Raw genomic sequence first — 115,343 nt, 5'->3', positions numbered from 1 at the left:
CTTCGTGCGGCCCAGGAGGCTGCCAGTTGGTCAGAACTTCCCCGAATCTGTCTTGCTTGATGAACAGCAAGACCAGACCCCACTGGGCTTCGGTGACGCCATCGGCTGCGCACTCACGCAGTCGATCTTCGCGTCCCTCGTCGACGAGTAGTTCGACGAGCCGCCAGCGGGCGCTTTCGCTATGCTGGTGAACGCGCCACAGCAGGGGCTTCGCGTACTCAACGAGCCCGCGCTCGTCGGCGCTTTGCGCAAGGCGGACCATGTCGTCGAGATCGGTGACGTTAGCTGCAAGGACGTCCCACACCATTAGAGGAACAATGGAGTAATGGCGATCGAGCGTCCCGAACTGCTGAAGATAGTCAGCGACCTCGTAGCCAGACGTAGTCCCGATCTCTGAACCCGGTAAGGGATACAGTGCTCGCACGCCACCGCGCAGCGGCGATGTGGCGTATGCCAGAGCGTCGCCGAACCAGCTTGTCGGCGCTTCGGCAAATGTCTCGCCAGTGAGGTAGGCCGGGAGCGTCGCCGCCAGCAGGCTGGCGGTGAGTGGCTGACGAATCCCGAGCCGCCTGGGTTGCGTCCACAGAAGTGGTGTACGACTTGCCCGTGATGGGCGTGTTGCGTAGATAGGAGACGGCCACCGCGCGATCCTTCGAGACGGCTAAATCCAACGAAGGAGAGTGATGCGCGATGGCCGCATCTGAGAGTGTGAACCCTGTTGACCTGCTGTGCGAGCAGATCGAGGGCGCGTCGCGTGATGTGTTGCAGGCGATGATCAGGACGTTCGCGCAGGCGATGATGTCCGCCGAGGCGGACGCGATCTGCGGCGCCGGGTATGGGCAGCGCAGCGACGAGCGGGTCAACTCTCGTAACGGCTACCGGCCGAGGCAGTGGGACACCCGGGCCGGGACGATCGACCTGGCGATACCGAAGCTGCGGCAGGGGTCTTACTTTCCGGACTGGTTGCTGACCCATCGCCGGCGGGCCGAGCAGGCCCTCGTGTCGGTCGTTGCCACCTCCTACCTGCTCGGGGTGTCGACGCGGCGGGTGGAGAAGCTGGTGGAGCAGCTCGGGATTCGGCAGCTGTCGAAGTCGCAGGTGTCGGAGATGGCCGCCCACCTGGACGCGCAGGTGCAGGCGTTCCGCAACCGGCCCCTGGACTCAGGGCATTACACGTTCGTGTGGATGGACGCGTTGACGATGAAGGTCCGCGAAGCCGGCCGCACGGTCAACGTCCACGCGCTGATCGCTGTCGGGGTCAACGCGGATGGCCAACGCGAAGTCCTCGGCCTCGATGTCGCCGCGGATGAGGACGGCGCCGGCTGGTTGGCGTTCCTGCGGTCGTTGACCGCCCGTGGCCTGTCCGGCGTCCGCCTGGTCATCTCCGACGCCCATGCCGGCCTCGTGGCCGCCATCGGCGCTGCGCTGCCCGGGGCGTCGTGGCAGCGGTGCAGGACCCATTACCTGCGGAACTTGCTGACCAAGGTGCCGAAGTCGGCGCAGCCGTGGATCTCGACCCTGGTGCGCACGATCTTCGACCAGCCCGATGCTGATGCCGTCCGAGCCCAGTTCGCCCGGGTCGTGGCCACGATCGAGGCGAAGTTCCCCGCCGCGGCCGAGCACCTCGACGCCGCCCGCGACGATCTCCTGGCGTTCACCGGCTTCCCGCGCGAGATCTGGCGCCAAATCTGGTCGAATAACCCACAGGAGCGGCTGAACAAGGAGATCCGTCGCCGCACCGACGTCGTCGGGATCTTCCCGAACCGGGCGGCGATCATCCGCCTCGTCGGCGCCGTCCTGGCCGAACAGACCGACGAGTGGACCGAAGGCCGCCGCTACATGGGCCTGGAACTACTCGCCAAAGCCCGCCTGATCACCGTCGACACAGACCAACACGGCACCGACCAGACCGACCCCACCCCGATCGCCGCATAACATCAGACCGGATCCCGCGATGGCCGTCTCTTACACCACTCGCGCGGACGCGACCGCCGCCTGAGGTCGACTGCCGCGGTGATGAGCGCAGCGCCGTATGGATGGGTGACAGCGCCGTGCTTCCAGTGACCGATCAGTTCGGGTGCGCCGGCCAGGTGCTGCGTCACGCCGTAGTGGTCGTCGGCCAGGGCCCCGACCAACCGCTGATCGTGGTTGGCTGCGGAGACGGCGGCCAGGCGCTTACGTTCCGACTGGCTGAAGTTGTCTGGCACGAGCAGTGGCGGCTGGCTGGCGAGGGCGAGAACTTCCCGCGCGTCACGCCAGGGGTCGCCGTGCCGGCCGTACAGGTTGTCGCTGGACTGAGGTACCGCGGTCAGGCGTTGGTACGCCCCGGGCCAAATCATGGAGACCACGACGGTGGGTCCAGTGTCGCGGCTCGAGTCGACGAGGGCCGACAAATCATTTCTGGTCAGTCCGCCAGGTGCCAGGTAACGCACCGCAGGCGTGTCATCCAGCCACACTACGGTGCGGGCGGGTAGGACAGGCGTGGCTTCGCGGACGGCGTCGGCGTCGTCGGCCAACAGGATCTGCCAACTGCCAAGGACTTCATTGACCGCCTCGAACAGGCTTCGTGACTTGCCCGTGGACGAGCCGCCCACGACGACCACCAAACCACCGCGTCTTGACACCTGAGATAACTGCGCTCGCAGCTGTTGATCGTAGTCGCGCACGACATAGGCCGGCAGCAGATGCGCTGACTGAGCACCTGGTGAGATCGCGGCCGGATGGACACCGAGCTGTCCAGGTCGACAGGCCTGGATTGGAATTAGTCGCCAGGGGTTCCGGGGTCGGGCAATCCTACTGGCTGGCGGGGTCGGCGCGCTCTGCCGAGCGGCCACGATCCCGGACACCACCGCGAAGGGCAGGCTGACCAAACCTGCGATCCAGCCGGCACGCTCGACCCATTCCCAGGGTGCGTCCACGGAGTCGGTCGCCAACGCCTGCCACCAACCCAATCGCGAGCCGCATACCACTCCGGCAGCAGTCACGGAAGCTGCGGCTGCCAACCGGGCCGCTCGCGCCCAGCAGGTTCGTCTCACGACCTCACGGTACCGAGTAACCCGCAATCCATTTTAGATCTTTCGTTGCAAGCCGCAGTCTCGGTACAGCGGAATGAGGTTCCCCCGTTAGCGTGGAGGCCAGGCCTAGTGATAGATCGTCATGAATGAATCGAGGCGGCGGTTTGATCGAGAGTTCCGTGAGGGCGCCGTACGGATCGTGCGCGGGAGACCGGTAAGCCGATCGCGCAGGTTGCTCGGGATCTCGGGATCAACGAGGGCGCCCTCGGTAACTGGGTGAACCAGGACAAGCGGGCCCGCGGAGAGCCCGCTGGCGGCGGCTTGGACGCCAATGAGCGTGCGGAGTTGCTGCGGCTGCACCGGGAGAACGCCGGGCTGGCGGTGGAGCGTGACGTGCTCAAGCGATTCGTGGTCCTGTGGGTCAAGGAGGCGACGAAGTGTGAGCGTGGCGGCGTTCGTGGCTTCGAGAGGACCGAGCGCGGTGTGCCGCAGGCGCTGACCTGCCGCGCTCTGGGGCTGTCACAGTTGTGGTTCTACAAGTGGCGCGACCGGCCACTGACCGCCCGCCAGCAGCGGCAGGACGACCTGGATGAGGCGATCCGGGCAGGCTTCGCCGCCTCCGGCGGCACCTACGGCTCCCCGCAGGTCACCCTAGATCTGCGGGCGGCCGGCTGGCGGGTGGGGGAGAACGCCATCGCCGCGCGGATGGCGGCCCTCGGCCTGACCGGCCGTACCCCGCGACGCCGGCACCGGCCTCACCAAGCAGGGCAGAACGACGGTGGCCCCGGACTGGGTCCGGCGGCAGTTCACCGCCGTCGCCCCGAACCTGTTGTGGTGCGGCGACCTGACCGAGATCGTCACCGACGAGGGCAAGCTGTACCTGTCCACGAATCGACTTGTATTCCCGCCGGCTGCTCGGCTACGCCATGAGCGCTCACCACGACACGGACCTGACCACCGCGTCGCTGTCCATGGCCGCCGCCGACTACGCCACCGCCTGCCTGCGCCTTGGGCGCGGCCCAGTCGGTGGGCCGCGTCGTCTGCGCCCTGGACAACGCCGCCGCAGAGGCCTTCAACTCCACCATCAAGGTCGAGTACATCCACCGGCAGCGCTTCCACACCCGAGCCGAGACCCGCGCCAAGATCGCCACCTGGATCGTCGACTTCTACAGCACCCGCAGGCACCACAGCGCCTGCGACGGCAGGTCACCGATCGACTACGACCGCTTCAAAGCAGAGGCCCGAGGAGCTCAGGCCGCATAACGATCCTCCACGATTCCGGGGATTGACATTAGGCTGTGGTCGGAAAACAAAGGGGAGACGATGACTGACGATCGCACGGCGTTCGTTCCCGTGTGGATGCTGGCGACCGGGGACGTCCGGGTGCCCGCGTTGGCCGGAGACGAGCCGATGACGGCTGAGCGCTTGGCTGAACTGCGCAGTGCGCTGGCCGGCCTGGCCGACAAGCCGATCGCCACACTTGAGGTACATCCGCTACCCGACAAGCTCGACCGCAGCCGAGGTATTCCGCTCGATGCCGCGAGTCCCTTGGCACAGCACCTGTCGCAGCTCATCACGCAATCAGCGCGAAGTTCCTCTGTGGCGGCTACGACGACCGCTGCCGGCGAAGGGCTGTATCGCATGGTGGTTCCGGCGAAGGTTGCCGCCCAATTCGGTCAGGGCATCGTTCGCCCGATGGCTGCGAAGGGGGCGGCCGGTGGCATCTACGGTGCACTCGTGAACTCAACGGGCAGCATCGCCGCCCAAGCGAGATTCGAGCCAGTCGGTAAGGCTGCAGCGGCAGGCGCAGTCGGTGGAGCCGGTGCAACAGCCGGCGTCGCGGTTGCCGGCAGCGCGGCGCTCACCGTGGCCGCGCCGCTCGTGCTCATGGCCGTTGCGGTGGGGGTCAGCGCGCATGCCGACTGCAAGCGCCAGCAGGCTATCGAACACATCACAGAACTGCTGGAGCAACTGCACGAACAGAAGCTCGAAGACGAGCACAGCGAACTCGATGGCTGCCGCGATGCCATTGACAAAGCCACCGCCATTCTGCTCGACCAGGGCAAGCTCGGTGTCTCGCTAGGACTCGACTCGGCAGTGCATGCCATCAACACGGCGCTGGGCCGCGCTGACCGCCGCCTTGCCCAGTGGCAGAGCGCACTCGACAAGCTACCCGACGGCAAGCCCGTCGAGATCGCCACGCTGACCAAGTCGTTCCCCGGCGTCGACGACCATGGCGGCACGTTCCGCACTCACCTCGAACTCGCTGCCCTGGCCATTGCGCTGAAGCGGCGGGTCATCGTCCTGCAGGCCGTCGAGTATGCCCAGGACGACCCTGGAAACTTGTTCGAGAACTTCGCCCGCGCACTCAAGCGCGACCAACAGCGCCTCGACGAACTGGAGTCGAGCATCGCCGGTGTCCTGAAACGCCTATCGGCGCTGGAGTTGGCACGCCCGCAAGGATTGCTGCCCGTCTTCACGACCGGTGAAGTCGATAGCCTGATGCGCGCGGCAAACCGGATTCACAAGCTGGGCGACGGCGCCGTGGTCGGCCGCCGCGCGACAGACGTGGCGATTGAGATTGCCCGCAATGAGGACGGCTCACTGGTCGTGTTCCCTGCGCTGCCCGCGCAAGCGTAGGCGTGCTCGCACTGACTTGGTGAGTGGTGCGGGGTTGCCCAAAACCGAGGGCACCCTCGGTAACTGGCTGAACCAGGACAAGCGGGGCCCGCGGTCGAACATGCATGAGGCGTGGCGGGCCTGCCTTGCTCATCCCCACCGCACCACAGGTATCTTGATCTCGGTCATGCGCTCTCGCGGATGTAGGTTATCCCGAATGCTTTGACTTGACGGAACTCTTGGAGCTTGGTCGCGAGGTCAAAAGCGTCACCGGTGACGTACTGGAAGATGTCGAGGCCGCGGCCGAGGAGGATTCTCCAGCCCGTGTCGGTGACGATCGAGCGGTCGTGGATCTTATCGTCGAACGCGACGTCAAAGTTAACGCCCCCGACCGCCGCGCCCTGCTTGATCTTGAGGAGGAACTCAAGCTGCTTGCGCAGCTTGTCCGCGCTCTCGGCGTTCTCCGCGGTGATGAGCTTGACGTTGACCTCGTCGGCTGCGTCCTTCGTCCTGGCGATCGCCTCGATGAGTTCCATGAGATTGCGGGCCTGGTGGAACTGGCGAATGTAGGGGTCGATGATCGTGATCTGCCCCGCACCGTGCAGGTACGGGATGATGAGCGTGTCGAATGAGACGCCGCGCTGGTTTTCCTGAAACTCCCGGTGCCCCTCGAACAGCGGCGGCTCGGTGACCGGCTCGGGCTGGCGCGGTGTTTCGGCCTCTGCAGTCGGCGCCGAACCACCTGGTGTCGGTTCGCCTCCATCGGCCGTGGTTTCGTCACCCTCGGGGCGCTTAGGATAGTAGTAGGCCGGGTACTCGTCCTCTTCGAGCGTCGAGACCGAGTGCCAGGCTCCACCAGTGTCCAGGTAACCGAACTTGACATCGGCCATCGTCGAGTCGATGCGCAAGATCTGGTCCTTAACGCGCTTGCGGCCCTCGATCGCGAACCGCAGGATCTCCTCAATCTCCTCGGGCGTGGCCTCCCCATGAGGGTAGAGGATCTTCATCAGCCCGGAGAACGTCTTGTGGATGCCGTCACGGTCACGGGTGGAGATGTCCGACGAGAGCGTGAAGTGCTGCCGGTAGCGGTCTGAGTAGTCCGCCGAGCGCATCGACTTGAGCACCTCGGCGATGTAGTCGACGACGAACCCGTAGCCGCTGGAGAACATCTCCCCGCGGATGGTGTCGACCTCCCAGCCGGGGATGTAGTGGTGCAGTCGGTCTAGGTAGGCCGAGTCGTGGTAGCTGTCGGGTAGTTCGTCGAACAGGTCGGAGTGCTTGAGCATGTACGGCACGGTGTGTGAGGTGTTGCCGACGAACACCATCGACGCCTCCGCGCCGAGGGTCTCGACGCCGCGCGAGAACGACTTGTTCGCCATGTAGTTCTTCATGATGTCGACGAGCGCCCTGTCCGCGCGCTTCTTCTTGCCTGCGAACTCGTCGAAGGCGACGACATCCCAGTAGCCGACCAGGCCGATGCGCCCGTTGGCGTTGTTGACGAACAGTTTCGGGACTGTGACCTCGCCGCCGGAGATGAGCATGCCGTGGGGCGAGAACTCGGAAAAGATGTGCGACTTGCCGGTGCCCTTGGGGCCGAGTTCCACGAGGTTGTAGTTGCGCTCGACGAATGGGATGAGCCGCACGAGCTGGATGAGCTTGGCTCGCCGGCCGAACAGCTCGGGGTTGAACCCGATGGACTGCACTAGCAGGTCGATCCACTCGTCGGTGGTGAAGTCCCGTCGGGCGGCCAGGTAGCCCTCGAAGTCGAAGTTCGACAACTGGATGGGTTTGATTGAGCCGAGAATCCAGGGTACGAACCGCGTGTCGTCGCTGTGGAAGTACTCGATGTCGCAGATGCACCAGACGCCGCCGACGAGCAGCTTCGGATGGGCCTTGATCGTCCCGGGTTCGACGAGCACGCCCTTGATGCCGAGGTTGGCGAACTCTGCCTCGTACACGTCGGCTTTTTCGTTGAGCGTGGCGGTCACCTTGTCGATGATGCGGTGCCGCCCTCGTTCGCGGATCGTAGATTTCACCAGCTCGGACTGGTTTCGGTGCACATAGTGATCGGTCAGGATCTTGCGCACCGTGTCGATACCCGCCTGGATGGTGGCTTCGTCGTCGGAGGCCGCGTACTGCCCGAGCAGGTATTCAAGCACGTAGGTCGGCACGATGGCGTTGCCCTTGACGGCCTTGACTAGGTCCTTGCGGACGACCACGCCGGGGAACAGAAGGTTGATCTTGAAGTCGAGGTCGCTCTGCTGCGGTGCGCTGGCGTCGGGCGCCTCGTTCTCGGTCTCGCTCATCCGAGCCTCCTTCCCCTCAGAAGTCGAAGTCCGAGGCGAACGAACGCTTCAGCGTGTAGATCGCCTTCGCGTAGACGCGCCACTGGTTGGTGTTGGGGATGCGCTCCTCCAGGCGGAACTCGACGGCACGGTTGTTGTAGACATTGGCGTCCTGGCTGAGCAGCATCTGGGCGGTCTGGTACCGGTCTCGCTTGTCGGCCGAGATCTGGTCGAAGGTTAGGTGGGCGAGATTCGAGATCAGGGTCTCGCCGACGTAGAGCCCGGCCCGGAGCGTGCGTGGCTGGACCTTGTCGGTGACTGGCTCGGACTGGAACAGTCGGACGACGACCTGCCCTGTCGTGATCTTGTCGGACTCGGGCCACACCTCGACGTTGACCAGTCTGGTGTCGCTCTTGCGCTTCTTGTTGACGGCCAGCACGGGGACGACGATCTCCTGGAGCGTCGCCCCACCGTGGACGAACCGTGCTCCCCCGCCGGCGAGGCGGAGTCGGTGGATCGACTTGGGGATCTGCACCTCGAGGTCGCTCTGGAGCCCGAGCTGGGCGGCATCGAAGGTCGCGAAGGCGTTGTCGACCTTGAGGCCGCGCCCCAGCACGTACCGTCGGTTGACGACTTTGAGGTCGTCGCCCTGCGGCCGGGCGGACAGGACAAACGTGTCGCCGAGAGCCTCGTCCTGGAACAGGAAGCCGTGGTCAGCCGTGATGAAGATGTTCGTGGCGTTGGCGCTGGCCAGCTTCTTCACGAGGTCGACGAGGTCACGCAGCGTGTCCTCGACGGCCTCGAACACCTGCCGTTCGGTGCTGGGCTTGTCGCCGGTGGCGTCGATTCGGTTGTGGTAGACGTACAGAACTCGGTTGGCCTTGTAGAGCTCGCGTCGCTCGTCGGCGTTCAGGGCCTTGAAGTCCTCGGCCTGGATCGCCGTGCCGCCGACGCTCTCGAGGATCTTTCCGCGGAAGGCGGTGCCGCTCGTCGGCTGGTCGTCCACGAGCACGGTCTTGGCGTCGGCGGAGTGCTTGAGCGTCGAGTGCGGCAGAAGCGCCGCCATCCCGAGCTGGGTGTAGCTCGGCAACACTCCGAGGACGGCGTCGAGTGTGGCGTCGAAGCGGTCCTCCTGCCGGATGCATGAGCCGAGTTCATCGGCTACCTCGTACCGGAGCGCGTCAGAGATAATGACGACGGCCTTCTTGTCGCCGTCGCGCACGAGCGGCTCCACGTAGCCAGCGTAGAAGCTCGCCTGGGAGCGGAGTACGGACGAACGCCACCGCTCGACCTGGTCGACTTGCTGCTGCCAGGCATTGCCCAGCTCGTAGACGAACTTGTTGGTGTAACGTTTCTCGACCTGCTCTCGCAACGCCTCCAGTAGCTTCGGGTATTCGGCCATGCGCTCCGCGTAGACGAACTGGCGGTAGAGCTGGTCGATGCGGAACCACTCGCGGCGGTAGCGCTCTAGCCCGTCGTCGAACGACTGCATCCCGAGGTTCAGGGAAGCGAGCTCGCCCAGCAGTTCGGAAGCGCTAGCGACGGCTGTGTAAAGCTGCCGATAGCCGTCGATCCACACGCTGCTCTGCCGCGCCCGTACGACTTCGGCGACCTCGCGCGGGGTGACGGTTTGCTCGGCCACGGCGCGCGCCAGGTCGCTGATGATCTTCTGGTCGGTCTCCTCGAATAGGTCGACCGACACCAGATCACGGAAGCTTGCATCCTCGATCATCGAGGCGTAATCGAGGTCACGTGCTGCGCGCTTGGCGAGTGTGGCAAGCGCCTCCTGGCTGCGCCGGTCGTTGCGCAGACTCGCGAAGTCGAGCTGGATGTTTTGCAGGCCACCCGGCCGGTCAGACTTGAAGCCACCGATGGCCTTGCGGAAGATCCACAGCACGAGATCGTCGATGCTCGGCGAGGTCGACTCGTAGCCGTAGATACTGGCGACGCCGCGCCAGAAGAAGTCGTCGAGGCCGTAATCGACGAGCGCCTCGTACTTCGTGTGGAGCCCTCGGGCGTTCTCCGTGAGCAGCGTGCGGGTGATCTCCAGCAGGCTGTGGGCGTCCTTGAGACCAAGCAGCACTGCGGTCATCTTGGCGCGCAGGTCGATGGAATCGTCCTCGGGACTCAGCAAAGCCTTGAGGCTTTGGACGCGTTTGGTCGCGTTGAAGAACTTCTCGTGAGTCTGGACGACCTCGTCGATGCCCGTGCCAGTGAGGCCGAGAATCTGCGCGACGAGGGTGGTGCGATCGGCTGTGAAGACTCCGTAGGCAAGCTCAAGGTCAAGCAGCCAGTTCCCGATGCCCGTCGGCACCTGACCGGAGCGGTACACGAGGAACTTGCTCGTCGGCTCGTCGTACAGGAGTCGGTTCTTGATACCGAACTCGTCGTTGGCAACGCGGATCGTCTGGACACCCGGCAGCTCGAGATCGTCCAGGTCGGCGGCATACTGGCCGTCCGGGTCGTGCCAGAAGACTACCCGGCGGGTCTCGAACCACCGCTCCAAGTGCGGGCGGACCGTGGCAGCGTCACTCATCGCTTGCCTCAAGACCGGGGATCTTCTTCAACGCGGCGCCGAACTTCGGGTAGTTCACCTTCACGCCGTCGTCTAGGTCGATCGAGAGCTGCCGAGACGCCAGCGGATACAGAACGTCGTGCTCGTACTCCTCGAGCTCCAGCAGCACCTTGCGGAGCCGGTCAGCCTCCTTCTGGGCGGCCGCCTGCTGACGCGGCGTCCCGCCACCAGCGGCCAGGCGCTCCTGCTGCTGCAGGCTGGAGGTCAACTTGGCCGTGAACTCGCGCAGGTACTCGTTGAGCACCGTCGATACCGTGGAGGGCGTGTAGCGGTGCATGTAGATGAGCGCGTTGAACGAGCCCTTGGGGCTGGAGAAGAGCCAGTAGATCGGGCGTTTCTTGTACCGCTGGACGTGGTCCTTGTAAAACAACCTCACGAAGTAGTCGCGGATGTCCTTCACGCCGAGCGACTCTGCCACGAAGCGGAGATTCTCCTCGAAGTGCTGATCACCGAAGGCGGCCCGGAGGAACTGGCGGAAGCGCGCAACGATATCGTCCTCGAACCAGTCGCCGTCCACGACGGGAATGACGTTGTCCTCGTCTGGAGCAAAGGTGGGAGCAGGCACCTTGGCGAGGTAGTCGTGCAGCGTGGCACCCTGATCGGCCAGGATCAGCCCCGGCTCGTCCAGGCTGTAGCGCCCGAACATGCAGCCGATGGCGTAGGACACCAGCTCCTTCGTAACATCCTGCCGGAACAGCGCCGCACGCTCCGACGCAGGCTTGCCGGCGTACTTGAAGGCCGTGTTCCGAGTCAGCGAAACCCGATCCAGCGACACCTCCCACCGCACCTCGTGCTCAAGCCCGTAGAGCTCCGCGACCGCCCGATTGTTCGCCTCTTCTAGAGATTGCTGCCGCAGCGAGAGACTGTCCCAGCGGCGGCAGTATTCGTCGACCGTCTCCGCGACCCGCACACCGCCGCCCAGAAACGATGGCGACGCGAAGTTCCATGACGTCTCGGACTGATCCCAGTCGAGCTTCGAGTTGGCCTGCAGTTCCGCTACCGAGGCGAGCACCTCGTCCGGCGCCTTAGAGTTGACGATCGGCAGGCTCCCGACGTCTTCGGCCACAAACGACATGGTCGGCGACTTCGCTTGAAGGAGCGCCTGCATTAGTGACGAGTTGCAGATGCTCATGATCAGGCTCGCCTCCCGCTCGGAGCTGACGAAAACGGACTTGGCGGCAGATCCGAGAACGAATCCCTCCGGATAGCTACGGAAGGCGGGCGCACCGGATGAGATCTTGGACCACGAGATCGAGGAACGGAAGTAAAACTGAGGGCTACGGACGGTGGACTTGGGGCGCTCGGCAAGGATTTCCCGGCCGCCGTTCTGCCAGTTGATCAGGTACTCATGATTGCCGTACCACTTGCGGTACTCGCCGCCCTTGTTGAACGGAAACCATTTGGCGCCACCGGCCTCGGCTGCGGCAGGGGTGGGCGCGCTCAGGTCGCACGATCGCTGGGAAACCTCCCACCACAGCCGGGTGAATCGGTCGGCGTCCGAGCTGGACAGTCCCTCGCGTAGTTCGGCCAGTTCGCCTAGGGGCCGCCCGAGGGCGAAGGCCCGGCTCATGTCCTCCGAGAGCCAGTAGACGATCGGTGTGCCCGGGATCCGCGAGAAGCTGTCACCGGATCTCCGGTACAGATTCGGCCCTTCGCCGGTTTTCGCGGCCGCCGCGGCGGCGAGCATCGTCTGTGACTTCTCCGACTCAGTCCGGCCGTCGACCAGCCGCAGGTAGGTGCCCTCCTCGCTCGGCGACCTGCCCGCCTGCAAGACGAATGCGGTCGTGGAGACCACGGCTCCGCCGATCGAGTCGAACGCGCGCTCCCCCAAATGAGCCATGGCTGCGGGCGGCGAGGACTGAAGGATGAACTTCCGCAGTTTCTCGAAAGACGCGAGGAACATCCACGACTGCATGGTTACCATGGCGACCAGCCCCGAGCCACCCGCCAGGCGTACACACACTTCGATGAACATGGCGAACAGGTCCGTCCTGCTCGTCGGGTAGTGGTCCTTCGCGAATCCGGTCATCAGAGCGCCCATGTTCCCGGCGCCCATGTACGGCGGATTGGCAATCACTACGGCGTACTCGCCGGACAGAACCGTTGCTTGATGCACGACTCGCCGTGCCCGCTCGACAGCGTCGGCCATGACCATGTCCGGGCCGCCGTCGAGCTGTGCGAGGTGCCGCCCGAGGTCAGCCGCCAGGCCACGGTCGGGCTGAATGAGTGATCCGAGGATGTCGGCGTGCTCGAACTGGTTCCAGAACGCCGTCTCCACGGTATGGTCGCCGTCGCGCGTCAGCAGGAAGTCGATTGCGGACGGGATGAAGCGGATCGGTTCGAGCACGCACACGTTCGGTTCGACCTGCTTGCTGAAGAAGCTGCGCTGCCGCGCCCGGGCCTTCATCGCGAGAGCGAAACCCGCGAGCGCTCCGGCACGGGGGTCGATCTCCACGCCGTAGAGGTTATTGGTCAGGATGAGCCCAGGGATCTCGGCCGGGGCGTAGCCCTCTTCCTCGTAGATGGCATATAGCAGGTCGAAGGCGTAGGTCAGCATGTGGCCTGACCCGCACGCCGGGTCAATAACCTTGAGCTCCTCGGGGCTGCCGATCTTCAAGAAGTCCGTCTCGTCATCGACCGGGGCGATGTAGTACTCCATCTGCTCGGCCAGGCGAGATGATGGGTGGTTGAGCATCCAGAGGCGGCCAAGCGAGTTCTCGACCAGGTAGCGCACGATCCAATGTGGGGTAAAGAGCTGGGTCGCTGCAGGGATCTCGTCGGAGCCGGCCTTTTTGTTCTTCTTAAAGCCCGCGAAGACCTCGTCCTTCCGCTCCGCGATGTAGAACTGGTACAGCCAACCGATGACCTCGACATCCTGGCAGACGTCGTCGGTCAGGACCTCGACCGCGCGGTTGAGCACCGAGTCGTCCGCGAGCAGGTTCGCGGGGATGAGCAGCTCGGTAAAGTCGCAGTCCCGTTCGAACATGAACGGCATGGCGCGGTTCCAGTAGCGGCAGTAGTCCGCGAGCAGCCGGGCGTAGGCTTCGCCCTGGGCGTCCTCACTGCGGCGGGTGCCGTTGAGTAGGCCCATGACCGTTTCGCGAGTCTTGGTGCCGACGACCATCACGTCGATGTTGCCGCGCTTGGCGTCGGCGAGGATTTCGGGCTGGCCGATCTCGAGGCCGGTCCGCGGGGAGACGACACCGATGTCGGTGTAGCCGTTAGCATCCATGAACCTAAGAGCGATGATGCGGTTAAACCAGGTGTAGGCGACCCGGTGTGCGACCACTGCCCTGCCCTTGTCTTCGCCACCTGCTGCGCTGACCGCCTTCTCCAGGGCTTCGACGACCGTGGGCTGCTCCACCCGCTCGGGCGAGGCAGGGGCCAACACAACGGCGATACGGGCGGTCACCTCACGAATAAGCGCCGTACGTGCCCAGGCGGCGAACGACTTCAGCGGTGCGGTTTCCATCAGAGAGAGATTCGCTTTCCGTCGTTCAGGGTCCGGACAAGTGCCGTGCGCAGCGCGCCGAGGTAGCGGTCGACGTCCTCCTCCGTCTCCAGCACCCCGTAAACGCCGGTGGCCGAGATGGTCTTGACCGACACGGTCTGCTTCGGCGGAGGTAGCGTGCCGCCATCACCGTCGCCGTCTTCCTGCTGAGAAGCTGCTAGCTGGTCGAGCAGGCCCGGGTAGACGGTCTCCTCGAAACTCGACCGGGTCTCGCGGATGAGAGCAACCTGGTTCTGGGAGCGGACACGGGAGACCATCTGGTCGACCCGGCGCAGCACCCTCCCCTGGGCGTCCGGTATCGCCTTGGCGTAGAAGGCGCTCGCTTCGATCTCGGCCCTACGTCCCTCGATCGCCTCGATGACGTTGGTGCGGTTGCTGGCGACGACTTCGTCGATCTGGGCGCGCAGCTGGTCGGTGGCCTGCTTGAGCTGGGCCATTTTGTTGCCGCGGAAGGCGTTCGGGTCGTCCAGCGCCGTACGGACCGAGACGTCGCTGCCGGACGGCAGGTAGCCGATGTTGCTGCTGTGAGTGGTCAGCAGGTCGGCGGCCTCGTCGTAGATGACCTTCTGGCCACCACTGAGGAACGCCTGGATCGGGTCGATGATGCTCTCCTTGGCGTCGAGCAGGTCGTCGCCAAGGTTGAAGTCGGTCAGGTACCAGTCGTCGGGTTTGCCGACCACCTGGTCGAGCAGCTCGATAGGGGCGGAGAGCTGGCTCACGAATGGGTACTTGGAACCCGTCATGGTCGCCTTGAGCTCGTCGCGCTTGCCCCTTAGCTTGTCGGCGCCGTGCCGGGCGAGCTCCAGCGGGTCCTTGGGCGCGTTGGCTTCATCGAAGAAGTCGGTGCAGAACTTGCGGAAGACGGACACCTTGCGCTCGTCGAAGGTCTTCTGCGGCGACACCACGGCGTGGGCGTGCTTCTGGGTGTTGCGCAGCGCCGTGGCGACCTCAGACCGCTTAAGGACGTTGCCATCGACGGTCAGTGTGACCTTGGACGCGCCGATCAGGTACGCGATCAGAACCTCGATCGAGGCCAGGTCCCAGCCATAGGGCTTGGCCGTGAAGCTGTCGACGACGGTTTTGACCGTGACCTGCTCGCCGAGCGCCTCCTTGCGAAGGACGAACGACAGCACCTCCTCCGCAGGAAGCTTGGTAAAGGCGCCGGCTTCGAACAGGCCGCTGTCGGGGTTCGCGGCCGAGGCGACCTGCTGCTCGCTGAAGGTGACACCGCCGAGCAGCTTGAGCTGAGTGTAGGTGCGGCTGATGAGGTCCTGAAAGCCATCTGTCACCCGGGTGAGCGCCTCCTGGGAGCTTGAGGTGATGTCTGCGGCGTTGATGACCAGGGTGGCCTTGCCGACCGAGCCGCGCACCCGCTGGATGAGCTCCTTCTCCCGGTCGATGTTCTGCGCGCCCTTGGAGCGCAGAATCTGGTCCTCGATCACGGAGATCGAGGTGCCCTGCTTGCGCTTGATGTACTTCTCGGTCTTGATCAGCAGCCGCAGGTCTGACAGCACCCGGGCGTCCGGGTCGAGGATGACGCGCAGCTCATCCTTGCCCGCGCTGTGCATGCGGATCTCTTCCGGGGAGTACGGGTACTCCGGCGAGATGAAGTGGACCGCCAGCTCCCGCTGGGCGCCATGAGCCTGGTCGTCGAGCTTGAACCCGAATGGGAAGTCCTGCCCGTTCTTGGCATAGCGGATCTTGTTGCTCTTGATGACATCGCCGGACAGGATCTTGAATAATCGGCCGCTGACCTCGGAGGCGTCGATGTCGACGTTCTTGATCTCTTCCTCGATGACCTGCTCTTCGTTGGTCAGGTACTCGTACGCGTTGCCGTTACGCCGGATGTAGGTCTGCGACTCCAGCAAGGTCAGCGCTTCCTTCACCTGGACTGACAGGGCGGGGAGGTCGAGGCCGAAGCGGTCGTACACCAACACCGTGAGGTTGCGCGGGGTCGCCTGAAAGCTCTCGACGTACTTGACGAGGAAGAGCGCCTTGAGGAGCCGGACCGCTAACTGATTGTCAAGGTTGCGCTCGGCGACGTCGATCGAACGTTGGGCGGCGGACTTCAGCGAGGCGCGGATGCCGGCGAACATGCTGTCGAAGGTCGCGAGCTGGCCGACCTCGACGTTGCCGATGTCCTTGGCGACCTGTTGGACGACGCCGAGCATTGACCGCTCACCGACCGAGCTGTTGCGCCCCTCGAAGACGTTGTGCTCTGAGATGCCCTCGATCGCGGCTTGGAACAGCGGGAATTGGTAGCTGACGAACGGGTAGGTTCCGATGAAGTGCGCCTCGTCGGTGTAGTTGCGGTAGCTCTTGGCCCCGTCGACGAAGTCAAAAAGCGTCTTAAAGTTGCCGTGCTGGTCTGCATAGATCTTGCTCAGCTCAGCCACAGCCGCATCGTTCTTCTCCAGCAGGCGCTTGCGGATGACTTCCTCAACGTCGGCGCTGGTGAGCTTCAGCCGGGTCTTGAACCGGGCTTGGATCTTGGAGAAGTCGTTCCCCTGCTGTTTGGTGCGGTCGCCGATGACCTTCTCCATGTCCTCCTGAGAGGTCACGAACACCCACGAGCGGCCGGCGCACTTGGTGTTGAGCGACTCCGCGATGGTCTGCAGATTGAGCATCAGCTTGGTGTCCGAGCCGATGAACTGGCCGACCTCGTCGACGAAGAAGTTGAGGCGAAAGTTCCGGTCGCCCTGCTTGTCGAGCCAGGCCTTGACCTCGTCGGCGAAGTCCTCGATCGAGACCGAATATGAGGCGCTGTACTGCTTGATGATGCCGTCGGCCGCCGCACCGTTCACCTCGGCGAAGGCCCGGTCGATGCTCGGACCTTCCAACGCGCTCTGCTCGCGTCCCTGCGTCCAGGGGATGCCGGCGATGCGCTCGAACGCCTCCTTGAACGCCTCGTACTGCCCGCGGTTGTCCAGGTCGCGCTCGAAGCGGGCGACGTGTCCTTGGTTGCCGTAGTAGCCGCGACTCTCGTCGAAGACCTTGACGAACACCTTCAGCAGGGCGTCGGTCTGGTCCTTGCTGATCAGGGTGGCCTTCTGATCGATATTGAAGAGCAGGCTCTTGGCCGGGATGCGGTCGGCCTTGTCGAGCAAGCCGGGCAGGAAGGCGTCCGGTGCCTTGGCCCGGAAGCTGTCGGAGACGTCCTGGCGCGGGTAGTCCTGGCCTTCGACGTCCCCGAGCAGGTGGGCGAGCATCTTGAGCATGTGCGATTTACCGGAGCCGAAGAAGCCGGAGATCCACACGCCGTTGGCGTTGGTGTAGGAGGTGTACTCCTCGAGGAGGATCTCCAGGCCCTTCGCGGCCTCGTTGGTTAAGACGTACTCGTCGACTTCGGTGCCCAGGTGCGCGACGTCATCGGCCTTGATGACGCCCTCGATCGGACGCTGAATGGGCTTGGCGAAGATCTCGCTGAGCTGCATCGAGCTCACGCCTCCTGTTCCAGGATGTTCTTGGCTCGGTAGTACTGGTCGTCCTTGAGTCGACCGAACAACACGAGCGACGAGCCCAGCGTGTCGGACTGCTCGTAACGGCCCGGGAAGAACATGAGCATCGGCTTGCCCTTGACCACCGACTGCAGGTTGTTCAGCACGTTGTGTGAGCGGACGTACGGGAAGACCTCGCCGATCCCGGTGAGGAAGAAAATGTCGAAGTCCACTTGCGCGAGCCGGTCGCGGATCGCCGGGGCGATATGCAGCTGCGGGTCGAGCATCCCCTGGAGCATCTCGCGAAAGTCAGCCTTGTCCTGATCCGGCTCGATGGCCAGGACCCGGCCCCAGACACCCCGCTCCTTGAGCAGCTCGACTGACAGATCGTAGAGGTTGATCTCGAAAACCGTGACGCCGGCGTTGGACAGCCGGTTCCTGATCCGCTTCTTGGCCGCCGCTACGGCGAGCGCATCCTCAGGCGGATACGGGTAGATGAAGAACGGAACCTCGTTGCTCAGGCCCTCCATCTGCAGGAAGCGTCGGCCGCTGAGCACCGCGAACAAATGCTCCTCCTGCTCAGGCAGAGTCTTCGGGATCACAGCGCGCCCCCCAGCCCTTCGGTCTGCTGGGTCGGGAAGAACCGCAGATCACTCGGTGTGCGAGCGCTGAGCACGGCGGCAACTCGCTCGGACAACACGGCAGGCATGATGAAGCGCGCCTCCGACAGCAACTCGGCCTCCTGCAGCATCTTGAACACGTTTGACCTCAGCTTCTGCAGCGTCGAGTCCTTGATCTGGGCCAGCTCCTCGTGCCACAGCGCCTTAGTCCGCACAAAGCTGTCGAAGTCGTCGTACGTGAGCGTCGAGGCCAACAGGAGGAACCGCTCGCGCACGACCTCCTCGGCGAACTCGCCGATCAGCTCGTAGCGACGGCAGGCAGCTGCCCACAGCAGGTATCCACGTTCGGTGGCCGACGCCTCGATGAGCAGCTCAATCTCGTCATCGCCGAGTACGGCAAGCCGCTGCACAATCTCGCGTGCAAAGCGCTGCCCCGACGCAACCGTGCGGGCTTGCAGGAGGTTGTCGCCCTCGATCAGCGCGCGCACCTTTGACCAGTCACGTTCACGCAGATACAGCGGTGCGGCGATCATCGCCTCTCGCACGAGGAGGGCCCCGCTAGTGAAGGAGAGCTTATAGCGCGTAGTAGGGGCCGCCTCACCCACCGGGGTACCTCCTTCCAGTTCCAGGCAAGTCGTTCAGGACATGGCAACCCACCGACACTTCCGCGGCTCGACTGGTCGCGCCAAGGGTCAGTCCGGTCGCGCATCGGCACCCGACGAGGCGACGCCACCGCCGCGCACCCACTCATCGACGTCGCTGGCTTGGAACTTCCAAAGTCGGCCGAGCTTGTGGGCTGGCATGCCCTTCTCCGCGATCCACGCGTAGACCGTGTCTTTCGTGACGCCAAGGTGGGCAGCGATGTCGTCGGCGGACAGCCAGGGCTCAGCCAAGGTGAAACCTCCAGTCGACAGCCAGCGATAAGCGCATCGGGGACGCCTACCCTATCCGGGAGGCAGAGGCCGGTCCATACCCGGTCTGACCGGGTGTGGCCGGATCAAGCCGTGTCGTTCAGGCAGCCCTCCCAGTTCTTTGCGGGAAGGGAGGGGTATGGAAAGAGCCCTCTGATCAGCACCGCGCTCCAGGCGGCATGGCAGCAGAACGTCGACCATGCGCGCTGGCTTCATGAGTGAAGCGCTGCAAGGGCTTACCAGGTTGAAAGCAGGGGTGCTTGGACGCGGAGCATGCTTGGCCGTGGTGGGGTAGCCGGCGGCCGAACGGGCGTGGCGTGCTGAACTCGGACGCCGGCCGGACAACGGCGGCGTTCCCGGCGCCGGCTGGCCCTCTGGCACCTTCTGAGCGGCGCGGCCGGTGCTCGCCAGCGTAGGAATGCTGCGAATTAACCCTGCGGGATCTCTTCGGGCCAAGCTGGCGCAGACATAAGGTCTATGCGGGCTGCGTCCCGCCACCCCGCCGTCGCGATGCCACGGCCACGGTGGCTTCGGTTGCGGCATAGGAGAGCTCGAGTGGGCTGGAATGGCGGAGCCGGTTGGAGATGATCTTCATCTAGGGCCTGTCCTGTCGATCATGGAACGATTTGGCAGGGCGTCTTGGCTAGAGTCTCGCCGTGGTTGTGGTCAACATGGTTGAGAAGTTCGGCGTGGACGATTTCCTCGAACGCTCATGGGATCTGCCATCAGCGGTCATCGAGCCGCTGCGCGGGCATGTCGAGGTGACGCCCGACGGGTGGGTCGTGGACGTGTGGCCCATGACGGCGCAGCTCGCCGCCATCGTGCAGCCTTGGGTTGATGAGCCCATCGATGTCGAGTCGGGTTCCTGGTTCGTCAGCTCTGCGCAGCGGTCCGTCGGTGGGTTGCCGTCAAGTGATTGGCCCAGGGCCAATGGGCTGTTTCAACACGGGTAGCGCTGCTCCTCGGACCTGCTGAAGCACGAGGAGCGCAGCGAGCAAGGCGGTACCGCGGGTCCGTTGAAGCACCTATGAATGATGCACGTGGATCTTGGCGGGTAACCCATCCAACTGCACGCGGCATTCAGGTGCGACGATGCTGGATTGCCCGCCCCGCTTTCCAGGATCAGACAGTGACGATCGTGAGGGCCCTCTCGTTCCGAGGTGCCTTGATCTGCATTGGCACGACAATAGGCCGCTTCAACAACCCGGGGTGCGGTGCTGGAGGACGACGCTCCAACACGGCGAGACCGGCAGGCTGGGTGGAAAACGCCACCCTCGACTGGTCCCCGAACAGGTCGACCGCGAGCCAAAAACGGAAAGTGCTCGGTAGGCCCACTCCGTGAGTAACCTGCGGATGCCGTACGACGAGTTGACAAGTCCAAGGGTGGTCTGCATCAAGGTTGGCGTAGAAGGCGACCTTGCTTCGCTCTTGGCCGCCTCGCAGCCCGAGCATCCGCTGCACGTGCTTGATCAGGTCCTCCTGCGAGCTGGCTGCCTCGCCGACTCGCGTCCAGTCCGTTCCCAGTTTGATGGCCTCCAGCGAGCGGGCAGGGAAATCCCGGTCGGAGACCCACAAGTCAAGCTTCACGCGATGACCTCTCTGCTAGGGCCAGCCCGCAACGTATCAACCTGAGCTTCGAGGACGCCAACCGGTTCTGCCAGCGATCCATCGAGTCATTCGTACGATTCGCCGCGCGTTTTGGCCTCCCACATCTGAGCGATGCCAGACCGCAGCGGGGCGCTTTTCGCGCGGAAGCGGTGACCTGCGAGGGCTTTGCGGGCCATGTCCCGCAGCCGCTCCACGTCGCTGCCGGTGAACCCGTTCGCGGGCGGCCACGCACACAAGTCGTCGACGTCGAATCGGTGTCCGTGCCGCACCAACTCCGTCAGCGTCTGGTTCGCCAGCCCTTCGTCGTAATACCCGGCGAGGCCGTTTGCGTGGTTCACCACGAGGTTCAGATGTTGCATGGCAACGAGCACCACCGGCGGCAGCTCGATCGTCGAGGCGATCGGTTCACCAGTAGTCAGTCGACTGCGCGATGCGCCGCAAGCCACGCCCGGACCGACCGATCATCGCCCCACTCAAGTACGCAGACGGACGTGACCTGTCGCCCGAAGTGCCCGGCAAGCATGCCGAGCATCTTCTCCGTGGGTCAGCACACGAGCAGAGGGCCGCCGTTCCACGACCGATTGCTCTGTGCGGGCTCGGTCACCACGGCCACTCCAGGCAGCAGTCGAGGCAGGGCCCCGTTGCGCTCGAAGTTCTGCTTCGTGGGCACGAACACCGCGCGGTGCCCCGGCCGTTTGACAAGCCACGCGGCGCCCAGCCTCACGTGCCGATCAGCATGGCCACTACCCCCGGGAACGAAGTGGACGTTCCGCGCCGCAGTATCCGTAGGCATGCAGGCGACCGTATCCGCGCGGTATGACAAGTCACGCCAGCATGTCGGCGCGAGGCGAGCCCGGCAGCCATACTCGCCGCCGTGTCCTCGAACCTCCTCACCAAGGCCGCTGACACCATCAACGCAGCGAGTGGCGCCGGCCCGGTCTGGACGTGGGCTGGGCCCCGTTGGTTGCTCTGGTGCTGCTCGAACGCCGGGGAACTCGCGCGGACAGTCAAGGACGGACACGGATTCACCCACAAACGGAGCAAGGCACTGCTCGCTGCAAGATCATCTAACTACGGTGCTGATGCTCTAGTTGATAAAGTGTCTCGTCGTACGTCACCGCTGAGGGCTTGGCTGCCGCATTGTTGGCCCTCCCTCGAGAGCGCAAGCAACGACGGCTGATCTTGATGATGTGCGGGGTGTGTGCTCTCCAGCGGGTGCCGTCGTGGGTTAACCGGCGCCACTCTGGGTCAACGCGGGTCAGGGATCACGGCCGCCAGCGCGCCACGTGTGGTCGACGTGTGGTCATCGGCTGGTCCAGTCGGCCGGGGACAGTGCAGGTCAACGCCGGCCAACTCCCTGCTACCCCGGGTCAATGCGCGGGTCGCTAGACTGGGCCCTCGCGCCCTCGTAGCTCAGGGGATAGAGCAACGGTTTCCTAAACCGTGTGTCGCAGGTTCGAATCCTGCCGGGGGCACCAGGTCACCGCCTTGATCAACGATCACTGGTCTGCCTTCCGGGACTTCCGTGCCCGCTGCGTGCCCGATCGCCTAGCCAGCTTCGCCCGGCTCGCGTCCAGGTGCTGGGCGACCTCAGCGTCCCGGCCATCGACCGCGCGGGCGTCGTGGCGGGTCGTCACGCTGGCATTGGCGTGCCCGCGCGCAACTGGGCGGTCCCAGGGCTGTGAGACGGGGTGGGGAGTCGCGGCGGGATCGTTCGCGGGCTTATGAGATTGCACTCGGGCCGGTCGTGCCCGTCACCCGCCACCCGGTACCAGGTCTGTTCTGCACCACGTAGGTCAGCCAGGTGGCGCCGAGGCAGGCGACAAAGCCGGTGATCGGGACCTGCACCTTAGGATCGTCGCCGTTCACCGTGCCCAGCGTGATCAAGATGCCGCCGTCCTTGACTCGTGGGCAGCCGTCCCTCGTCTCGATCACTGCCTCCCCGTCGTCGATGAAAGTCACATTTGCTACCGCCGCCAGAGAGGCCGTTACCTGCTGCTGGGTGTTCCGCGCAATTGGAGTGCCCCGCTCATGCTTCCCGAGAGGATCTCCTGCGTCCGGATGGGCCTGATCGAGCACGTAGACCGTCTTGAGGGTCCGCGCAGGGAAAGAGTTCTCCGCAGGCGTGCCGAGATACCTGCGTAACACCTCTACGTAGACCTCGGCCTCCTTAACGCCGGCCGGCCAGTCTCCAACCGGCGCTACGCTGACCGGCGAGTTGGTGACCGGCGAACCGGCGGAACTGTTGCGGGCGCAGCCCGCAGCGCTGCCCGCAATACCGGTGAGCATTCCGGCGACAACCACGACGACAAACTTACGACGCATCTAGCGCCCTCCCGACCGTCACACCGTCGGCTCTATGACGGGGATCGTCACGTTGCGGTTCCCGCTATGCCGCCAACCGCACTGACCTTTCGCGCTGCCGTGACGGGGAGCGGTCCGCGTCCAGTCCGCGAGAGGCCCACGGACGGTGCCAGCTCACTGCCGAGCAGCTTCCGCCGCGTCACACCTCCTAAACCGTGTGTCGCAGGTTCGAATCCTGCCGGGGGCACCAGGTCAGACCCCTGATCAACGATCACTCCGCTGCCTTCCCGGGCTTTCGTGCCCGCCGGGTGTTACCGGCGGTAGCCACGTGGATCGTGGCCTGCCTGTCCCTCCCACTCCCAGGAACATCGGGGTTCAGCCTGTTACGCGCGGCGTGGCGGAGTGTTGTAGCCAGGACGTGCTGACGCCGCCGCGGTTTCGTGGCCGCGTCGGCGGGGAAGCCCGCGGGATTCGCGACAACGGAGAGGACTTTTCGTGACACCGACCATGCCTTCCGGCGGAACGTTCCGGATGGGGGATCTCACCGTCAGCCGGATGGGGTACGGGGCGATGCAGTTGGCCGGCCCGCACGTCTTCGGCCCACCGGCCGACCGCGACGCTGCCGTGGCCGTGCTGCTCGAGGCCGTCGAGCTGGGGATCAACCACATCGACACCGCCGACTTCTACGGCCCGTACGTCACCAATCAGATCATCAGGGAGGCTCTGCACCCATATCCGGATGGCCTGCACATCGTGACGAAGGTCGGGGCGTTGCGCGACGCCGAGGGGAACTGGCCGCAGGCGCTGGCTCCCGAGCAGTTGCGCCAGGCAGTGCACGACAACCTGGATCACCTCGGACTCGACGTGCTCGATGTCGTCAACCTGCGCGTCGGCGGGTTCGACCGGCCCACTCCCGGGTCGATCGCCGAGCCGTTCACGGTGCTCGCGCAGTTGCAGCAGGAGGGGTTGATTAAGCACCTGGGTCTCAGCACCGTCAACGCCGACCAGGTTGCCGAGGTGCAGTCCATCGCGCCGATCGTGTGCGTGCAGAACTTCTACAACATCGCGAACCGGGACGACGACGACCTGATCGACTCGCTCGCCGCGCAGGGCATCGCCTACGTGCCCTACTTCCCGCTCGGTGGCTTCTCCCCACTCCAGTCGGAGGAGCTGACCGCGGTCGCCGTTCGTCTCGACGCCACGCCGATGGCCGTCGCGCTGGCGTGGCTGCTGCAGCGCTCCCCGAACATCCTGCTCATTCCCGGTACCTCGTCCGTGGCGCACCTGCGCGAGAACGTTGCCGCCGCCGCGCTGTCCCTTCCGCGGGACGAGCTGGTCGAGCTGGACGCCATCGGCTCCTGAGCACGACCGATGTGGGCCCGCAGCCCCGGCGGCCGCAGACCGATCCGTCGGTCTGCGGCCGCCGGATCGGTCTGCGGCCGATCGGCCTACTTGACGGTCACGGCGACGGTCTTCGGCGGCTGTTGCAGCTGGCCGTAGTTGTCGACCGCCCTGATGGACACGGTGTAGGCGCCGGCCGGGATCACCGGCGACGTGTACGCGAAGTTCGACCCCGGCGAACCCGGGCTGGTGAGGAAAGCGGAGATCCAGGGGAGACCGCCGAACCCACCGGCGGCGTTCATGCCCTGGCCCGCGCTGTTGACGATCTGGATCTCCACCCGGAGCATTCCGATGTCGTCCACGGCCCGTCCGCTGACCACGATCCGCTGGCCGGTGTAGGCCGCCCCGTCCTGCGGGGTGAGGCTCGGTTCCAGCCGCGGGTCGAGGTCGCCCGGATACACGAGGTACTTGGCGGTGGCACCGGCGGTCGAGCCGTCCTGCTGGCCCGCCGTGTCGACCGCCCACGCCTCGACGCTGTACTCGCCCTTGGTCGGCAGGTCGATCGACAGGGTGAACGTGCTGCTCGTCGCGCCGGGCGAGGCGAGCTTGGCGTTCACCGTGGCGAAGCTCGCCGCCATGGTGCCGTTCGGCTGCACGTACCGGCCGGTGTCCAGGTCGCGCAGCGCCACCCGTACGCCCTGCACGCCCTTGTCGTCGGTCGCCGTGCCGGCCAGGTCGAGGTGCAGCTGCTCGACGTTCTGGTCGACGCCGGTGAAGTTCAGCAGACCGTTGGGGAACGCGTCACCGGGCACCTGGGCGGTGACCGTGAGCCGGCCCAGGTTGGTGCTCGTCGTGGTCAGGCCCAGGTTGTCGGTGGCCCGTACCCGGAAGTCGTACACGCCGGGCTTGAGCGGCTCGGTGGTGTAGGACCAGTTGTACGAGGTGGCGTTGAGGTTCGTCGGTGAGATCCGGTAGTAGGCGGCGATCGAGTCGGCGCCCCACGTGCCGTCGGCGGCCAGCGCCTCCCGGGTGGCGGTGTTGCGCAGGTAGATCTCGACCGACTTCAGGCTGTCGTCGTCCCTGGCCGTACCGGAGAAGGTGATCGCGGCGCCGGGCGCGACGGTGACCGGCGCGGCCGCGGTGGGCGGGGTCATCGCCGCCGGGCTGCTGATGGCCACGGTCGGCGGGACGCCAGTTGCCGAGATGGTCCAGTCCTGGGTGTCGCCGCGCAGGTCGCTCTGACCGGCGGTGTCGACGGCCGTGGCGGTCATCTTCCACTGGCCCTCGATGGGCAGGGTCACCTCGAACTGCCAGGTGGTCGACAGCGCGCCGATGACGTCCGGCTCGCCGCGGAACGTGTTGTAGACCGGGGCGACGGTCCCGTCGTCCTGGAGGTACTGGTTGTTCGGGGTGCGGAACGAGTAGATCAGCGAGCTGATGCCCTTGTCGTCGGTGGCGGTGCCGGTGGCGATGAAGCTCTTCGTGGCGAGCAGGCCACCGACCGGCGAGTCGATCCTCGTCGCCGGGGGCAGGTCGTCGAACCGGAAGGTTTCGATCTTCTTGATGGCCTTGGTGGCGTCGCTCGCGCCGCCGTTGGCGAACGTCTTCGCCTGGATCTGGTACGCGCCGGGGGGCAGCGCCACCGACAGCGACCACTTGGTGGAGGTGGCGTTCGGCGTGGCGACCGTGGCGTTGATGCTGTTCGAGGCACCCCAGGTGACCAGGTCGTCCTGCAGGTACTGCTTCTTCGCATTCAGGATCTCGACCTGGACCCGGGTGACGCCGGTCGGCGCGACCGCCTGGCCGTCGATCACGAAGGGGCTGTTGGCGCTCTTCACCGCGCCCTCGACGGGCGTGACGATCGTCGTGTCGACCGGCGCGGGCGCCGGGGCCTTGGCGATGTCGAAGAATCCGACCCGCCCGACCGTCTTGCCGCCCTTGATGTTGCCGTCGCCACCGGCGAAGAGACCGCGCGCGGTGGCCAGGAGGTACTTCTCCCCCTCGTACGAGTTGGAGCCCGGGTTCCACTCCAGCGCCGTGCCGGTCTTCGGGTCGAGCGCGCCGAGGTGGTCCCGGCGGACCACCTGGTCGCCGAGGCCGTAACCGCTCAGGCCCTGGCCCGTGCCGTACCCGACGTTGTCGAGCCCAGGCCAGGGGACGTTGGCGGTCGGCGATTCCTGCCAGCTGAAGTGGCCGCCCACGTACACGGCTGTGGCGGTGATGGCGACCGAGTAGACGCTGTCGAAGTGCCGGGACACCCAGAGCGGCTCGACGTTGTCGTTGCCGGTCAGCGCGAACGCCATGGCGGTGTCGTTGATCGGTGGGCGGTCGCCGCCCGAGCCGCTGGTGACGACGAAGTACGAGTCGTCCGGCGCGATGTCACCGGCGAAGACCCGCTGAATGCCGCCGACGAAGGAGAGGTTGTCCTCCCACAACCGGGTGCGCCACGGCAGGAGGGCCTTGGTGGCGGTGTTGACGAGGGCGACACCGTAGCGGTCCTGACCGGCGATCTGGCGACCGGTGTGGACGACGAGCAGCTTGCTGCCGTCGCGGGTCAGCTTGAGCTGCTGCACGGTGAGCATGCCGCCGACGCCGATGCCGCCGGACATGGGCAGGTTGAATCCGCTGTCCACCGCGCCGGTGGTCGGGTTGAGCGCGACCAGGCCGCTGCGGCTCACGCCGTTCACCGTCGTGAACTGGCCACCCACGTACACCGCGGTCCTACTCACGGCCAGCGCGGTCGCCCGGGCGTTCGCGGTTGCGGTGAACGCCGCGATGGGAGCACCGGTGGTCGGGTTGAGCCGGACGATCTTCCGCTTCGCGACCCCACCGACGGTGTTGAACGATCCCGCGACGTAGAGCGACGATCCGTCGGGCGAGGCCTCGACGGCCTCGACGGATCCGTCGAACGTCGGCCGGAAGCCCATGTCGATCTTGCCGGTGTCGATGTTGTACGAGGCCAGCGAGCGCTGGGCGACCGCGGTCCCGCCGACGTTGGCGATCGAGGTGAAGGTGCCGGCGATGAAGACCCGGTTGCCGATCAGGGCGATGTCCGTGATCTCGCCGTTGGTGATCCGTGGCACGTCGGTGCGCGGCGTGCTCGGCACCAGCCGGGTGTCCCCCGGCACCGGTTGGGCCGCGAGGGCGACCGTACGGGCGGCAGCGGTTGCGGCATCACCGCCGGCTGCTTCCGCGGCGGTGCGAGCGGTGGTGCTCGCGACACCGGTGGCGCGCATACCCGCCACCGTTCCCGCAGCAGCCGCCGGCAGGCCGAGCAGCACCACAGCCCCGGCAACCAGACCCGCGACGGCGCGGCTCCGAACGTGCATCGAGAACCCCCTGTAGGCGCCGGAATCGCGCCACCGGGTCGACTCCCGGCGACGTCCACCCGCCGGCGTGCCGGACGTCACGGTAGGAGGAAGCGGTCTTCGGCGGTATCGAGGGCCGCCGAAATCCACCGCTCGACATCAATTCCGGCCCCACCGGCGGGCCCCACCACCGTCGGAGCCACGCCCGCTCCACCGATCGGATCACGGCGCGGCCGTCCCGGGGGCCGTCGCCTGACTGATCGACCAATCCGACTGGCGGCAAGCCGACCGAACGCGTGGAACCGGTTCCCTATCGTCCTAAGTGATTTCCTCTGCCCGCCTCACAGCCAGCCGCGACGCTTGAAGACCAGGTACAGGGTCAGGCAGACCAGGGCCATCAGGGCGAGGGCGAACAGATAGCCGTAGCGCCAGGTGAGCTCGGGCATGTGCGTGAAGTTCATGCCGTAGACGGTCCCGATCAGCGTGGGCGCGAACAGGATCGCCGCCCAGGAGGACACCTTCTTGATCTCCTCGTTCTGGGCGTAGCTGGCGGCGGTGAGGCTGCGCATCTCCTCGTTCTGCGCCTGGCTGACGAGCGTGGTGTTCACCGCGAGGACGTTCTGCAGCAGGTGCCGGAACCCGTCGACGCGTTCGACGACCTGGGTGAGATGGTCGGAGACGTCGCGCAGCCGACGGCGTAGCTCCTCGTCCGTGCCGTAGGCGTCGAACCCGCCGGTGAGGGCGTCGAGCACCTTGGCCAGCGGGCGGGCGGCTCGCTGGAACTGGATGACCTCACGGCTGAGTTCGTAGATGCGGCGGCTGGCGTTGGGGTCGCCGCCGAACACCTGGGTCTCGATCTCGTCGATGTCGTTCTCCAGTCCGGCGACCACCGGCGCGTAGCCGTCGACGACCTGGTCGAGAACCGCGTACAGGACGGCCTCGGGTCCGAGCGCCAGGACCGGTGGGTCGGCTTCCAGCCGGCGGCGCACCGCGGCCAGATCGGGTGCCTCGCCGTGGCGCACCGTGATGACGAAGCCCGGCCCGATGAACAGGTGCAGTTCGCTGAACTCGACCTCCTCGCGCTCGTCGATGTAGCGCGCGGCCCGGAGCACCACGAACAGGGTGTGGTCGTAGCGTTCCAGCTTGGGGCGCTGGTGGGCGTTGATGGCGTCCTCGACCGCCAGGTCGTGCAGCTGGAACTCCCGGGCCAGCGATCGGATCTGCGCGGTGCTCGGCCGGTAGAGCCCGATCCAGGCCATCGCCCCGTCGAGTTCCTGCAGGCATCGATAGGTGTCGCCGAGGGTGGACGGGGAGGCATGGCGCCGGCCGTCGGCGTAGACGGCGCTGTCCACCATCCGGCCCTCGGTCGGCTCCGGCGGCACGCCGCCCGGCTCATGCTCGTCCAGCCGGCGCCCGAAACCTCCCGAATCGGCGGACCACCCGTTGTCGCCCATCGTCCTCCCGAAGGTCGTCCGCCGGCCGCCGCCCCGCCGGCCTGGTCCCGCCACCGATTCCCCCGCCCGGGTGGGTGAAACCCGGAGCGCGAGCGGCATCCGACCCGAGTTGACCCGCGGCAGCCACGGTCAGGGGCGGTAGCGGTAGCCCATGCCCGGCTCGGTGATCAGGTGCCGGGGCCGGGCCGGGTCGTCCTCCAGCTTGCGGCGCAGCTGTGCCATGAACTGCCGCAGGTAGTTGGTCTCGTGGTGGTACTCCGGGCCCCAGACGTCGTGCAGCAGCTGCCGCTGGCTGATCAGCTTGCCCGGGTTGCGGAGCAGCTGCTCCAGCATGGCCCACTGGGTGGGGGTGAGCTTGACCTCGGCGCCGTCGTCCCGGGTGACCGTCCGGTCGGCCAGATCGACGGTGTGCCGGCCGATCCGGAACACGGGGGTGGCCGGCGTGGTGCCGCCGAGCCGGCGGGTGACGGCGCGGATGCGGGCGAGCAGCTCGTCCACCCCGAACGGCTTGGTGACGTAGTCGTCGGCGCCGGCGTCCAGGGCGGAGACCTTGTCCTCGCTGCCGGCCCGGCCGGAGAGCACGATGATCGGCACGGTGGTCCAACCGCGCAGGCCGCGGATCACCTCGACGCCGTCCAGGTCGGGCAGGCCGAGGTCGAGCACCACCAGGTCCGGCGGGTGGCCGGCGGCGGCCTTGAGGGCGGTGGCTCCGTCCTCGGCGACCTGGACGTCGTAGCCGCGGGCGCGCAGGTTGATCCGCAGGGCACGCAGGATCTGCGGTTCGTCGTCGACGACCAGGATCCGGGTCATGGGCGCGCCCCTTCCGAAGCCTCGGCGGCAGGCAGCCGCAGCACCATGGTCAGCCCTCCGCCCGGGGTGGTTTCGGGGGTGATGCTGCCACCCATCGCCTCGGCCAGTCCGCGGGACAGCGCGAGCCCGAGGCCCACCCCGGTCTGGTTGTCCCGGTCGCCGAGGCGCTGGAACGGCAGGAAGACGTGCTCCCACTGATCCTCGGGGATGCCCGGGCCGGTGTCGATGACCCGCAGCTCGACCTGCCCGGCATGGGCGCTGGCGGTGATGGTCGGCGGCTGCCCGGGCGGGCTGTGCCGCAGGGCGTTGGCCACGACGTTGACCAGCACCCGTTCCAGCAGGCCCGGGTCGGCGGTGACCGCCGGCAGGTCGGCGGGTATGTCGGTGGCGACGTCGGCGGCCGCCGCTCCGAGCTCGTCCAGGGCCCGGGGTACGACGTCCTCCAGCCCGACCGCGGTGGCGGTCACGCCGAGCACGCCGGCCTGGAGCCGGCTCATGTCGAGCAGGTTCGCCACCAGCCGGCCGAGCCGGTCCAGGGACTCGTCGGCGGTGGCCAGCAGCTCCTCGCGGTCCTCCGCGCCGAACTCCACGTCGTGGCTGCGCAGGCTGCTCACCGCCGCCTTCGCCGAGGCCAGCGGCGTACGCAGGTCGTGGCTGACCGCGGCGAGCAGCGCCGTGCGCATCCGGTCGGCCTCGGCGAGCGGCCGGGCGGCGGCGGCCTCCTCGGCGAGGCGTTCCTGGCGGAGCGCGACGGCGGCCTGGGCGGCGAACGCCTCGACCACCCGCCGGTCGGCGGCCTCCAGCCGCCGGCCGGCGAGCACCACGGTGAGCCGCTCGTCCACCGGCACGGCGGTCTCCCCGGCGCCCGGGCTGCCCGGCGGCGCGTCGCCGACGGCGGCCACGACCCGCCAGGCCGCCTCCTCCCGGGCCCGGCCGGGGCGTCCCTCGGCCTCGGCGACCAGCTCCAGCACGCTCACCGCGCGCAGCGCGAAGGTCTCCCGCAGCCGGTCCAGGAGGGCCCGCAGCGGCCGCTCGCCGCGCAGCACCCCGCCGGCGACGGTGGCCAGGGTCTGCGCGTCGGCGGAGGCCCGCGCCGCCTCCCGGGTACGCCGGGCGGCCACGTCGACCACCCAGCTCACCGCGACCGCGACGCCGACGAAGACGCCGAGCGCGAGCAGGTTGTCCGCCTCGGCGATGGTGAGCGTGAAGAAGGGTGGGGTGAAGAACCAGTTGAGCAGCAGGGAACCGCCCAGGGCGGCGACCAGCGCCGGCCACAGGCCGCCCACCAGCGCGACGCCGACCACGCCGGCGAGGAAGAGCAGGATGTCGTTGGTCAGCATGAGGTCGGGCAGCACCCACAGCAGCCCGGTCAGGGCGGGCATGCCGAGCACGGCGAGCGCGAACCCGAGCAGCCGGCGCCGGCGGGACAGCGCGGCGGGCACCGCCGCGCCGCGCCGGCCCCGCCCGGCCTCGGCGTGCGTGACCAGGTGTACGTCGATCGGGCCGGACAGCGCGGTGGTGGTGACGCCGACGCCCCGGGACAGCACCTGGGCGAACCGTCCCCGCCGGCTCGCGCCGAGCACGAGCTGGGTGGCGTTGACGCCGCGGGCGAAGTCCAGCAGCGCCGCCGGGATGTCGGTGCCGAGCACCTGGTGGTAGGTGCCGCCCAGGCTCTCCACCAGCACCCGCTGTCGGGCCAGCTGGGCCGGGTCGGCCCCGGCCAGGCCGTCGCTGCGGGCCACGTGCACGGCGAGCAGGTCCGCCCCCTTGCTGCGGGCCGCGATCCGGGCCGCCCGCCGGATCAGGGTCTCCCCCTCCGGCCCGCCGGTGAGCGCCACCACCACCCGCTCCCGGGCCTCCCAGGTGGCCGAGATGCCCTGCTGGGCGCGGTACGCGTCGAGCTGCTCGTCGACCTTGTCGGCGAGCCAGAGCAGGGCCAGTTCGCGCAGCGCGGTCAGGTTGCCGACCCGGAAGTAGTTGCCCAGCGCCGCGTCGATCTTGTCGGGGCGGTAGATGTTGCCGTGGGCCATCCGCCGGCGCAACGCCTCCGGGGTCATGTCGACCAGCTCGACCTGCTCCGCGGCCCGGACCACCTGGTCCGGCACCGTCTCCTGCTGGGTGATGCCGGTGATCTGCGCGACCACGTCGTTGAGCGACTCAAGATGCTGGATGTTGACGGTGGTCAGCACGCTGATCCCGGCGTCGAGCAGCTCCTGGACGTCCTGCCAGCGCTTCTCGTGGCGGGAGCCGGGCACGTTGGTGTGCGCCAGCTCGTCGACCACGGCGACCTCGGGCCGGCGGGCCAGCACCGCGGCGAGGTCCATCTCGGTGAACTCGACGCCCCGGTAGCCGACGGTGCGCCGGGGCACCACCTCGAGATCGCCGATCATCGCCGCGGTGTGCGGCCGGCCGTGGGTCTCGACCAGACCGATCACCACGTCGGTGCCCCGCTCGGCCCGCCGCTGGGCCTCCTCCAGCATCGCGTACGTCTTGCCGACGCCGGGGGCGGCCCCGAGGTGGATGCGGAGTTCTCCCCTTGGCACGGGAACAATCCTCCCTGATTGATGAAAGGAGGGGCCCCTTCTCAGCGCCTGGCGAGCCCCTTCTTGACTGTGTCAGCGGGCGGGGAACTCCCGGTCGAGCGCGAGGTTGAGCTCGAGCACGTTGACCGCGGGCTCGCCCATGAAGCCGAGCGCCCGGTCGCTGGTGTGTTCCCGCACCAGGCGGCGGACCGCCGCCGGGTCCGCACCCCGCTCGCGCGCCACCCGGGCCACCTGGATCTCCGCGTACGCCGGGCTGATGTGCGGATCGAGGCCGCTGCCGCTGGCGGTGACCGCGTCGGCCGGCACCGCCGGCTCGGTCGGCGCGTCACCCCGGATGGGGGTGATCACGCCGCCCTCGGCGACGTAGTCGTGGCCGGGCTGGGCCAGCTCCACCGGCAGCCCCTGATAGCTGGCGACGAACGGGGTGGCCGGAGCGACCTGGTTGACGCTCACCACCCGGGTGACCGGGCCGGTCAGCCCGTCGGCCCGGAACACGGCCAGCACCGCACCGACGCCGTCCGGCGTGCAGTACGGCCGACGCCCGTCGACCCCGTCGAGTTCGCCGATCGCCTTGCTGCGGGCGCAGACCTGGGTGAGCAGGCTCTGCCTGGCGTCGTCGGGGTTGGCGGCGATGGTGTCGACCACGCTCTCCGGGCCCAGGTTGCTGGCCGCGGTGGCGGTGGGGTCGTAGCCGTCGCCGGCCGCCGACGGCCGGGACTGGAAGTAGCGCGGGACGGGGTTGCCGTCCGCGTCGGTGAACGACTGCCCGATGAGCGAGCTGCCCACGGTCTTGCCGTTGACGCTCACCAGCGAGCCGTCGGCCCTGCCGGCGAGGCCCGGGATCCGGCCGACGGCGACCAGCGCCAGCGGGTACGCGAGGCCGAGCAGGACGGTGAACACGAGCAGCGCGCGCAGCGCGGCCAGATGCTGGGCGAGCCAGCCAGGGAGGCGCATCACGAGATCCCCGGAATGAAGTGGATGAGCAGGTCGATGAGCTTGATGCCGAGGAACGGCACGATGATGCCGCCCAGGCCGTAGCGCAACAGGTTGCGGCTGAGCAGCTGCGACGCGCTCGCCGGCCGGTAGCGCACGCCGCGCAGGGCCAGCGGGATCAGCGCGACGATGACGATCGCGTTGAAGATGACCGCCGACAGGATCGCCGACTCCGGGCTGGCCAGGCGCATGATGTTCAGCGCGTCCAGGCTCGGGTAGATGCCGGCGAACATCGCCGGGATGATCGCGAAGTACTTCGCGACGTCGTTCGCGATGCTGAACGTGGTCAGCGCGCCCCGGGTGATCAGCAACTGCTTGCCGATCTCCACGATCTCGATCAGCTTGGTCGGGTCGGAGTCGAGGTCGACCATGTTGCCGGCCTCCTTGGCGGCCGACGTGCCGGTGTTCATCGCCACGCCGACGTCCGCCTGGGCGAGGGCGGGTGCGTCGTTGGTGCCGTCCCCCGTCATGGCGACCAGCCGGCCGCCCTCCTGCTCCTTCTTGATCAGGGCCAGCTTGTCCTCCGGAGTGGCCTCCGCGAGGAAGTCGTCCACCCCGGCCTCCTCCGCGATCGCCCTGGCGGTACGCGGGTTGTCGCCGGTGATCATGACGGTCCGGATGCCCATCCGGCGCATCTCGTCGAACCGCTCCCGCATCCCCGTCTTGACGATGTCCTTCAGGTGGACGACGCCGAGCGCCCGGGCCGGTTCGCCCGCGACGTGCTCGGCGACGACGAGCGGGGTGCCACCGATGCCGCTGATCTCGTCAACGAGTTGCCCCACCTGCTCGGTGGGGTGGCCGCCGTTCTCCCGGACCCACTTCATCACGGCGCCGGCGGCGCCCTTGCGGATCCGCCGGGTCGGCCCGGTGGCACCGCCGTCGGCGGTGCTGTCCGGGGCGAGGTCGACGCCGCTCATCCGGGTCTGGGCGGTGAACGGCACGAACGTGGCGTGCGGGATCAGGCCCGGCTCCCGCTCGCGCAGCCCGAACTCGTTCTTCGCGAGCACCACGATCGAGCGGCCCTCGGGCGTCTCGTCGGCGAGGCTGGACAGCTGCGCCGCGTCGGCGACCTCGCCCGCGGTCACGCCGGTCACCGGGAGGAACTCGTCCGCCTGCCGGTTGCCCAGGGTGATGGTGCCGGTCTTGTCCAGCAGCAGGGTGTTCACGTCGCCGGCCGCCTCGACCGCCCGGCCGCTCACGGCCAGCACGTTGCGCTGCACCAGCCGGTCCATGCCGGCGATGCCGATCGCCGACAGCAACGCCCCGATGGTGGTCGGGATCAGGCAGACCAGGAGGGAGACCAGGACCACGCCGGTGACGCCGGCATCGGTGATCGCGCCGGTGTCGGGGGCGGCCGCCTGGTAGCCCTTGGCGAAGATCGCCAGCGGCTGGAGGGTGACGACGGCCAGCAGAAAGATGATCGTGAGCGCGGCGAGCAGGATGTTCAGCGCGATCTCGTTCGGGGTCTTCTGCCGGTTGGCGCCCTCGACCAGGGCGATCATCCGGTCGACGAAGCTCTCGCCCGGCTTCTGGGTGATCTTGACGATGATCCGGTCGGAGAGCACCTTGGTGCCGCCGGTGACCGCGCTGCGGTCACCGCCGGACTCCCGGATGACCGGCGCGGACTCGCCGGTGATGGCGGACTCGTCGACGCTGGCGATGCCCTCGACCACGTCGCCGTCGCCCGGGATGATCTGCCCGGCCTCCACCAGGACGATGTCGCCCTGCCTCAGCTCCGGCCCCGGCACCGCCTCGTCCCGATAGCGGTTGGCCGGCGCGCCCGGGGTCCAGCCGATCAGCCGGGTGGCGATGGTGTCCTTCTTCGCCTGCCGCAGCGTCGCGGCCTGCGCCTTGCCCCGCCCCTCGGCGACCGCCTCGGCGAGGTTCGCGAAGATCACGGTGAGCCACAGCCAGACGGTGATGGCCCAGGCGAACACCGACGGGTCGGCCACGGCCAGGACGGTGGTGAAGACCGCGCCGATCTCGACGATCAGCATCACCGGGTTGCGCCACAGGGTGCGCGGGTCCAGCTTGCGCAGCGCGTCCGGCAGGGACCGGATCAGCTGCTTCGGGTCGAGCAGGCCCCCGCCAACCCGGTCGCCCTGGGTGGCCGGGGTGCCGGCGACCGGTTCCTCGCCGGTGCCGGATGTCACGGGCGTGACGGACATGTCCTTGTTCCTCATGGTGGTCACAGCCCCTCCGCGAGGGGGCCGAGCGCGAGCGCGGGCAGGAAGGTCAGCGCCACGAGGATCACGGTGACGCCGACGACCATCCCGACGAAGAGCGGTCGGTGGGTCGGCAGGGTGCCCTCGGAGGCGGGGGTGGGTTTCTGGCGGGCCAGCGAGCCGGCCAGCGCGAGCACGAAGATGATCGGCAGGAACCGGCCGAGCAGCATGCACAGCCCGAGCGCGGTGTTCCACCACGGCGTGTTCACCGTGATGCCGGCGAACGCGGAGCCGTTGTTGTTGCTCGCCGAGGTGAACGCGTAGAGCACCTCGGACAGGCCGTGCGGGCCGACGTTCAACGCGGTCGAGCTGTTGCCGGTGGCGAAGGCGGCCGCCGTACCGGCCAGCACCAGGACGGGCGTGATCAGGAAATACAGCGAGGCGAGCTTGATCTCGCGGGAGCCGATCTTCTTGCCCAGGTACTCCGGGGTGCGACCCACCATCAGGCCGGCCACGAACACGGTGACCACCGCGAGGATCAGCAGGCCGTAGAGGCCGGCACCGACGCCACCCGGAGCCGCCTCACCGAGCATCATGTTGCCCAGGGTCATCATCCCGCCGAGCGCGGTGTACGAGTCGTGGAAGGAGTTCACCGCGCCGGTCGAGGTGAGCGTGGTGGCGGCGGCGAAGGTCGCCGAGTTCGAGACGCCGAACCGGACGTCCTTGCCCTCCATGGCGGCGGCGACCGCCTGCGGGACGGTGCCGTGCCCGGCCAGCTCGAACACGTTGGTCAGGGTGACGCTGGCCAGCGCCAGGATCGCCATGACCGCCGCGATCGCGTAGCCCTGCCGGCTCTGCCCGACCATCCGCCCGAAGACGCGGGGCAGGCTGAACGGGATCACCAGGATCAGGAAGATCTCCAGCCAGTTCGTCCAGGTCGTCGGGTTCTCGAACGGGTGGGCGCTGTTGGTGTTGTAGAAGCCACCGCCGTTGGTGCCCAGCTCCTTGATCACTTCCTGGCTGGCCACCGGCCCGCCGGTGATCGTCTGGGTGCCGCCGGTCAGCGTGGTGACGTCGGTGCCGCCGGAGAGGTTCTGCACCGCCCCGCCGAACATCAGGGCGAGCGCGCCGAGCACCGCGATCGGCAGCAGGATCCGCAGCGTGATCCGGGTCAGGTCGACCCAGAAGTTGCCGAGTTCGCCGGTCCGGCTGCAGGCGAACCCGCGGACCAGGGCGACCGCCACGGCGATGCCGACCGCGGCGGAGAGGAAGTTCTGCACCGCCAGCCCGGCCATCTGCACCAGGTGGCCCATGGTCGACTCACCCGAGTACCACTGCCAGTTCGTGTTGGTCACGAACGAGACCGCGGTGTTCCAGGCGCCGTGGGTCATCACCGGCGGGAAACCCAGCGACAGCCACAGGTGGTTCTGCAGCCGCAGGAACGCGTACAGGAACAGGATCGACACCGCGGAGAAGGCCAGCAGGCTGCGGGCGTACACGGCCCAGGTCTGCTCGGCGGCCGGGTTCACCCCGACCAGGCGGTAGATCCCCCGCTCGACGCGGGACTGCCGGGCGCCGGAGACCACCCGGAACATGTAGTCGCCGAACGGCTTGTGGACCGCGACGAGCGCCGCCGCCAGGGGCAGCAGGAAGACGACACCGGCTGTTGTCGTGGTCATCAGAAGCGCTCCGGGAAGAGCAGGGCGACGACCAGGAACACGCCGAGGCCGATCGCCAGCACCAGACCGACCGCGTTCACCGCGCTCACAGCTTCTCCACCCCGCGCACGACGAGGGCGAGCGCTGCGAACAGCCCCACCGTGATCAGCACGAACACCAGGTCAGACACGGCTGACTCCCCTTGCGGACGTCCCCGCGACCGCCTCCCGGTCGCGCCGGGCAATCACAACGCCACACCGGCCGGACGGACAGGGGTCATAACGGAACCGTGACGGCGGCACCCGATTTCTTGACGCGCTCTTCACGCAGGCCCGGTCCGCCTCGGTTGGCCGCACTTTCGCCGAAAGAGTGGCCATGGCGCGTGCCATGGCCACTCTTTCCGTGAATCCGGGCGGTCCGGCCCGAGCGCGCCGGGGACGGGGTCAGCCGTCCAGGCGGCGGACCATGTTCATGATCGTCTCGACCTGGTAGCCGCCCTTGATCGGGTAGTTGGTGGCGCCGAGGTAGCCCCACCAGTCCCAGCAGCCGTTCGGGTTCACCCCGGTCGCGATGGCCTGCGGGTAGAGCACGATCAGCCGGTTGGTGTCGGCGTACTGGTTGAGGTTTGCCCGGTCGACGAACGCGGTGCCGACCTTCGCGTACCCCTGGGCGCAGCCGTGCAGGGCGACCAGCAGCCGGCAGGTCTGGCCGGCGGCGCAGGCGCTCGGCACGTACGCGAAGCCGTTGGCGTCCATGCTCAGCCCGTTGGCCCAGCCGTTGGTGGCGAAGGTGTCCTGGCTGAACCGGATGAGCGTGCCGCCGAGCGGCCCGGTGTTCGGGGCGGAGACCGAGCCGAGCAGTTTGCCGAGGAAGCTGCCCTCCGGGTCGGTGCCGCAGTCGTTGAGGAACGGCGAGGCGGTCGCCGTGCAGCCGACGGTGCCGTACGGGGTGACCCAGGCGTGGCCGGCGGCGCTGCCGCTGTCGTAGCGGACGCTGGCGCCGAAGTCCTGGTAGTAGCGAACCAGATCGTCGGTGACGGACTTCTTCACGGTGTTGTCGCTGCCGCCGTGGTAGACGTAGACCGGCTGGCCGGAGAGGTTGCCGGTCCCGTCGATCCAGCCGTACGACGCCCAGGTGCGGGTGTAGCTCTCCAGGGTGGAGACGTACGTCGGGTAGATGTTGTCGCCGCAGCCGTAGAGCGCCTGGGCGACGTTGTTCTGGGCGCAGTAGTACGGGCCGGCGGCGAAGACGGCCGCGCCCCGGATCCGCGCCGAGTACGCGACCTGCAACTGGGTGGCCAGGTATCCGCCGGAGGAGACCCCGGCGACGTACACGGCGGAGACCGGATAGCTGCGGAGCGAGCCGGCGACCGGGGTCTTGGTGTACGGCGTGCCCGCCGCCCGGGCGGCGGTGCCACCGGGCAGGACCAGGAGGAGGGCCGCGGCGAGGGTGGCGGCGGCTTTCCACGGTGTCTTCATGGCGTTCTCCCGTCGGAGCGCCGGCGCGGTTGCCGACGTGCGGAGACGCTAACGTGACATTGACCACAGCAGATATCCGTACGGCCGACACCTCGGGGCCGGCGCCGGTGTGGGCGACCCACCGGGGTATTTCGGTTGGTGCTCCGCCGGATGACGACTAACGTCGCCGCGACGTCACTCCGAGATGCGAAGAGGGTGTTTTGGTGCCCGTGCCGAGCGCGATCAAGCGAATCGACCTACCCAACCAGACCACCTTCAGGAGTGACCACATTGGATCTGCCACGTAGCTTCGTCATCCGCGAGGGCGACCTCCGGATCCTCAATCCGTTCGACGCCGGCAAGCTGGCCACCCTGGGTCGGGCGATCAAGCTCGCGCCCGGCACGTCGATCCTCGACCTGTGCAGCGGCAAGGGCGAGCTGCTCTGCACCTGGGCCCGGGACCACGGGGTGACCGGCACCGGCGTGGACATCAGCACCGCCTTCACCGCCGCAGCCCGGGAGCGCGCCGTCGAACTGGGCGTCGCCGACCGGGTCCGGTTCGTGCACGGCGACGCCGCGACCTTCGTACCCGAGGAGCCCGTCGACCTGGCCGCCTGTGTCGGCGCCACCTGGATCGGCGAGGGTGTCCCCGGCACCCTGGAGATCCTCCGGCGCAGCCTGCGCCCCGGCGGGATGGCGCTGGTCGGGGAGCCCTACTGGCGGCTCGACCCGCCCGACGAGGAGACGGTGGCCGGGTGCCACGCCCGGTCCCGGGACGAGTTCCGGGACCTCCCCGGGCTGGTCGGCCTCTTCGGGGAGTGCGGCTGGGACCTGGTGGAGATGGTCCTCGCCGACCAGGACAGCTGGGACCGGTACGCGGCGGCGCACTGGCTCAACCTGCGCCGCTGGCTGGACGCCCACCCCGACGACGAACTGGCCGGGGAGCTGCGCCGGGAACTGACCGAGGACCCGCTCCGGCACGTCCGCTACCAGCGGGAGTACCTGGGCTGGGGAGTCTTCGCCCTGCTCCAGCGGTGACCGTCGCCGGGCCGGTTCCCCTGACCGGGGGGACCGGCCCGGCCGTCCCTTCCGCCCCGGTCGAGCTGCACCAGCAGCTCGATCGCACGCCCGGGTGAGCGCGCTCACGAGCGGCGGCAGCCGGACCGCCGGTACCGTCCCTCCTCGGGGCGCGGCCCGCCGCGCCGACCGGATGCGGCATCTCGCGCTGTCCCGGTACGGCGAGGGCCCGGACGCCCGGACGCCCGGGCCGCCTCGGGGACGGCCGGGGACGGACCGGGCGGCGCAACGTGCCGCGCCCCGAGTGGATCACGCGACGACCGCGAGGAGAGGGGGCCCACCCGTGCCGGACGCCGAGCAGCTGCTCGCCGACGCCCTCGCGGCGACGCGCGGCACCGACGTACGGGCGGCCGAACGCGCCCTCGACCGGCTGGTGGTCGGCGACGGCCCGGCGGTGGACGCGGCGCTGCTGGCCCGCCTGGTCCGCGGCGTCGGGCGGCTCTGGCCGCGGGGCTGGCAGCCGGCCGACCTGGACCGGATCGCGACCCGGCGGCTCGACCCCCGGGGCGGCCGGCTGCTCCGGGACGTGCTGGCGGCCCAGCGGCGGGAGCAGCCGGGCCCGGTCCCGCAGTGGTTCGACGACCAACTCGCCGAGCTGGACGCGCGCTGGGACGGCGACGCGGGCTGGCTGGACCGCCGGGCCGGGGGCGACCGGATCACCGCGCTGCGGGACGCGGTCGACGCGCTCGGGCTGGTCGAGGGGCTGCCGCCGATCGCGGTGCTCCGCCCGCCGCCGGGCGGGCCGGCCGCCGCCCCGCGCGCCGTCGCGCCGGGCACCGGCTCGCGGATGCTGGACCGGGTACGCGCCCTGCTGGCCAAGGCGGAGTCGACCACCTTCCCCGCCGAGGCGGAGGCGCTCACCGGGAAGGCGCAGGAGCTGATGGCCCGGCACAGCATCGACGCCGCCCTGCTCGACGCGACCGCCGAGCGCCCGGACCGGCCCGGTGGGATCCGGCTCGGCACCGACGCCCCGTACGCGGCGGCGAAGGCGCTGCTGATCCAGGAGGTGGCGGCGGCGAACCGGTGCGAGTCGGTGTGGTCCGACGACCTCGGCTTCGCCACCGTGCTCGGCTTCCCCACCGACCTGGCGGCGGTCGAGCTGCTGCACACCTCGCTGCTGGTGCAGGCCACCGCGGCGATGCTGCGCGGCCGGGGCGAACGGCGCGCGGGCAGTGGCCGGCGTACCAAGGGCTACGACGAGTCCTTCCTCAACGCGTTCGCGTTGCGGATCGGCGAGCGGCTGCGGGCGGTGACCGCGGCGGCGGACCGGGCGGCGGCCGAGGAGCGCACTGGCGACGCGCTGCTCCCGGTGCTCGCCGCCCGCTCCGAGGCCGTCCAGGAACGCGTCGACCAGCTCTTTCCCGGCGTCACCCGGCACCGGCTCCAGGTGCGCGACGCCGAGGGCTGGACCTCCGGCACGTCGGCCGCCGACCGGGCCTCGCTCGACGTCGGCGCCCCGGCGCGCCGGCCGGTACGCCGGGGTCGCTGACTTTTCTCGGGGAGGATGTCGGATCGGACGTCCCGGCTCCGACCCGTCTGCGAGAGGCGCCACCGCCGGTGGCCCGTACCCGAGGAGTGGACCGTGAAGTACATGCTGCTGATCTGGAACCGGCCCGGCTTCGTCGAGGAGCTGTCCGAGGCGGACCGGAACGCGATCTTCGGCGAGGTCGACGAGATCATGAAGCAACTGTCCGAGTCCGGGGAGCTGGTCGGCGGTCAGGCCCTGGCGCACCCGTCGCAGACCCGGACGGTGCGGGCCGGCGCGGCCGGCGTCGAGATCACCGACGGGCCGTTCATGGAGAGCAAGGAGCAGTTCGCCGGCTACCTGATGGTCGACTGCGAGACCGCGGAGCGGGCCGCCGAGATCGCGGCGAACTGGCCGGACGTGCGGCACGGTGTCGGGGTGCTGGAGGTGCGCCCGGTGATGGACGAGGCCGGGACGGAGATGTGACGTCGCCCGTCGTCGTCGAGGACCTGCTGCGCGCCCTCGCGCCGCAGGTCCTCGGCGTGCTCGTCCGCCGGCACGGCCAGTTCTACGCCTGCGAGGACGCCGTGCAGGAGGCGCTGCTCGCCGCCGCCACCCAGTGGCCGGAGCAGGGTTGTGCCGGACCACCCCCGCTCGTGGCTGGTCACCGTGGCGACCCGCCGGCTCACCGACGAGTGGCGCAGCGAACGGGCCCGCCGGGACCGCGAGGTCGCCGTGGCGGTCCGCGAGCCGGCGTACGCGGCGGTCGCCCCGGCCGCCGACGAGGAGCCGCCGAGCGGGGACGACACGCTGAAGCTGCTCTTCCTCTGCTGCCATCCCGCGCTCAGCGTCTCCGCCCAGGTGGCGCTCACGCTGCGCGCGGTGGGCGGCCTGAACACCGCGGAGATCGCCCGGGCGTACCTGGTGCCGGAGGCGACGATGAGCCAGCGGATCCGCCGCGCCAAGCAGCGGATCGAGGCGGCCGGCGCCCGCTTCGCGCTGCCCTCGGCCGCCGACCGCGACGAGCGGCTGCGTGCCGTGCTGCACGTGCTCTACCTGATCTTCAACGAGGGTTACACGGCCTCCAGCGGCGGCGAGCTGCACCGGGCGGAGCTGACTGGCGAGGCGATCCGGCTGGCCGGGGAGCTGCACCGGCTGCTGCCGGACGACGACGAGGTCGCCGGCCTGCTCGCGTTGATGCTGCTCACCGACGCGCACCGGGCCGCCCGGACCGGCCCGGCCGGGGAGCTGGTGCCGCTGGCCGAGCAGGACCGCACCCGCTGGGACCGGAGCGAGATCGAGCAGGGGGTCGCCCTGGTGACCGAGGCGCTGACCTGGTCGCCACCGGGCCCGTACCAGGTGCAGGCGGCGATCGCGGCGGTGCACGCCGAGGCGCCGTCGGCGGCGGAGACGGACTGGCGGCAGATCGTCGCGCTCTACCGAGTGCTCGCCCGGATCGCGCCGAACCCGATGGTGACCCTCAACCAGGCCGCCGCCGTGGCCATGGTGGACGGCCCCCGGGTCGGGCTCGCCCTGCTCGCGCCGCTGGACGCGGACGACCGCACCGCCGGGCACCACCGGCTCGCCGCCGTCCGCGCCCACCTGCTGGAGCTGGCCGGCGACCGCGCGGAGGCGCGGGCGGCGTACCTGGCCGCCGCTCGGGCGACCACCAGCCTGCCGGAGCAGCGCTATCTGGAGGTACGCGCCGCCCGCCTCGCCGCCGACTGATCAGAAGAGCCGCCCCCGGTACGGATGCGGTCGCCCCCAGGTCTCTTCCCACTGCAACAGCTCCGCCTGCCACCGCGGCAGATCCGGCCGGTACTCGCGGATGAGATCGGGGTTCTCCGGGCGGCTTGCCAGGAACCGCCAGTATGCCTCGACCGCCTCGCGTACCTCGTCGAGCGAGTAGTGGCCCCGTTCGCCCTCAACCCACTCGTTCTGAAACTCGATGCCCTGGGCGGTGAAGCTGACGTTGTACTTGTCGCTGTCCCACTCGTCCTCCAGCGCCCGGCCGTGCGACACGTCGTCAATCATCGCCAACGCGTCCAGGCACACGGAGTGATAGACCGAGATGTCGGTGATCAACCACGCGCCGAGCGCTCGGTAACGCTGATCCGTCACCTCGAACAGCGGCAGGCGGTACTCGTCGAGCGAGAAACTGATGAACGCCAACAGAGGTCCTTCGGATCAGGGGACGACGACAGGCCATCCGTGGGTGAACCCGCCCGAGCCATTGTAGAAACCCTCGATCACGAGGTTCTTGTGCTTCCCACGCCACAGATTGGTGTTCGGCACGGGCCTCGCGTTCTGGAAGGCGCCACTGATCGCGTTGTCCACCTGGGCGGGCGTCCAGTCATCGGGAAAGAAGGAGCTTTCCCCACCGTTTGGTCCCTTCTTCGGCTTCCACGCCCCGTGCGGGGGGTTGAGCGTCGGATCGAAGAACTCCGGCTTGGCGGTATACGCCCCGGTCTTCGGATCCTTGACGATGGTCCCCGGCTTCAGCCTGCGTCCCGGGAAGTCCTGCCCACCCGGGCGGTAGTGATAACCGGCTCCCTTGGGCATACCCGGCTTGACATGCCCCCCGCCGATCACGTGCTCAGTGAAGTGCGGATTCATCCGGTCGGGGCGGTTGCGTCCCTTGGTCCGCTTCAGGAAGCGCAACGCGGCCCGCATCAACCGGCCGCCCGCTTTACCTCCGCTCATCCCCGCGTCACCCGTCGATGAGCTTCCAGATGACCTCTTGGATGAGGTTGCCGACGATGGTCCGGGCGAGCTGCTGGAAGATCGGGATCTCCAGCAGCGAGGCGCCGAAGGTGACCGCCGCCGTGGCGATCGCCTGCGCGATCTCGATGGCCAGCAGCACCAGTTGCACGATCACCGCGATCTTGAGGGCGAGGACGATCGCCGCGCAGATGATCAGGCCGGTGCCGGTGAGCACCGCCGCGGTCACCCCGTCGCGCAGGCTGTCGGCCGGGCTGTCCTCCCGGTTCCACCAGGACTGGAAGGCGGTGATGTCCTGACCGGTGTGGCTGGACCAGACGGTGGTGGCCCCGGTGTTGGCCTCGCTGACGACGCCGGCGAGGGTGCCGGAGAAGCGGATCCAGGCGTTGCCCATCTCGAAGAGCTTGACCTCGTCCGCCTCGGGCCAGGTGTAGCCGAGGATGCCGAGCAGCGAGCGCAGTTCGCCGGGGAGTTCGAGGCCCACGGTCAGCCGCCCAGGGCCTGGTGCAGACCGTCGAAGCCCTGCTTGATGGCGGCCTCGATCTCGGCGTAGCGGGTGGCCATGCCGGTGAGGTCCGTCCCCGCGGCGGCGATCTCCTGGAGGGCGCTGTCGAAGCACTCGAACGCGAAGGCGGACACCTCGTCGTGGGCGGCCCCGATCAGCGAGCCGATGTCGTCCGAGCCCCAGGGCCGGCCGAAGGCGGCCAGCTCGGCCTGGAACGCGGCCAACGCCTGGCCGAAGCGGACGGCCGCCCCTTCCAGCGCGCGGCCGGACCCGCTCAGCCCGTCCGGGTCGACCTCGATCGCCGTCATTTGCCGCCCTGCCGGGCGAGCCGATCCTGCGCCTCGGCCAGAGCGTCGGTGAACGCGGTGAGCTGCCGACCGGCGTCCTCCTGGATCTTGCGCAGCCGGTCGCCCAGCGACCCCAGGTCGACCTGCCCGGGGACGGCGGCGGTGGCCTTCTCCTGGAGGTCGGCGAACGCCGCGTTGACCGCCTGGGTGATCTCCTCGGCGAGCGACTCGCTCGCCATGCGCATCGCCCGCGGGTTGAGGGTGAGCGCGGTGATCCGGCCGGGTGGGCCGACCGTCACCTGGACCAGGCCGTCGGCCGCCTCGCCGTGGCCCTCGGGAGGTGGTGCGTCGGTCTCGGTGCCGGCGGTGAACTGCCCGAGCGCGGACATCGTCTCGGACAGCACGCGGTCGAGGCCGGACGGGTCGACAGGGTGGGCCATGGGGTGGCTCCCTCCGGGGTCGAGGTCGCTTCGCATCCTAAGTGGTGAATGCGAGCGGCGGTGACCCATGGTGAGCCAGGGCCCACCCTCCGACGCGGACGGTGGCACACGTCACAGGGGACGGACGCCGGTCAGGCGCGGCACTCCCGAGCGAGCCGCTGCGGGATCGCCACGAAGCTGGAACTCAGCCACTTGACCGGGGCCGACGACCTCGCCCCGGCGTCGATCCGCCGCGCGGCGTCGGTGACCAGCGCCTTGATCTCCGGGTCCTGCGCCCGGGCGGCCTGCCGGCGTACGTCGGTGGCCAGGTCGGCGAGGCTCGCCTTGACCTGGTCGTTGAGCTGCTCCGGGGTGAGGTCGCGACGGGTTGCCGCGGCGGAGTCGGTGGCGATCTGCCTGCTCTTGGCGATGATGAGCTTGTCGACCTCGGCGCAGACCGCGGCGGTGTTCGCGGCGGTCACCGGCGACGGCGACGCGGTGACGGTCGGGGCCGGTGCGGTGGCGGTCGGCGTGCCCACCCAGTTGCCGGCCGGCGCTCCGGTGTCCTCCTCGGCGGACGGCTGGCAGGCCGTGGCGAGGGCCGTCATGATCACCAGGGCGGCGGCGCGGATCGCGGCGGTACCGGACATGGCTCTTCCCGTACGGTCGTCGGCCGTCGGTGACGGCCCGTGGTCAACCGGGGCTCCGATCCTGGGCCGCCGCCCGCGCCCCGGCCAGATCGAGCGGCGACGGAGTCGAGTGTGCCAAGGATCCGGCGCGACCGCCGGACGCGCGGTCCGCGGGCAGCACGCCGGGCCGGCGATCGGCCGGCCCGGCGAGCAAGGCGCCGGGCCGCCGGTCCCGGGCGGGCCGGGACCGGCGGCGGGTGCGGAGGTCAGCCGACCGGCCGGAAGCGCCGCAGCCGGAGGCTGTTCGCCACCACGAACACCGACGAGAAGGCCATCGCCGCGCCCGCGATCATCGGGTTGAGCAGGCCGGCGGCGGCCAGCGGCAGGGCGGCCACGTTGTAGGCGAACGCCCAGAACAGGTTGCCCTTGATGATGCCGAGGGTGCGCCGGGAGAGCCGGATGGCGTCCACGGCGGCCATCAGGTCACCCCGGACCAGGGTCAGGTCGGATGCCTCGATCGCCACGTCGGTGCCGGTGCCCATGGCCAGCCCGAGGTCGGCCTGGGCCAGCGCGGCGGCGTCGTTGACGCCGTCCCCGACCATGGCCACCGTCCGCCCCTCGGCCTGGAGCCGCTGCACCACGTCGACCTTGTCGGCCGGCAGCACCTCGGCGATCACCTGGTCGATGCCGACCTCGGCGGCCACCGCCCGCGCGACCGTGGTGTTGTCGCCGGTGAGCAGCACCGGGGTGAGCCCGAGGTCGCGTAGCCGGGCGACCGCCGCCGCGCTGGTCGGCTTCACCACGTCGGCCACCGCGAGCGCTCCCCGGGCCCGGCCGTCCCAACCGGCCAGCACCGCCGTCCGGCCGGCGGCCTCCGCGTCGGTCGCCGCCCGCAGGACCGCCTCGGGTACGTCGAGACCGCGCTCCCGCAGCAGCCGGAGCCGCCCGACGACCACGTCCCGGCCGTCGACCGAACCGGTCACGCCGAGCCCTTCGACGTTGGCGAAGCCGGTCACCGGCGGCACCGGTCCGGCCTCGGCCGCGCCGTCGGCGATCGCCCGGGCGATCGGGTGCTCGGAGGCCGCCTCCAGCGCGCCGGCCAGCCGGAGCAGCTCGTCGGCGTCCTGGCCGGCGGCCGGCAGCACGTCGACCAGGGTCATCTTCCCGGTGGTGACGGTGCCGGTCTTGTCCAGCACCACCGTGTCGACCTGGCGGGTGGACTCCAGCACCTCGGGGCCCTTGATCAGGATGCCGAGCTGGGCGCCCCGCCCGGTGCCGACCAGCAGCGCGGTCGGGGTGGCCAGGCCGAGGGCGCACGGGCAGGCGATGATCAGCACGGCCACCGCGGCGGTGAACGCGGCCGTCGTCCCTGACCCGGTGCCGAGCCACCAGCCCAGCGTGCCGACGGCCAGGGCGATCACGATCGGCACGAAGACCCCGGAGATCCGGTCGGCGAGCCGCTGCACGGCCGCCTTGCCGGTCTGCGCCTGCTCCACCAGCTTCGCCATCTGGGCGAGCTGGGTGTCCCCGCCGATGCGGGTGGCCCGGACGACCAGCCGGCCGCCGGCGTTGACGGTGGCGCCGACGACGGTGGCGCCCGGCCCGACCTCGACCGGGACGGACTCTCCGGTGAGCATGCTGGCGTCGACCGCCGAGGTGCCCTCCTCGACGAGGCCGTCGGTGGCGATCTTCTCGCCGGGCCGGACCACGAACCGGTCCCCGACCGCGAGCTGGTCCACCGGGATCCGGATCTCCCGGTCGCCGCGGAGCACCGCGACGTCCTTGGCACCCAGCTCCAGCAGGGCGCGCAGGGCGGCGCCGGCGGTCCGCTTGGACCGGGCCTCGAAGTAGCGGCCGGCGAGGATGAAGGCGGTCACCCCGGCCGCCGCCTCCAGGTAGATGTTGCCGGCCCCGTCGCCGCGGGTGATGTCGAAGCGGAATGGGTGGGTCATCCCGGGCATCCCGGCGTCGCCCAGGAAGAGCGCCCAGAGCGACCAGCCGAACGCGGCGAGGGTGCCGAGCGACACCAGGGTGTCCATGGTCGCGGCGCCGTGCCGCAGGTTGATCCAGGCGGCCCGGTGGAACGGTAGCCCGCCGTAGACCACGACCGGGGCGGCCAGGGTCAGCGACAGCCACTGCCAGTAGGTGAACTGCCAGGCCGGCACCATGGCGAGCAGGATCACCGGCACGGCCAGCGCGACCGAGACCCACAGCCGGGTACGCAGCCCGCGCAGCTCGTCCACGGGCTCGGCGGTCGCCCCGGCCGCGGCCTGGGCGGGCGGCGGCGGCACGGCGGCGGTGTAGCCGGTCTTCTCCACCGTGGCGATCAGGTCGTCCGGGGTCACGTCGTCGGCATACCGGACGGTGGCCTTCTCGGTGGCGTAGTTGACCGTGGCCTCGACGCCGTCCATCCGGTTGAGCTTCTTCTCGATCCGGGCGGCGCAGGAGGCGCAGGTCATGCCGCCGATCGCGAGTTCGATCTGGTTCGGCGCGACCGGTAGGGACTTGGCGGTCGATGTCATCGCGGCACCTCCGGTCAATTGTGCCCGTGGCCCGGGGTGCCGTGGCCGGCCTCCGGGGTCGGTGTGGTGGTCGGGGCCGGCGCGCTGGTCGCCGGGGTGCCCGAGTCGCCGGCCACGACGGTGAATTCCGCGGTGTGCACCGCGTCGCCGTGCCGGAAGTCCAGGTAGAGGCGGTACGTGCCGGCCGGGGGCACCTCGGCGGCGAACCTGATCTGTGGCCCGGCCGGGGTCCGCCCGTCGCCGGGCGCGCCCTCCGGGTGCACGTGCAGGTACGCCAGGTCGCCCTGCCGCAGCGCCACCAGGTGCCCGTACGCCCCGAGGTAGGGCTGGAGGTCGGTGACGGGCTGCCCGTCCCGGCTCACGCTCAGGGTGAGCGGGCTGGTGCGGCCGGGCTGCGGGGTGCCGCTCAGGGTGACGGTGTAGCCGTCGACGGTGGTGCTGGCGGCGGGTGCCGGCAGCGGCCGGTCGGCCAGCGTGCCGGGGACCGTGACGTCGACCCCGAGCGTCAACGGCGCGCCGCCGGTCGGGGTGAAGTCGGCGAACGCCCGCCAGACGCCGGGGCCGGCGAGCGGCGAGGCCACCCGCCAGGTGCCGTCGGCGGCCAACTCCGGGTGGACGTGCCGGAAGCCGGAGAGGTCACGCCGGGCGACGATCAGGTGCATGCGCTTGTCGTGCGCCACGTCGTAGCGGGTGACCGGCCGGCCGTCGGGGCCGGTGATCCGGAAGGCGAACTCGCCGGCGGGGGCGGTCACCGGTTGCAGGGTGTAGCCGCGGTCGGAGACGAGCAGCCCGCCGGGCAGGTGGTCGGTGGCAGCGGCCCCGTGGCCCGCGTCACCGTGACCTCCGTCACCGTGGTCGGCATCGGTGGCGTCGTGCCGGGTCGCGGCGGCCGGGGTGACGGGGCCGGCCAGGTGGCCGACCCCGTACGCCGTGCCGAACACCGCCGCGAGGCCGAGGGCGAAGCCGCTCAGCTTCGTCGTCGTGTTCATGGGGTACCTCGGTTCCTTCGGGTCCGGGGACCCGTCACGCCCCGACGAGGTCGTAACCGGCCTCGTCCACGGCGGCGCGAACGGTGTCCAGGTCCAACGGACTCTCACTGGTGACGGTGACCTGGCCGGAGGCCAGGTCGACCTGGACGTCGGTGACGCCCCCGATCGCGCTCACCTCGGTGCTGACCGAGTTGACGCAGTGCCCGCAGGTCATGCCCTGCACCTGGTACGTCGTGGTGACCATCGCAACTCCCCTCTCGCCGCCCCATCCTATACCCCTCGGGGGTATTTGAAGGAGAGACGGCTACCACTCTCCTGTTACCGCTACCCCGTGGGGGTATCAGCCAACGAAGAGGACCGTACCATACCCCCAAGGGGTACGCTATCCTGGATGGCATGACCGCACCGACGACCCCGACCCGGGGCTACACCGCCAGCAAGGACCAGCTCCTCGCGCGGCTCCGCCGTATCGAGGGCCAGGTTCGCGGCATCGAGAAGATGGTCGAGGACGACCGCTACTGCATCGACGTGCTGACCCAGATCTCCGCCATCCAGGCCGCCCTGGACAAGGTCGGTCTCGGCCTGCTCGACGGGCACGCCCGGCACTGCATGCACGAGGGCGCCGCCGAGGGCCGCGCCGACGAGATGGCCACCGAGATGATGGCCGCCGTCGGCCGGCTGATGAAGCGCGGCTGATCGGCCCGGTCGGGGGTCCGGGCCCGATGGTCCGGACCCCCGCGCCCTGCCGGCTTCAGAGCCGGTCGAGCAGCTTCCGCATGGTGTCGATCTCGGCCTGCTGGGTGTCGGCGATCCGCTGGGCGAGCGCCCTGGCGTCCGGGTTGGCGCCCCGGCCCAGCTCCTCCCGCGCCATGGTGATCGCGCCCTCGTGGTGGGCGATCATCATGGTCAGGAACTGCCGGTCGAAGTCGACCCCGGACGACGCCTTGAGCTTCGCCAGGTCGGCGTCGGACATCATCCCGGGCATCCCGTGGTCCATCCCCGGCATGCCGTGACCGGCTCCCGGCGGGGGCGCCGGCCGGCCCCAGGCAGCCAGCCAGTCGGTCATGGTGGCGATCTCCGGCCCCTGGGCCGCCTTGATCTGCGCGGCCAGCTTCTGCACCTCGGGGTCGGCAGCCCGGCCGTCCGCCAGTTCCGCCATCTCCACGGCCTGCCGGTGGTGCGGGATCATCATCTGGGCGAACATCACGTCCGCGTCGCCGAACGAGGCTCCGGCGGAGGGCGACCCGCTGGCCGTCCCGCCGGGCATGGCGTGGTCGGTCCCGGCGGTCGAGTGGTCGCCGCCGCAGGCGGCCAGAGCGAGCGCCGCGGCGACGGTCGCGCCGGCCAGGGCGGCCCGACGCGCGAGGGTACGAGTGGACATGGCAAAGCCTTTCGGTGTCGGAACGTACGCAGCGGACGGCGGACGCGGGGCACCGGTCTTCCGGTCCACCCGCGCCGGGGCGTCCTATCTGCGCAGCACCGACACCGTCGTCAGGCGCAGCCCGTATGGCCGGGGCGGCGGGGCACGCGGTCCCGGGGCGGGACGGAGCGGCCGACTCGCGGTCGGCCCGCCGGCCCCGGACCGGGCCCGCAGCAGCAGGGCGACCAGCAGCGTGACGGCGAACGCGCCGAGCACCGCCAGACAGATGCTCCAGCCGGACCGGTCGCCGCCCAGGTCGCCCAGCGGGAGCGCCCGGGCGCGGGCGTCCACCAGCGGGAGCACCTGGGCGCTGCCGTCCGCCGGCGGGAGCATCCGGGCGTGGCTGCAGTCGTCGCCCGGGCAGTCGCCGGTCGTGGCGACCATCACAGCCGGCGGGGCGCCGTGGCCACCCACCGCGTGACCGGTCGGGCCCCCGCCGGCGTGCGCGCCGTGGCCGAGGGTGTGCATGGCGGCCAGCCCGACCAGGGTGCCGAGCAGCAGCAGGAGCCGGACCCACGGTCCGGTCGTCACCGCTGTCGCCGTTCGCACGGCAACCACGCTAGTGGGCGCCGCGGAGCGGGCCGGGCGGAACCAGGGAGATCGCACATCGGCTGCGGCGGCCTCCCGGCCTGGCTAACATTCCCGGCGACGACCGGTCTCCGCTCGCTCGCCGGCGCCAGCGCCGGCCCGGTGAGCCGGCCAGCCCGGTGACACGTATCCAGCCGTGACTCGTTCGGAGACTCGCCATGGGCGCCGACCACACCCGTCCCGCTCCGCCCGCCCCGCCCCGGGTGCGACGGATCCTGGTCGCCACGGTGGTGCCGCTGTTCCTGGCGACCGTGGTCGCCGCGCTGGTGCTCTGGCCGCGGGACAGCCGGGAGCCGGCGGGCGACGCGAACCTGCCGCGCTACCACGGCACCGTGACCCGGGTGGTCACCGAGCCGTGCCCGCCGACGCCGGAGGAGGGCGCCGGCGGGCCCACGGGTCCCTGCGGGACCGCGACGGTCGCCGCCGAGCAGGGCCCGGACGCCGGCCGGCAGATCGAGGCACCCCTCCCGGCCGGCCCCGGCTCGCCACGGGTCGAGGTCGGCGACAAGGTCATCCTCGTCGAGCTGATGGACCCGGCCGATCCGACGGCCAAGAGCTACAACATCGCCGAGCACCAGCGCGGTACACCGCTGGTCGGGCTGGCCGTGCTCTTCGCCGTCGCCATCGTGGCGTTCGGGCGCTGGCGCGGGCTGGCCGCGCTGGGCGGCCTGGTGGCGAGCTTCGCCGTGCTGCTCGGCTTCGTGCTGCCCGGGATCGGCGCCGGCCAGCCGCCGCTGCTGGTGGCGATCGTCGGCGCCGCGCTGATCATGTTCGTGGTGCTCTACCTGACCCACGGGATCACCGCCGAGACCTCGGTGGCGGTGCTCGGCACCCTGGGCAGCCTGGTGCTGACCGGTCTCCTCGGCACCCTGGCCACCGCGGCCACCCACCTGACCGGCTACGGCAGCGAGGACGCCACCACGCTGTCGATGTTCCAGCAGGACGTCGACCTGCACGGGTTGCTCCTGGCCGGCATCATCATCGGCTCGCTCGGCGTGCTGGACGACGTCACGGTCACGCAGGCGGCCACGGTCACCGAGCTGGCGAACGCGAACCCCGGGCTGTCCCGGATGCAGCTCTACCGGGCGGCCACCCGGGTGGGCCGCGCCCACATCGCCTCCACGGTCAACACCATCGTGCTGGCGTACGCGGGCGCGTCGCTGCCACTGCTGCTCCTGCTGGTCGCCGACTCGCGACCGGTGATCGAGATCCTAACCAGCGAGTTCATGGCCCAGGAGATCGTCCGTAGCGCGGTGGCCACGCTCGGCCTGATCGCCGCCGTACCGCTGACCACCGGTCTGGCGGCGGTGGTCCGCACCGCCGGGCGGGCCGGCGCCGCGACGGACCCCGAGCCTCGCCCGCCGGCGTCCCGGCCGCCGGCCGAACGGCACGACGCGCTGGAGGCGCTCGGCGGAGCGGCCGCCGGACGGTCCGGACCGGAGAGGAGCACCGAGGCCACATGGTGACACTCCGGAGCGTGACCGTCCGACTCAAACGCGACCCTGGTCACGCAGGGCGACGACGAAAACGTGCGGTTGGTCGGCTTCGGGACGTAGCTCCGCAGCCGGGACGTCGGGTAACCTCACTGCCGGTCACCGCCGAAGGCGCGCACCGGCGCCTGCGGTGCCACCGCCCAATCGCCCCACGGCGAACCGGGGAACCAGGTACCTGGGGTGAATCCGCGCAGGCGGTAGGGGCCACTTCCGTCCCGAACCCGTCAGCTAACCCGGTCGGCGGTCGACGGAAGGGAACACTGTTGACGGCACCCCTGCGCCGCTGGTTGACACCCGTGGCGGCCGTGCTCGCCGCGTTCGCCATCGTCGCCGGGCCCACCCCGGCGCTGGCCGCACCCAACACCCCCACCCCCTCGGGGCACGAGGAGGACAACGATCCGCCGCTCATCACCGAGGTCATCGACGCGGCCAACCGCGGCTACCTGCAAGCCAAGGCGAAGCTGGACAAGTCGAAGCAGCGCCAGCTCCAACTGGGCCTCGAGATCCGGGCGGCGCAGGCCGACCTGGACGCGCTGCGGCCACAGGTGACCGAGATCGCCGCGCAGTCCTACCGGACCGGCCGGATGGGCGCGATGGCCATGCTGCTGGAGAGCAACGCACCCGACTCGTTTGTCCGGCGGGCCTCCGCCCTCGACGAGCTGAACCTGATGAACGCGCAGAAGCTCGCCGCGGTCAACGCCGCGAAGAATCGCGCCGAGCAGGCCAAGATCGCGCTCGACGCGGAGGTCCGCGAGCAGCAGAAGCAGACCAACGCGATGAAGCGCGAGAAGGCCGAGGCGGAGAAGGCGCTGGCGCTGGTCGGCGGGCGCGGGTTCACCGGTGGCCTGGTCTCGGCCACCTCCCCGGTCGCCCGCATCGGTCCCGGCCGGACCGCCGACGGGGGCTGGCTGCCCGAATCACGCAGCGTGAAGGACCCGACCACCTCGGGCTACATCACCCCGCGCACGCTGCACATGTACAAGGAGGTCAAGCGGGCCGGCTTCGACCGTTTCGTGGGCTGTTACCGCCCGGGCGGGCCCTGGGAGCACCCCAAGGGCCGGGCCTGCGACTGGTCCCTGCAGCGCAGCGGCTTCTCCCCCTGGCACAACAACGACATGCGAAGGTACGGCAACGACCTCGCCGCCTTCGTGATCCGCAACGCCGACCGGCTCGGCGTCTACTACGTGATCTGGAACCGGCAGATCTGGTTCCCGGCGACCGGGTGGAAGTCCTACAGCGGGCCCTCCAACCACACGGACCACGTACACGTGTCGATGCTGTAGCTGCCGTACCGCTCCGAGGGGGCCGTTCCGCGACCAGCGGGGCGGCCCCTCGTCGTCAACTAGGGCTCAACCGGCGACGGCGGTGGGCGGCGGAGCCGCGGGCGCGGCCGGGACCGGCAACGTCACGCCCGCCTTCACCTCGGCCACCGTCCGCACCTCGCCCGCGCTGAGCCGGTACGACATGCCGACTACCCCGCACCGTCCGGCCGCCACCCGCTCGGCGAGCACGGCGGACCGGGCCAGCATCGCCTCCACCGTCCGCGCGATGTGGATGTCGACGATGTCGTCGAGGTCCTCGACGCCCTGCCGGGCGGCCCGGGCCAGGCTGGGCACGACCGCGTCCACCAGCGCGCCGAGGTGGCCGGCGGGGGGCGTGCCGGTGGCGACCACCTCGCGGGCGGCCTGCACCGCGCCGCACGAGTCGTGGCCGAGCACCACCACCAGCGGGGTGCCCAGCACGGCGACCGCGTACTCGACGCTGCCGAGCACCTCGGGGCCGACGGTGTGGCCGGCGGTCCGCACCACGAACAGGTCACCCAGGCCGCGGTCGAAGATGATCTCGGCGGCGAGCCGCGAATCGGCGCAGCCCACGATCACCGCGAACGGGTGCTGGCCGTCGGCGACGGCGGCACGGTGCTCGGCGTCCTGGTTCGGATGACGAGGCGCTCCGGTGACGAAGCGACGGTTACCAGCGGACAGCTCGGCGAGCGCCTGCTCGGGAGTGGTCGGCGTCAATGCAGTCACCTCGGTCTCGCGCAAAATGGCCTGGTCAACCCGGCCGGCGGCAGAGGCGGCCTCGGGAACCACGGTCACACCCTGAGCCAAGATACGTCAAGATTTACGTGATATGGATTTCATACGTCGTCGGTCACCAGCGGCCGGCCCGGGGCCCGGCCACCGGTGGCCCGCCCGCCGCCGGGCTCGCTGACCGCCGGACGGGCCATACCATGGCCACCATGGCGACGACAGCGGGCGAGAACGGGAGCGGCCGGAATTGGACCTTCCTCACCAACCACGGGCACGTGCTGCTGGCCATCGCGCGCAACCCCACCGCACGGCTGCGTGACGTGGCCGACGAGGTGGGGGTGACCGAGCGGGCCGCCCAGGCCATCGTCGCCGACCTGGAGGCCGGCGGCTACCTGCGACGCACCCGGGTCGGCCGGCGCAACGAGTACACGATCAACCCGAGCGGCCACTTCCGGCACCCGGCGGAGGCCGACCAGCAGGTCGGTGCCCTGCTCGCCCTGTTCACCGCCGAGCCGGCCGAGGGGCGCGCCGCCAGGGGCTGACCCGCCCCGCCCGGCTCCCGTCACCGCACCACGGGCACGGCGACGGTAATCTCACCGCGTGCGCGACAGCTTGCGGCCGGACGGGACGACACCGCGCGTCCGTACCGGGCACCGGATCCGGTCCATCCTCTGTGGAGCGGGAGCGGCCGCCCTGCTCGGCGGCGCCCTGGTGGCGCCCGCGCCCGCCGCGGCGGCCCCGAAGTGCGGACCGCCCGGCGGCCCCGCGCCGACCGAGGCGCCCTGGGCGTTGGACCGGCTCGACCCGGAGGCGGCCTGGCGGGTCACCCGGGGCCAGGGCGTCACCGTGGCGGTCATCGACTCCGGCGTCTCGCCCAGCCACCCCCTGCTGCGCGGCCGGGTGCTGCCCGGCGAGGACTTCAACCATCTGGTCCACCTCAACGGGCAGTGCGACCTGGTCGGCCACGGCACCATGGTGGCCGGCATCATCGCCGGCAAGGAGGGCACCGGCGCGCCGTACACCGGGATCGCCCCGGAGGCGACGATCCTGCCGATCCGGGTGCTGGCCGACAACCAACGCACCTTCGACGAGTCGATCCCGGCCGAGATCGGCAAGGCGATCAAGTGGGCGGTCGACCAGAAGGCGGACGTGATCAACCTGTCCCTGGTGACCCTGGACGACCCCCGGCTCAAGGACGCCGTGGACTACGCCCTCGACAAGGGAGTCATCGTGGTGGCCGCCGCCGGCAACCGGCAGGAGAACCAGCAGGACCAGCCGGGGTACCCGGCCGCGTACCCCGGGGTCATCGCCGTCGCCGGAATCGACGACGCGGGCGGACACGTCGGCAGCTCGGTCACCGGCGACTACGTGGACATCGCCGGGCCGGGGCTGAAGATCGTCGGCCCGGCGCCGCAGGGGTCGGGTTACCGGGCGGAGCCGCAGGGCGGCACCAGCTTCGCCACCGCGTACGTCTCGGGCGTCGCCGCGCTGGTCCGCGCCGCGCACCCTGACCTCGACCCGAAGGACGTCGCCTACCGGCTGACCCGGACGGCCGACAACCCGCCGGACGGGCACAACGCCGAGGTCGGGTACGGGATGGTCAACCCGTACCGGGCGGTGACCAGCCTGCTGGGCAGCCGGACCGACCCGCCGCTCGGCGCCATGCCCGCGCCGGCCCCGCCGGCCGACCCGCTGGCCTGGCAGCGGACCGTGGCCATCTGGGTGGGCGTGATCGGCGGCGGGCTAGCCGGCGCCCTGCTGGCGCTCCGGCCGATCCTGATCCGGGGCCGCCGGCGCGGCTGGCGCCCCGGACGCCGCACCGCCCCGCAGGACGCCTGAGTTCGCCCGCCCCACCCCGGGATACCGCCGGACGCGCCTGCGGCGCCCAGCGCGCCCCTGGCGGCGCGGAAAGCACTGCGGCTCCGACCCCGGCAGAGCCGGAGCGGAGCCGCAGCGGGGTCGGTCGGGTCAGTTGCCCCAGACTTTGGAGTTGCTCATCTCGGTGGTCATGTAGTTCTCGCGGGCGATGCCGACCGCGTTGCCGATGTCGTTCAGGACCTTGTTGATGTCCCGCACGGCGGCGTCCCACTGAGCCTGGTGCTGCTGGTACGCGACGCGGTCCTGGCCCTCCCACTCGAGCTTGGTCAGCATCGAGCGCAGCGTGTCCAGCTTCTCGTCGATGGTCCGCGAGATGGCCTGCATCTGTTGGTTGCTGCTCTCGAGGACGGCGTAGTCGACCTTGATGCTCATCGTTCCTCCTCTACCTGGCTACTACGCGGATCACGGGTTGAGAGCAGCGTGGAACTTGTCCAGCATCTGCTGCTGCTCTTCGTCGTTGACCTGGTGCGTCGTACCCGACTTGTCGAGCAGGTCGGCGATGTTGTCCATCGCGGTCAGCAGCTTGTTCGTGTCCTCGTTCCAGCGCGTCATCAGGTTCTGGAAACCCGAGGACGCCCCGCCCTTCCAGGCCATCGCCAGGTCGTCGACGACATTCCACAGCTTCTTGAGCTCACCGTCGACGTCGCTGCGCGTGGACCGCACGTCACCCGCGGCTTGGTGCAGAGTCGCTGCACTGACCTCGAACGCCATGCTTCACACCCTTCCGTCATCTTCGTGGCGGCGGATCCGCCGCGCCCCTCCCCCGCGGCAAGGCGTACACACCCCACCGACGGACACTTCAACCGAACCGTAGCGGACGACGTCCAAGCCGCGCAGCCCTGTCCCCGTATCGTCGTCTCCCGGCAAGCCAGGATCCACAACACATTCTAGGGCGGACCGTGCCATATGGACGGACGATCCCTCGGTCACGCCGACCTCAGGACGACCGGCGGTACGACTTGACGTGCATCATCACACCCACGACCAGGATGACCGCCAGCAGCACCACGACCGGCCAGAGCACCGGCCTGTCGAACGCCCGGTCGAGCACCACCGGGATCAGCGCGGCGACCCCCGTGATCAGCACCACCTCGCTGGCCCGCTTCGCCCACCCGGCGTGGGACAGCTGGGCGACCAGCGCCAGCCCGATGAAGCCCGGCACGGTCACCAGGAAGTACACGAAGAGCCACCAGAGCACTCCGGCCACCTCGGACCCCTTCCTGTCACTGGTAGAACTTGGTGTCCTGGACCCAGTCGATCTTGATGTCCTTGATGTCGGGGTCCGAACCCGTGGCCGCCCAGCCCGGACGCGAGTCCGACACGAACGCGAACCGGTCGTTGCCCTGGAAGCCGGCCATGATGGCGGAGAACACCGCGCTGATGTCCCCGAAGACCAGCGCGAGGATGGCCGCGCTCGCGACCATGCCAGCCACCCCGATCGCCTCGGCGATGGGCGCGGTGGGCGGGAACGCCTGGAGGACGACCGACGCGATCACCGCGATCAGGATCGGGATGAGCGCGTCGACCAGCGCGTTCACCGCGTCGTTGAAGGCGTCCCGGGCGGAGGTGAGGGTGTCCTTGTTGGCGTTGAACGCCTCGGCCAGGGAGTTGATCTCCGCCCCGAGCTTCCGCAGGAAGAGGTCGAACGCGTCCCGGTCGTCGAAGTCCCACTCGGTGTCCGACGGCGGGACCTGCTCCAGCGCCGCGCCGAACTGGTCCCCGCCGAGCAGGCGCGCCGCGTCGCCCCACTCCTTGATGGACTTGTTGACCTCGTCGTTGTCGAACGTCTCCAGGTAGGCGATCGACGCCCCCAGCACCCCGGCGAAGACCAGCCACATCCAGTTGGCCCGCGCCGCCGGGAGAAGCCCCCGCACCGGGGCCGTCGCCGCGGCGACCGTGTGAGTGCCGGTCACCGTGCCGGCGGCGTTCGCGATCAGGATCTCCGACATCAGCTGTTCCCCCCGTCACGCACCAGGCAGGTCACTTGACCACCCAGGGCTGATCCGACTTCTCCCAGTTCTTCGCGGTCTGCTCCAGCTGCTCGGCCGCCTTGTGCAGGTGCTCGATGCCGGTCTTGACGTTGTTGAGGTGGCCGTCGACCGAGGCGTTGTGCGCCTGCACGGTCGCGCCGCCGAAGATGGTCAGCGCGCCGTCGGGCAGCTTCACGCTCTCCAGCAGCGTCTGCACGTTGCGCAGATACTGGATCGGGCCGTCCGGAGCGTCGAGCTTCTGACTCGCCTTGCGGATCGCGTCGACGTCGACCTTGTTCGCCATCGGTCCTCCCCCTGCTCAGCGGCGCAGGCCGCGGGTCGGGTCGCTCAGGTCCACGCCGAACTGGCGGAACCAGTCCTGCGGGTTCAGGGTGCCCGCCTGCGCCTGGCGGACCAGGTCCGAGCCGCCCAGCACCTCACTCATCAGCTCCTGCTGACGCTCGGCGTAGGCCGCGTACGCCGCGTCGATGGCGGCCTGGAGCGCCTCGGCCAGCGCGTAGCTGTCCAGCCGCATCGCCCGCGCGTTGAGCTCGATGTCACCGACCTTCATGTCGCCGTCCACCGTCACCCGGACCAGCCCGTCCGGGCTCTCCCCGGTCACCCGCAGGTCGGCGCGCTGCTGCTGGTACTCGGCCAGCCGGCGCTGCTGCTCCTGCGCCTGGCGCAACAAGTTCTCCACGGCGCCACCGGCGCCGCCGTATCCCCACGAGGTGCTCACCACGGTCCCTCTCTGCGTACGCGACGGTCGGGCCGACGCTATCGGAATGTTGCCTGGCGCTCGACCCTAGGCCGGCTCCGTCCAGGCGGTCTGGATCAGCTGCTGGCCGTCCCGGCGGCGGACCAGGGTGCCTCGGCCCGGCGGCTGCGGGCTCGGCCGCAGGTTGCCGAAGACGGCGCCCTCCTCCCGGCTGCCGGACATCAGCAGGCCCGGCGAGTCCAGCTCGCGCAGGCGTTGCAGCACCGGCTCGTAGAGGGCGCGTGCCACGCCGCCCACCCGGCGGGTGATGATCAGGTGCAGGCCGATGTCCCGGGCCTGCGGCAGCAGCTCGTGCAGCGCGCTGAGCGGGTTGCTGCCACCGGAGGCGACCAGGTCGTAGTCGTCCACCAGGATGTAGAGGTCGGGGCCCTGCCACCAGCTCCGGTCGCGCAGCTGGGCGGTGGTCACGTCCGGGCCGGGCAGCCGGTTCTGCAGCGCGGTGCGGATCGAGCCCAGCCCCTGGCTGAACACCTGGTTGGACGGCGCGTAGTCGAGCAGGTGGTCGCCCTCCACCGCGCCGAGCAGGCCGCGGCGGTAGTCGGCGATGACCAGCCGGGCCTGGGCCGGGGTGTACCGCTCGGCGATGCCCCGGGCGATCAGCCGCAGCAGGTTGGTCTTGCCGCACTCGGCGTCGCCGAACACGGTCAGGTGCGGCTCGCCGGCCAGGTCCAGGTAGACCGGGGCGAGCGCCGACTCGTTGACGCCGATCGGGATGCCCGGGACCGACCGGTCGATGACCTTCGCCAGCTCGCTGACCGGCAGTTTGCGCGGCAGCAGCCGTACCTTCGGCGCCGGGCGGCCCGGCCAGTTCGCCGCGACGTGCCCGGCCAGGGCGACCGACGCCTCGGTCAGGTCCTCGATTTCGCGCTTGCCGTCGATCCGCGAGACCCCGGTGAGGAAGTGCAGCTTGTCGTGGGTCAGGCCGCGGCCGGGGGTGCCGACCGGCACGTTCTGCGCGGCCCGCCGGTCGATCTCCGACTCGGCCGGGTCGCCGAGCCGCAGCTCCAGCTTCGTGCCGAGCAGATCCCGCATGTTGATCCGGATCTCCGCCCACCGCACGGCCGTGACGACCACGTGTACGCCGAAACCCAGCCCCCGGTTGGCCAGGGTGGTGATGGTCTGCTCCAGCTCCTCGTACTCCTGGCGCAGCGTGTTCCAGCCGTCGACCACCAGGAAGATGTCGCCGAACGGGTCGTCGGCGAACTCCCCGGCCGCCCGGCGGCGACGGTAGCTGGCCATCGAGTCGATGCCGTGCTGGGTGAAGCGGAGCTCCCGGTCGTCGATGACCGCGACCACCTCGGCCACGGTCCGCCGGACCGCCTCGGTGTCCCGCCGCCCGGCCACCCCGGACATGTGCGGCAGCCGCTCCAGGCTGCGCAGCGCGCCACCGCCGAAGTCGAGGCAGAAGAACTGCACCTCGCGCGGGGTGTGGGTGAGCGCCAGCGAGGCGAGCATCGACCGCAGCATGGTGCTCTTGCCGCTCAGCGAGGCGCCGACGATCACCACGTTGCCGCCCGCGCCGGACAGGTCGACCATCATCGGGTCGCGCCGCTGCTCGTACGGGCGGTCGACGATGCCGACCGGCACGGCGAGCCGGCCGCGCCCCGGCCAGTTGGCGGTGGTCAGGCCGAACGTCGGGTGCACGCTCAACGGCGGCAGCAGCTCGGCCAGGCCCGGCGGCTCGGCGAGCGGCGGCAGCCAGACCTGGTGCGCGGGGCGCCCCCGCCCCTTGAGCCGGTCGATCAGCACGTCCAGCATGGCCACCGCCTTGCCGTCGGCCGCCTGCTCTGGCTCCGGGGCCGTCTCCGCCGGGCTCGGCAGCGCCGGCGCCGGCACGTAGTCGATGCCGTACGGGACGATCCGGCGCTGCACCTGCGCCCGGGTGGACCGCTGCACCTGCCCCGGCGCCCGGTACGGCCCGGAGACGTAGGCAGCCCGGAACCGGAGCATCGTGCTGGTATCGGTCTTGAGGTAACCGTGACCGGGCGCGCTCGGCAGCTCGTACGCGTCGGGCACGCCGAGCACGATGCGGCTCTCCACGGCCGAGAAGGTACGCAGACCGATCCGGTACGACAGGTGGGTGTCCAGACCGCGCAGCTTCCCCTCCTCCAGCCGCTGCGAGGCCAGCAGGAGGTGCACGCCCAACGACCGGCCGAGCCGGCCGATCATGACGAACAGGTCGATGAAGTCCGGCTTGGCGGCGAGCAGCTCGCTGAACTCGTCACAGATGATCAGCAGGCTGGGCATCGGCTCCAGCGGCTCGCCGGCCGCCCGGGCCTTCTCGTAGTCGTACCGGGAGACGTAGTTGCCGGCCGCCCGGAGCACCTCCTGGCGGCGATTCATCTCGCCGGCCAGGGCGTCCCGCATCCGGTCGACCAGCGGCAGCTCGTCGGAGAGGTTGGTGATCACCGCGCTGGTGTGCGGCAACGCGTCCAGCGAGGCGAAGGTGGCACCACCCTTGAAGTCGACCAGGACGAAGTTGAGCTCCTCGGACGAGTGCGTCACGGCCAGGGCCCCCACCACCGTCCGCAGCAGCTCGCTCTTGCCGGAGCCCGTCGCGCCGATGACCAGACCGTGCGGGCCCATGCCCTCGTGCGCGGACTCCTTGAAGTCCAGCTCCACCACGTTGCCGTCCGGCCCGAGGCCGAGGGGGATACGCAGCCGGTCGCGGTGGCTGCGCGGCCGCCAGGTCTGCTGCACGTCCACCGCCGCGGCGTCGCCGACGCCGAGCAGGTCCGGCAGCTCCATGCTGCGGGCCAGCGGCTCCTCGGTGCTGGCGCCCTGCTGCTGGGAGAGCCGGTAGGGGGCGATCTGCCGGGCCAGCCCCTCGGCGGCCGTCATGCTGAGCCGGTCCGGCCGGCCGAGCCGGGAGGTCGTGGTGCCCCGCACCAGGTCCAGCCCGCTGCCGTCGCCGGCGTCGAGGCAGAGCAGCCAGCGGCCGGCGTCCCGGGGCACCGTGCCGGAGAGGTCGATGACCGTGGCGCCGAGCAGGCCCGGACCCATCAGCGCGCAGGTCGGCGCGACCTCGCCGCCGTCGAGCACCACCACCACGTGCGGGGCGGTGGTGAGCGGCTTCGCCTCTGGGGCGAACCGGGGCCGGCCGCCCAGCTCGTTGGCGAGCGCCGCCTCCGCCTCGGCGAGACTGGCGAAGACCATCCGGCGCGCGCCCGCCGCGTCCGTACGCCCCGGGTGCTGGGCGTGCGGCAGCCACTTCACCCAGTCCCACACCGGCTGCCGGTCGGCTGCGGCCACCACCGCGACGATCAGGTCCTCCGGGGCGTGGAAGGTGACCAGCTGGCCCAGGGCGGCCCGGGTCAGGTCGAGCACCGACTCCCGGTCGCCGCGCAGCACGATCCGGCTGAACGCGCGCAGCGAGAGCGCGGTGGGCAGGTCCGGCACGCTGGAGTGGGCCCGGACGAACCGGCGCAGCGCGATCGCGCTCATCGGCTCCAGGTCCTCCACCGGCTTGGTCTCCGGCGGCACGATCTCCACCGCCAGCCGCTGCGGGCCGAGCGCGATCCGGGCCTCACCGAAGTCGTCCTCGGTGATCCGCCGCTCCCAGAGCCGGCGGGAGGCGGCGATCGACCAGAGCGCGTCCGGCTCCGGGTGCCGCCAGGTCATCGCGGTGCGCTGCTGCTCGGCGGCCCGCCGGGTGCGCTTGCGCATCTGGGCCAGGTAGCGCATGTAGTCGCGCCGCTGGGCGTTCAGCTCCGCCTTGTCGTTGCCGCCGTTACCCAGCGTGCCGATCGCCATGCCCAGCATGGAGACGCCGAAGAGGCCACCGGCCACGTACGTCATCATGCCGCCGCCGCGACCGGCGTAGAGGAAGGCCATCGCGCCGACGCCGCAGAGCATCGGCAGGATCATCAGCACCTGCCCCATGCCCTTCGACTGCTGCTCGGGCAGCTCGGGCGGAGACTCCAGCAGCACCTCCCCGCGCGGCAGCGCGGGCCCCGGTTGACGCGGAAGTCGGCGGAACACCACCGTGCTCACGGCGTCTCCTCCCCAGAAGCGGCCCTGATCGTGGTCTGCCACGACCCGAGTCGTCGGGTGGGCAACCTGTGCGACCGCCATCGTAGGTAATCTCCCGGAGGCGCCGTGGACCCGTGTCGGGGGACGCCCGCCGGCCGAGGTGGATCGTAGGCGAGCACGAGGAGGCCAGAGTGGCGACGAAGACCGCAACCGGCGGGCTGAGCCGGATCACCATCGTGGCGCCGCGCACCAGGATGGACCTGGCGTTGCCGTCGGACGTCCCGTTGGCTGACCTGCTGCCCACGCTGCTGCGGTACGCCGGTGAGGACCTCGCCGACGAGGGCGTGCGGCACGGTGGGTGGAGCCTGTCCCGGCTCGGCGGGCAGCCGCTGGACGGCGGCCGTACCGCCGCGCAGCTCGGCGTGCGGGACGGCGAGGTGCTCTACTTCAACCCCCGGACCGCCGCCGCGCCCGAGATCGTCTTCGACGACGTGGTGGACGCCGTCGCCACGGCCACCAACCAGCGTCCCGGCACCTGGCAGGTCGGCACCACCCGCTCGTTCGCGGTGCTCTTCGCCGGGGCCGCGCTGACGGCCGGCGCGGCGGCGGCGCTGTTCGCCGGCCCGCCGCAGCTGCCCGGCGCGCTGGCCGCGCTGGTGGTGGCGATCGCCCTGCTGGTGAGCTCCGCGGTGCTGTCCCGGGCGGCCGGCGACAGCCGCACCGGCGCCGTGCTGGCCATGGGCGGCCTCGGCTACGCGGCGATCGGCGGCCTGCTGGTGCTCGCCGGCGACCGTAAGCTGGCCGACCTGGCCAGCCCGCATGTGCTGCTGGCCGCGACCGCCGTGGTCCTGTTCGCCGCGGTGGCCGCGCTGGCCGTCGGCGACCGGCTGCCGCTGTTCCTCGGCGCGGTCGCGGTGGGTGTGGCCGTCGGCTTCGGCGCGGCGCTCTGCCTGGCCTTCGGCATCGGCCCGGCGGCCGCCGCGGCGGTGGTGGCGACCGTCGCGTTCGCCGCCCTGCCGGCGCTGCCGATGATCGCCTACCGGCTGGCCCGGCTGCCGGTGCCGTCGATCCCGACCGGCCCGGACGACCTGAAGACCGACACCGAGTCCGTCGAGGGCCCGCAGGTGTTGCGCAACAGCGAACGCGCCGACGCGTTCCTCACCGGCCTGCTCTGGACGGTCTCGGTGCTGGTGCTCGGCGGTCAGGTGGTGCTCGCCGGCAACGGCCGGCTGCCGGCGGTGCTGCTCTGCCTGGTCCTGGCCCTGCTGTCGCTGCTGCGGGCCCGCCCGTTCATCGGCCGGGCGCAGCGCACCCCGGTGCTGCTCACGGGCACCGTGGGTCTGGGGTTGGCCGCGGCAGCCACCTTCGGCGCCGGGTCGCTGTCGGTCCGGCTGGGGCTGATCCTGGGCGGGCTGCTGCTGACCGTGGTGATCAGCCTGATCTACGGCCTCAGCGTGGCGGGCAAGCGGATCTCGCCGGTCTGGGGACGTCTCCTCGACATCGTCGAGATCCTGCTGATCGTCGCCGTGGTGCCGCTGGCCGCCTGGGTCTGCGGCCTCTACGGCTGGATCGTCAACCTTCGACCGTGACCGTGCCCATCACGGTGGCGACCGGGGCGGTGGCGTAGACGCCGGGACCGTGCTGCCCGTCCAGCGGGCGGGCCGGCACGCCGCTGCGCTTGGCGACGTCCCGGACCACCTTCACCAGCGCCTCGGCGTGGCCGTCCATCGCTGCCACCCGCAGCAGCGGGGGCACCCGGCGGCCGCTCGGCAGCACCACCGCCGCGACCGTGTGCGACGGCGCGGAGGTGGCGGTGACCGCGTCCACCAGCGGGCCCAGCGATCCGTTGGGGCGGACCCGCAGGGCCAGGCAGCGCTGGGTCCAGCCGCCGCCGCGCAGGCTCGTCCAGCTCTCCACCGGCGCTTCCGGGGCCAGGTCGAGCCCGGCGCCGGAGACCACCGCCGTGTGCAGCTCGTCCCGGCCGAGCACCCGGTGGCCGAGGCCAGCGGCGTTCAGCGCCTTGCCGAGCCGGCCGATCCCGGCCGCGACGGTACGGTGCACACCGCGCATACCGCCGCCCCGGCTCACCGTCTCGGCGCGGGCGTCGGAGACGGAGAGGCGCAGCGCCACCCAGACCGTGCGGTGCGCCGCCGGCGGAGCTCCCGGCGCGGGATACCAGACCAGGGTGTGCGAGACGACCTGGGTCTGGGTGACCGGCCCGGTGAAGTCGGCGAGCACCGCGAGGGCGCGGTCCACGGTCGCCGCCTCGACGGACCCGGCGGGCGCGCCGGGCCGGCCGGTCAGCGCGACCGCGGCGAACCAGCCCCGGTCGTCCTGGCCGATGCCGAGCCGGGTGCCGCGGTCGGTCAGCTCGACGACCGTCAGCTCCGGGGCGAGCGCGGCCAGCCGCGGGTCGCCGGACGGCACCGCGCCCCGGGCGCGGCCCCGGCGGCGGCGCAGCCGGCGGCGGAGCGTCAGGTCCTCGTACCACCAGCGGCCGCCCCGGCGGGCGAACGCGGCGACGACGGACAGCACGGCCAGCACGGCGACCAGGGCGAGGAGCCAGGCCGGCCCGCCGGTGGCGAACCAGACGGCCAGCGCGGCGCACTCCAGCACCACGAGCTGGCCGACGACGACCGGGCCGAGCCGGCCACGCCGGCGCTGGTCGGCCGGGGTTACCGGGCGGTCCGCCGGGGTGGCGGGGGCGGTGGCCGTACGACCGGGTGGCGCCTGGACCTGCGTCATCGGTAAGCGTCCCTTCTGGACATCCTGGGCTTCCGCCCCGGCGGTGCGTCGCCGGAGGACGGGCGGGGGTCCCGGTGAACCGCCGACGGCCCCTTATCGTAGGGAAGCCCGCGGCGGAGTTCTGGACCCGATCGCCGCGGACCCACCCCTGCCGGAGGTTAGTCATGCGGACCCGCCGCGATCAGGTGCAGGCGTACCGCTTCGTCACCCGCCGCATCGTCTCGGCGCTGCTCTCCGGCGACCCGGAGACCAACGACCTGCCGATGCGCCGGCTCGGCATGGCGGTGTTCGGCAGCGTCATCGCCGCCGCCGTCGTGCTCGGCGGCGCGGGCGCGTACGGGCAGCTCACCGGCAACGCCGCGCCGCTGGAGTCGAACACGCTGGTGATCGAGCGGGAGACCGGCGCCACGTACGTCTTCACCGACGGGGTGCTGCACCCGACGCTCAACTACGCCTCCGCCCGGCTCATCCTCGACGAGGCCGACCCGACGGTCCGCACCATGTCCCAGGCGTCGATCAAGGAGCGCCCGCGGGGCCGCGCGGTCGGCATCGTGGGCGCGCCGGACGACGTGCCGGACCGCAAGTCGCTGGTCGGCCTCCCCTGGTCGGTCTGCGACGTGCCCGACCCGGCCGACCCGCAGCGCTCCACCACCCGCCTGGTGATCGACCGGCCCCTGCCGGGTGGCACCCCGCTCACCGACCGGGCGGTCCTGGTCCGGGTGAACGACGCGCGGTACCTGCTCACCGGCGGCTCCCGGCTGCGGGTGGTCGGCGACGAGCAGGCGCTGGTCGCGTTGAAGATGGCCGGAGCGGCCACCCTCACCGTGGGCCAGCAGCTGCTCAACGCGGTGCCGGTCGGGCCGGCGCTGCGCAAGCCGACGATCGACGGCGACGGCAGCTCCAGCGGCCTGAGGGTGGGTGACCGGCCGGCCAAGGTCGGCCAGGTCTACCGGGCCGCGGGGAACCACTACGTGCTGACGAAGCAGGGGCTGGTGGCGATCAAGGAGGTGACCGCGCTGCTGCTGCTCGGCGGCGGCGGACAGATCACCGACATCACACCGGACCAGGCCGGCCAGCTCCTCACCGACCAGCGGCTGGAGCCCGAGGGGCTGCCGGACAAGCTGCCCACCCTGCACGAGGTCCGCGCCGGCCGGACGGTGCTGTGCGCCAGCTACCGGGCCGGGGCGCCCGGCCTGCCACCGGTCACCACGCTGGAGGCCTTCGACCAGCCGCCGGCCGAGCTGAGCGCGGCGGCCGGGGTGCCCGCCCGGCAGACCTCCCGGGACGCCGTGCGGACCGCCGAGAGCGTGCTGCTGCCGGGCGGCAAGGGCGTGCTGGTGCAGCCCACGGCCGGGGAGAGCGGGAAGGCGGCGACCGGTGCCACGGTCTACCTGATCACCGCGCAGGGCGTCCGCTACCCGCTCGGGCCCAACGCGAAGGCCGCGCTCGGATACGGCGACGTGACGCCGCTGGCGGTGCCCGCGTCCCTGCTGGCGCTGGTGCCGACCGGGCCGACGTTGGCGCGGAGCGACGCGCTGGCCCACTTCGATCCCGGCGCCGCCCCGAGCGGCTCCGCGACGAACAAGGCGGGCGGCGACCAGCAGTCGGGGGCGGGCCCGGCCCAGGGCGGCTGACGGCGGGCGCCGTCCGATGTGGAACAGTGGCGGCCACGGGTCGCCCCGGCTGGGCCGGGTCGACTAACCTGAGCGTGGCCAACGGTTATCGACGAGGACTACGGGGATGCAGCCATGACCGGGCGCACGACAGTGGACGTGCTTTCACTGGAGGACTTTCACCAGCGACTGGGGCGGCGACTCAGCGAGGCCGAGTCGGTGCTGAAGAAGCTCAACACGGAGATGCAGTGCCGGCCGCCCGCGCTGGGCACCTTCACCGACGCGAACGACAACGCCCGTCGCTACTCCGAGACGCAGACCAGCTTCGCCAACCACGTCGAGCGGCTGCGCGGAGCGATCGAGGCCGCCCAGAAGGCGACCAAGGCGATCATGACCAACTACAAGACCGCCGAGGCACGCAACGCCGCCGCCGCGGCCGACATCGTCGCCGCCCTCTCCGGCCTGGACGCGGCGATGAAGCCGACGAAGGGGGAGGATCCGCGTGTCTGAGTACGTCCAGCGCTACCAGCACGTCAGCCACAAGGAGCTCTACCAGGGCGTCACCTCGGGCGACCCGAAGCAGGTCGACGGGCTCAGCGCCCAGTGGAGCTCGCTGAAGGACACCCTGGAGGGCCTCGGCCGCGACCTGACCGATGACCTGGACGCGCTGGCCAAGACCTGGACGGGCGATGCCGCCCGGGAGTTCCACCGCCGGCTGAACCTGGTCGTCGGCTACTCCGGCAACCTGGCCCAGGGCATGGCCGACATCCGGCAGGCGCTCGACATGATGGCCAGCGAGCTGCGGACCGCCCAGACGAAGGCGGAGAGCCCGGAGGAGACGGACGACAACGACAAGCTGCTCTCCGGCGCCGGCAAGGGGTTCCTGGTCGGCGGGCTCCCGGGTGCGGTGATCGGCGGCATCGTCGGTCACGAGCAGGACAAGGAGGAGCAGGAGAAGGCCCACCAGCGGATGGTGCAGGTGGTCGCCAACCTCGCCGAGGGCTACGACTTCTCCGCGTACGGCCGGATCGTCGTGCCGGAGCCGCCCGACCCGAGCCTGCCGGGTGACGGCGACCCGACCAACCCGACGCTGAAGAACGGGCCGTCGGTGGGCACCCCCTCCGCCGGCCCGACCTCGGGCACCTTCGGGCCCACGGCGGGTGCCACCGCGACCACCTCCGGCGTCCACCACACGGGCCCGAGCAGCGGCACGGTGGGCGACGGGCCGACCGGACACCCGGGCGCGGGCAGGCCCGGCACCATCGGCTCGGTCGGCGTCGTCGACCCCACCGGCACCTCACTCGCCGGCGCTGGCCAGATGGTCACCAACCCGACGGCCCCCGGCCTCCCCACCAGCACCGCCAGCGCCCCCACCACCACCGTTCCGAGCGGCGGGGGTCAGGGCCTGCTCTACGGACTGCCGAACGGAGGCACTGGCGCGCTGGCCAGCTCAGGTCCCGGCACGGGCAGGGTCGGCGGCATGCCCGGGGCCGAGAACCGGTCCGCGGCCGGCACCGGGCGGCTCGCCTCGGGGCGGGGCCTCACGGTCAACGCGGAGGGTCGCGCCAACGGCGGCCGGGGCACCAACGCACGGCCCGCGATGGCCGGGCGCAACGGCGTCCTGGGCGGGCGCGGCAACTCCGACGAGGACGAGTCGGAGGAGCGGCTGACCTGGCTGACCGAGGACGAGATGGTCTGGGGTGACGGCAAGGCGGCCCCGCCGCCGGTGCTCGGCACCAACTGATCGCACGCTGACCGACGGCGCGGCGTCCCTCCGTTGAGGGGCGCCGCGCCGTTCGCGTTCGCGCACCCGGGTATACCTACGAGGTATACCTAGTGTGTATAGTCTCGCCCATGTCGATCGGGCACACCTTCCTCGGGCTGCTGGAGTCCAGCCCCCGGCACGGATACGACCTCAAGCGGGCGTACGACGAGCGGTTCGGGCACGCCCGGCCCCTCCACTTCGGCCAGGTCTACTCCACCCTCTCCCGGCTGCTCCGCAGCGGCCTGGTCGAGGTGGACTCGGTCGAGCCGGGCGAGGGCCCGGAGCGCAAGCGGTACGCGATCACCCAGGCGGGCGTGACCGACGTCCAGCGGTGGTTGTCGCAGCCCGAGAAGCCGGAGCCGTACCTGCAGAGCGTCCTCTACACCAAGGTGGTGCTGGCGCTGCTCACCAGCCGTCCCGCCGACGACCTGCTGGACACCCAGCGCGCCGAGCACCTGCGGCTGATGCGCGAGCTGACCCGGCGCAAGGCCCATGGCGACCTCGCCGAGCAGCTCATCTGCGACCACGCGCTCTTCCACCTGGAGGCGGACCTGCGCTGGCTGGAACTGACCGCGGCCCGACTGGACGAGCTGGCGAAGGAGGTGCGCGGATGACCGGCGACGCGCTGCTGGTCGCCGAGGACCTGCACAAGTCGTTCGGCCCGACCCCGGCCCTCGCCGGCGCCTCGCTGGCCGTACGTGCCGGTGAGGTGGTGGCGGTGATGGGCCCCTCCGGCTCCGGCAAGTCCACCCTGCTGCACTGCCTGGCCGGCATCGTCCAGCCGGACCGCGGCCAGGTCCGCTACCGGGGCACCGAGCTGGCCGGCCTCTCCGACGCGGGCCGGAGCGCGCTGCGCCGCCGGGAGTTCGGCTTCGTCTTCCAGTTCGGGCAGCTCGTACCGGAGCTGACCTGCCTGGAGAACGTCGCCCTCCCACTGCGGCTGGAACGCGTCCCCCGCCGGGAGGCGGAACGGCGGGCCGCCGAGTGGCTGGACCGGCTGGAGGTGGCCGACGTCGCCGGCAAGCGCCCGGGCGAGATCTCCGGCGGCCAGGGACAGCGCGTGGCGGTGGCCCGCGCGCTGGTGACCGAGCCCCGGGTGGTCTTCGCCGACGAGCCCACCGGCGCGCTGGACTCGCTCAACGGCGAGCGGGTGATGCGCCTGCTCGCCGGGGCGGCCCGGGAGGCCGGGGCGGCCGTCCTGCTGGTGACGCACGAGCCGCGGGTGGCGGCGTACTCCGATCGGGAGGTGGTGGTCCGCGACGGCCGGGCCCGGAGCCTGGAGCAGGTGGCGTGACCGCGCCGGACACCCGACGGCCCGGCGGCCGGTTCCGGGCCGGGCTCGGCGACCTGGCGATGGGGGCCCGGATGGCGGTCAGCGGCGGCCGGCAGGGCTGGACGCGGACCGTGCTGACCGCACTCGGCGTCGGCATCGGCGTCGCCATGCTGCTGCTCGCGGCGGCGGTCCCCGGTGCGATCGACGCCCGCGCCGAGCGGAGCCAGGCCCGCAACGATCAGAACGCCCGGCCGGAGCTGGCGGCGGCGGCCAACACCGTGCTGGTCGTCCCGGTCGACACCGTCTTCCGGGACCGCTTCGTGCGGGGACGGATGCTGCACCCGGAGGGCCCGGACGCGCCGGTGCCGCCGGGGCTGACCGCCATCCCCCGGAACGGCGAGGTGGCGGTCTCGCCGGCGCTGCGGGCGCTGCTCGACTCGCCCGAAGGGCCGCTGCTCGCGCCCCGCCTGGGCGGCGCCCGGGTGACCGGCACGATCGGCCCCGAGGGCCTGACCGGCCCGCACGAGCTGGCCTTCTACGTGGGCAGCGACGCCCTGCCGCCCGACCGCGGGATGCGGCTGGACCGGTTCGGCGGGGGCGGTCCGAGCGAGGAGTTCTCACCGTTGCTCTGGCTGCTCGTCGTGGTGGTCTTCGTCGTGCTGCTGCTGCCGATCGTGGTGTTCCTCGCGGCGGCCGTCCGCTTCGGCGGCGAGCAGCGCGACCGCCGCCTCGCGGCGGTGCGGCTGCTGGGGGCGGACGCCGGCATGGTCCGCCGGATCGCCGCCGGCGAGGCGGGGACGGCCGCCCTGTTCGGGCTCGCCGTCGGCGCGGGGCTCTTCCTCGCCGGCCGGCAACTGGCGCCGCTGGTCGAGCTGTACGACCTCAGCGTCTACCCGGCCGACCTGCGTCCGGTGCCGTGGCTGGTGGCGCTGGTGACGGTGGCCGTACCAGTGCTCGCCGCCGGGGTGGCGCTGCTGGCGTTGCGCGGGGTCGTGGTCACGCCGCTGCGGGTCAGCCGGCGCGCCACCCCGGTCCGCCGCCGGCTGTGGTGGCGGCTGCTGCTGCCCGTCGCCGGGCTCGCGCTGCTCCAGCCGCTCACCGACGTCCGGGCCGCCCGCACCACGGCGACGGACGCCCAGGTCGCGGCCGGCGCGCTGCTGCTGCTCATCGGCACGGTCACCCTCCTGCCCTGGCTGGTCGACCTGCTGGTACGCCGGCTGCGCGGCGGACCGCCACCCTGGCAGCTCGCGGTACGGCGGCTCCAGTTGGACAGCGCCACTTCGGCCCGACTGGTCAGCGGCGTGGCGGTCGCCGTGGCCGGCACCATCGGGCTGCAGATGCTCGTGGCCGGGGTGCAGGACGAGTTCCGCCGGCCCACCGGCCAGGACCCGAGCCGGGCCCAGGTCCTCGTCCTGCTCAACGAGCCACCGGACCCGCGGCAGGCCCTGGAACGAATCGCCGCCGCCCCGGCCGTGACCCGGAGCATCGGCACCCTGACCCTCGCCGCGGCCCGGCCCACGCCGGCACCCGGCACCGCCACGTCCGGGCCCGATGGGGCCGAACCCCGCATCGTTGAAGTGCGGATCGGCGACTGCGCGGCGCTGGCCGAGTACGCCGACGTCGGCTCCTGCGCCGACGGGGACGTCTTCCTGGCTTGGACGGCGGACCCCGTGCCCGGCTTCGCCCCGGGAGCGGCGGTGCGGCTCGGCGACGGCAGCGTGACCTGGCGGGTGCCGACGGACGCCCGGACGGTGCCGGGGCGGACCGATCCGATGGGGGGCCGACCCAACGGACTGTTGGTCACGCCCGGAGCGCTGCCGTCCCTGCCGCGGCACCAGGTCGCGGCCACCGCGTTGCTCAGCCTCGATCCGCAGGACGCCGACGCGCTGGAGCGGGTGCGTACCAGCATGGCCGAACTCGACCCGCTCGCCACGGTCCTGCCGTTGGCGGCGACGCAGGAGAGCCGTCAGTTCGCCAACGTCCGGCGCGGGCTGCTCGCCGGCGCGGTGGTCACCCTGCTGCTGATCGGGGTGAGCATGCTGGTCGGCGTCCTAGAGCAGCTCCGGGAACGCCGCCGGCTGCTCGCCACGCTGGTCGCCGTCGGGACGCCCCGGGGCACGCTCGGCTGGTCCGTGCTTGGGCAGACCGGAGTGCCGGTGCTGGCCGGGCTGTTCCTCGCCGCCGGCATCGGGGTGGGGTTGGGCGCCACCCTGCTCCGGATGGTGGGTGCACCGGTGGTGGTGAGCTGGCCGGTGGTCGGGCTCGGGGTCGCGCTCGGCGCCGGGGTGGTGCTGCTGGTGACCGCGGCGAGCCTGCCGGTGCTCTGGCGCCTGACCCGTCCCGACGGATTGCGCGCCGAGTGAGCACGGCCCGCCCGGTGGTTCGGGGCACCGGGCGGGCGGTCGGCCGGCTCTGTCCACACCGCATCGTGGGCCGGGTCACGTCTTCCGAACGGCCGTTGAGCTGCACAAGCCGAATCTGACAGATAGGTTGAACTGGTGCCGTTCGTAGCGTTCGCCCCGTCCCTCTGGGCGGCGACGCTGCGCAGTCTGCGGGAGCTGACCCAGGTGGCGGTGACCACCCTGGCGCTCGTCGTCGGCCTCACCGGTCCGGCCGCCGCTGCCGCCGCCAGCGATCCCGTCCGTCCGGACGCGACGCACCGTCCAGCGGCCAGCCTCAGCGCCCTCGTAGCGCCGGTTGACGGGCCCGCCCCGGATGCCCTCGTCGACGCCGCGCCGGTCGTGACCGGCGCGTGGACCGCCGACCGCAGGCCGGCTGCCGCGGCGTACTCCCCGGCCGGTCACCTGATCGCGGCGGTGACCCCGCCGGCCCCCGGCCTGGCGGCGGGGCTCGTCCGCGGCGCGGCCGCGCTGCCGCGTACGGATGTCGCCGTGGCCGCCGCGGACCCGGACCGCGAGCCGATTGCCCGGCGCGGCCCACCTCGCGCCTGATCCCACCGGCCGCCCGCGCGGCCTGAAACCCCACCGCCCCAACGGATACGGCCGCAGCATGCCCTTCCCGTGCGAGCGGCGTTCCTCCGCCCGGCCACCGGGCCCAGACCGTGAGTTCCGAGTTCCACCACGAGGTGCTGGTGATGCAGACCGTCTTCTCCACCGTCCTGCCCGACGTTCCCCAGGCCGCCGGGATCTGGCTGGCCCTGCTCGCCGTGGCGGCGATCGTGGTCGCCGCCCTGATCGTCCGCCCTGACCGGTTCCGGTCCGTGCTGGGTGACCGGATGAGCGCGGCGGCCATGCCGAGCAGCCTGGAGCTGGCCGAGGAGGCCCGCGAGCGGGCCCGGTACGCGCAGGAGGTGAAGGTGGCGGCGGACCGGGCGGCGGCCACCGCGGAGCGGCGGCGCATGGAATGGCTGACCGCCCAGGAGGAGGTCGAGGAGGCGTGGCGGGCGTACGAGGCCGCGGAGCTGGACGTCCGCCGGCTGGCCGCCGCTGCCGCCCTGCCCGTGCCGCGTACGGAACGGACGCCAGCCGAGTACGCGGACCGGGAGCGCTGGCTGCACCGGGCGGCGCTGGACGCGCAGTGGCGCAAGGAAATCACGGTGGAGCAGCTCAGCGACATCCTCGGGCACCGTGGCTGGGACCCGCGCCGGCATCCGGTGGAGCAGGAGCTGCTGCTGCGCCGGCTGATCCGGGACAACCTCCGCGCCCGGCACCAGGCCGCCGGGGAGCGGGAGCAGGCCGCCTGGCGCGCCGCCGAGCTGGCTGCGGCCGCCGCGCGGAGCCTGCGCGACGAGGCGTACGCGGCGGCTAACCCCGCCCCGGAACCGCAGTCGCTCATCTCCACCGTGGACCTCACCGCGCTGGAGATCACCCGGGAGCTGCCGAACGCGGTCCGGGGTGCGGAGCCGGCCCGTGGGTCCGGGTCGGCGGCCAAGGGCCGGGCGACCGTCCCCGCGTACTGACGCCGGGCCGCGGGCTCCGCGCACCGGGCGGAGCTGGTCCGGCTCGGCTAGCGTGATGCCGTGTCCCGTGAGAGCTGGGTGCTGGTCGTCCTCGCCGGCCTCGTGGCGCTGGCCACGCTGGTCGGCGCGGTGCTGCTCGCCGTCCGGGTGGTCCGCACCCGCCGGCTGCTCGGCGCGCTCGGGGCGGGCGGCAAGGTCGCCTTCTACGGCGCGCTGATCTACGCGATCCTGCCGGTGGACCTGCTCCCCGACCCGATCTACCTGGACGACATGGGCGTGCTGGCGGGCGCCCTGTTCTACCTGGGCCGGCTGGCCGCCCGGCACCGCGCGGCGCAGCGCGGGCTGCCCGACCGGCCGCCGTCCCCGCCGGGCCCGGACCGCCTACGCCGCCCGGTGCCATGATCGTCTTTCCGGCACCCGGGCGACGAGCGGATGGCGAGGTTCTTCCAGCCTGAGCGGGTTGTCGACCCACTTCCCGGCGGCTACGAACTTGATGACGTAGACGATTCGCAAGCGGCCGGCGCGCCCGGACGGCATCTCCGGGCGATTTGTCCCAACCACCGAGCAGCACGAAGGGCCGGTCTCCCCGATGGGAGGCCGCCGCTCGGCGATCCGTTCACGTCATCAGGTTCGTAGCGTCCCGCCGCCACACCGTCGCGCCGCAACGCGTTTCGGCCCGGATCGGGGTCCGGCTGCGCGGTGTGTCCGGTTCGGTGGTGAGCAGGGCCACCAGCACCGCGGAATCGCCTGCCCCTGCTGCCCGTTACACCTCCCGTACGACCGAGCAGGACGGCCCGGCAGGCGAAGACCCGGGCCTCCGGTCGTGTGTGCCCCCGGCGACGCCGTGGGCCGTGGGGCCCCGGCACGCCGGTTTCCCCGAGAACAGCCGAGCGCCACTCCTGGTGCTGCGTCTCCCCGGAGACGTCAACCCCCGAATGGAGCTTCGACATGAACTCGATTTTCCGTAACAGCATGTTGTCCGTCGCCGGTCTCGTCATGTCCGGCGGGATCGTCGCCGGTCCCGCCGTGGCCGCGCACGCCGCCCCGGCGCAGGCCAAGCCCGTCAACGCGGCCAGCGCGGACAAGGGCAAGGGCAAGGGCGAGCGCCGCGCCGGGTACGAGTACCAGGCGCAGCCCAACTTCTACTACTGCGGCCCGGCGTCGACGCGGATCGCGCTGTCCGCCGAGGGCAAGTCGGTCAGCCAGGACGAGCTGGCCCAGAAGCTGGGTACGACCGTCAACGGCACCGACTCGGCGATCGACATCACCCGGGTGCTCAACGAGTACACCGGCGGCAAGTACAAGACCACCGAGATCCGGGACAACAAGGCCACCAAGGACCAGGTCGAGCACCTGCGAGCCGACGTCAAGGCCGCGGTGGACCAGGGCCGCCCGGTGGTCGCCAACATCATCGGCACCGCCGTGGACGTGGACGGGGTGGCGCACAGCTACCCGGGCCACTACCTGACGGTGGTGGAGTACAAGGACGACGGCAACACCGTGCTGATCGCCGACCCGGCCAGCCCGGGCGAGCCGGAGTACTGGATGAACGTCGCCGACCTGGCCAACTGGATCGCCAGCCGCGGTTACAGCTCCTGACCGAGCAGCACCGAGGGCCGGTCTCCCGATGGGAGGCCGGCCCTCCGCCGTACTCACGCCCCGGGGCCCGGCCGCGCGCGGTTAGCATGTGGCCGTGCCGCGACCGGTGATCTTCGACCTCTTCCACACCCTCGTCCAAGGGGCGGACTCCGAACGGGACCGGGTGGTCGGCGAGATGGCCCGCATGGTGGGAGTGGCGCCGGACGCGCTGGTGGCCGCGTACCACGCCACCTGGCGGGACCGGATGACCCGATGGGACGTCGCGGAGACCGTCCGGATCCTCGCCGGGCGGCTCGGCGGGACGCCGACCGAGGACCAGGTGGCCCGCGCGGCCGCGCATCGCCGAGAGCTGGCCGCCTGGGTGCTGGGGAGGGTCGCGCCGGAGACCCTCGCCGTGCTCGACGCGCTGCGCGCCGACGGTCACCCGGTCGGCCTGATCAGCAACGCCACCGCCGAGGCCGCCGAGGCGTGGCCGTCGAGCCCGCTGGCCCGCCGCGTCGACGTGGCGGTCTTCTCCTGCGAGGTGGGCGTGGCCAAGCCCGACCCGGCGATCTATCGGACGGCGGCCGAGCGGCTGGGCGCCGACCCGACCGACTGCGTCTTCGTCGGCGACGGGGCGGACGGCGAGCTGGCCGGCGCGGCGGCGGTCGGCATGACGGTGCTCCGGACGACCGAGCACAACGACACCGACCCGGCCTGGGACGGGCATGCGCTCGCCGCCCTCAGTGAGCTGCCCGCCCTGCTGCGGGAGCGCTGACCAGCCGGCGACCGCGTGAAGCACCCGGGCTGGTGATCAGCCCTCCTGGCGTCCGCCGGAAGCTCTCCACATCGGACACCTGGCTGACTTCCATCGGGCAGGACTCGGCCGCTCGCGCAGCTCGACGTAACTGGGGTCCAGGTCGAGTCGGTCGGGGGCGTCGAACCGGTCGCGCCCGGGCCGTCCGCGGACGGCCCGGGCGCGGGGACGCGTAACGGTCAGCCCTCGCGCTGGCCGGCGCCCTTCTCGACACTCTTGTCGACGCCCTGTTGCGTCTTCTGGACGCCCTTCTCGATCTGTTTCTCGTACCGGCCGCCGGTGCGCTGGTTCATCTGCTGGCCGGCCTTCTGGACGCCCTGGTTAATCTGCTGTTCGCGCTGCTTGGCCTGCTCCTTGGCCTTGTCCATGAAGTCACGCATGTCAGATCTCCCCTCCTGATGCCATTGCCTTCCCGACGGGCCGGGGCACAAACCGGCCGCCGGCGCCGCGGGTCAGGCGGGGTGTGGGGTGCGGAGGTGGGTGGTGAACCAGGTCCCGGCCTGGTCGGCCACCTGTTCCAGGGTGCCGGGCTCCTCGAACAGGTGGGTGGCGCCGGGGATGATCCGCAGCTCGGCCACCTTCCCCAGCTCCGCCTGTGCCTGCTCGTTCAGCACGATGACCTGCTCGTCCAGGCCGCCCACCAGCAGCAGGGTTGGGGCGCGCACCGCCGCCAGGGAGCTGCCGGCCAGATCGGGCCGACCGCCGCGGGAGACCACCGCGGCGACATTCTCCGGCCGTGCGGCTGCGGCGACCAGGGCGGCGGCGGCCCCGGTGCTGGCGCCGAAGAGTCCGATCGGCAGCCGCCCCAGCGCCGGGTCGGCGCCGAGCCAGTCGACGATGGCAGCCAGCCGCTCGGCGAGCAGCCCGATGTCGAAGCGCAGCTCGGCGGTCCGGGCATCCAGCACGTCCTCGTCCGGCGTGAGCAGGTCGACCAGTACGGTGGCGAGCGACCGGTCGTTGAGGGTGTGCGCCACGGCCGTGTTGCGCGGGCTGTGCCGCGAACTCCCGCTGCCGTGCGCGAAGAGCACCACGCCGAGCGCGCCGGACGGCATGATCACGTCGGCCGGCAGCCCGCCCTCGACCACCGGAATCGTCACCTCGCGGGTCTCCATCGCTCCACCTCCCCCACCCGCATACCCCCACCCGCCCCGCCCTCACCTCCGCCCCTCCCGCGCCCACCCACCCACCGCCCCCGGCCCAGCAATGATCACGAGGTTAGCCACCGAGAAACGTTTTCCGGCGCCGCCAACTTCATGATCACCCTGTGCGGTCGGGGGTGGGGGCGGGGCGGGGCCGCGGGGTTGCCTTGACGTCGGCGGCAAGGTTTAGCGTGGCGGACAGGTGGGTGAGGGAGGTCGGATGCGCATCGGTGAGCTGGCGGAACGCGCCGGTACGAGCACCCGGACCCTGCGGTACTACGAGACCCAGGGGCTGGTGCGGCCACGCCGTTCCGCCAACGGCTACCGGATCTACGACGAGGCGGAGCTGCGTGTCGTCCACGAGATCCGGGCGCTGCTGGCGGTGGGCTTCGGCCTGGACGACATCCGGCCGTTCGTGGCCTGCCTGCGGGCCGGCAACAGCTCCGGCGACGTCTGTCCGGATTCGGTGGCGGTGCTGCGGCGCAAGCTCGCCGACGTGGACGACTACCTCGACCGGCTCGGCGCGGTCCGCCGACAGCTGCACGACCAGCTCGCCCACGCGATCGCCCAGCGGGAGGAAACATGCCTCAGGACACGGCCCAGGGCCGACTGATCACGGTCACCGACGAGACGTTCGCGGCCACCGTGCTGGCCAGCGACCGGCCGGTGGTGGTCGACTTCTGGGCCGAGTGGTGCCCACCGTGCCGGACGGTCTCCCGGCACCTGGCGGAGCTGGCCGAGGAGTTCGGCGAGGCGATGCGCTTCGTCACACTCAACTCGGACGAGAACCCGGAGACCACCCGCGCGTACCAGGTGATGTCGCTGCCCACCATGCTGGTGTTCCGGGACGGGCAGGTGGTCGGCTCGATCGTCGGCGCCCGGCCGAAGAACCACCTGCGGCTGAGCTTCGGCCGGCACGTGGCGGGCTGGCACCCGGCGGATTGACCGGCCGTTTGCCGCCGGGCCGATCGGGAAGGCGCGGGGTGACCACGGACCGGCGCAGCGGCGCCCCGACGGATCGCGAGGATCGTCATGGCACAGCAGCAGGACAGGTCCCGGCAGCAGGCCGCCGAACAGAAACGCCGCGAACAGGACGCCCAGCGCACCCGGGAGTGGGCGGACGAGGCGGCGCAGGCGCGTACCGCCGACGACCCGCGGGCGATGTCACCCCGGGACGCCGCCGGCCGGCCGTCCAACGGCCGCCAATTCTGACGTACCCAGCGACGTCCCGGCCCCCGGTACGGGGGCCGGGACGTCTCAGGTCAGGTGCTCCGGCAGGTGCAGCAGGGGCGCCCGGCCGGGCGGCTGTTCGGGCGGCGGACCGGACGGGTGGGCCGGCGGCACCGGCACGGTGACCGGCTGCTCGCCGGTCACCTGAAGGGTCTCGCCGTGGTGGCGCAGTTCCAGCACGGTGTCCGGGCCGGCGTGGCGCAGCGAGTACGTCGTCTGGTGCGGCCGGACGTCCACCCGCAGCCGGATCGACCGCCACTGCATGGAGAACTCCAGGCGGCTGAGCCGGCTGGACAGCCGGGGCGAGAACGAGAGCGTCCCCTCGTGGTCACGCAGCCCGCCGAAGCCCGCCACCAGGGCGATCCAGGCCCCGGCCAGCGAGGCCATGTGCACGCCGTCGCGGGTGTTCTCGTTGAGGTCGTGCAGGTCCATCAGCGCGGCCTCGCGCAGGTAGCGGTGGGCCAGCTCGGGGTGGCCCACCTCGGCCGCCATCACCGCCTGCGTGCAGGCGCTCAACGAGGAGTCCCGGACGGTCCGCCGCTCGTAGTAGAGGAAGTTGCGCACCTTCTCCTCGCCGGTGAAGGCGTCGCCCCGCCAGTGCATGGCGAGCACCAGGTCCGCCTGCTTGATGACCTGCTTGCGATACAGGTCGAAGTACGGGTAGTGCAGCAGCAGCGGGTACTTCTCCGGCGGGGTGTGCTCGAAGTCCCACTCCTGCAACCGGGTGAACCCCTCCACCTGCTCGTGCACCTGGAGTTCGTCGTCGTACGGGAGATGCATGGCGTTCGCCGCGTCCCGCCAGGCGGCGGCCTCCTCGTCGGTGACCCCGAGGTCGAAGGCCTGGTCCCGGTTGCGCATGGCGCAGTCGGCGGCGGTGAGCAGGTTCCGCTGCGCCATCAGGTTGGTGTAGATGTTGTCGTTCTTGACCGCGGTGTACTCGTCGGGGCCGGTCACCCCGTCGATGTGGAACCGCCCGTACCGGTCGTGGTGCCCCAGTGAGCGCCAGAGCCGGGCGGTCTCCACCAGCAACTCCAGCCCGATCTCCCGTTCCAGCGCGTCGTCTTCGGTGGCCAGCATGTAGCGGCGCAGCGCGTCGGCGATGCCCGCGGCGATGTGGAACGCGGCGGTGCCAGCGGGCCAGTACGCCGACGACTCCGGCCCCTCGATGGTCCGCCAGGGGAAGGCGGCGCCCTGAAGGTTCAGCGTCCGGGCCCGTTCGTGGGCCTGCGGCAGCGTCGAGTGGCGCCAGTAGAGTGCGTCCCGCACCGCGCTCGGCTGGGTGTACGTGAGCACCGGCAGCACGAACATCTCGGTGTCCCAGAACGCGTGCCCGTCGTACCCGGGGCCGGTGAGTCCCTTCGCGGAGATCGGCCGGCGTTCCGCCCGGGCACCGGCCTGGAGCACGTGGAAGAGCCCGAAGCGGACCGCCTGCTGCACCTCCGGGTCGCCCTCCACCCGCACGTCGGCGGCGTCCCAGAACTCGTCCAGGTATTCCCGTTGCGCCCGGCGCAGCCCGTCCCAGCGGTCCAGCCGGGCGGCCGCCAGGGCCGCCCCCACCTGGTCGCGCAGCGCCGGCAGCGACCGCTTGCTGGACCAGCCGTACGTCAGGTACTTGACCACCCGCAGCGTCTCGCCCGGCCTGAGCACACAGCCGATGGTGGTGCGGACCCAGTCCTCGTACCCCTCGGACTCGATCGTGGTGCGCTCCGGGCCGCTCACGTCGTGCGCCATCTGCGCGGCGACCCGCAGCCCACTGACCTTGGTCCGGTGGATCAGCAGGCCGCCGTCGTCGGTGGTCAGCTCCTCCTCGGCCAGCAGCGGCGACTCCAGCACGGCGGCCACCCGCGGGTCGCGGCTCTGCGGCGGCAGGGTCTCGTTGGCCACCAGCTCGGACTGGAGGATCAGCCGCATCGGCTCCCCGACCGCCTCGACCTCGTAGTTGATCGCGGCGACCGAGCGCTGGGTGAACGACACCAGCCGGGTGCTGCGGACCTTGACCTCCCGCCCGGCCGGCGACCGCCAGTGCAGCTCGCGGTGCAGGGTGCCGGCCCGCAGGTCGAGGATCCGCTCGTGGGAGAGGAGTTCGCCGTACCGGACGTCGAGCGGCTCGTCGTCGACCAGCAGGCGGATCAGCTTGCCGTTGGTGACGTTGACGATGGTCTGCCCGGACTCGGGAAAGCCGAAGCCGGCCTCCGCGTACGGCAGCGGGCGCAGCTCGTAGAAGGAGTTGAGGTAGGTGCCGGGCAGGCCGTGCGGCTCGCCCTCGTCCAGGTTGCCGCGCAGCCCGACGTGCCCGTTGGAGAGGGCGAAGACCGACTCGGACTGGGCCAGCACGTCCATGTCGAGCCGCACCTCGCGGACGTGCCACGGCTCGACCGGGTACGCGCGCTCCCGGATCACCGGGCCGGCTCCGTCATCAGCTCGGCCAGATCGGACACCACCACGTCGGCGCCGTGCGCACGCAACTCGTCGGCCTGGCCGACCCGGTCGATGCCGACCACGTAGCCGAAGTTGCCGGCCCGGCCCGCGGCCACGCCGGCCAGCGCGTCCTCGATGACGGCCGCGTTCGCCGGCGGTACGCCGAGCAGCTCCGCCCCGGCCAGGAAGGTGTCCGGGTACGGCTTGCCGCGCAGCCCCCGCTGGCGGGCGATCAGCCCGTCCACCCGCGCCTCCAGCAGCCGGTCCAGCCCGGCCGCCTCGACCACGGCCTGGCAGTTGGCGCTGGCCGAGACGACCGCCCGGCGCAGCCCGGTCCGGGCCGCCGCCTCCAGGTAGCGCACCGAGCCCTCGTACACCTCGACCCCGTCCTCGCGCAGCCGCTTGAGCAGGACGGCGTTCTTGCGGTTGCCCACCCCGTTGACCGTGTCCAGCTCCGGCGGGTCGTCCGGCGTGCCCTCGGGCAGGCTGATCCCGCGCGAGGCGAGGAAGGAGCGCACCCCGTCGGCGCGCGGTTTCCCGTCCACGTACCGGTTGTAGTCCGGGCCGGGGTCGAACGGGCGGAACGGCTCGCCGGTGGCCGCGGCGCGTTGCCGCAGGAAAGCGTCGAAGGTCTCCGCCCAGGCGGCGTTGTGCACCTTGGCGGTCTGCGTGAGCACACCGTCCAGGTCGAAGAGACAGGCGGTCACGTTGGCGGGTAAGCCCAGCACGGTACGAATCTATCCACCGGACCGGCCGGACAAACCCGATTCGGGCGTCAGCGGTTCGGGCGGAGCGTCCAGGTCACGGTCAGCACCGAGGTGGTGGTGCCGTCCTCGGTGCCGATCTCCACGTTGACCGGGAACTCCGGCCGCTGTCCCGCGTCCAGCTCGGCGAGGACGTCCGCCGGGGTGCGGCCCAGCCGCGCGGTGGCCAGCACCGGCCCCAGGGCCACCTTCTGGTACGCGATGCTCGCCGTCACGGCGAGCGGCACCGCCCGGTCGAGCACCTGCCCGAACGCGGCGAGCACCACCGCGCCGGAGGCGGTCTCCCCGAGGGTGAACATGGCCCCGGCGTGCGGGCCGCCGACGTGGTTGTGGTGCTCGGGGGCGTCGGGGAGCCGGACGACCGCGCGTACCCCGCCGTCCGCCTCCGGCGCGACCTCGACGAATTCGATACCGAGCGTGCGGGCGAACGGCACGGCCTCCAGCAGACCGGCCGCCACCTGGCGAGAGTCGATGGACATGCCCAGACGCTACTTGCCAGTAACTTCCCCGGCAAGAGCCGATAGGTGGCCGGCCGAGCGGCCGGCGCACGGGCCGGGCCCGCGCCGTCCGGATGACGACGCGGGCCCGGGGTGGTGCGGTGCGCGGGTTCAGCCGACGCAGAGGGACGACTTCAGGGCGAAGTCGGCCGTGTTGATGGCCGCCGCCTTGACCTTGACCGCGCGGCTCTCCGACACGAAGTCCTTGTCGGCGGCGATCACCGTCAAGGGGCTGTACTTCTTGTCGAGCCAGAGCGTGTAGCGCCCCTCCTTGTCGGTGAGGAGCGAGTAGCTGGCATCCGAGGTGACGATCCGCACCGACGCGCCGCCCAACGGCATCGACCTGCCGTCGCAGTCGACACCGGTCACCGTGCCGGCCACCTTGCCCCAGGACTTGGGCGGCGTGACGTGCATGGCGACGCCGACCGGGGCGACCCGGTACGGCGTGTCGGAGTCCACCGTGATCTCGGCGCTCAGGTCGCCGGGCTGCGTGATCGACGCGGCACCGGCGTTCAGCGTGACGGTCGCCGTGACGGACTCACCGGGTCGCACGGTGAGCCGCTGGGCATTCAGCGACAGCCACGACGCATCGCCCTCGTCGCAGACGTCGAAGCCGGGCAGGATCCGGGTGAGCCAGCCCGGCTCACCGTAACCGCCGCCGACGGTGTAGAAGCCGCACGCTCCGCCGCCCCGGTACGTGGGCTGCACGGTGAACGCCGGCAGCGCGAACCAGGTGTTCGTGCTCGCCTCGTACGCGTAGTTCTCCATGTTGATCCAGCTGCCGTTGCCGCTGGCACCGCCGGAGACGATCAGCAGGCCGTTGGCCGCACTGTAGGCGGCGCCCCAGACATCGGACGGCATGTTCGCCGCACCGGTCCAGGCATTGCTCGCCGGGTCGTAGGCGTACGTCTTCCGGCTGCTCTGCTCGTCGGTCGTACCGCCCGCGCAGTAGATCCGGCCGGCGATGGCACCGCAGGACAGCCAGGACGTGGGCTCGGGGTAGCTGGCGGCCTTCTGCCACCGGTCCGCGCTGGGCGTGTAGACCCAGACGTCCCGGCTGCCGCAGGTGTCGTTGCAGCCGCCCACCACGTACAGCTTGCCGTCGAGCGTGGCCACGCCCGAGGCGGCGTAGCTGGTGGGGACGGGGGCTCCCGTGCTCCACGTGTCGGTACGCGGGTCGTAGATGTCCAGGCCGGGCTCGGTGGAGCCGTCCAGCTTGGCCGACCAGCCGCCGGTGACGTAGAGCTTGCCGCCGAGGAAGGCGCCGTTCGCCTTCTCCCGGATCGTGGGCTGGCTGGCGATCGACTTCCAGCCGCCGCCACGCGGATCGAGCACGTACCCCTTGTCGGTGAGGTAGATCTGGCTGGTCGGGCTCATCGCCACCCCACCGACGGTGTACACCTTGCCGTCGTACGCGGCGACGACGTTGTCCATCAGCCCGTTCGGCGTGCTCGGACCGAACACCCAGTCGGTTCCGGTCGCCGTTGGCACTACCGCACCCGGGGTGGGCGTGGTGCCGGCGAGCGCGTGCTTGGAGGTGGTGGCCTGGGCGCCGCGCGGGGTGGTGCTCGGGGTGCTCAGGACGGAGTAGCGCCCGGTCGCCTCGTTGAGCGTCACGCTGGCGGGAGCGCCGCCGGTGTTCGTGACCGTGACCGAGGCGGTCGCGCTGCCGCCCATCGCCACGGTCCGGTCGACCGACCCGGAGACCACGAGCCGCCCGGCGGGCAGCGGGAAGTCGGCCCGGGTGACCGCGTGTGCGGCGACCGTGACCGCCTTGGTGACGGTGGTGTAGCGGCTGGCACCGGCGGCGAGGGAGTACTCCCCGGCCGGCGCGACCAGCGTGTAGAAGCCGTCGCCGAGCCCGGTGTCGTCAGTCGTCGCCCTGGTCGTCGCCGCTGGCGTGCCGCTGGTGTCGGCGACCTTGACGCCGTTGAGCCCGGCGTCGGAGTTGGCATCGGTGACCTGGCCGATGACCAGACCCGTCGACTGGGGCGCGCACGCCCGCTGGCCCAGGTTGACGTTGTCCACCTGCCAGACGTTGCGGCCGCCGCCAGCGTACCGGAACCGGAGCTGGACCTGGGACTTCCCGGCGGCCTGCGGCACCGCGACGGTCTGCAACGAGCCGGACACGCTGGCGCCGTTGCGCTCCCAGACGGTCTGCCAACTCTGCCCGTTGTCGACCGACAATTCGACCTGGGCGTGTGACGGGCCGTAGGTGCCGATCAGGTAGGTGTTGAACTGCAGGGTCGCGGTCTCGACCCGGCTCAGGTCGACCACCGGCGCGGTCAGGGCGGTGTCCTGGGTGTGGGTCTGGTCGTAGAAGAAGCTGTTCACCGTGGCGAAGGAGCCCTTGCCCTGGGTCCGGTTGCCGCGGTTGCCCGGGTTGTCGAACCGCCACACCTCGCCGTTGCCGGCCGTGTCCGTCACGGTCCACCTGTCCGGCGTGTCGACGGTGTCGAACGACTGGGTCAGCCCGTCGTAGCCGACCGCGTAACCGGGCGCGGTGCAGGCTTCGGTGTCGACCGGAACGGCGACGTCCTGTGCGATGTCGTCACCGTCGACGGCCAGGTACCGGGTGACCGACGGGTAGCCGGCCAGGTCCGGATCGACGGTCAACTGGTGGGTCCGGTTGGCCGGTAGCAGCAGGTCGTACCGGCCGGTGTACGGATCGGTGTGGTGCGGGTCCGGGTCGCCGGCCACGTTGATCTTCGCGTACAGCGGCCAGCCCTGGCCGGAGCCGTCGGTGACCCGGCCGCTGACGTGGACCCGGGGCACCGGGGTCAACACCATGTCGCGGGTGACGGGCTCACCGGGCCGGACCGACACGACGGCGGTGGCGTCCGCGTAGCCGAAGGCGCTGAACATCAGGGTGTACTCGCCGTCCGTCACCGGCAGCTGGTAGCGCCCCTTGCTGTCGGAGCGGGCGGTCACGTCGCCGGTGGTGACCGAGGCGCCGGAGATCGGCTTGCCCGTCACCTCGTCGGTGATCAGGCCACTGACCCGGCCGGGTGCCTGGTTCACCAGGGCCAGCGCGTCGAGGCGGCCCTCGCCGAAGACGTTGTTGTCGGCATCCGTGCCGCCGCACTGGTTGTTCGGGGTGTCGATGGCGGTGCCGTCGAGCAGGGCCTTGGTCGCCTCGACGTCGCCGAGCAGAGCCGGCGCCGCCGACCACAGCAGCGCGATCGTGCCCGCGACGTGCGGGGTGGCCATCGAGGTGCCGTTGTAGCTGGCGTACCCGCTGCCGGGCACGCTGGAGCGCACGTTCACCCCTGGGGCGGAGATGTTCGGCTTGATCTCACCGTCCTGCCCGGCCCCACGTGAGGAGAACGAGGCGATGGTGTTGGTGCTGTCGTACGCGCCGACCGAGTAGTTGATGGTCCGGCTGCCCGGCGAGCCACTCGTCGCGCAGCCACCGCCGTTGTTGCCGTTCGCCCAGACCCCGAAGATGCCCGAAGCGGTCCAGGCGGCCGAGATGTCCTCCATGAACGGGTCGTTCGACGGAACGTTGCTCCCGTACGAGTTGTTGATGATGTTCGGCCGCTTGCTGGCGTCCGGGTTCTTGCCGTTCAGGTCGGTCGGCTCCAGCATCCACTGCCCGGAGGCGATCAGGGCGGTGTCGCTCGGGCAGCAGCCGTTCGCAGCGATCCACTTCACCTCCGGGGCCACCCCGATGTGGTTGCTGGCGCCGTCGTCGCCGGCCATCGTGCCCATCGTGTGCGTGCCGTGCCCGTTGCGGTCACACGGCATCCCGGAGCAGGCTCCCTGCGCGTCGAACCAGTTGTAGTTGTGGTCGAAGGTGCCGTCACCCTTGTTGCCGCGGTACTGCCGGACCAGCGCCGGGTGGTCGTACTGCACGCCGGTGTCGATGTTCGCGATGGTGATGCCGGCGCCCTTCGTGGTGTACTGCTCCCACACGTCGTCGGCGTTGATGTTGGCGATGCCCCACTCGACCGAGTTGACCTCAGCCACCGTCCGACCCGCCCCGGGCTCGGGCGCCGTGTAGGTCACCGTCGGCCACAGCGTCGCCACCGACGGCTCCAGGGCCAACTGCTCGGCCATCTGCAACGAGCCACCGGTCACGTGGATCGCGTTCGTCGCCCAGAACGCCTCGTACTTCACGTGGGCCCGGTCCAGCCGCGCCCGAACGGCCGCCTGGCTGGCCTCGGCGGTCTCCCGCAGCACCTTCGCCACCGCCGTACCGCGCTGGTTCCAGTCCCTGATCCGGCTGGCCTGCGACAGATCCGCCCGCGCCCCCAGGCGTACCCAGTAGTCGGCCTTGCCCTTGGTCTTCAACTTCTCCAGGAGAGCGGGTCGGATCTTCTCCTGCGCCTTCGCCGCGGGGGCGGCCTGAACCGCCGTACCGGTCGCGGCCAGCAGCAACGCCGCCAACGCGGCTGACACCATGCCTCCGGCGAACCTACCGATCAGGCGACTTCGCCTGTTCCTGCCACGTGTCCTCATGAGAGCTCCAGGGGTGAGCGGCCATCCTTGTGAATGCGGAACATCGACGCGTCGCCGTCCGGTACGCCGGGATCCACGGCGTGTCCGCGCTCCACGCACCACTGCGGCAGGGCCTCGCACACCTGTGGCCGCGTGGAGAGGAGTTGCAGCACGCCGCCCGGAGGCAGTTCCTCCAATCGGCGGGCGAGCAACGACTCCACCCGGTCCCAGGGTTCACCGCCGGCATCGACGACCATGACCGGGCTGAGTCCGCGACGGGCCGGAGGGGTGGGAACGGGCATGGTGCTCCTCGTGATCGCATCGGGTTCCGGCGCCGCACGCTAGGTTCGCGGCGTTACCCAGCCGTTAACGGCCCCGTTATCAGGCGCCCGATCAGGCCCGGCCCGCTGCCGCCCTGGCCCGCGCGAGCTCACCTGAGATCCGGTCGACGGCGTCGAGCACCTGGGCGTCGCCGCTGCGTCCGGCCAGTTCCGCGCACTCACCCAGCGCGGCTTCCGCGGCGTCCCAGTCACCCCGGCGCAGCGACACGTCCGCCAGCGTGGCCAGGCAGTACGCCAGGCACCACGACGCGCCGAACGGCCGTACGAGTTCGACCGCGGCGACGACGCCGGCGTGGGCGGCCTCGACGTCTCCCGTCGTCAGGTCCAGCCGGGCCAGGTTGCCCCGTTCGAAGGCGACGAAGGTCGGGTCGCCGGCGCGCTCGGCCATGTCGAGCGACCGGAGCCGGAACGACCGGGCCTCCACGTAGCGGCAGGCGTGCAACGCGAAGTCGCTGAGCATCGACAGCACGGTGGTCAGCAACCGCACGTCCTCGGCCTGCTCGGCGTGCTCGAGCGACTCCAGCGCCGCCTGCTGTGCCTCGTCGGGTCGGTCGAGCATCGCCAGGGCGAGCGCCCGGTTGCCGGTGGCACGGCCCAGCAGCAGCGGTACGCGGTCAACGAGCCGGTCCGCGGCGCGGGCCGCGGCTTCGGCATCGACGGCTGCGACCAGCACCTGCTCATACCGGCCGAGCGAGAAGTCGGTGACGGACAAGGCCAGATGCCGCAGCGCCAGGGCACCCGCCGACACCCCGTCGACGACGGTGGCGTCGTCGAGCAGGGACCGCGCCTCTCTGGGGCGTCCCGCCGAGCAGAGCACCTCGGCGAGGGCCGCCAGCGAACGTGTCGCCGCGTCGACCGTCCCCGAGCGCAGCCGCCAGTCCCACGCGCTGCGCAACGCCCGTTCCGCCTCGGGATAACGGGCCAGCCGCCGCAGGATCAGCCCGTGCTCGTGTCGGGCGTCGGCCGCTGCCGCCGCGTCGGCCAGCGCGTCGAGCCGGGTAACCAGTTCGGTGTAGTAGCCGTCCGCGCTGTCGTTGGCGTAGACGGCGGCCGCCCGTTCGGCGGCCCGGCGCAGCCAGGGCACGGCGCGCGGGTCGTCCGCCTGGACGAAAGTGGAAGGCGAGCGCGTCGACCGTGTCGGGACGGTGCCGGAGCACCGCATCGCCGTAGGCCCGGTGCATCACCCGGCGTCGGGCAGCGGTGAGCCGGTCGTAGCAGGCCAGCCGCACGAGCGGGTGCCGGAAGGCGTATCCGGGGACGTTCCGCCCGGCCGACACGACCTCGCGCTCCTCGACCAGTCCGGCGGCGAGGATCCGGTCGATGGCGGCGGCGAACTGGGGGTCGTCGAGCGGCGGATGCAGCCCTGACCGGGCGACGTCGGCCGCCTCGCGCAGCGGGATGTCCCCGCCGGCCACGGCGAGCACGTCGACGACCCCGCGGGCCGCGTTGTCGAGTCGGTCCAGCCGGGCATCGACCGCCGCGCGGATCGATTCGGGGAAGTCGATGGGCCGGGGTGTGGTCGCCGCCGGGGAGGGAATCCCGCTGTTGATCAACCCAGCCAGCTCACTGGCGAACAGCGGGTTGCCCGCCGAGAGACGGAAGATGTCGGAAACCTGGTCCGGGGAGGGAGCAGCGTCGCCGCACAGTCCGGCCACCAGCCGTCCGCAGTCGCGTTCGCTCAGGCGCATCAGATCCAGGCGCCGGGCCAGGCCCTGACGTACCGCCGCGTCGACGACGCGCCGGCGTACCGAGTCGGCATTGAAATCCTCCTCGCGAACCGTGGCGATGAAGCGCCAGGCCCGCGAGCCGGTACGGCGGACGAGGTGGTAGAGGAGTTGCAGCGATCCGAGGTCGGCGGCGTGCAGGTCGTCCAGCACCACAAGGACGCCGTGGCGGCAGGTGGCGGCCAGGCCGTCCAACAGGCCACCGACCGCGTGGAAGAGCCGGGCCCGCTCCTCCTCCGGGTCGATGCCCACGGTGGAAGCCGGTCCCAGCGCCGGCACCAGTGCGGCGAGGGCGGGATGATCGGCCGCGACGGTGGCCTGTTCGGCGGGCGACCGGTCGGCGAGCCAGGAGTCCAGGGCCTCGGCCCACAGGCCGTACGGGGTCTGCCCTTCCGCCTCGTGGCTCGCCCCCCACAACACCAGCGACCCGCGGCGGTGCGCAGTCGACGCGGCCTCGGCGGCCAGCCGGGTCTTTCCGACGCCGGCCTCACCCGCGACCAGGGTGAGCGGCGGCACGTCCCGCTGGGCCGCGAGCACGCGCAGCGCCTGGTCCCGGCCGAAGAGCGGAGTCCGCACCGCGACCCGGACCGCCGAAGGCAGCGGTGGCCGCGCCGGAGCGTCGGCCGCCGGTCGGGCGGATGCCACGGTGGCCGCCTGGCGCAGCTGCTCCAGCAGGGCACCGGGCCGCACCCCGAGTTCGGCGTCGAGCGCCCTCCGGGCCGCCTGATACTGCCGCAGCGCCTGCTCGGGCCGGTGCAGCGCGAGCAGCGCCCGCATCAGCCCTTCGTGGGCGCGTTCGTCGGCCGGGTCGCCGGCCGACAGGAACCACTCGAGCAGGACGACCGCGTCCTCGGGGCGCCCCTCGGCGAGGTGGGTGTCGGCGAGGGCGTGGAGCACCCGGCTGCGGAGCAGGGCGAGTTCCGCCCGGCGCGGCGACAGCCACTCGGCGTAGGGATCCTCGGGCAGCAGTTCCTCCCGCAGCGCCGCCAGCGCGGCGGCGAGCCGCGCCGCGCGGTGCCCGCCGGCCTCGGGCTCGGCCAGGGCGGCGTGTGCCTGCCCTTCCGCCTCGTCCGCGTCAACTGTGACCAGCGCCGGGGACAGCACCAACAGGTCGCCCTCCAGCAGCAGATAGGCGGACTCCTCCCGGGGACGCAGCTCCGGTTGCAGCGCGTGCCGCGCGATGTGGAGGGCGACCCGAAGGCTGCTCATGGCGGCCTGCCGTGGGGCGCCGGGCCGGCACACCTCCATCACCTGCTCGCGGTGCATGCGGTGTCCGGGTGCGATCGCGAGCAGCTTGACGAGTGTCTGCGCGCCGGGCCTGCGCCAGCGCTCCACCACCGGAACTCCGTCGCGCTCGGCCCGGAAGCCGCCGAGCAGCCGGATGCGCAGCGGTGGAACCTGGTCGACGATCACGCGGGGCACTGTAATTGCTGCTCGTCGGCCCGACCAGGGCTCGACAGCTGGCCGGGCCGGCGGCGGAACGACCCGGGCGGCGCCGCCACTTCGGCGACGTCGCGGTATCCCCGCCCCCTGATCAACCCAACCTCGGCGACCTCGCGGCCCAAACCCTGGTCTCGCCGGTCAGCGCCAGCCGACGTCGATGCGGTCGCCGCGCTCGTCGAAGAAGTGCAGCGCGTCCATCCGTACCTGGACGGCCAGCGGATGCCCCGCCGACACCGCCGGGTAGGGGGCCAGCCGGACCGCCAACTCCGCCGGACGGCGGTGGTGCCGGCCGGGGTCGGTGAGCACGCTGGTCCGGTTGTCGGCAACGGGTGCCGCGGAGACCGGGGCGTCGCCGCGTCCGGTGAGCCGCTGCATCACCTGGCCGAAGCGGCGCAGGCCCCGCTGGCCGGTTCCGGCGGTCTCGACCGGGGTGCCCATCTCGTCCACGACGATCGCGGTGGCGCCGATGTCGAGGAACGCCAGCGACTCGTGGCCGTGGTGCTCCAGGTAGCGGATCCGCCCCTGGAGCACGTGGCCGACGGTGTCGGGGGCGACCGGGGTGAGCGCCTCGGCCCGCATCCCGACCACGATCCGCTCGCCGTGGTAGTGCGCCACGGCGCGGCTGCGGAGGTCGCCCCAGGGCAGGTAGAGCGTCTGCTCACCGAGGTTCAACGCCACGTACCGGTCGAGGTGGACGTAGACCGACGCCTCCAGCAGGTTCATCCGGGGGCTGCCGAGGAACGCGGCCACGTAGAGGGTGGCCGGCCGGCCGTACACCTGGGTGGGGGTGCCCACGTCCTGGAGCACGCCCTTGCGCAGGATGGCGACCCGGTCGGCCATGGTCAGCGCCTCGGCCTGGTCGTGCGTGACGTAGATGGTGGTGACGCCCAGCTCACGGGTCAGCCCGGAGATCTCGGCGCGCAGCTCGGCCCGCAGGCCGCTATCCAGGTTGGAGAGTGGCTCGTCCATGAGGAACAGCCCGGGGCGGCGGACGATCGCCCGGCCCATCGCCACCCGCTGCCGCTGACCGCCGGAGAGCTGACTGGGCTTGCGGCCGAGCACGTCCGCGATGCCGAGCGCGCTCGCCACATCCTGGATCCGCTCCCCGCGCGGACCCTGGTCGACGCCGGCCAGCCGGAGCGGAAAGCCGATGTTGTCGCCGACGCTCATGTGCGGATAGAGCGCGAAGTCCTGGAAGACCATGGCGATCTTCCGATCCCGCGGTTGCAGGTCGTTGGCGACCTCACCGTCGAGCATCACCGCGCCCGAGGTCGGGTCCTCCAGGCCGGCCACCATCCGCAGCACAGTGGACTTGCCGCAGCCGGAGGGGCCGAGCAGCACCATGAACTCGCCGTCGTTGACGTCCAGATTGACGGTGTCGACCGCGACCGTCCCGTCCTGGAACACCTTCGTGACATCCTTGAGCGCGACGGTGGTCACCGTCACCTCCCCAGCTCCTCGGCCGAACCCGGGATTGACTGTGACCAAAATCATTGAATCCGCACATCGGGTAAACGTGCCATGTTCGGCTCGTGACCGTCCTATCAAGCGGAATCCTGGGGTCCGTAAACGTTTCAGGCCGGCTCGTCGAGGAAGACCCGGCGGACCACCCGCTCGGCGGCGTGGCCGTCGTCCAGCGCGCAGAACCGTTCCCGGAACCGCTGCCGGGCCCGCTCGGCCTCCGCGCCGCGCAGCGCGCCGGAGCGGAACACGTCGAGCAGGGCCGGGAAGTCGACGGCCACCGCGCCCGGCGGCTCGGCCAGCACGTCGAGGTAGACCCCCCGGGCCACCCGGTACGCGTCCCAGTCCGGGGCGTAGACGACGATGGGCCGGTCCAGGACGGCGTAGTCGAACATCGCCGACGAGTAGTCGGTGACCAACACGTCGGCGGCGAGATACAGGTCCTCCACCCGGTCGTGGTCGCTCACGTCCAGCACCCCACCGGCGAACCGGCCGCGTGGCTGCCGGTCCCGGTCGTGGAAGTAGTGGCTGCGCATCAGCAACCGGCCGGACGGGCCGAGCACGCCCCGCATCCGGTCCGGGTCGAACGGCGGCCGCCAGCCGGGCAGGTGCTCCCGGTGCGTCGGCGCGTAGAGCACCACGAACTCGTCCAGGCCGATGCCCAGTTCGGCCCGGGCCTTGCGGCACTCCGCCGGGTCGGCCGTCGCCAGCCGGTCGTTGCGCGGGTAACCGACCTCCAGCGTGGTGTACCCGGCCGGGTACGCCCGCTCCCACATCTGGGTCGAGAAGCTGTTCGAGGTGACGCTGTAGTCCCAGCGGTCCACCCGGCGCAGCAGGTCGCCGAAGTCCATCCCCATCGCGCCCATCGGGTACCGCTGCTGGTCCAGCCCCATCACCTTGACCGGGGTGCCGTGGTGGGTCTGCAGGTGCACCGCGCCCGGTCGCTTCCGGACGAAGTCCGGAAAGTTGACGTTGTTGACCAGCCAGCGGGCCCGGGCGAGCACCCGGTAGTAGTCCCGGGTGCCGGCGACCACGTACTCCACCCCGGGCGGAAGGGTGTCGACCCGGTCCCGCCGGACGATCCACACGCCGCGTACCTGGGGGGCGAGGCGGCGCGCGGCGGCGTAGATCGCGGCCGGGTTGCAGGCGTACCCCCGGTACCAGTACGCGGCGTAGACGGCGAGGGTCGGATCGAGCGGCCGGCGCAGCTCGACCCGGTAGTACTCGCCCAGCGCGGCGTCCCGCGCACGGCCGGCGGTCCGCCGGGCCACCGGCAGCGCCCGCCGCCGAGCCCGGCGCGCCGAGCGCCGGGCGGTCTCCTCGGCCTGGTGGGCCCCGCGCAGCGCGCTGAACGTACGCCACCGCCCGGCCGCCACCAGGCGGTGTTTCAGCCCCTCCACACCGGGTGGCACCGGGTAGCCGCCGGGCGGCCGGAAGCGCACGTGGTCCTCGTGGATCTGGGCGAAGAACGCGGGTCGCAACTCGGGGGCGATCCGCGCGCCGTTGCCCAACACGGTCAGGTAGTGCCAGATCATCCGCTCGAAGACCATGGGGCGCAGCGGGTCCGTCTCCGGCCCCCACCGGTCCATCAGCTGGAACACCCGGTGCCACTGCGCGAACACCTCGAAGTGCCGGTCGCCCCGGGTGCGGGTGATGGCGCCGGTCCGGCGCTGCCGGTAGTTGAGGCAGACCCGGTCCAGCACCCCGATCCGCTCGGCCGCCATCAGCACCGGGTAGCTGAACGAGACGTCCTCGTACCAGCCGGGAGCGAACCGCAGCTCCCGCTCGACCAGGAGCTCCCGCCGGACCAGCCGGTTCCAGGCGGTGTGCAGCAGGTGCAGGGTCTCCGGCCGGTCGCGCAGCCGGAACGTCACCTCGCCGGGCGGCTCGGGAAACACCTCGCGCATCGCGCTGCGGGTGCCGAGGTTGTTCCAGTGCGCCCGGAGGTGGTCGACGATCAACACGTCCGGGCGGGTCGCCAGCAGGCAGTCAGCCACGTGCGGCAGGCAGCCGGGGACCAGCCAGTCGTCCCCGTCGACGAACCAGACGTAGGTGCCGGTGGCCCGGTCCAGCCCGGCGTTGCGGGCCGGACCGAGCCCGACGTTCTCGGCGAGCCGGACCGGGCGGACCCGGGGATCGCGCTCCGCGTACTCGGCCAGGATCTCGCCGGTGTGGTCCGGCGAGGCGTCGTCGACCCCGATCACCTCGAGGTCGTCGTACGGCTGGTCGAGGATCGAGTCGAGGCACTCCCGCAGGTAGCCCTGCACCCGGTAGGCCGGTACGACGAAGCTGAGCAGAGTCATCCCGGCCGGCCCTCCGTCAGCCCGGCGAGCGGTCACCCCCAGCCACCGGGGCCGGCGTGCGGCGGGCGCGGGCCGGCAGGACCACCCAGGCGAGGACCACGCTCGCGACGAAAACCACGAGAAGGTACGCACCGAGTGTAACCAGACCGATACTCGCGTATCCGACGAACGCGGCCACCGTCAGCAGCGCCGACCGCCCCTCCCAGCCGAACGTGGCCGGGTGCAGCGGCGGGGCCGCCTGCCGCTTCTCCAGCCGGGCGGTCAGGTCGTAGTGGTGCAGGGTGAGCACGAAGACGTACCCGAAGATCAGCCAGGCCGGCGCCCGGCCGGCCACCCCGACCGCGATGGCGAAGAGATACTCGCCGGCCCGCAGCGCGGCCGGGACGAGCCAGTCCAGCGGCCCGTCGTGCGCCGCCCGGGCGCCGAACCCGGCGACCAGCAGCACCAGCAGCCCCAGCGGCACCGCCCAGCCCGGCAGCCGGTGGCCGGCGTGGACCGCCGACAGCGCCCAGAGCAGCAGCGCCGCCGCGCCGAGGGCGCCGAGCACCGCAGTGGCCAGCGGACCGCGCACCACCGGCAGCGTCCGGGCCAGCGGCCCGTCGTCGCGGTGCAGGGTGCGGTCGACCGTCGCCAGCACCGGCACCCGCATCCAGCGGGCCCGCAGGGTCCGCAGCCCCCCGGTGTACGCGAACGCCAGCGTCCCCCAGGTCAGCACCGCGCAGAGCGTGACCAGCGGGCCGAAGAGCGCGGCGGCCAGCGCCATCAGCGCCCACCGCTCGCCGATCGGGAAGACCACTGTCCGCTTCAGCCAGTACGACACCGACCCGGTGTCCGCCTGCACCTTGGTCGAGGCGGCGTTGAGCCGGCCGCCGATGCCGCCGGCGTCCCCGGTCGTCGGGCGGGGCCGGCGGGCCGCCTCGTCGTGCAGCACGCCGTACCAGGTGTCGGTCATGTGTCGCACGGTCTGCAGGGTCATCGCGGCGATGGCCAGGGCCCAGCCGTAGCGGAACCCGGCGTGCGTGGCGCCGTAGCCGAGGCCGGCGTAGACCACGTACTCCTTCGCCCGGTCGGCCATGGTGTCCAGCCAGCCGCCCCAGGCGCTGAACTGCCGGGTGTAGCGGGCCAACTGCCCGTCCACGCAGTCCAGCACGAAGCCCAGGTAAAGCAGGACCGCCCCAGCGACCAGCGCGGGGCGCCCGCCGACGCCGAACAGCACCGCGGCGGCCACCGCGAAGGCCACCGAGATCATGGTCACCCCGGTCGGGCTGAGCCGCAGCCGGGCGGCGGCCTTCGTCACGTACGGGGACCAGGTGCTGACGAAGAACGTGGTGAAGAAGTCGTCCCGTTCCTTCACCGACAGCCGCAGCTCGGCGCGGTCCTCGTCGACCGCGGCCACGGCCGCCCACGCCGCACCCAACTCCTCGGGGGTGCCGACCCGGTGCGCCACGAGCAGGCGTACCCGGTGGGCGAAGATCAGCGGACCGCACGCCGCGAACTCGGCGAAGAGCCGGTCCACCGCGGACGCCGGTCCACCCCCGGACCCGGCGACCGCCTGGGCGGCGGCGGCCAGCGCCGGCAGGTCGGCCGGGCCGACCCGCAGCGCGCCGCCGAACACGCCGGTCGCGTCCGCCGGGTCGCCGGCCGCCACCACCTGGCCGCGCTCCTCCCGGACCGGCACCTGCCCCGCTGCGGGCGGGTCGGTGAGCACCAGCGCCACCGTGGGCCCCACCGGACTGGTGGCCAGGTGCTTCAGTACGGCCGTGTGCGCCACCAGGTCGGCCCCGCTGACCAGCACCGGGCCGGTGGCACCGGCCACCAGCGAGGCCAGCTCGAGCAGATCGCCGGCCACCCGCACGTCGCTCGCCCCGGCCCGCCGCCACTGCCCGGCCAGCCGGTCCACCAGGCGCTCCCCAGCCTCCATGGTCAGGCCCGCCGCCGGATCCGCGGCGAGCACGATCGCGAGGGTCACCGCTGCGCGGCGCTGGCGTACGCGTGCAGCGCCTCGTCGATGGTCCCGTCGACGGTCAGCCGCCCGGCGTCGAGGTAGAGCCCTCGACGGCAGAACCGGGTGAGGTCCTTTTCGTTGTGTGACACCAGCACCAGCGTGCGCCCTTCCGCGAGAAGTCGCTCGATGGTCGCATAGCACTTCGCGCGGAACTCCGCGTCCCCGACCGCGGTCACCTCGTCCACCAACAGGATGGGATGAGGCAGGTGGGCGATGACCGCGAAGCCGAGCCGAACCTTCATCCCCGACGAGTAGTGCCGGACCGAGGTGTCGATGGAGCGTTCGACCTGCTCCCCGGCGAACGCCACGATCTCGTCGAAGTGCCGCCGCAGGTAGCCCGTCGACAGCCCGTGCAGCCCGCCCACCAGATACAGGTTCTCCCGGCCGGTGAGGTCGTTGGAGAAGCCCGCGGAGAGCTCCAGCAGCGGGGCCACCTCGCCGCGTACCCGGATCCGGCCCTCGTCCGGGATCAGCACCCCGGCGATCAACCGCAGCAGGGTGCTCTTGCCGGTGCCGTTGCGGCCGACCACCCCGACGGTCTCGCCGGGCTGGATCCGGAAGGACACGTCCCGCAGCGGCCAGAACTGGCCGGCGTGCGCGTTCCGCCCGCCCCGGTGGATCAGCAGCTCCCGCAGCCGCAGCTGGCGGCGCCGGTTCCGGACGAACCGGATGCCCAGCCCCGTCGCCTCGATGATGGCCGTCATTCAGCGTTCCCCGATCACGGCTCAGAGTTCCTTGAGCACGGCCGGTTCCAGCCGGCGGAACGACCACCAGCCGGCCGCCAGCACCAGCACGCTGCCCAGCACCGTGATGGTGAGCAGCCGGGCGTCGGGGAACTCGTCCGGGTACCAGATCGAGTGGTGCAGCTGGAAGATGCCGACCAGCGGGTTCAGCTCATAGACCAGCTTGACCCAGGCCGGCATGCCGGAGTCCCGGACCAGGCCGAGCGGGTAGATGATCGGGGTGGCGTAGAAGAGCACCCGGATGATCAGCCGCATGAAGCGCTCGATGTCCCGCATCAGCACGTTGAACGCCGACAGCAGCAGCGCGATCCCCACCAGCAGCACGAACTGCACCGACACGGCCAGCGGCAGGGCGAGCAGCGTCCAGCCGACGTGGATCTTGCCGTGCGCCGCGTAGACCGCCGCGATGCCGGCCAGGATGGGCAGGCCGGCGGCGTACTCGGCGAACCGGCCGGTGACCCGGCCGATTGGGAAGACCTGCCGGGGCACGTTCATCGTGGTGATCAGCCGGGCCTGCCCGGTCAACGCGTTCGTCGCCTCGGTGAGCGCCGAGCTGGCCCACATCCAGGCGAAGATCCCGGTGACCAGGAAGAGCGGGTACGACCCGGCCGCGTCGCCCAGGTGCCCCCGGGTGGCGCCGGAGTAGAGCACGCCGAAGACGAACCAGTAGATCAGGCCCATGCCGAGCGGCTCGATGAGCGACCAGAAGTAGCCCAGCACGGACTGCTGGTACTTCACCGCGAGGTCCCGCCTCACCAGGATGCGCAGTGAGTTGCGGGCCGACCAGAGCGCGGCGACGCCTGTCGTCACCGTCCCATCCTCACCCTGACCGCCGTCCGCGGACCGGGCTACCGGCCGGGTCACCCCTTCGGGTTCAGCACTCGATCACGTTGACCGCGAGGCCGCCCCGCGCCGTCTCCTTGTACTTGACCTTCATGTCCGCGCCCGTCTCCCGCATGGTCTTGATGACCTTGTCCAGCGAGACGGCGTGCACCCCGTCGCCGCGCAGCGCCAGCCGGGCCGCCGTGATCGCCTTGATGCTGGCCACCGCGTTCCGCTCGATGCACGGGATCTGCACCAGGCCGCCGACCGGGTCGCAGGTGAGCCCGAGGTTGTGCTCCATGCCGATCTCGGCCGCGTTCTCCACCTGTGCGGGGGTGCCGCCCAGCGCCTCCGCCAGCCCGGCGGCGGCCATCGAGCAGGCCGAGCCGACCTCGCCCTGGCAGCCGACCTCGGCCCCGGAGATCGAGGCGTTCTCCTTGAACAGCACCCCGATCGCGCCGGCCGCGAGCAGGAAGCGGATCACGCCGTCCTCGGAGGCGCCCGGCACGAACCGGGTGTAGTAGTGCAGCACGGCCGGGATGATCCCGGCGGCGCCGTTGGTCGGGGCGGTGACCACCCGCCCGCCGGCCGCGTTCTCCTCGTTCACCGCGAGTGCGAACAGGGTCACCCAGTCCATCGCGCGCAGCGGATCGTTGGCGTCCGCCTCCGCCTCCAGGCTCCGGCGCAGCTCGGCCGCCCGGCGGCGGACCTTCAGCCCGCCCGGCAGGACGCCGTCCCGCTCGCAGCCGCGGGTGACGCAGTCCCGCATCACCCGCCAGATCTCCAGCAGCCCGGCCCGGACGTCCGCCTCGCCGCGCCAGGACAGCTCGTTGGCGAGCATCACCTCGCTGATCGACAGGCCGTTGCCGGTGGTGACCGCCAGCAGCTCGGCGCCGGTCAGGAACGGGTACCGGACCGGGGTGGTGTCCGGCTTGATCCGGTCCGCCCCGGCCGCCGCCTCGTCGACCACGAATCCGCCGCCGACGGAGTAGTAGGTGCGGGCGCGCAGCTCGACGCCGGCCGCGTCGTACGCCACGAACGTCATCCCGTTCGGGTGGTACGGCAGCGAGCGGCGGCGGTGCAGCACCAGATCCCGGTCCGGGTCGAAGTCGATCTCCTGGGCACCGAGCAGGCCGAGCCGACGCTCGGCCCGGATCCGCTCGACCCGCGGCCCGACCGAGTCGGTGTCGACCGTCTCCGGCGCCTCGCCCTCCAGGCCGAGCAGCACCGCGCGGTCGCTGCCGTGACCGTGGCCGGTGGCCCCGAGCGAGCCGAAGAGCTCGGCCTGCACCCGGGCGGTGTCGGTGAGCAGCCCGTCCGCCTTGAGCCCGGCCACGAAGGTACGCGCCGCGCGCATCGGCCCCACGGTGTGCGAGCTGGACGGCCCGATGCCGACGCTGAAGAGGTCGAAAACACTGATCATGGCTGCACTTCCTCGCCGTCGGCCCCGTCGTAAGGGTCGGCCCGATGGTGCCGACCCCGGTCGGGGGACGGCGGGCGGCACCCGGGGTGTGGGCGCCCGACCGGCGAGCCTACCCGCCCAGGTCAGCCCCCGGCCGCGACCCCGCACACCCCACCCTCCACCGGGCCCGTCTCTCCCTCGTCACGGGCCCGGCATCCCCGCGTGCCCCGCCCCGGCGCCCCGGCGCCCCGCGCCCCGCGCCCCGCGCCCCGCGCCCCGCGCCCCGCGCCCCGCGCCAAGATCGTGCCCGAACCAGGAAGTAGTGGCCTCCGAGCGCTGGGATGGCACTCGATCCTGGATCGAGTGCCATCCCGGCGCTCGATCGAGGATCGAACAGGATCCCGCGGTGCGCAGGGCACGGGTCGGCGGGGACCCGGCGGGGTAAGCACCTACGGGGGCGGGGGCGGGCGATCCTCCTCGGGGCCGAGGGCGGGCCCCGCACCCGTTCCTAGCGTGGAATCAGCGCGGCGGATCCGCCGCAGAGTGGGAGTACGACGATGAGTCGCAAACTGGTCCGGCCCCGCCAGGGGCGCATGCTCGCGGGTGTCTGCGCCGGCCTGGCGCAGCGGTTCGGCCTGTCGGCCGGGTTCGTCCGGCTGCTGTTCCTGCTGTCCCTGCTGCTGCCCGGCACCCAGTTGATCATCTACCTGATCCTCTGGATCCTCATGCCCAACGAGGACCACTACCTCGCCCCCACCCACCACTGACACCCCCCGGCACCGTCGGGCCGGCCACTTTCTCCGCCCGGCCCCGGCGCGGGCCTGGACAGGAGACAGCACGGCGCCCGCCCCGGATCTCGGGGCGGGCGCCGGTGCGTCGAAAGGGATCAGGGAGCGGTGTAGGTGACCGTGATCTTCTGGTAGCCGAGGGAGCGGAGCAGGCCCTCCAGCATCTTGCGGGTGTTCTCCTCGGCCCGTGCGGTGAGCCCGCTGTCCCGGGCGGCGGCGGTGATCCGGTCCTCGGCCAGCCGGTAGACCTGCTGCTGCCGGTTGGGGTTGCCGGCCACCAGGTCGTTGAGTCGGTTGATCAGGCCGCGCTCCTCGGCGAAGACGTAGCTCTTCTCCAGGTCGAGGTTGGTCTCCCCGAGCTGCGGCGCGGGCAGCTTGATCTCCACGGACTTCTTGTCGGCGGACTCCACGATCGCCCCGTCGGCGATCTTCGAGAAGTCCACGTACGCCTCGACCCGGCCGGCTCCGACGAACAGGGTCCGCTCGTTGAGCAGGAAGTCCGGCACGTTCCTCCGGTCGTTCTGGAGGTCGACCACCACCTGGAAGTCGCCCTCGGCGGCGACGTAGCGGCTGAGGTCCCGGATCGACTTGAGCAGCGGCGGCTGGCTGCGGTCGGTCTGCTCCTTGGCGAACGGGTTGCGGAACTCCGGCAGGATCCCGGTGGCCTGCACGCCGAGCAGCACCACCACGGCCAGCGCGGCCGCGCCGAGCACCCAGAGCAGGCCGCGGGCCGGGCCACCCGCCGACGGCGGGGCACCCGGCGCGGGGTCGGGCGTGCCGTCCGACCGGGCCCGGAGAGCATCGCCGGTCGGGTATTCCGGGAACTCTCTGGTGGGCTCGTTGGTGTCACCGTCGCGGGCCATCGCCCTCACCGTCCTTGTCAGACAAAGCGCCTGAAGATGACGGTAAGGCCCCGGTACGACACCCGCTCGCCGAGCCGGGGCGGAGGGGAGAACCGCAGGTCAGGCGAACGCGGAGAGCCCGGTCAGCCGCTGCCCGATGACCAGCTGGTGGATCTCCGAGGTGCCCTCGTAGGTCAGCACGCTCTCCAGGTTGTTGGCGTGCCGCATGACCGGGTACTCGGCGGAGATTCCGTTGGCGCCGAGGATGGTGCGGCACTGCCGGGCGATCGCCAGGGCCTCCCGGACGTTGTTCAGCTTGCCCACGCTGACCTGCTCGGGGCGAAGCTTCCCGGCGTCGGCGAGCCGGCCCAGGTGCAGCGCCAGCAGCAGCCCCTTGTTCCACTCGACGGCCATGTCGGCGAGCTTGGCCTGGGTGAGCTGGAAGCCGGCCAGCGGCCGGCCGAACTGGGTCCGGGTGGTCGCGTACGACAGAGCGGTCTCCAGGCACTCGCGGGCCGCGCCGAGCGCCCCCCAGACGATGCCGTGCCGGGCCTCGGTGAGGCAGCTCAGCGGCGCCTTCAACCCGACCGCCTCGGGCAGCCGGGCATCCGCCGGGAGCCGGACGTCGTCGAGGACCACCTCCCCGGTCAGCGACGCGCGCAGCGACATCTTGTGCCGGATCTCGCGCGCCGTCACCCCGGGCGTGTCCATCGGTACGGCGAAGCCGCGCACCCCGTCGTCGGTGCGCGCCCAGATCACCCCGACATCGGCGATCGGCGCGTTGGTGATCCACATCTTGGTGCCGGTGAGGATCCAGTCGTCGCCGTCCCGGCGGGCCCGGGTGGCCATCGAGGCCGGGTCGGAGCCGTGGTCCGGCTCGGTCAGCCCGAAGCAGCCGATCGCCTCGCCGGCCGCCATCGCTGGCAGCCAACGCTGCTTCTGCTCCTCGCTGCCGTAGCGCCAGATGGCGTACATGGCCAGCGAACCCTGCACCGAGACCAGCGAGCGGACGCCGGAGTCGCCGGCCTCCAGCTCCAGGCAGGCCAGCCCGTACGCGACGGCCGACGCGCCGGCGCAGCCGTACCCGGTCAGGTGCATGCCGAGCAGGCCGAGCTTGCCGAACTCGCGGGCCAGCTCGCGGGCCGGCACCTGGCCGTCCTCATACCAGCCGGCGACGTGCGGGCGTACCCGGTCGTCCACGAGCTGGCGCACGACGGCGCGGATCTGCCGCTCCTCGTCACCGAGGGACGCGTCGATGTCCAGCAGGTCGAGGGGTGCGCTCATGGCCGCCACCTTAACGAAGACTCAGGGGGCCGTCACTCGCCCTGCGGGCTGAGCACCAGCACCCGGGCGTGGATCTGGTTGCGCTGCTGGAGCGCCGCGCGCAGCGCCCGGTGCAGGCCGTCCTCCAGGTAGAGGCCGCCGTTCCACTGCACCACGTGCGGGAAGAGGTCGCCGTAGAAGGTGGAGTCCTCGGCGAGGAGCTTGTCCAGCGCCAGCTCCCGCTTGGTGGTGATGAGCTGGTCCAGCCGCAGCGGACGCGGTGGGATCTCCGCCCACTGCTTGAGCGTGAGGTTGTGCTCCGGGTAGGGACGCCCGTCCCGGACCGCTCTGAAGATCACGGCACGCTCCCCTCCCCCAAGGCCGGGCCCGCCCCGACGCCCCGCCGATCACAGCGGGCGCTCCGGGGCAGCTGATGATGTCCGTGCCAGCCTAGCGGCACCCGCCACACCGCGTTTTACTCCCTCATGTCGGGTTCCACCCCGCCGACACCCCGGGGCCGGACCGGGCGAACCAGCTCAGCTCCAGCAGCCCCGCCGGACCACCTCGTCCACCGGCCGCCGCCCCCGACGCAGCGACGGTGACCGGTGGTCGGGCACCCGGTAACCGATCGTGACCGCGCCGATCGGCTGGTAGTCGTCCGGCACCCCGAACGCCTCCCGGTACGCCCCGAGCCGCTGCGGCGGGATGCCGAAGAAGCACGCCCCCAGCCCCTCGTCCACGGCGGTGAGCAGCATCAGCAGCGCGGCGAACCCGGTGTCCACGTACCAGTAGGGCACCGGCCAGCGGTCCTCGGCGCGATCCGCCCAGCCCTTGTCCGGCTCGGCGTACCGGTCCAGATAGGCGGAGCGGTTGGCGTGCGGCACCACGATCAGCGGGGCCCGCCGCATCCCGGCCAGCCAGCGTTCCCGGCCGCCGCCGCCCGGGGTGGCCGCCGCCCAGAACCGCTCCCGGTCCGCCGGCTCCTCCAGCACCAGGAAGCCCCAGCCCTGGGCGAAACCCGCCGAGGGCGCCCGGATCGCGTGCTCCAGCAGCCGGTCCACCACCTCCGGCGGGACCGGCCGGTCCGGGTCGTAGTTGCGGACCATCCGGCGGCGCCGGACGACGTCGGCGAACTCCATGCTCAGGCCCCGGGCCGGACGCCCCAGGCACCCCGCCAGGTGTCGCCGGGAGCCAGCGCGATCAGGTCCCGCCCCGAGCGGAACGCGTCCGGCGGGCAGGTCATCGGCTCGATCGCGACCGACCGGCGCCGCCGCTCGCCGCTGAGCGTGTCCCCGGTGAAGACCTGCCACCAGCCGAACTCGCGGTCCGCCCAGACCTGCAGCCTGGCCGCGTCGTCCGGCGCAGCCAGGCTCACCGCCGAGCCGCCGTCGGCGTCCCGGACGACGTCGCCGAAGGTCACGTCGAGCACCGCGTCACCGATCGGGCGGGGCTCGGTGAAGTCGTACTCCGTGCCGGCCACCGGGGTCACCCCGATCGGCAGCAGCCGGCTGTCCACCATCACCCGGGTACGCGCCGGCACCCGCAGCGACGTCTCCGCGACGGTGGTCTTCGGCAGCCGCAGGTAGGGGTGCACCGAGAAGCCGAACGGCACCGCCTCCCCGGCCAGATTCGTCACCTCGTGCTCGGCCCGCAGCCCGTCCGCCCCGACCCGCCACCGGGTACGCAGCCGCAGCGGCCACGGGTAGCCGGGGCGCGCCGGCAGGTCGTACCCGACCGTGACGCTGTCGTCCGCGCGCTCGACCAGGTGCCAGGACACCCAGTTGACCAGGCCGTGGATGGCGTTGTTGCGACTCGGCTCGCTCACGTCGAGCTGCAGGGACCGCTCGCCGAAGGTGTACGCGCCGTCCCGGATCCGGTTCGGCCACGGGGCCAGCACCTGCCCGGCCCCGCCGGGGCAGAGCTCGTCCGCCGCGTACCCGTCGAGGTGGTCCACCCCGTCGTGCCGGTACGCCCGCAGCCCGCCACCCACCTCGACGACGACCGCCTCGTGACCGTCGGCGGCGATGGTCCACTGTGCCCCCGACGGTGACTGCCCTACCCCGTTCCCCATGCCGCCGACCCTAGTCGATGCGAGGAAGGGCCCCCGGTCAACGCCTGCGGCAGCGGAGGGCTCCTTCCTGACACCTGGGCCGCAGCACCAGGCGGGCGTACGACGGGGTCAGCTGCGGTCGGAGGCTGTGGTGGCGGCGCGGTAGCGGAGCAGGGCCGGGAAGGCCACCACGAGCACCACGGCGAGGACGGCCGAGACGAGGCCACCGCCCACCCAGGCGACGCCGGCGCCGAAGCCGGCGGCCATCGTGCCGGCCCGCAGGTCGCCCAGGCGCGGGCCCCCGGCGACCACCACGGTGTTCACGCCCTGGAGCCGGCCGCGCATCCGGTCCGGCGCGTAGACCAGCAGCATCGACTGCCGCAGCACCGAGCTGACCAGGTCGGCGGCCCCGGCCAGGCCGAGCAGCAGCACCACCAGCCAGAGCTGGCGGGCCAGCCCGGCCAGGGCGATCGCGACGCCCCAGCCCACCACGGCCAGCACCAGCGCCAACCCCTGCCGCCGCAGCCGGCCGATCCAGCCGGAGGTCAGGCCACCCAGCATCGCGCCGATGGCGATGGCGCTGTAGAGCCAGCCGACCGCGCCGCCACCACCGAGCCGCTCCTGCGCCACCTCGGGGAAGAGCGCCCGGGGCATGGCCAGGACCATCGCGATCAGGTCGATGGCGAACGACAGCAGCAGCACCGGCGTGGTGGCCAGGTAGCGGAAGCCGTCCACGATGCTGGCCAGTCCCGCCTTCCGCGGCGTGCCGTCGCCGTCCGGGTCCGGCTCGGGCGGCATCGCCGGCAGGCGCAGGGTGGCCCAGAGCGAGACGGTGAACAGCAGCCCGTCCACCGCGTACGCGATCGGCAGCCCGACGTCGATCCGCCAGCTGGCGAAGATCAGGCCGGCGGTGAGCGGCCCGAAGACCGAGGCCGCGGTGAAGGTGGTGAAGTTCAGCGTGCTGGCCGCCGGGACCAGTTCGGCCGGCACCAGGCGCGGCAGGATCGCGCTGCGGGCCGGTGAGGTGATCGCGAAGGCGATCGACTGCACCGCCACCAGGGCGAGCAGCAGCGTCGGGCTGCCCACCCGGAACAGCGACTGGAGCAGCAGGCCCAGGGTCGACGCCCAGAGCAGCCCGCCCGCGGCGAGCAGCACCTGGCGCCGGTCCCGGGCGTCGGCGACCGCGCCGCCCCACAGCCCGAAGACCAGCAGCGGCAGGAACCCGGCCACGCCGAGCAGGCCGACCCAGAACGAGCCGCCGGTCAGGGAGAACATCTCCACCGGTACGGCGACCGCGGTGAACTGGAAGCCGAACATCGCCACGCCGTTGCCGAGCCACACCCGCCGGTACGCGGGCACCCCCAGCGGGCGCAGGTCGATCGCCCAGCGGCGCGCTCCGCGCGGCCGGGCCTCCTGCACCCCGGTCACGGCGCCAGCCGCTCGGTGACCCAGTCGCCGCCCTCGGTACGGCGGAACCGCAGCCGGTCGTGCAGCCGGCTGACCCGGCCGTGCCAGAACTCCACCGTCTCCGGCCGGACCCGCAGCCCGCCCCAGTGCGGCGGCGCGGGGATCGGCTCGACGTCGGCGAACCGTTCCGCCGCCGCCCGGTACGCCACGTCCAGCGCGGCCCGGTCGGGGACCACCTGGGACTGAGTGCTGGCCCAGGCGCCGAGCTGGGAGCCGCGCGGCCGGCTGGCGAAGTACGCCTCGGTCTCGGCCCGGTCGACCTTCGCCACCCGCCCGGTGACCACCACCTGGCGCTGCATCGGGAACCAGGGGAACACCAGGCTGATCCACGGGTTGGCGGCCGCCTCGGTGGCCTTGCGGGACCCGTAGTTGGTGTAGAAGACGAAGCCCTCCGGGTCGTACCCCTTCAGCAGGACGGTGCGGGCGCTCGGGCGGCCCGCGGCGTCGGCGGTGGCGACCACCATGGCGTTCGGCTCCGGAAGCGGGTACGCCACCGCGTCGGCGAACCAGCGGGCGAACTGGGTGTGCCAGTCCGGCGCAAGATCCGATTCAGAAAGGCCCAGGTCGGCGGCGTACTCGTTACGCATGCCCGCCGGGGCCGGTGTGTCGCCCGTCACTCCGTCTTCCCCCTCGTCGGGGCGGCCGCGTCCCCCGACGCTGGCCAGACCCCACCGCCCAGTCTGGCCCAGGCCGTGAGCTTGTCCACCCCGGGGGATGTCGCGTGCAGCACAGTCGCAGCGGGTCGCGCACTTGGTTACCGAGCAGGCAAGATGGCACGAACACATCCCTGAGGGTCGCCTAAGAAGCCGGGCCGGATGAGTCCGTGCGGGGCGCACCGAGCCGGAAGCCAGGAGACGACATGTCCGACTTCAAACCGGGCCTGGAAGGCGTCGTAGCCTTCGAGACCGAGATCGCCGAACCGGACCGCGAGGGCGGGTCGCTGCGCTATCGCGGCGTGGACATCGAGGATCTGATCGGGCAGGTTTCCTTCGGCAACGTCTGGGCGCTGCTGGTCGACGGGCGCTTCGGCCCGGGCCTGCCGCCGGCCGAGCCGTTCCCGGTGCCGGTGCACTCCGGCGACATCCGCGTCGACGTGCAGTCCGCGGTCGCCATGCTCGCCCCGTACTGGGGCCTCAGCCAGCTGCTCGACATCTCCGACGAGCAGGCCCGCGAGGACCTGGCCCGCGTGTCGGTCACCGCGCTTTCCTTCGTCGCCCAGTCCGCCCGTGGCCTGGGCCTGCCCGCCGTGCCGCAGAAGGAGATCGACAAGGCGGAGACGATCGTCGAGCGCTTCATGAAGCGCTGGCGGGGTGAGCCCGACCCGCGGCACGTCAAGGCCGTCGACGCCTACTTCATCTCGGCCGCCGAGCACGGCCTGAACGCCTCCACCTTCACCGCCCGGATCGTCGCCTCCACCGGCGCCGACGCCGCGGCCTGCATCTCCTCCGGTATCGGCGCGCTCTCCGGCCCGCTGCACGGCGGCGCGCCGTCGCGGGTGCTCAGCATGCTGGAGGCGGTCGAGCGCAGCGGCGACGCCGAGGGGTACGTCAAGGGCGTCCTCGACCGGGGCGAGCGGCTGATGGGCTTCGGCCACCGGGTCTACCGGGCCGAGGACCCGCGCGCCCGGGTGCTCCGGCGCACCGCCAAGGAGCTGGGTGCGCCCCGCTTCGAGGTCGCCGAGGCGCTGGAGAAGGCCGCCCTGGCCGAGCTCCAGGCCCGCCGGCCGGACCGGGTGCTCGCCACCAACGTCGAGTTCTGGTCGGCCGTGGTGCTGGACTTCGCCGAGGTGCCGGCGCACATGTTCACCTCGATGTTCACCTGTGCCCGGATGGGCGGTTGGTCCGCGCACATCCTCGAGCAGAAGAAGCTGCAGCGGCTGGTCCGCCCGTCGGCCCGGTATATCGGCCACGGCCCGCGCAAGCCGCAGGAGGTCGAGGGCTGGGACGCCATCCCGCACGGCGTCTGATCCCGCGTACCCCTCGAAGGGCCTCGTCCGGCGCGGACGGGGCCCTTCGCGCATCGCTGTGGCGCATCCCTCACCGCCGGGTGCGGGACCAGCCGCCGAGCCCGGTGGTCCGGGTGGGAGGATGAAGGCCGGCAGTGCCGCCGGACCGGGTTCGGATCCCGGCTCCCCCGCGCGCCCCCGCGCGGCCGTCGTCGGTCCGCGCCCGCTGAAGGGCCCGTTCTCGCAGCCCACGCGGAAGGATCGAGACAACCGTGGCTGACGCACCGACCATCCGGATTCCCGACGACATCAAGCCCGCCGACGGACGCTTCGGCTGCGGGCCGTCCAAGGTCCGTCCAGCGGCGGTCTCCGCACTTGCCGACGTCGCCACCAGCTACCTGGGCACCTCCCACCGGCAGAAGACCGTGCGGGACCAGGTGGCCCGGCTGCGTCGGGGCATCGCCGAGTTCTTCGCCCTCCCCGAGGGCTACGAGGTGGTCCTCGGCAACGGCGGCACCACCGCCTTCTGGGAGGTCGCCGCCTTCGGCCTGATCCGCGACCGGGCCCAGTTCGCCAGCTTCGGCGAGTTCGGCGCCAAGTTCGCCAAGTCGGTCAAGGACGCCCCGTTCCTGGGCGAGCCGACGATTCGCAAGTCCGAGCCGGGCAGCGCGCCGGCCCTGGTCGCCGAGGCGGGCGTGGACGTCTACGCCACCCCGCACAACGAGACCTCCACGGGCGTGGCCGTGCCGATCAGCCGGGTGCCGGGCGCCGACGAGGGCTCCCTGCTGCTGGTCGACGCCACCTCCGGCGCCGGCGGCCTGGAGGTCAACGTCGGCGAGACCGACGTCTACTACTTCGCCCCGCAGAAGTGCTTCGGCTCCGACGGCGGCCTCTGGCTGGCCCTGATGTCGCCGGCCGCGCTCGCCCGGGCCACCGAGATCAAGGAGTCGGGTCGCTACATCCCGGCCTTCCTCGACCTGGTCACCGCGATCGACAACTCCCGGCTGGAGCAGACGTACAACACGCCCGCGCTGGCCACCATCTTCCTGGCCGCCGAGCAGACCGACTGGATGAACGCCCAGGGCGGCCTGGCCTGGGCGGCCAAGCGCACCGCCGAGAGCGCCGGCATCGTCTACGGCTGGGCCGAGCGGTCCGAGTTCGCCACGCCGTTCGTGGCCGACCCGGCGGTGCGCTCCAACGTGGTCGCCACGATCGACTTCGCCGACGGGGTGGACGCCTCGGCGATCGCGAAGGTGCTGCGCGCCAACGGCATCGTCGACACCGAGCCGTACCGGAAGCTGGGCCGCAACCAGCTGCGGATCGCGCTGTTCCCGGCCGTCGAGCCGGCCGATGTGGAGGCGCTCACCGCGTGCGTCGACCACGTGGTCGAGCGACTCTGATCACCTGGTGACGCTGGGTGGCCGTCGACGCCCCGACGGCCACCCACCGTGATCATCGCCGCAGGTCAGTCGCGACATGCCGGGGTGTCGCATCCCCCACCTTCGGGTAGATGAGCGTACGGTGGTGCGAGACGCCCGGGTGGCCGGCTCGTGGCGTGACGGCCAGCGAAGCGGGACGGAGGCAAGCACATGCGCCCAGTACGCTTCGTCGCCCTCTCCGAGGACGGCCAGGCTCTGGTGCTCGCCGACGAGGTCGGGCGCCTGCTCGCCCTGCCGATCGATGAACGCGTCGCCTCGGTGCTGCACTCCGATCCCGGCGCGGCGCCCCTCGCGGTGGTGGCGACCGCCGCCGATCCGACGCCGTCGCTCTCTCCCCGGGACATCCAGGCCCGGATCCGCTCCGGCGAGTCCGCCGAGGACGTCGCCCGGATCGCCGGCGTCCCGGTCGACCGTGTCCTGCGCTACGCGGGCCCGGTGCTCCAGGAGCGGGCCATGCTCGCCCAGCACGCCCGGCGGACCAGGCTCAAGGGCGCGGAGAAGCCGACCCCGCTGGCCGAGGTGGTCAACGGCCGGCTGGCCCAGCACGGCATCGACACCGAGAAGATCTCCTGGGACGCGTACCGCCGCGACGACGGCACCTGGCGCATCATCGCCACCTGGCCGTCGGGCAAGGCCACCGCGCAGGCGGTCTGGGACCTCGACAAGACCCGGCAGCACGTCACCCCGCACGACGACATGGCGCAATACCTGTGCGCTGAGCGGCCCACGCCGATCCTCGGCCAGGAGCCGGCGCCGGAGCGGGGCGGCCACGCGCTGCCCGGCCCGTCGCGTGGCGAGCCGAGCCGGGGCGGGCACGGCCTGCCGGCGCCCGCCGAGCACCCCCGCCCGGGGCGGGACCCGATCCGGGCCGGCCGGGACGCCCTGCTCGCCTCGCTGGACCGGCCGCTCGGCGGCACCCCCGGGCGCGGTCTCGACACCCGGTCCCCGGCCGCCCTGGCCGGTCCGGAGGCACCCCGCCAGCGGGCGGTCTCCGGTGGTGCGGCGGCGCTGCTCGGTGGCGGGCCCGGTTCAGCGTTCGACGACGACTCGGACGCGCCGAAGGAGGTCCCGGCCGTACCATCGCTGGCCGTGCTCCGGCCGCGACGCACCGGCCCGGCGGCGGCCACCGGCGGGGGCGAGTCGGCGGAGGCCGGCGGCAAGCCGCGCAAGCGGCTGCCGAGCTGGGACGACGTCCTCTTCGGCAGCGGCCCGGCGGCCCGCGAGTCGTCCTGATCCACTCGGACCACCCTGGTCACGCGAGGCACTCGAAGTGCCGGCGTGCCAGGGTGGACCCATGGAGTACACGAACCTGGGACGCACCGGTCTCTCGGTGAGCCGGCTCTGCCTCGGCACCATGAACTTCGGGCCGCAGACCGACGAGCCGGACAGCTTCGCCATCATGGACCGGGCGCTGGAACACGGGATCAACTTCTTCGACACCGCGAACGTCTACGGCTGGAAGCTCGGCGAGGGCGTCACCGAGCAGATCATCGGGCGCTGGTTCGCTCAGGGCGGCGGGCGCCGCGACAAGGTCGTCCTGGCCACCAAGGTGTACGGCAAGATGGGCGAGTGGCCCAACGAGCAGGGCCTCAGCGCCCGGCACATCATCCGGGCCTGTGAGGAGTCACTGCGCCGGCTGCAGACCGACACCATCGACCTGTACCAGATGCACCACATCTCCCGGACCACGCCGTGGGAGGAGATCTGGCAGGCCATGGAGACCCTGGTCGCCCAGGGCAAGGTCTGCTACGTCGGATCGTCCAACTTCGCCGGTTGGCACATCGCCCGGGCGCAGGCGGCGGCAGAGCGGCGCAACTTCCTCGGCCTCGTCTCCGAGCAGTGCATCTACAACCTGCTCACCCGCCACGTCGAGCTGGAGGTGATCCCGGCCGCGCAGGAGTACGGGCTGGGCGTCATCCCCTGGTCGCCGCTGCACGGCGGGCTGCTCTCCGGGGTCATCCGCAAGATGGCCGAGGGTGGCGCCGCCCGCGGCACCACCGGCCGGTCCGCCGACGCGCTCGCCGCGCACCGGTCCACCATCGAGGCGTACGAGAAGCTCTGCGCCGACCTCGGTCACGACCCGGCCGACGTGGCGCTGGCCTGGCTGCTTTCCCGGCCGGGGGTGACCGCCCCGATCGTCGGCCCGCGCACCCTCGACCAGCTCGACCGGAGCCTCGGCGCGCTGGCGGTGGACCTCGACGAGGCCGCCCTGAAGCGGCTGGACGAGCTCTTCCCGCCGCTGGGCAACGGCGGCCCCGGCCCGGAGGCCTGGGCCTGGTGACCCCGTCCGGGCCGGCCGGGCAGGTCCCGGCCCGGCCCAGGCGCGGCCCGGGTCAGATGGGCCAGGCGGCGAGGCTGTCGTAGGTGGAGCGGGAACCGGGGTGGCTGCGGACCAGCACCAGTTCCTCCGCCGGCCATTCCGGGCCGAGGTAGTCGTGCAGAGCCTCCCGGTCGGCCAGGACCTCGGTGCGGTCGATCCGGTCGCCGGGGCGGGCGATGGTCAGGTGGGCCCGGAAGGGCTTCTCGTCGTGTGGCAACTCGGCCCGGCGCAGCCCGAACCGGATCAGCCGGGCCAGCATGGCCAGATCCTCGACGTCGCCCCGGACGTCCACCCAGAGCACGGTGAACCGCCCGCGCCCGAAGCTGCCCCCACCGCCCAGCCGGAGCCGCGGTGAGGCGTCCCGGCCGTCGCGGAACGTCTCGGCGGCCAGCCCGAGGGCGCTCTCCACGTCGACCAGTCGGTCCTCCGGCACATCGCCGAGGAAGGCCAGGGTGAGGTGGGCTTTGGTCGGGTCGGCCAGCCGGACGTTGGTGCCGGCGGCGGAGGCGACGCCGACCCGCAGCCGAGCCACCTGGGCGGTCAGGTCGTCGACCGCCGGCCGGGGCGGGTAGACCGCGACGAAGAGCCGCACCGGCGCCGCCGTCAGCGGTGCCGCTGGTGGTGGCCGGGGCGGGCGGCGGGCAGGGTGAGCCCGGCGGCGTGCAGCAGCCCCTCCACCCGGACCCGCTCGATCTCCCGGTCGACGCCCTCAAGGTCGGCGAGGTGCTCGGTGATGCCCAGCGCCCGGCAGGCGGCGCGCAGCCGCTCGTCGTACGCGTCGATGACCGCGCCGTGCCACACCACGGAGCGGTCGGCGGCGGCGAGCCGGTGGCCGCCGAGCCGGCGCAGGTCGACGGCGAGCTGTTCCAGCGGGCGCCGGTCCGCCCGGTCGAGCTCGGTGAGGTCGATGTCACGGGTGAGCGAGTCCGCCTCGATGGCCCGGTCGAGCCGGGCGATGGTGCGCCGCGCCCGGCGCTGCTCCCGCCACTCGGCCCAGCCACAGGCCACCCGGTCGATGATCTCGTCGGCGCAGAAGATCAGCGCGAAGGCGGCGGGCAGGCAGCAGACGGCGAGGATCGCCAGCATCAACAGCAGTCCCCGCCCCACTCCCACATATCGACGCTAAGCCGCCTCGTGGCGCCCCGCCACCCGTTTGCCGAGATCCGGCTGGAATGGATAAGCCAGCGGCCCGCTTTTCTCACCCGGCCCAGCGTCAACCGGGCCCCCTGCTACGCATCAGGCGTCAACAGGGGACCCTTCCGTGCACCTCACTCGGCGCGGGGCGAAACCACGTAGAAGCGGGGCATCGGCAGCACCCGCATCCGCAGCCGGGCGCCGGAGCGGCGCAGCTGCCAGGTGAGCGCGAGGATCGCGGCGGCCAGCGAGATCAGACCACCGATCCAGATGCTCGCCCCGGCGCCATACGTCTCGGCCACCCAACCGATGATCGGCGCGCCGACCGGGTTGGTGCCGAGGAAGACGAGCACCCAGAGCGCCATGACCCGACCCCGGAAGGCGGCGTCCACGCCGAGCTGGACCCGCTGGTTCGCGGCCTGGGCGAAGAAGACCATGAAGAACCCGGTGGGCAGCAGCAGCGCCACGACCAACCAGTACGACGTGGAGAGCCCGACCAGCGTGCCGAAGGTGGCGCAGCCGACTGCCGCGCCCAGCACCAGCCACACCGTGGGGCGGCTGCGCCGCCCGGTGCCGGCCAGGGCACCGATCAGCGCGCCGACCGCGAGAGCGGTGGTGAACAGGCCGAACGAGGCGGCACCGGTGTTGAACACGGTCTTGGCCAGCGCGGCGAGGGTGAGCTGGAAGTTGAACAGCGTCATCCCGGTCACCGACATGAGCGCCATCGGCAGCAGGATGTCCGGGCGGCGCGCGACGTACCGCAGGCCGTCCACCACCCGGGCCTGGTCGCGCTGGCCGGCCGGCGGCAGGTCCTTGCGGTACAGCTCGCTGGTACGCATCCGCACCACGTTGACCAGCGGGGCGATCGAGCTGAACGCGGTGATCAGGAAGACCGGGCCGACGCCGAACGCGGCGATGGCCAGGCCGGCAATGGCCGGGCCGAGGATCCGGGCGGAGTTGAAGGTGGCCGCGTTGAGCGAGAGCGCGTTCGGCAGCAGCGGCATGCCGACCAGCTCGGAGACGAACGCCTGCCGGACCGGGGTCTCCACCGCGTTGAACACGCCGAGCAGGGCGGCGAACACATAGACGTGCCAGAGCTCAACCAGCCCGGTGACCACCAGCAGGCTCATCGCCAGCGCCAGCACTGTCCAGAACACGTTGGCGATGAACAGCAGCATCCGCTTGTCGTACCGGTCGGCGAGCCGGCCGGAGAACAGGGTCAGCAGCAGGACGGGGGTGAACTGGAGCGCGGTGACCACGCCCAGCGCGGTGGCCGAGTTGCCGGTGAGCTCAAGGACGAGCCAGTCCTGGGCGATGTACATCATCCAGACGCCGATCAACTTGATCAGCTGTCCGGTGGCGAAGAGTCGGTAGTTGCGGACTCGTAGGGACTGGAACATCGTGCTGAGCTTGGCCTGCACGCTAGGTGCGCCTCCTCGCGTCGTCGGGTACGCCTCATCCACGGCGGACGAAGCGGACCGCACGACGCGGTCGGCTCAGGCGCGAGCGATCCCCTGGAGGATGTCGGCGGCACGCCCCAGCGTGTCGCGTTCCTCCTCGGTGAGCTCGGCCAGCCGGTTGGCCAGCCACTCGTTGCGGGCCCGCTCGAACTGCTCGAGCACGGCCCGTCCTCCCTCGGTCGCCGCGAGGATGACCTGGCGGCCGTCGGTCGGGTGGGGGGTGCGCTGCACGAGGCCGCGCTCCTCCAGCTTCGCGATGGTCTTGGTCATCGTGGGCGGCTGCACCCGCTCGATGTCGGCCAACTCCCGCGGAGTCAGGGCACCCGCCAGGTTGAGGCTGGTGAGCGCCGAGATCTGACTGAGAGTCAGATCGCCGACCGGGCGGGCCTGCCGGACCCGCCGGTTGAGTCGGGTGATCGCATCACGCAGCTGAGGGGCCAGCTGCGCCGGTGGCACGCGTTTCGCCGTCACCGTCCACTCCGTCACACTAGTTAGCTTAACTAATGAGCCTGGCTAACGACATGCAATATGACCAGGCTCACCAGAAGATCGACTTTTCCCCGCGTCAAGACACCACGGACTCGATCGGCCCGCGCAGGAAGTACAGGATGAACAACAACGCGACGGCGTACAACAGGGGGTGGATCTCTGCGGCCTTGCCCCGGGCCAGTTTGATCACCACGTAGGTGATCACCCCGGCACCGATGCCGTTGGAGATGGAGTAGGTGAACGGCATCAGCACGATGGTGAGGAACGCCGGGACGGCCACGTCGTAGTCCGCCCAGTCGATAGTCCGCACCGCGGTCATCATCAGGAAACCGACCACCACCAGCGCGG

Annotated in this window: 102 protein-coding genes, 1 tRNA gene, 2 pseudogenes and 1 riboswitch (2 of these 106 only partly in view); of the genes and pseudogenes, 37 read left to right on the top strand and 68 right to left on the bottom strand. The window is 71.2% G+C overall.

Going from position 1 to position 115,343, the window contains the following annotated elements; translation table 11 throughout:
• Positions 1-307: the start of a hypothetical protein gene (locus tag ACY34I_RS06125; protein ID WP_462753260.1), read on the bottom strand. The gene continues 821 nt to the left of window position 1, outside the view; the window shows 307 of its 1,128 coding nt (coding positions 1-307); the start codon lies at positions 305-307; the stop codon falls past the left edge of the window.
• A gap of 383 nt (positions 308-690) precedes the next feature.
• Here ACY34I_RS06125 and ACY34I_RS06120 point away from each other — a divergent pair, with 383 nt between their 5' ends.
• Complete coding sequence (locus ACY34I_RS06120; protein ID WP_462753258.1) at positions 691-1,935, top strand: IS256 family transposase; 1,245 nt, start codon at positions 691-693, stop codon at positions 1,933-1,935.
• Between the two features lie 2 nt (positions 1,936-1,937).
• Here the strand turns inward: ACY34I_RS06120 and ACY34I_RS06115 are convergent, their stop codons facing one another.
• The gene (locus ACY34I_RS06115) at positions 1,938-2,933 is read right to left on the bottom strand and encodes a hypothetical protein (protein ID WP_462753256.1); all 996 of its coding nucleotides are present in this window, start codon (positions 2,931-2,933) and stop codon (positions 1,938-1,940) included.
• Between the two features lie 300 nt (positions 2,934-3,233).
• Between ACY34I_RS06115 and ACY34I_RS06110 the strand changes: the two are divergent.
• From ACY34I_RS06110 to ACY34I_RS06095, 4 genes and pseudogenes are all read left to right on the top strand, one after another.
• A pseudogene (locus tag ACY34I_RS06110) lies at positions 3,234-3,380 on the top strand (transposase); the annotation flags it as partial.
• Positions 3,381-3,395: 15 nt separating this feature from the next.
• Complete coding sequence (locus ACY34I_RS06105; RefSeq protein ID WP_462753458.1) at positions 3,396-3,944, top strand: IS3 family transposase; 549 nt, start codon at positions 3,396-3,398, stop codon at positions 3,942-3,944.
• Between the two features lie 96 nt (positions 3,945-4,040).
• Positions 4,041-4,277: an integrase core domain-containing protein gene (locus ACY34I_RS06100; protein ID WP_462753254.1), complete on the top strand. Its 237-nt coding sequence runs from the start codon at positions 4,041-4,043 to the stop codon at positions 4,275-4,277.
• A gap of 60 nt (positions 4,278-4,337) precedes the next feature.
• A complete protein-coding gene (locus ACY34I_RS06095; RefSeq protein WP_462753252.1) occupies positions 4,338-5,654 on the top strand; it encodes a hypothetical protein in 1,317 nt (438 codons plus the stop codon).
• A 164-nt stretch (positions 5,655-5,818) separates the two neighbouring features.
• Here ACY34I_RS06095 and brxL read toward each other — a convergent pair whose 3' ends face one another.
• The 7 genes from brxL to ACY34I_RS06060 form a co-directional block, all read right to left on the bottom strand.
• The gene (gene brxL, locus ACY34I_RS06090; RefSeq protein WP_462753250.1) at positions 5,819-7,939 is read right to left on the bottom strand and encodes a BREX system Lon protease-like protein BrxL; all 2,121 of its coding nucleotides are present in this window, start codon (positions 7,937-7,939) and stop codon (positions 5,819-5,821) included.
• Between the two features lie 16 nt (positions 7,940-7,955).
• Positions 7,956-10,454, bottom strand: a complete 2,499-nt coding sequence (pglZ, locus tag ACY34I_RS06085; protein ID WP_462753248.1) for a BREX-1 system phosphatase PglZ type A — start codon at positions 10,452-10,454, stop codon at positions 7,956-7,958.
• Positions 10,447-13,965 (bottom strand): BREX-1 system adenine-specific DNA-methyltransferase PglX, encoded by a 3,519-nt coding sequence (gene pglX / locus ACY34I_RS06080; protein WP_462753246.1) that lies wholly within the window; start codon positions 13,963-13,965, stop codon positions 10,447-10,449. Before pglX ends, pglZ begins: the two co-directional genes overlap by 8 nt.
• Complete coding sequence (gene brxC, locus ACY34I_RS06075) at positions 13,965-17,438, bottom strand: BREX system P-loop protein BrxC (RefSeq protein ID WP_462753244.1); 3,474 nt, start codon at positions 17,436-17,438, stop codon at positions 13,965-13,967. The genes pglX and brxC overlap by 1 nt, the downstream gene beginning before the upstream one ends.
• 5 nt (positions 17,439-17,443) lie before the next feature.
• A complete protein-coding gene (locus ACY34I_RS06070) occupies positions 17,444-17,998 on the bottom strand; it encodes a DUF1788 domain-containing protein (protein WP_462753456.1) in 555 nt (184 codons plus the stop codon).
• A 41-nt stretch (positions 17,999-18,039) separates the two neighbouring features.
• A complete protein-coding gene (locus ACY34I_RS06065) occupies positions 18,040-18,666 on the bottom strand; it encodes a DUF1819 family protein (protein ID WP_462753242.1) in 627 nt (208 codons plus the stop codon).
• A gap of 87 nt (positions 18,667-18,753) precedes the next feature.
• Complete coding sequence (locus tag ACY34I_RS06060) at positions 18,754-18,954, bottom strand: helix-turn-helix domain-containing protein (protein WP_462753240.1); 201 nt, start codon at positions 18,952-18,954, stop codon at positions 18,754-18,756.
• Positions 18,955-19,628: 674 nt separating this feature from the next.
• Between ACY34I_RS06060 and ACY34I_RS06055 the strand changes: the two genes are divergently transcribed.
• Positions 19,629-19,925: a hypothetical protein gene (locus tag ACY34I_RS06055; protein ID WP_462753238.1), complete on the top strand. Its 297-nt coding sequence runs from the start codon at positions 19,629-19,631 to the stop codon at positions 19,923-19,925.
• A gap of 169 nt (positions 19,926-20,094) precedes the next feature.
• On the opposite strand, the gene ACY34I_RS06050 is transcribed toward ACY34I_RS06055, so the two are convergent.
• Both ACY34I_RS06050 and ACY34I_RS06045 read right to left on the bottom strand, forming a co-directional pair.
• Positions 20,095-20,559, bottom strand: a complete 465-nt coding sequence (locus ACY34I_RS06050) for a hypothetical protein (RefSeq protein WP_462753236.1) — start codon at positions 20,557-20,559, stop codon at positions 20,095-20,097.
• Positions 20,560-20,645: 86 nt separating this feature from the next.
• Complete coding sequence (locus tag ACY34I_RS06045) at positions 20,646-20,954, bottom strand: hypothetical protein (RefSeq protein WP_462753234.1); 309 nt, start codon at positions 20,952-20,954, stop codon at positions 20,646-20,648.
• A 1,028-nt stretch (positions 20,955-21,982) separates the two neighbouring features.
• Between ACY34I_RS06045 and ACY34I_RS06040 the strand changes: the two genes are divergently transcribed.
• Positions 21,983-22,058: transfer RNA gene (locus tag ACY34I_RS06040), tRNA-Arg, on the top strand.
• Positions 22,059-22,302: 244 nt separating this feature from the next.
• Here ACY34I_RS06040 and ACY34I_RS06035 read toward each other — a convergent pair.
• The gene (locus tag ACY34I_RS06035) at positions 22,303-22,905 is read right to left on the bottom strand and encodes a hypothetical protein (RefSeq protein ID WP_462753232.1); all 603 of its coding nucleotides are present in this window, start codon (positions 22,903-22,905) and stop codon (positions 22,303-22,305) included.
• A 486-nt stretch (positions 22,906-23,391) separates the two neighbouring features.
• Here ACY34I_RS06035 and ACY34I_RS06030 point away from each other — a divergent pair, with 486 nt between their 5' ends.
• Positions 23,392-24,246: an aldo/keto reductase family oxidoreductase gene (locus tag ACY34I_RS06030; RefSeq protein ID WP_462753454.1), complete on the top strand. Its 855-nt coding sequence runs from the start codon at positions 23,392-23,394 to the stop codon at positions 24,244-24,246.
• Between the two features lie 86 nt (positions 24,247-24,332).
• Here ACY34I_RS06030 and ACY34I_RS06025 read toward each other — a convergent pair whose 3' ends face one another.
• From ACY34I_RS06025 to ACY34I_RS05985, 9 genes are all read right to left on the bottom strand, one after another.
• Positions 24,333-27,554 carry an Ig-like domain-containing protein gene (locus ACY34I_RS06025; protein ID WP_462753230.1) on the bottom strand — a complete coding sequence of 1,074 codons (3,222 nt, stop codon included), beginning with the start codon at positions 27,552-27,554 and terminating at the stop codon, positions 24,333-24,335.
• Between the two features lie 320 nt (positions 27,555-27,874).
• The gene (gene corA, locus ACY34I_RS06020; protein WP_462753228.1) at positions 27,875-28,987 is read right to left on the bottom strand and encodes a magnesium/cobalt transporter CorA; all 1,113 of its coding nucleotides are present in this window, start codon (positions 28,985-28,987) and stop codon (positions 27,875-27,877) included.
• Positions 28,988-29,116: 129 nt separating this feature from the next.
• On the bottom strand, positions 29,117-29,797 hold the full coding sequence (locus ACY34I_RS06015; protein ID WP_148798546.1) for a response regulator: 681 nt from the start codon (positions 29,795-29,797) through the stop codon (positions 29,117-29,119).
• Positions 29,794-32,340 carry a sensor histidine kinase gene (locus ACY34I_RS06010; protein WP_462753225.1) on the bottom strand — a complete coding sequence of 849 codons (2,547 nt, stop codon included), beginning with the start codon at positions 32,338-32,340 and terminating at the stop codon, positions 29,794-29,796. The genes ACY34I_RS06015 and ACY34I_RS06010 overlap by 4 nt, the downstream gene beginning before the upstream one ends.
• A 72-nt stretch (positions 32,341-32,412) precedes the next feature.
• On the bottom strand, positions 32,413-33,294 hold the full coding sequence (locus ACY34I_RS06005) for a potassium-transporting ATPase subunit C (RefSeq protein WP_462753223.1): 882 nt from the start codon (positions 33,292-33,294) through the stop codon (positions 32,413-32,415).
• Positions 33,294-35,501: a potassium-transporting ATPase subunit KdpB gene (kdpB, locus tag ACY34I_RS06000; RefSeq protein WP_462753221.1), complete on the bottom strand. Its 2,208-nt coding sequence runs from the start codon at positions 35,499-35,501 to the stop codon at positions 33,294-33,296. The genes ACY34I_RS06005 and kdpB overlap by 1 nt, the downstream gene beginning before the upstream one ends.
• 20 nt (positions 35,502-35,521) lie before the next feature.
• Positions 35,522-37,177, bottom strand: coding sequence for a potassium-transporting ATPase subunit KdpA (gene kdpA, locus ACY34I_RS05995; RefSeq protein ID WP_462753219.1), 1,656 nt, complete (start codon positions 37,175-37,177; stop codon positions 35,522-35,524).
• Complete coding sequence (kdpF, locus tag ACY34I_RS05990) at positions 37,177-37,266, bottom strand: K(+)-transporting ATPase subunit F (protein WP_036343797.1); 90 nt, start codon at positions 37,264-37,266, stop codon at positions 37,177-37,179. Before kdpF ends, kdpA begins: the two co-directional genes overlap by 1 nt.
• Positions 37,267-37,599: 333 nt before the next feature.
• Positions 37,600-38,634 carry an extracellular catalytic domain type 2 short-chain-length polyhydroxyalkanoate depolymerase gene (locus tag ACY34I_RS05985; RefSeq protein WP_462753216.1) on the bottom strand — a complete coding sequence of 345 codons (1,035 nt, stop codon included), beginning with the start codon at positions 38,632-38,634 and terminating at the stop codon, positions 37,600-37,602.
• 261 nt (positions 38,635-38,895) lie between these two features.
• Here ACY34I_RS05985 and ACY34I_RS05980 point away from each other — a divergent pair, with 261 nt between their 5' ends.
• From ACY34I_RS05980 to ACY34I_RS05965, 4 genes and pseudogenes are all read left to right on the top strand, one after another.
• Entirely contained in the window at positions 38,896-39,651 is a 756-nt protein-coding gene (locus tag ACY34I_RS05980) for an SAM-dependent methyltransferase (protein WP_462753214.1), read from the top strand.
• Between the two features lie 322 nt (positions 39,652-39,973).
• On the top strand, positions 39,974-41,179 hold the full coding sequence (locus ACY34I_RS05975) for a DUF2786 domain-containing protein (protein WP_462753212.1): 1,206 nt from the start codon (positions 39,974-39,976) through the stop codon (positions 41,177-41,179).
• 102 nt (positions 41,180-41,281) lie between these two features.
• Positions 41,282-41,641, top strand: coding sequence for a YciI family protein (locus ACY34I_RS05970; protein WP_462753452.1), 360 nt, complete (start codon positions 41,282-41,284; stop codon positions 41,639-41,641).
• Positions 41,638-42,883, top strand: a pseudogene (locus ACY34I_RS05965) (RNA polymerase sigma factor). The gene ACY34I_RS05970 and the pseudogene ACY34I_RS05965 overlap by 4 nt, the downstream one beginning before the upstream one ends.
• Here ACY34I_RS05965 and ACY34I_RS05960 read toward each other — a convergent pair.
• The 9 genes from ACY34I_RS05960 to ACY34I_RS05920 form a co-directional block, all read right to left on the bottom strand.
• Positions 42,884-43,327: a hypothetical protein gene (locus ACY34I_RS05960; RefSeq protein ID WP_148798565.1), complete on the bottom strand. Its 444-nt coding sequence runs from the start codon at positions 43,325-43,327 to the stop codon at positions 42,884-42,886.
• 15 nt (positions 43,328-43,342) lie between these two features.
• A complete protein-coding gene (locus ACY34I_RS05955) occupies positions 43,343-43,858 on the bottom strand; it encodes an EndoU domain-containing protein (RefSeq protein WP_462753210.1) in 516 nt (171 codons plus the stop codon).
• Between the two features lie 7 nt (positions 43,859-43,865).
• On the bottom strand, positions 43,866-44,360 hold the full coding sequence (locus ACY34I_RS05950; RefSeq protein ID WP_462753208.1) for a WXG100-like domain-containing protein: 495 nt from the start codon (positions 44,358-44,360) through the stop codon (positions 43,866-43,868).
• A gap of 2 nt (positions 44,361-44,362) precedes the next feature.
• Positions 44,363-44,689, bottom strand: coding sequence for a hypothetical protein (locus ACY34I_RS05945; RefSeq protein WP_148798569.1), 327 nt, complete (start codon positions 44,687-44,689; stop codon positions 44,363-44,365).
• Complete coding sequence (locus ACY34I_RS05940; RefSeq protein WP_462753206.1) at positions 44,686-45,108, bottom strand: YbaB/EbfC family nucleoid-associated protein; 423 nt, start codon at positions 45,106-45,108, stop codon at positions 44,686-44,688. Before ACY34I_RS05940 ends, ACY34I_RS05945 begins: the two co-directional genes overlap by 4 nt.
• Before the next feature lie 131 nt (positions 45,109-45,239).
• The gene (locus ACY34I_RS05935) at positions 45,240-45,737 is read right to left on the bottom strand and encodes a hypothetical protein (protein ID WP_148798573.1); all 498 of its coding nucleotides are present in this window, start codon (positions 45,735-45,737) and stop codon (positions 45,240-45,242) included.
• A 245-nt stretch (positions 45,738-45,982) separates the two neighbouring features.
• On the bottom strand, positions 45,983-48,238 hold the full coding sequence (locus tag ACY34I_RS05930) for a heavy metal translocating P-type ATPase (RefSeq protein WP_462753204.1): 2,256 nt from the start codon (positions 48,236-48,238) through the stop codon (positions 45,983-45,985).
• A gap of 14 nt (positions 48,239-48,252) precedes the next feature.
• On the bottom strand, positions 48,253-49,227 hold the full coding sequence (locus tag ACY34I_RS05925; RefSeq protein ID WP_462753202.1) for a hypothetical protein: 975 nt from the start codon (positions 49,225-49,227) through the stop codon (positions 48,253-48,255).
• A 34-nt stretch (positions 49,228-49,261) separates the two neighbouring features.
• Positions 49,262-49,471 (bottom strand): heavy-metal-associated domain-containing protein, encoded by a 210-nt coding sequence (locus tag ACY34I_RS05920; RefSeq protein ID WP_462753200.1) that lies wholly within the window; start codon positions 49,469-49,471, stop codon positions 49,262-49,264.
• Between the two features lie 152 nt (positions 49,472-49,623).
• On the opposite strand from ACY34I_RS05920, the gene ACY34I_RS05915 reads away from it, so the two are divergent.
• Entirely contained in the window at positions 49,624-49,923 is a 300-nt protein-coding gene (locus ACY34I_RS05915; protein WP_046568942.1) for a metal-sensitive transcriptional regulator, read from the top strand.
• 55 nt (positions 49,924-49,978) lie between these two features.
• Here ACY34I_RS05915 and ACY34I_RS05910 read toward each other — a convergent pair whose 3' ends face one another.
• Positions 49,979-50,608 carry a DUF305 domain-containing protein gene (locus ACY34I_RS05910; protein WP_462753199.1) on the bottom strand — a complete coding sequence of 210 codons (630 nt, stop codon included), beginning with the start codon at positions 50,606-50,608 and terminating at the stop codon, positions 49,979-49,981.
• A gap of 84 nt (positions 50,609-50,692) precedes the next feature.
• The gene (locus ACY34I_RS05905) at positions 50,693-51,196 is read right to left on the bottom strand and encodes a hypothetical protein (RefSeq protein WP_462753197.1); all 504 of its coding nucleotides are present in this window, start codon (positions 51,194-51,196) and stop codon (positions 50,693-50,695) included.
• Between the two features lie 197 nt (positions 51,197-51,393).
• On the opposite strand from ACY34I_RS05905, the gene ACY34I_RS05900 reads away from it, so the two are divergent.
• Positions 51,394-52,701, top strand: a complete 1,308-nt coding sequence (locus tag ACY34I_RS05900) for a YibE/F family protein (protein WP_462753195.1) — start codon at positions 51,394-51,396, stop codon at positions 52,699-52,701.
• Between the two features lie 154 nt (positions 52,702-52,855).
• A riboswitch (cyclic di-AMP (ydaO/yuaA leader) is annotated at positions 52,856-52,986 on the top strand.
• 5 nt (positions 52,987-52,991) lie between these two features.
• The gene (locus tag ACY34I_RS05895; RefSeq protein WP_462753193.1) at positions 52,992-54,011 is read left to right on the top strand and encodes a coiled-coil domain-containing protein; all 1,020 of its coding nucleotides are present in this window, start codon (positions 52,992-52,994) and stop codon (positions 54,009-54,011) included.
• A gap of 66 nt (positions 54,012-54,077) precedes the next feature.
• On the opposite strand, the gene ACY34I_RS05890 is transcribed toward ACY34I_RS05895, so the two are convergent.
• Positions 54,078-54,746: a carbonic anhydrase gene (locus tag ACY34I_RS05890; protein ID WP_462753191.1), complete on the bottom strand. Its 669-nt coding sequence runs from the start codon at positions 54,744-54,746 to the stop codon at positions 54,078-54,080.
• A 212-nt stretch (positions 54,747-54,958) separates the two neighbouring features.
• Here ACY34I_RS05890 and ACY34I_RS05885 point away from each other — a divergent pair, with 212 nt between their 5' ends.
• Both ACY34I_RS05885 and mycP read left to right on the top strand, forming a co-directional pair.
• Positions 54,959-55,300 (top strand): helix-turn-helix transcriptional regulator, encoded by a 342-nt coding sequence (locus ACY34I_RS05885; protein ID WP_462753189.1) that lies wholly within the window; start codon positions 54,959-54,961, stop codon positions 55,298-55,300.
• Between the two features lie 58 nt (positions 55,301-55,358).
• Positions 55,359-56,597: a type VII secretion-associated serine protease mycosin gene (gene mycP, locus ACY34I_RS05880; protein ID WP_462753187.1), complete on the top strand. Its 1,239-nt coding sequence runs from the start codon at positions 55,359-55,361 to the stop codon at positions 56,595-56,597.
• A 129-nt stretch (positions 56,598-56,726) separates the two neighbouring features.
• On the opposite strand, the gene ACY34I_RS05875 is transcribed toward mycP, so the two are convergent.
• The 7 genes from ACY34I_RS05875 to eccCa all read right to left on the bottom strand — a co-directional run bounded on the left by ACY34I_RS05875 (position 56,727) and on the right by eccCa (position 63,377).
• Complete coding sequence (locus ACY34I_RS05875; protein ID WP_148798593.1) at positions 56,727-57,008, bottom strand: WXG100 family type VII secretion target; 282 nt, start codon at positions 57,006-57,008, stop codon at positions 56,727-56,729.
• A 30-nt stretch (positions 57,009-57,038) separates the two neighbouring features.
• A complete protein-coding gene (locus ACY34I_RS05870) occupies positions 57,039-57,347 on the bottom strand; it encodes a WXG100 family type VII secretion target (protein WP_462753185.1) in 309 nt (102 codons plus the stop codon).
• A gap of 226 nt (positions 57,348-57,573) precedes the next feature.
• Positions 57,574-57,843, bottom strand: a complete 270-nt coding sequence (locus ACY34I_RS05865; protein ID WP_462753183.1) for a hypothetical protein — start codon at positions 57,841-57,843, stop codon at positions 57,574-57,576.
• 16 nt (positions 57,844-57,859) lie between these two features.
• Positions 57,860-58,585, bottom strand: coding sequence for a hypothetical protein (locus ACY34I_RS05860; protein WP_462753181.1), 726 nt, complete (start codon positions 58,583-58,585; stop codon positions 57,860-57,862).
• A gap of 31 nt (positions 58,586-58,616) precedes the next feature.
• Entirely contained in the window at positions 58,617-58,910 is a 294-nt protein-coding gene (locus ACY34I_RS05855) for a hypothetical protein (RefSeq protein WP_148798602.1), read from the bottom strand.
• A 15-nt stretch (positions 58,911-58,925) separates the two neighbouring features.
• Entirely contained in the window at positions 58,926-59,345 is a 420-nt protein-coding gene (locus ACY34I_RS05850; RefSeq protein WP_462753179.1) for a YbaB/EbfC family nucleoid-associated protein, read from the bottom strand.
• A gap of 66 nt (positions 59,346-59,411) precedes the next feature.
• Positions 59,412-63,377: a type VII secretion protein EccCa gene (eccCa, locus tag ACY34I_RS05845; RefSeq protein ID WP_462753177.1), complete on the bottom strand. Its 3,966-nt coding sequence runs from the start codon at positions 63,375-63,377 to the stop codon at positions 59,412-59,414.
• A 170-nt stretch (positions 63,378-63,547) separates the two neighbouring features.
• Between eccCa and eccD the strand changes: the two genes are divergently transcribed.
• Positions 63,548-64,945, top strand: coding sequence for a type VII secretion integral membrane protein EccD (gene eccD, locus ACY34I_RS05840; protein WP_462753175.1), 1,398 nt, complete (start codon positions 63,548-63,550; stop codon positions 64,943-64,945).
• On the opposite strand, the gene ACY34I_RS05835 is transcribed toward eccD, so the two are convergent.
• On the bottom strand, positions 64,929-66,101 hold the full coding sequence (locus ACY34I_RS05835) for a type VII secretion protein EccE (protein ID WP_462753173.1): 1,173 nt from the start codon (positions 66,099-66,101) through the stop codon (positions 64,929-64,931). The genes eccD and ACY34I_RS05835 overlap by 17 nt on opposite strands.
• Positions 66,102-66,265: 164 nt before the next feature.
• Here ACY34I_RS05835 and eccB point away from each other — a divergent pair, with 164 nt between their 5' ends.
• From eccB to ACY34I_RS05780, 11 genes are all read left to right on the top strand, one after another.
• Positions 66,266-67,735: a type VII secretion protein EccB gene (eccB, locus tag ACY34I_RS05830; RefSeq protein WP_462753171.1), complete on the top strand. Its 1,470-nt coding sequence runs from the start codon at positions 66,266-66,268 to the stop codon at positions 67,733-67,735.
• 114 nt (positions 67,736-67,849) lie between these two features.
• Complete coding sequence (locus ACY34I_RS05825; RefSeq protein WP_462753169.1) at positions 67,850-68,224, top strand: hypothetical protein; 375 nt, start codon at positions 67,850-67,852, stop codon at positions 68,222-68,224.
• Positions 68,217-69,458 carry a WXG100 family type VII secretion target gene (locus ACY34I_RS05820; protein WP_462753167.1) on the top strand — a complete coding sequence of 414 codons (1,242 nt, stop codon included), beginning with the start codon at positions 68,217-68,219 and terminating at the stop codon, positions 69,456-69,458. The genes ACY34I_RS05825 and ACY34I_RS05820 overlap by 8 nt, the downstream gene beginning before the upstream one ends.
• A 110-nt stretch (positions 69,459-69,568) precedes the next feature.
• Positions 69,569-70,093 (top strand): PadR family transcriptional regulator, encoded by a 525-nt coding sequence (locus ACY34I_RS05815; RefSeq protein ID WP_462753165.1) that lies wholly within the window; start codon positions 69,569-69,571, stop codon positions 70,091-70,093.
• Positions 70,090-70,773: an ABC transporter ATP-binding protein gene (locus tag ACY34I_RS05810; protein ID WP_462753163.1), complete on the top strand. Its 684-nt coding sequence runs from the start codon at positions 70,090-70,092 to the stop codon at positions 70,771-70,773. The genes ACY34I_RS05815 and ACY34I_RS05810 overlap by 4 nt, the downstream gene beginning before the upstream one ends.
• Positions 70,770-73,115: an FtsX-like permease family protein gene (locus tag ACY34I_RS05805; protein ID WP_462753161.1), complete on the top strand. Its 2,346-nt coding sequence runs from the start codon at positions 70,770-70,772 to the stop codon at positions 73,113-73,115. The genes ACY34I_RS05810 and ACY34I_RS05805 overlap by 4 nt, the downstream gene beginning before the upstream one ends.
• Before the next feature lie 135 nt (positions 73,116-73,250).
• Positions 73,251-73,703 (top strand): hypothetical protein, encoded by a 453-nt coding sequence (locus ACY34I_RS05800; protein ID WP_462753159.1) that lies wholly within the window; start codon positions 73,251-73,253, stop codon positions 73,701-73,703.
• 110 nt (positions 73,704-73,813) lie between these two features.
• A complete protein-coding gene (locus ACY34I_RS05795) occupies positions 73,814-74,671 on the top strand; it encodes a hypothetical protein (RefSeq protein ID WP_462753157.1) in 858 nt (285 codons plus the stop codon).
• A gap of 60 nt (positions 74,672-74,731) precedes the next feature.
• Positions 74,732-75,073: a YkvA family protein gene (locus tag ACY34I_RS05790; RefSeq protein WP_462753155.1), complete on the top strand. Its 342-nt coding sequence runs from the start codon at positions 74,732-74,734 to the stop codon at positions 75,071-75,073.
• A gap of 546 nt (positions 75,074-75,619) precedes the next feature.
• Positions 75,620-76,270 carry a C39 family peptidase gene (locus ACY34I_RS05785; RefSeq protein WP_462753153.1) on the top strand — a complete coding sequence of 217 codons (651 nt, stop codon included), beginning with the start codon at positions 75,620-75,622 and terminating at the stop codon, positions 76,268-76,270.
• A 94-nt stretch (positions 76,271-76,364) separates the two neighbouring features.
• Positions 76,365-77,027 carry an HAD family hydrolase gene (locus tag ACY34I_RS05780; RefSeq protein WP_462753151.1) on the top strand — a complete coding sequence of 221 codons (663 nt, stop codon included), beginning with the start codon at positions 76,365-76,367 and terminating at the stop codon, positions 77,025-77,027.
• A gap of 218 nt (positions 77,028-77,245) precedes the next feature.
• Here ACY34I_RS05780 and ACY34I_RS05775 read toward each other — a convergent pair whose 3' ends face one another.
• Both ACY34I_RS05775 and ACY34I_RS05770 read right to left on the bottom strand, forming a co-directional pair.
• The gene (locus ACY34I_RS05775; protein WP_462753149.1) at positions 77,246-77,446 is read right to left on the bottom strand and encodes an antitoxin; all 201 of its coding nucleotides are present in this window, start codon (positions 77,444-77,446) and stop codon (positions 77,246-77,248) included.
• Positions 77,447-77,518: 72 nt separating this feature from the next.
• The gene (locus tag ACY34I_RS05770; RefSeq protein WP_264998405.1) at positions 77,519-78,178 is read right to left on the bottom strand and encodes a dienelactone hydrolase family protein; all 660 of its coding nucleotides are present in this window, start codon (positions 78,176-78,178) and stop codon (positions 77,519-77,521) included.
• A gap of 247 nt (positions 78,179-78,425) precedes the next feature.
• Between ACY34I_RS05770 and ACY34I_RS05765 the strand changes: the two genes are divergently transcribed.
• The 3 genes from ACY34I_RS05765 to ACY34I_RS05755 all read left to right on the top strand — a co-directional run bounded on the left by ACY34I_RS05765 (position 78,426) and on the right by ACY34I_RS05755 (position 79,417).
• Entirely contained in the window at positions 78,426-78,818 is a 393-nt protein-coding gene (locus ACY34I_RS05765) for a MerR family transcriptional regulator (protein ID WP_462753147.1), read from the top strand.
• Positions 78,788-79,150, top strand: coding sequence for a thioredoxin (gene trxA / locus ACY34I_RS05760; RefSeq protein ID WP_462753145.1), 363 nt, complete (start codon positions 78,788-78,790; stop codon positions 79,148-79,150). The genes ACY34I_RS05765 and trxA overlap by 31 nt, the downstream gene beginning before the upstream one ends.
• Before the next feature lie 87 nt (positions 79,151-79,237).
• The gene (locus tag ACY34I_RS05755; protein WP_264998407.1) at positions 79,238-79,417 is read left to right on the top strand and encodes a hypothetical protein; all 180 of its coding nucleotides are present in this window, start codon (positions 79,238-79,240) and stop codon (positions 79,415-79,417) included.
• Positions 79,418-79,462: 45 nt separating this feature from the next.
• Here ACY34I_RS05755 and ACY34I_RS05750 read toward each other — a convergent pair whose 3' ends face one another.
• From ACY34I_RS05750 to ACY34I_RS05690, 13 genes are all read right to left on the bottom strand, one after another.
• Entirely contained in the window at positions 79,463-81,835 is a 2,373-nt protein-coding gene (locus tag ACY34I_RS05750; protein ID WP_462753143.1) for a glycoside hydrolase family 65 protein, read from the bottom strand.
• Positions 81,832-82,581: an HAD family hydrolase gene (locus tag ACY34I_RS05745; protein WP_462753141.1), complete on the bottom strand. Its 750-nt coding sequence runs from the start codon at positions 82,579-82,581 to the stop codon at positions 81,832-81,834. The genes ACY34I_RS05750 and ACY34I_RS05745 overlap by 4 nt, the downstream gene beginning before the upstream one ends.
• A 47-nt stretch (positions 82,582-82,628) precedes the next feature.
• Complete coding sequence (locus tag ACY34I_RS05740; RefSeq protein WP_264998410.1) at positions 82,629-83,096, bottom strand: DUF4442 domain-containing protein; 468 nt, start codon at positions 83,094-83,096, stop codon at positions 82,629-82,631.
• A 129-nt stretch (positions 83,097-83,225) separates the two neighbouring features.
• The gene (locus tag ACY34I_RS05735) at positions 83,226-87,518 is read right to left on the bottom strand and encodes a S8 family serine peptidase (RefSeq protein WP_462753139.1); all 4,293 of its coding nucleotides are present in this window, start codon (positions 87,516-87,518) and stop codon (positions 83,226-83,228) included.
• A gap of 53 nt (positions 87,519-87,571) precedes the next feature.
• Positions 87,572-87,856 carry a sulfurtransferase TusA family protein gene (locus tag ACY34I_RS05730; protein ID WP_462753137.1) on the bottom strand — a complete coding sequence of 95 codons (285 nt, stop codon included), beginning with the start codon at positions 87,854-87,856 and terminating at the stop codon, positions 87,572-87,574.
• 91 nt (positions 87,857-87,947) lie between these two features.
• Positions 87,948-88,607, bottom strand: a complete 660-nt coding sequence (locus tag ACY34I_RS05725) for a hypothetical protein (protein ID WP_462753135.1) — start codon at positions 88,605-88,607, stop codon at positions 87,948-87,950.
• Complete coding sequence (locus ACY34I_RS05720; protein WP_462753133.1) at positions 88,573-91,032, bottom strand: ATP-binding protein; 2,460 nt, start codon at positions 91,030-91,032, stop codon at positions 88,573-88,575. The genes ACY34I_RS05725 and ACY34I_RS05720 overlap by 35 nt, the downstream gene beginning before the upstream one ends.
• A gap of 168 nt (positions 91,033-91,200) precedes the next feature.
• A complete protein-coding gene (locus tag ACY34I_RS05715) occupies positions 91,201-92,502 on the bottom strand; it encodes an ABC transporter ATP-binding protein (protein WP_462753450.1) in 1,302 nt (433 codons plus the stop codon).
• A 134-nt stretch (positions 92,503-92,636) separates the two neighbouring features.
• Entirely contained in the window at positions 92,637-94,826 is a 2,190-nt protein-coding gene (locus ACY34I_RS05710) for a bifunctional glycosyltransferase/CDP-glycerol:glycerophosphate glycerophosphotransferase (RefSeq protein ID WP_462753131.1), read from the bottom strand.
• A 16-nt stretch (positions 94,827-94,842) separates the two neighbouring features.
• Positions 94,843-96,795: a DUF5941 domain-containing protein gene (locus tag ACY34I_RS05705; RefSeq protein ID WP_462753129.1), complete on the bottom strand. Its 1,953-nt coding sequence runs from the start codon at positions 96,793-96,795 to the stop codon at positions 94,843-94,845.
• Positions 96,792-97,535, bottom strand: a complete 744-nt coding sequence (locus ACY34I_RS05700) for an ABC transporter ATP-binding protein (protein WP_264998413.1) — start codon at positions 97,533-97,535, stop codon at positions 96,792-96,794. Before ACY34I_RS05700 ends, ACY34I_RS05705 begins: the two co-directional genes overlap by 4 nt.
• A gap of 21 nt (positions 97,536-97,556) precedes the next feature.
• Positions 97,557-98,384 (bottom strand): ABC transporter permease, encoded by an 828-nt coding sequence (locus ACY34I_RS05695; RefSeq protein WP_462753127.1) that lies wholly within the window; start codon positions 98,382-98,384, stop codon positions 97,557-97,559.
• 64 nt (positions 98,385-98,448) lie between these two features.
• A complete protein-coding gene (locus ACY34I_RS05690; protein ID WP_462753125.1) occupies positions 98,449-99,819 on the bottom strand; it encodes an L-serine ammonia-lyase in 1,371 nt (456 codons plus the stop codon).
• Between the two features lie 536 nt (positions 99,820-100,355).
• Here ACY34I_RS05690 and ACY34I_RS05685 point away from each other — a divergent pair.
• A complete protein-coding gene (locus ACY34I_RS05685) occupies positions 100,356-100,565 on the top strand; it encodes a PspC domain-containing protein (protein WP_462753123.1) in 210 nt (69 codons plus the stop codon).
• Positions 100,566-100,684: 119 nt separating this feature from the next.
• Here the strand turns inward: ACY34I_RS05685 and ACY34I_RS05680 are convergent, their stop codons facing one another.
• The 7 genes from ACY34I_RS05680 to pdxH all read right to left on the bottom strand — a co-directional run bounded on the left by ACY34I_RS05680 (position 100,685) and on the right by pdxH (position 106,795).
• Positions 100,685-101,449 carry a DUF4230 domain-containing protein gene (locus tag ACY34I_RS05680; RefSeq protein WP_462753121.1) on the bottom strand — a complete coding sequence of 255 codons (765 nt, stop codon included), beginning with the start codon at positions 101,447-101,449 and terminating at the stop codon, positions 100,685-100,687.
• A gap of 99 nt (positions 101,450-101,548) precedes the next feature.
• Complete coding sequence (locus ACY34I_RS05675; protein ID WP_462753119.1) at positions 101,549-102,712, bottom strand: acyl-CoA dehydrogenase family protein; 1,164 nt, start codon at positions 102,710-102,712, stop codon at positions 101,549-101,551.
• A 32-nt stretch (positions 102,713-102,744) separates the two neighbouring features.
• Complete coding sequence (locus ACY34I_RS05670) at positions 102,745-103,050, bottom strand: type II toxin-antitoxin system VapB family antitoxin (RefSeq protein ID WP_091113285.1); 306 nt, start codon at positions 103,048-103,050, stop codon at positions 102,745-102,747.
• A gap of 177 nt (positions 103,051-103,227) precedes the next feature.
• On the bottom strand, positions 103,228-103,830 hold the full coding sequence (locus ACY34I_RS05665) for a nitroreductase family protein (RefSeq protein ID WP_462753117.1): 603 nt from the start codon (positions 103,828-103,830) through the stop codon (positions 103,228-103,230).
• Positions 103,831-103,832: 2 nt separating this feature from the next.
• Positions 103,833-104,762: an aldose 1-epimerase family protein gene (locus tag ACY34I_RS05660; RefSeq protein ID WP_462753115.1), complete on the bottom strand. Its 930-nt coding sequence runs from the start codon at positions 104,760-104,762 to the stop codon at positions 103,833-103,835.
• A 108-nt stretch (positions 104,763-104,870) separates the two neighbouring features.
• Positions 104,871-106,169, bottom strand: a complete 1,299-nt coding sequence (locus tag ACY34I_RS05655) for an MFS transporter (protein ID WP_148797748.1) — start codon at positions 106,167-106,169, stop codon at positions 104,871-104,873.
• Positions 106,166-106,795, bottom strand: a complete 630-nt coding sequence (pdxH, locus tag ACY34I_RS05650) for a pyridoxamine 5'-phosphate oxidase (protein WP_462753448.1) — start codon at positions 106,793-106,795, stop codon at positions 106,166-106,168. Before pdxH ends, ACY34I_RS05655 begins: the two co-directional genes overlap by 4 nt.
• A 272-nt stretch (positions 106,796-107,067) precedes the next feature.
• On the opposite strand from pdxH, the gene ACY34I_RS05645 reads away from it, so the two are divergent.
• The 4 genes from ACY34I_RS05645 (at position 107,068) to ACY34I_RS05630 (ending at position 111,873) form a co-directional block, all read left to right on the top strand.
• Entirely contained in the window at positions 107,068-108,174 is a 1,107-nt protein-coding gene (locus tag ACY34I_RS05645; protein WP_462753112.1) for a citrate synthase 2, read from the top strand.
• A 251-nt stretch (positions 108,175-108,425) separates the two neighbouring features.
• Positions 108,426-109,553 (top strand): phosphoserine transaminase, encoded by a 1,128-nt coding sequence (gene serC / locus ACY34I_RS05640; protein WP_148797751.1) that lies wholly within the window; start codon positions 108,426-108,428, stop codon positions 109,551-109,553.
• 189 nt (positions 109,554-109,742) lie between these two features.
• Positions 109,743-110,825 carry a septation protein SepH gene (sepH, locus tag ACY34I_RS05635; protein ID WP_462753110.1) on the top strand — a complete coding sequence of 361 codons (1,083 nt, stop codon included), beginning with the start codon at positions 109,743-109,745 and terminating at the stop codon, positions 110,823-110,825.
• Between the two features lie 61 nt (positions 110,826-110,886).
• Complete coding sequence (locus tag ACY34I_RS05630) at positions 110,887-111,873, top strand: aldo/keto reductase (RefSeq protein ID WP_148797753.1); 987 nt, start codon at positions 110,887-110,889, stop codon at positions 111,871-111,873.
• Positions 111,874-111,925: 52 nt separating this feature from the next.
• On the opposite strand, the gene thpR is transcribed toward ACY34I_RS05630, so the two are convergent.
• The 5 genes from thpR to ACY34I_RS05605 all read right to left on the bottom strand — a co-directional run.
• Positions 111,926-112,504, bottom strand: a complete 579-nt coding sequence (gene thpR, locus ACY34I_RS05625; RefSeq protein WP_462753108.1) for an RNA 2',3'-cyclic phosphodiesterase — start codon at positions 112,502-112,504, stop codon at positions 111,926-111,928.
• 11 nt (positions 112,505-112,515) lie between these two features.
• Positions 112,516-113,025: a hypothetical protein gene (locus ACY34I_RS05620; RefSeq protein ID WP_148797755.1), complete on the bottom strand. Its 510-nt coding sequence runs from the start codon at positions 113,023-113,025 to the stop codon at positions 112,516-112,518.
• Positions 113,026-113,180: 155 nt separating this feature from the next.
• Positions 113,181-114,467 carry an MFS transporter gene (locus ACY34I_RS05615; RefSeq protein WP_462753106.1) on the bottom strand — a complete coding sequence of 429 codons (1,287 nt, stop codon included), beginning with the start codon at positions 114,465-114,467 and terminating at the stop codon, positions 113,181-113,183.
• A gap of 75 nt (positions 114,468-114,542) precedes the next feature.
• The gene (locus ACY34I_RS05610; protein ID WP_462753104.1) at positions 114,543-114,992 is read right to left on the bottom strand and encodes a MarR family winged helix-turn-helix transcriptional regulator; all 450 of its coding nucleotides are present in this window, start codon (positions 114,990-114,992) and stop codon (positions 114,543-114,545) included.
• A 79-nt stretch (positions 114,993-115,071) separates the two neighbouring features.
• A protein-coding gene (locus tag ACY34I_RS05605; protein ID WP_462753102.1) for an NCS2 family permease crosses the window boundary here: on the bottom strand, positions 115,072-115,343 show its 3' portion. The gene runs 1,207 nt beyond the window's last position; only the last 272 of its 1,479 coding nucleotides appear in the window; its start codon lies off the right edge, out of view; its stop codon occupies positions 115,072-115,074.

This window comes from Micromonospora sp. RTBAU3-60, from assembly GCF_054963695.1.
This window is presented reverse-complemented; position numbering and strand designations above follow the sequence as displayed.

Bases quoted from the DNA above. Each gene is read 5' to 3' on its own strand.
- ACY34I_RS06120 (WP_462753258.1), top strand. From the start codon at position 691: ATGGCCGCATCTGAGAGTGTGAACCCTGTTGACCTGCTGTGCGAGCAG.
- ACY34I_RS06095 (WP_462753252.1), top strand. From the start codon at position 4,338: ATGACTGACGATCGCACGGCGTTCGTTCCCGTGTGGATGCTGGCGACC.
- brxL (WP_462753250.1), bottom strand. From the start codon at position 7,939: ATGAGCGAGACCGAGAACGAGGCGCCCGACGCCAGCGCACCGCAGCAG.
- pglZ (WP_462753248.1), bottom strand. From the start codon at position 10,454: ATGAGTGACGCTGCCACGGTCCGCCCGCACTTGGAGCGGTGGTTCGAG.
- pglX (WP_462753246.1), bottom strand. From the start codon at position 13,965: ATGGAAACCGCACCGCTGAAGTCGTTCGCCGCCTGGGCACGTACGGCG.
- brxC (WP_462753244.1), bottom strand. From the start codon at position 17,438: ATGCAGCTCAGCGAGATCTTCGCCAAGCCCATTCAGCGTCCGATCGAG.
- ACY34I_RS06035 (WP_462753232.1), bottom strand. From the start codon at position 22,905: ATGCGTCGTAAGTTTGTCGTCGTGGTTGTCGCCGGAATGCTCACCGGT.
- ACY34I_RS06030 (WP_462753454.1), top strand. From the start codon at position 23,392: ATGCCTTCCGGCGGAACGTTCCGGATGGGGGATCTCACCGTCAGCCGG.
- ACY34I_RS06025 (WP_462753230.1), bottom strand. From the start codon at position 27,554: ATGCACGTTCGGAGCCGCGCCGTCGCGGGTCTGGTTGCCGGGGCTGTG.
- corA (WP_462753228.1), bottom strand. From the start codon at position 28,987: ATGGGCGACAACGGGTGGTCCGCCGATTCGGGAGGTTTCGGGCGCCGG.
- ACY34I_RS06015 (WP_148798546.1), bottom strand. From the start codon at position 29,797: ATGACCCGGATCCTGGTCGTCGACGACGAACCGCAGATCCTGCGTGCC.
- ACY34I_RS06005 (WP_462753223.1), bottom strand. From the start codon at position 33,294: ATGCGCCTCCCTGGCTGGCTCGCCCAGCATCTGGCCGCGCTGCGCGCG.
- kdpB (WP_462753221.1), bottom strand. From the start codon at position 35,501: ATGTCCGTCACGCCCGTGACATCCGGCACCGGCGAGGAACCGGTCGCC.
- kdpA (WP_462753219.1), bottom strand. From the start codon at position 37,177: ATGACCACGACAACAGCCGGTGTCGTCTTCCTGCTGCCCCTGGCGGCG.
- ACY34I_RS05985 (WP_462753216.1), bottom strand. From the start codon at position 38,634: ATGAAGACACCGTGGAAAGCCGCCGCCACCCTCGCCGCGGCCCTCCTC.
- ACY34I_RS05970 (WP_462753452.1), top strand. From the start codon at position 41,282: ATGCTGCTGATCTGGAACCGGCCCGGCTTCGTCGAGGAGCTGTCCGAG.
- ACY34I_RS05955 (WP_462753210.1), bottom strand. From the start codon at position 43,858: ATGAGCGGAGGTAAAGCGGGCGGCCGGTTGATGCGGGCCGCGTTGCGC.
- ACY34I_RS05945 (WP_148798569.1), bottom strand. From the start codon at position 44,689: ATGACGGCGATCGAGGTCGACCCGGACGGGCTGAGCGGGTCCGGCCGC.
- ACY34I_RS05940 (WP_462753206.1), bottom strand. From the start codon at position 45,108: ATGGCCCACCCTGTCGACCCGTCCGGCCTCGACCGCGTGCTGTCCGAG.
- ACY34I_RS05935 (WP_148798573.1), bottom strand. From the start codon at position 45,737: ATGTCCGGTACCGCCGCGATCCGCGCCGCCGCCCTGGTGATCATGACG.
- ACY34I_RS05930 (WP_462753204.1), bottom strand. From the start codon at position 48,238: ATGACATCGACCGCCAAGTCCCTACCGGTCGCGCCGAACCAGATCGAA.
- ACY34I_RS05925 (WP_462753202.1), bottom strand. From the start codon at position 49,227: ATGAACACGACGACGAAGCTGAGCGGCTTCGCCCTCGGCCTCGCGGCG.
- ACY34I_RS05920 (WP_462753200.1), bottom strand. From the start codon at position 49,471: ATGGTCACCACGACGTACCAGGTGCAGGGCATGACCTGCGGGCACTGC.
- ACY34I_RS05915 (WP_046568942.1), top strand. From the start codon at position 49,624: ATGACCGCACCGACGACCCCGACCCGGGGCTACACCGCCAGCAAGGAC.
- ACY34I_RS05910 (WP_462753199.1), bottom strand. From the start codon at position 50,608: ATGTCCACTCGTACCCTCGCGCGTCGGGCCGCCCTGGCCGGCGCGACC.
- ACY34I_RS05900 (WP_462753195.1), top strand. From the start codon at position 51,394: ATGGGCGCCGACCACACCCGTCCCGCTCCGCCCGCCCCGCCCCGGGTG.
- ACY34I_RS05885 (WP_462753189.1), top strand. From the start codon at position 54,959: ATGGCCACCATGGCGACGACAGCGGGCGAGAACGGGAGCGGCCGGAAT.
- ACY34I_RS05875 (WP_148798593.1), bottom strand. From the start codon at position 57,008: ATGAGCATCAAGGTCGACTACGCCGTCCTCGAGAGCAGCAACCAACAG.
- ACY34I_RS05870 (WP_462753185.1), bottom strand. From the start codon at position 57,347: ATGGCGTTCGAGGTCAGTGCAGCGACTCTGCACCAAGCCGCGGGTGAC.
- ACY34I_RS05860 (WP_462753181.1), bottom strand. From the start codon at position 58,585: ATGTCGGAGATCCTGATCGCGAACGCCGCCGGCACGGTGACCGGCACT.
- ACY34I_RS05855 (WP_148798602.1), bottom strand. From the start codon at position 58,910: ATGGCGAACAAGGTCGACGTCGACGCGATCCGCAAGGCGAGTCAGAAG.
- ACY34I_RS05835 (WP_462753173.1), bottom strand. From the start codon at position 66,101: ATGACGCAGGTCCAGGCGCCACCCGGTCGTACGGCCACCGCCCCCGCC.
- eccB (WP_462753171.1), top strand. From the start codon at position 66,266: ATGCGGACCCGCCGCGATCAGGTGCAGGCGTACCGCTTCGTCACCCGC.
- ACY34I_RS05825 (WP_462753169.1), top strand. From the start codon at position 67,850: ATGACCGGGCGCACGACAGTGGACGTGCTTTCACTGGAGGACTTTCAC.
- ACY34I_RS05815 (WP_462753165.1), top strand. From the start codon at position 69,569: ATGTCGATCGGGCACACCTTCCTCGGGCTGCTGGAGTCCAGCCCCCGG.
- ACY34I_RS05810 (WP_462753163.1), top strand. From the start codon at position 70,090: ATGACCGGCGACGCGCTGCTGGTCGCCGAGGACCTGCACAAGTCGTTC.
- ACY34I_RS05785 (WP_462753153.1), top strand. From the start codon at position 75,620: ATGAACTCGATTTTCCGTAACAGCATGTTGTCCGTCGCCGGTCTCGTC.
- ACY34I_RS05775 (WP_462753149.1), bottom strand. From the start codon at position 77,446: ATGCGTGACTTCATGGACAAGGCCAAGGAGCAGGCCAAGCAGCGCGAA.
- ACY34I_RS05770 (WP_264998405.1), bottom strand. From the start codon at position 78,178: ATGGAGACCCGCGAGGTGACGATTCCGGTGGTCGAGGGCGGGCTGCCG.
- ACY34I_RS05765 (WP_462753147.1), top strand. From the start codon at position 78,426: ATGCGCATCGGTGAGCTGGCGGAACGCGCCGGTACGAGCACCCGGACC.
- trxA (WP_462753145.1), top strand. From the start codon at position 78,788: ATGCCTCAGGACACGGCCCAGGGCCGACTGATCACGGTCACCGACGAG.
- ACY34I_RS05755 (WP_264998407.1), top strand. From the start codon at position 79,238: ATGGCACAGCAGCAGGACAGGTCCCGGCAGCAGGCCGCCGAACAGAAA.
- ACY34I_RS05740 (WP_264998410.1), bottom strand. From the start codon at position 83,096: ATGTCCATCGACTCTCGCCAGGTGGCGGCCGGTCTGCTGGAGGCCGTG.
- ACY34I_RS05735 (WP_462753139.1), bottom strand. From the start codon at position 87,518: ATGGTGTCAGCCGCGTTGGCGGCGTTGCTGCTGGCCGCGACCGGTACG.
- ACY34I_RS05730 (WP_462753137.1), bottom strand. From the start codon at position 87,856: ATGCCCGTTCCCACCCCTCCGGCCCGTCGCGGACTCAGCCCGGTCATG.
- ACY34I_RS05710 (WP_462753131.1), bottom strand. From the start codon at position 94,826: ATGACTCTGCTCAGCTTCGTCGTACCGGCCTACCGGGTGCAGGGCTAC.
- ACY34I_RS05700 (WP_264998413.1), bottom strand. From the start codon at position 97,535: ATGACGGCCATCATCGAGGCGACGGGGCTGGGCATCCGGTTCGTCCGG.
- ACY34I_RS05690 (WP_462753125.1), bottom strand. From the start codon at position 99,819: ATGATCAGTGTTTTCGACCTCTTCAGCGTCGGCATCGGGCCGTCCAGC.
- ACY34I_RS05685 (WP_462753123.1), top strand. From the start codon at position 100,356: ATGAGTCGCAAACTGGTCCGGCCCCGCCAGGGGCGCATGCTCGCGGGT.
- ACY34I_RS05680 (WP_462753121.1), bottom strand. From the start codon at position 101,449: ATGGCCCGCGACGGTGACACCAACGAGCCCACCAGAGAGTTCCCGGAA.
- ACY34I_RS05675 (WP_462753119.1), bottom strand. From the start codon at position 102,712: ATGAGCGCACCCCTCGACCTGCTGGACATCGACGCGTCCCTCGGTGAC.
- ACY34I_RS05665 (WP_462753117.1), bottom strand. From the start codon at position 103,830: ATGGAGTTCGCCGACGTCGTCCGGCGCCGCCGGATGGTCCGCAACTAC.
- ACY34I_RS05660 (WP_462753115.1), bottom strand. From the start codon at position 104,762: ATGGGGAACGGGGTAGGGCAGTCACCGTCGGGGGCACAGTGGACCATC.
- pdxH (WP_462753448.1), bottom strand. From the start codon at position 106,795: ATGCGTAACGAGTACGCCGCCGACCTGGGCCTTTCTGAATCGGATCTT.
- ACY34I_RS05645 (WP_462753112.1), top strand. From the start codon at position 107,068: ATGTCCGACTTCAAACCGGGCCTGGAAGGCGTCGTAGCCTTCGAGACC.
- sepH (WP_462753110.1), top strand. From the start codon at position 109,743: ATGCGCCCAGTACGCTTCGTCGCCCTCTCCGAGGACGGCCAGGCTCTG.
- ACY34I_RS05630 (WP_148797753.1), top strand. From the start codon at position 110,887: ATGGAGTACACGAACCTGGGACGCACCGGTCTCTCGGTGAGCCGGCTC.